The 108,096-nt window shown below is 73.2% G+C and carries 116 protein-coding genes and 2 tRNA genes (2 of these 118 cut by a window edge); 48 read left to right on the top strand and 70 right to left on the bottom strand.

The genetic code is table 11. The features are described from left to right. On the top strand, window positions 1-334 hold the 3' portion of the coding sequence (locus ACZ5UI_RS25740; RefSeq protein ID WP_464192569.1) for a TetR/AcrR family transcriptional regulator. It extends 245 nt beyond the left edge of the window; only the last 334 of its 579 coding nucleotides appear in the window; its start codon lies off the left edge, out of view; the stop codon is at window positions 332-334. Here the strand turns inward: ACZ5UI_RS25740 and ACZ5UI_RS25735 are convergent, their stop codons facing one another. Next, a complete protein-coding gene (locus ACZ5UI_RS25735; RefSeq protein WP_464192567.1) occupies window positions 335-538 on the bottom strand; it encodes a hypothetical protein in 204 nt (67 codons plus the stop codon). 33 nt (window positions 539-571) lie between these two features. On the opposite strand from ACZ5UI_RS25735, the gene ACZ5UI_RS25730 reads away from it, so the two are divergent. Further along, entirely contained in the window at window positions 572-1,489 is a 918-nt protein-coding gene (locus ACZ5UI_RS25730) for a 2-hydroxyacid dehydrogenase (protein ID WP_464192564.1), read from the top strand. Continuing rightward, window positions 1,486-2,394, top strand: coding sequence for a Ppx/GppA phosphatase family protein (locus ACZ5UI_RS25725; RefSeq protein ID WP_464192562.1), 909 nt, complete (start codon window positions 1,486-1,488; stop codon window positions 2,392-2,394). Before ACZ5UI_RS25730 ends, ACZ5UI_RS25725 begins: the two co-directional genes overlap by 4 nt. 298 nt (window positions 2,395-2,692) lie before the next feature. Here the strand turns inward: ACZ5UI_RS25725 and ACZ5UI_RS25720 are convergent, their stop codons facing one another. Beyond that, a complete protein-coding gene (locus ACZ5UI_RS25720) occupies window positions 2,693-4,336 on the bottom strand; it encodes an acetolactate synthase (protein ID WP_464192560.1) in 1,644 nt (547 codons plus the stop codon). Between the two features lie 11 nt (window positions 4,337-4,347). After that, a complete protein-coding gene (locus ACZ5UI_RS25715) occupies window positions 4,348-4,965 on the bottom strand; it encodes a DsbA family protein (RefSeq protein WP_464192558.1) in 618 nt (205 codons plus the stop codon). A gap of 84 nt (window positions 4,966-5,049) precedes the next feature. On the opposite strand from ACZ5UI_RS25715, the gene ACZ5UI_RS25710 reads away from it, so the two are divergent. The 3 genes from ACZ5UI_RS25710 to ACZ5UI_RS25700 are packed head-to-tail and all read left to right on the top strand — an operon-like array spanning window position 5,050 to window position 6,985. Next, entirely contained in the window at window positions 5,050-5,775 is a 726-nt protein-coding gene (locus ACZ5UI_RS25710) for a winged helix-turn-helix transcriptional regulator (protein WP_464192556.1), read from the top strand. Continuing rightward, window positions 5,775-6,164, top strand: a complete 390-nt coding sequence (locus ACZ5UI_RS25705) for a TOBE domain-containing protein (RefSeq protein WP_464192554.1) — start codon at window positions 5,775-5,777, stop codon at window positions 6,162-6,164. The genes ACZ5UI_RS25710 and ACZ5UI_RS25705 overlap by 1 nt, the downstream gene beginning before the upstream one ends. After that, window positions 6,161-6,985, top strand: coding sequence for an alpha/beta fold hydrolase (locus tag ACZ5UI_RS25700; RefSeq protein ID WP_464192551.1), 825 nt, complete (start codon window positions 6,161-6,163; stop codon window positions 6,983-6,985). The genes ACZ5UI_RS25705 and ACZ5UI_RS25700 overlap by 4 nt, the downstream gene beginning before the upstream one ends. On the opposite strand, the gene ACZ5UI_RS25695 is transcribed toward ACZ5UI_RS25700, so the two are convergent. The 3 genes from ACZ5UI_RS25695 to ACZ5UI_RS25685 all read right to left on the bottom strand — a co-directional run bounded on the left by ACZ5UI_RS25695 (window position 6,982) and on the right by ACZ5UI_RS25685 (window position 8,996). Next, entirely contained in the window at window positions 6,982-7,635 is a 654-nt protein-coding gene (locus ACZ5UI_RS25695; RefSeq protein WP_464192549.1) for a pentapeptide repeat-containing protein, read from the bottom strand. The genes ACZ5UI_RS25700 and ACZ5UI_RS25695 overlap by 4 nt on opposite strands. A gap of 10 nt (window positions 7,636-7,645) precedes the next feature. Further along, window positions 7,646-8,269, bottom strand: coding sequence for a sugar transferase (locus tag ACZ5UI_RS25690; RefSeq protein WP_464192546.1), 624 nt, complete (start codon window positions 8,267-8,269; stop codon window positions 7,646-7,648). Between the two features lie 73 nt (window positions 8,270-8,342). After that, window positions 8,343-8,996, bottom strand: coding sequence for an SDR family oxidoreductase (locus tag ACZ5UI_RS25685; protein ID WP_464192544.1), 654 nt, complete (start codon window positions 8,994-8,996; stop codon window positions 8,343-8,345). Between the two features lie 35 nt (window positions 8,997-9,031). On the opposite strand from ACZ5UI_RS25685, the gene ACZ5UI_RS25680 reads away from it, so the two are divergent. Continuing rightward, window positions 9,032-9,310, top strand: coding sequence for a metal-sensitive transcriptional regulator (locus ACZ5UI_RS25680; RefSeq protein WP_464192542.1), 279 nt, complete (start codon window positions 9,032-9,034; stop codon window positions 9,308-9,310). Window positions 9,311-9,316: 6 nt separating this feature from the next. Here the strand turns inward: ACZ5UI_RS25680 and ACZ5UI_RS25675 are convergent, their stop codons facing one another. The 4 genes from ACZ5UI_RS25675 to ACZ5UI_RS25660 are packed head-to-tail and all read right to left on the bottom strand — an operon-like array spanning window position 9,317 to window position 12,875. Next, the gene (locus ACZ5UI_RS25675; RefSeq protein WP_464192539.1) at window positions 9,317-9,883 is read right to left on the bottom strand and encodes an NADPH-dependent FMN reductase; all 567 of its coding nucleotides are present in this window, start codon (window positions 9,881-9,883) and stop codon (window positions 9,317-9,319) included. 11 nt (window positions 9,884-9,894) lie between these two features. Then, window positions 9,895-10,731, bottom strand: coding sequence for a hypothetical protein (locus tag ACZ5UI_RS25670; protein WP_464192537.1), 837 nt, complete (start codon window positions 10,729-10,731; stop codon window positions 9,895-9,897). Then, window positions 10,731-12,434, bottom strand: a complete 1,704-nt coding sequence (locus ACZ5UI_RS25665; protein ID WP_464192535.1) for a vWA domain-containing protein — start codon at window positions 12,432-12,434, stop codon at window positions 10,731-10,733. Before ACZ5UI_RS25665 ends, ACZ5UI_RS25670 begins: the two co-directional genes overlap by 1 nt. Before the next feature lie 24 nt (window positions 12,435-12,458). Next, window positions 12,459-12,875 carry a YccF domain-containing protein gene (locus ACZ5UI_RS25660; RefSeq protein ID WP_464192532.1) on the bottom strand — a complete coding sequence of 139 codons (417 nt, stop codon included), beginning with the start codon at window positions 12,873-12,875 and terminating at the stop codon, window positions 12,459-12,461. A gap of 35 nt (window positions 12,876-12,910) precedes the next feature. Between ACZ5UI_RS25660 and ACZ5UI_RS25655 the strand changes: the two genes are divergently transcribed. After that, the gene (locus tag ACZ5UI_RS25655) at window positions 12,911-13,798 is read left to right on the top strand and encodes an NAD(+)/NADH kinase (protein ID WP_464192530.1); all 888 of its coding nucleotides are present in this window, start codon (window positions 12,911-12,913) and stop codon (window positions 13,796-13,798) included. Here ACZ5UI_RS25655 and ACZ5UI_RS25650 read toward each other — a convergent pair. Next, a tRNA-Leu gene (locus ACZ5UI_RS25650) sits at window positions 13,799-13,883 on the bottom strand. It abuts the gene before it with no gap. 172 nt (window positions 13,884-14,055) lie between these two features. Here ACZ5UI_RS25650 and ACZ5UI_RS25645 point away from each other — a divergent pair. Further along, the gene (locus ACZ5UI_RS25645) at window positions 14,056-15,636 is read left to right on the top strand and encodes an RNA polymerase sigma factor (protein WP_464192528.1); all 1,581 of its coding nucleotides are present in this window, start codon (window positions 14,056-14,058) and stop codon (window positions 15,634-15,636) included. A gap of 89 nt (window positions 15,637-15,725) precedes the next feature. Continuing rightward, window positions 15,726-16,205: a hypothetical protein gene (locus ACZ5UI_RS25640; RefSeq protein WP_464192525.1), complete on the top strand. Its 480-nt coding sequence runs from the start codon at window positions 15,726-15,728 to the stop codon at window positions 16,203-16,205. 32 nt (window positions 16,206-16,237) lie between these two features. On the opposite strand, the gene ACZ5UI_RS25635 is transcribed toward ACZ5UI_RS25640, so the two are convergent. The 4 genes from ACZ5UI_RS25635 to ACZ5UI_RS25620 are packed head-to-tail and all read right to left on the bottom strand — an operon-like array spanning window position 16,238 to window position 19,471. Further along, window positions 16,238-16,576 (bottom strand): tRNA-binding protein, encoded by a 339-nt coding sequence (locus tag ACZ5UI_RS25635; protein ID WP_464192523.1) that lies wholly within the window; start codon window positions 16,574-16,576, stop codon window positions 16,238-16,240. 23 nt (window positions 16,577-16,599) lie between these two features. Beyond that, window positions 16,600-17,523 carry a ribonucleotide-diphosphate reductase subunit beta gene (locus ACZ5UI_RS25630; RefSeq protein WP_464192521.1) on the bottom strand — a complete coding sequence of 308 codons (924 nt, stop codon included), beginning with the start codon at window positions 17,521-17,523 and terminating at the stop codon, window positions 16,600-16,602. A gap of 29 nt (window positions 17,524-17,552) precedes the next feature. Beyond that, window positions 17,553-18,542, bottom strand: a complete 990-nt coding sequence (locus ACZ5UI_RS25625; protein ID WP_464192518.1) for a carbon-nitrogen hydrolase family protein — start codon at window positions 18,540-18,542, stop codon at window positions 17,553-17,555. Beyond that, window positions 18,539-19,471, bottom strand: a complete 933-nt coding sequence (locus tag ACZ5UI_RS25620) for a phenylacetaldoxime dehydratase family protein (protein WP_464192516.1) — start codon at window positions 19,469-19,471, stop codon at window positions 18,539-18,541. The genes ACZ5UI_RS25625 and ACZ5UI_RS25620 overlap by 4 nt, the downstream gene beginning before the upstream one ends. 112 nt (window positions 19,472-19,583) lie before the next feature. On the opposite strand from ACZ5UI_RS25620, the gene ACZ5UI_RS25615 reads away from it, so the two are divergent. After that, window positions 19,584-20,564, top strand: coding sequence for an AraC-like ligand-binding domain-containing protein (locus tag ACZ5UI_RS25615; RefSeq protein ID WP_464192514.1), 981 nt, complete (start codon window positions 19,584-19,586; stop codon window positions 20,562-20,564). On the opposite strand, the gene ACZ5UI_RS25610 is transcribed toward ACZ5UI_RS25615, so the two are convergent. The 5 genes from ACZ5UI_RS25610 to ACZ5UI_RS25590 are packed head-to-tail and all read right to left on the bottom strand — an operon-like array spanning window position 20,536 to window position 23,017. Next, the gene (locus tag ACZ5UI_RS25610; protein WP_464192511.1) at window positions 20,536-21,027 is read right to left on the bottom strand and encodes a hypothetical protein; all 492 of its coding nucleotides are present in this window, start codon (window positions 21,025-21,027) and stop codon (window positions 20,536-20,538) included. The genes ACZ5UI_RS25615 and ACZ5UI_RS25610 overlap by 29 nt on opposite strands. Next, the gene (locus tag ACZ5UI_RS25605) at window positions 21,017-21,292 is read right to left on the bottom strand and encodes an Lrp/AsnC family transcriptional regulator (protein ID WP_464192509.1); all 276 of its coding nucleotides are present in this window, start codon (window positions 21,290-21,292) and stop codon (window positions 21,017-21,019) included. Before ACZ5UI_RS25605 ends, ACZ5UI_RS25610 begins: the two co-directional genes overlap by 11 nt. Beyond that, a complete protein-coding gene (locus ACZ5UI_RS25600) occupies window positions 21,289-21,975 on the bottom strand; it encodes a metal-dependent hydrolase (RefSeq protein ID WP_464192506.1) in 687 nt (228 codons plus the stop codon). Before ACZ5UI_RS25600 ends, ACZ5UI_RS25605 begins: the two co-directional genes overlap by 4 nt. A 5-nt stretch (window positions 21,976-21,980) precedes the next feature. Then, window positions 21,981-22,295 carry a hypothetical protein gene (locus ACZ5UI_RS25595; protein WP_464192504.1) on the bottom strand — a complete coding sequence of 105 codons (315 nt, stop codon included), beginning with the start codon at window positions 22,293-22,295 and terminating at the stop codon, window positions 21,981-21,983. Beyond that, window positions 22,295-23,017 (bottom strand): rhomboid family intramembrane serine protease, encoded by a 723-nt coding sequence (locus ACZ5UI_RS25590; RefSeq protein ID WP_464192502.1) that lies wholly within the window; start codon window positions 23,015-23,017, stop codon window positions 22,295-22,297. The genes ACZ5UI_RS25595 and ACZ5UI_RS25590 overlap by 1 nt, the downstream gene beginning before the upstream one ends. Before the next feature lie 174 nt (window positions 23,018-23,191). Between ACZ5UI_RS25590 and ACZ5UI_RS25585 the strand changes: the two genes are divergently transcribed. The 3 genes from ACZ5UI_RS25585 (at window position 23,192) to ACZ5UI_RS25575 (ending at window position 25,468) form a co-directional block, all read left to right on the top strand. Beyond that, window positions 23,192-23,641: an SRPBCC family protein gene (locus tag ACZ5UI_RS25585; protein ID WP_464192500.1), complete on the top strand. Its 450-nt coding sequence runs from the start codon at window positions 23,192-23,194 to the stop codon at window positions 23,639-23,641. After that, window positions 23,638-23,955: an ArsR/SmtB family transcription factor gene (locus ACZ5UI_RS25580; protein WP_464192498.1), complete on the top strand. Its 318-nt coding sequence runs from the start codon at window positions 23,638-23,640 to the stop codon at window positions 23,953-23,955. The genes ACZ5UI_RS25585 and ACZ5UI_RS25580 overlap by 4 nt, the downstream gene beginning before the upstream one ends. 193 nt (window positions 23,956-24,148) lie before the next feature. After that, window positions 24,149-25,468: a serine hydrolase domain-containing protein gene (locus tag ACZ5UI_RS25575; protein ID WP_464197892.1), complete on the top strand. Its 1,320-nt coding sequence runs from the start codon at window positions 24,149-24,151 to the stop codon at window positions 25,466-25,468. 6 nt (window positions 25,469-25,474) lie between these two features. Here the strand turns inward: ACZ5UI_RS25575 and ACZ5UI_RS25570 are convergent, their stop codons facing one another. Both ACZ5UI_RS25570 and ACZ5UI_RS25565 read right to left on the bottom strand, forming a co-directional pair. Further along, window positions 25,475-26,071 carry a M15 family metallopeptidase gene (locus ACZ5UI_RS25570; protein WP_464192496.1) on the bottom strand — a complete coding sequence of 199 codons (597 nt, stop codon included), beginning with the start codon at window positions 26,069-26,071 and terminating at the stop codon, window positions 25,475-25,477. A 1-nt stretch (window position 26,072) separates the two neighbouring features. After that, complete coding sequence (locus tag ACZ5UI_RS25565) at window positions 26,073-27,173, bottom strand: carboxylate-amine ligase (protein ID WP_464192494.1); 1,101 nt, start codon at window positions 27,171-27,173, stop codon at window positions 26,073-26,075. A gap of 83 nt (window positions 27,174-27,256) precedes the next feature. Here ACZ5UI_RS25565 and ACZ5UI_RS25560 point away from each other — a divergent pair, with 83 nt between their 5' ends. Genes ACZ5UI_RS25560 through ACZ5UI_RS25535 form a run of 6 tightly spaced genes read left to right on the top strand, consistent with a single transcriptional unit; the run spans window position 27,257 to window position 32,734 of the window. Next, window positions 27,257-28,321 carry a class I fructose-bisphosphate aldolase gene (locus ACZ5UI_RS25560; protein WP_464197890.1) on the top strand — a complete coding sequence of 355 codons (1,065 nt, stop codon included), beginning with the start codon at window positions 27,257-27,259 and terminating at the stop codon, window positions 28,319-28,321. A gap of 55 nt (window positions 28,322-28,376) precedes the next feature. After that, window positions 28,377-28,844, top strand: coding sequence for a thermonuclease family protein (locus tag ACZ5UI_RS25555; RefSeq protein WP_464192492.1), 468 nt, complete (start codon window positions 28,377-28,379; stop codon window positions 28,842-28,844). 48 nt (window positions 28,845-28,892) lie between these two features. Next, window positions 28,893-29,408, top strand: a complete 516-nt coding sequence (locus ACZ5UI_RS25550) for a 2Fe-2S iron-sulfur cluster-binding protein (RefSeq protein WP_464192490.1) — start codon at window positions 28,893-28,895, stop codon at window positions 29,406-29,408. Continuing rightward, window positions 29,405-30,385 (top strand): FAD binding domain-containing protein, encoded by a 981-nt coding sequence (locus ACZ5UI_RS25545; protein WP_464192487.1) that lies wholly within the window; start codon window positions 29,405-29,407, stop codon window positions 30,383-30,385. The genes ACZ5UI_RS25550 and ACZ5UI_RS25545 overlap by 4 nt, the downstream gene beginning before the upstream one ends. Then, a complete protein-coding gene (locus ACZ5UI_RS25540) occupies window positions 30,385-32,448 on the top strand; it encodes a xanthine dehydrogenase family protein molybdopterin-binding subunit (RefSeq protein ID WP_464192485.1) in 2,064 nt (687 codons plus the stop codon). Before ACZ5UI_RS25545 ends, ACZ5UI_RS25540 begins: the two co-directional genes overlap by 1 nt. Before the next feature lie 40 nt (window positions 32,449-32,488). After that, complete coding sequence (locus tag ACZ5UI_RS25535; protein WP_464192483.1) at window positions 32,489-32,734, top strand: hypothetical protein; 246 nt, start codon at window positions 32,489-32,491, stop codon at window positions 32,732-32,734. A 23-nt stretch (window positions 32,735-32,757) separates the two neighbouring features. Here ACZ5UI_RS25535 and csrA read toward each other — a convergent pair whose 3' ends face one another. Further along, on the bottom strand, window positions 32,758-33,042 hold the full coding sequence (gene csrA, locus ACZ5UI_RS25530) for a carbon storage regulator CsrA (RefSeq protein ID WP_464192480.1): 285 nt from the start codon (window positions 33,040-33,042) through the stop codon (window positions 32,758-32,760). A gap of 119 nt (window positions 33,043-33,161) precedes the next feature. On the opposite strand from csrA, the gene ACZ5UI_RS25525 reads away from it, so the two are divergent. Together ACZ5UI_RS25525 and ACZ5UI_RS25520 are read left to right on the top strand one after the other, a co-directional pair. Next, a complete protein-coding gene (locus tag ACZ5UI_RS25525) occupies window positions 33,162-33,761 on the top strand; it encodes a hypothetical protein (protein WP_464192478.1) in 600 nt (199 codons plus the stop codon). 199 nt (window positions 33,762-33,960) lie between these two features. Continuing rightward, window positions 33,961-34,509 (top strand): GNAT family N-acetyltransferase, encoded by a 549-nt coding sequence (locus tag ACZ5UI_RS25520; protein ID WP_464192476.1) that lies wholly within the window; start codon window positions 33,961-33,963, stop codon window positions 34,507-34,509. Here the strand turns inward: ACZ5UI_RS25520 and ACZ5UI_RS25515 are convergent. The 7 genes from ACZ5UI_RS25515 to ACZ5UI_RS25485 all read right to left on the bottom strand — a co-directional run bounded on the left by ACZ5UI_RS25515 (window position 34,500) and on the right by ACZ5UI_RS25485 (window position 41,140). Then, the gene (locus tag ACZ5UI_RS25515; RefSeq protein WP_464192473.1) at window positions 34,500-34,799 is read right to left on the bottom strand and encodes a hypothetical protein; all 300 of its coding nucleotides are present in this window, start codon (window positions 34,797-34,799) and stop codon (window positions 34,500-34,502) included. The two genes, ACZ5UI_RS25520 and ACZ5UI_RS25515, sit on opposite strands and share 10 nt — an antisense overlap. Before the next feature lie 42 nt (window positions 34,800-34,841). Next, window positions 34,842-35,126 (bottom strand): FtsB family cell division protein, encoded by a 285-nt coding sequence (locus tag ACZ5UI_RS25510; protein WP_464192471.1) that lies wholly within the window; start codon window positions 35,124-35,126, stop codon window positions 34,842-34,844. Window positions 35,127-35,163: 37 nt separating this feature from the next. Next, window positions 35,164-36,441 carry a phosphopyruvate hydratase gene (gene eno, locus ACZ5UI_RS25505; RefSeq protein ID WP_464192468.1) on the bottom strand — a complete coding sequence of 426 codons (1,278 nt, stop codon included), beginning with the start codon at window positions 36,439-36,441 and terminating at the stop codon, window positions 35,164-35,166. Window positions 36,442-36,458: 17 nt separating this feature from the next. Beyond that, on the bottom strand, window positions 36,459-37,226 hold the full coding sequence (locus tag ACZ5UI_RS25500) for a MazG family protein (RefSeq protein WP_464192466.1): 768 nt from the start codon (window positions 37,224-37,226) through the stop codon (window positions 36,459-36,461). Window positions 37,227-37,245: 19 nt separating this feature from the next. Further along, on the bottom strand, window positions 37,246-37,899 hold the full coding sequence (locus ACZ5UI_RS25495) for a hypothetical protein (protein ID WP_464192464.1): 654 nt from the start codon (window positions 37,897-37,899) through the stop codon (window positions 37,246-37,248). After that, complete coding sequence (locus ACZ5UI_RS25490; protein WP_464192461.1) at window positions 37,896-39,359, bottom strand: outer membrane protein assembly factor BamB family protein; 1,464 nt, start codon at window positions 39,357-39,359, stop codon at window positions 37,896-37,898. Before ACZ5UI_RS25490 ends, ACZ5UI_RS25495 begins: the two co-directional genes overlap by 4 nt. Window positions 39,360-39,442: 83 nt before the next feature. Next, the gene (locus tag ACZ5UI_RS25485) at window positions 39,443-41,140 is read right to left on the bottom strand and encodes an outer membrane protein assembly factor BamB family protein (RefSeq protein WP_464192459.1); all 1,698 of its coding nucleotides are present in this window, start codon (window positions 41,138-41,140) and stop codon (window positions 39,443-39,445) included. 95 nt (window positions 41,141-41,235) lie between these two features. Here ACZ5UI_RS25485 and ACZ5UI_RS25480 point away from each other — a divergent pair, with 95 nt between their 5' ends. Beyond that, entirely contained in the window at window positions 41,236-42,636 is a 1,401-nt protein-coding gene (locus tag ACZ5UI_RS25480) for a hypothetical protein (RefSeq protein ID WP_464192456.1), read from the top strand. Then, window positions 42,633-46,592 (top strand): VWA domain-containing protein, encoded by a 3,960-nt coding sequence (locus ACZ5UI_RS25475; RefSeq protein WP_464192454.1) that lies wholly within the window; start codon window positions 42,633-42,635, stop codon window positions 46,590-46,592. The genes ACZ5UI_RS25480 and ACZ5UI_RS25475 overlap by 4 nt, the downstream gene beginning before the upstream one ends. Before the next feature lie 4 nt (window positions 46,593-46,596). On the opposite strand, the gene ACZ5UI_RS25470 is transcribed toward ACZ5UI_RS25475, so the two are convergent. From ACZ5UI_RS25470 to mfd, 5 genes are all read right to left on the bottom strand, one after another. Next, entirely contained in the window at window positions 46,597-47,472 is an 876-nt protein-coding gene (locus ACZ5UI_RS25470; RefSeq protein ID WP_464192452.1) for a DUF58 domain-containing protein, read from the bottom strand. Continuing rightward, entirely contained in the window at window positions 47,469-48,494 is a 1,026-nt protein-coding gene (locus ACZ5UI_RS25465) for an AAA family ATPase (protein WP_464192450.1), read from the bottom strand. Before ACZ5UI_RS25465 ends, ACZ5UI_RS25470 begins: the two co-directional genes overlap by 4 nt. Next, window positions 48,458-49,033 (bottom strand): hypothetical protein, encoded by a 576-nt coding sequence (locus tag ACZ5UI_RS25460; protein WP_464192448.1) that lies wholly within the window; start codon window positions 49,031-49,033, stop codon window positions 48,458-48,460. The genes ACZ5UI_RS25465 and ACZ5UI_RS25460 overlap by 37 nt, the downstream gene beginning before the upstream one ends. Before the next feature lie 14 nt (window positions 49,034-49,047). Continuing rightward, window positions 49,048-50,244, bottom strand: a complete 1,197-nt coding sequence (locus tag ACZ5UI_RS25455) for a peptidyl-prolyl cis-trans isomerase (protein ID WP_464192446.1) — start codon at window positions 50,242-50,244, stop codon at window positions 49,048-49,050. Between the two features lie 88 nt (window positions 50,245-50,332). Next, window positions 50,333-53,689, bottom strand: coding sequence for a transcription-repair coupling factor (gene mfd, locus ACZ5UI_RS25450; RefSeq protein ID WP_464192444.1), 3,357 nt, complete (start codon window positions 53,687-53,689; stop codon window positions 50,333-50,335). A 185-nt stretch (window positions 53,690-53,874) separates the two neighbouring features. Between mfd and ACZ5UI_RS25445 the strand changes: the two genes are divergently transcribed. After that, entirely contained in the window at window positions 53,875-54,750 is an 876-nt protein-coding gene (locus ACZ5UI_RS25445; protein ID WP_464192442.1) for a hypothetical protein, read from the top strand. 52 nt (window positions 54,751-54,802) lie between these two features. Here ACZ5UI_RS25445 and ACZ5UI_RS25440 read toward each other — a convergent pair whose 3' ends face one another. The 6 genes from ACZ5UI_RS25440 to ACZ5UI_RS25415 all read right to left on the bottom strand — a co-directional run bounded on the left by ACZ5UI_RS25440 (window position 54,803) and on the right by ACZ5UI_RS25415 (window position 60,102). After that, window positions 54,803-55,651 carry an SMP-30/gluconolactonase/LRE family protein gene (locus tag ACZ5UI_RS25440; RefSeq protein WP_464192440.1) on the bottom strand — a complete coding sequence of 283 codons (849 nt, stop codon included), beginning with the start codon at window positions 55,649-55,651 and terminating at the stop codon, window positions 54,803-54,805. A gap of 68 nt (window positions 55,652-55,719) precedes the next feature. After that, complete coding sequence (pth, locus tag ACZ5UI_RS25435; RefSeq protein WP_464197888.1) at window positions 55,720-56,253, bottom strand: aminoacyl-tRNA hydrolase; 534 nt, start codon at window positions 56,251-56,253, stop codon at window positions 55,720-55,722. A gap of 41 nt (window positions 56,254-56,294) precedes the next feature. Beyond that, on the bottom strand, window positions 56,295-57,005 hold the full coding sequence (locus tag ACZ5UI_RS25430) for a 50S ribosomal protein L25 (RefSeq protein ID WP_464192438.1): 711 nt from the start codon (window positions 57,003-57,005) through the stop codon (window positions 56,295-56,297). Between the two features lie 48 nt (window positions 57,006-57,053). Further along, window positions 57,054-58,928, bottom strand: a complete 1,875-nt coding sequence (locus ACZ5UI_RS25425) for a glycoside hydrolase family 2 protein (protein ID WP_464192436.1) — start codon at window positions 58,926-58,928, stop codon at window positions 57,054-57,056. Further along, window positions 58,922-59,359, bottom strand: coding sequence for a hypothetical protein (locus tag ACZ5UI_RS25420; RefSeq protein WP_464192434.1), 438 nt, complete (start codon window positions 59,357-59,359; stop codon window positions 58,922-58,924). Before ACZ5UI_RS25420 ends, ACZ5UI_RS25425 begins: the two co-directional genes overlap by 7 nt. A 50-nt stretch (window positions 59,360-59,409) precedes the next feature. Then, window positions 59,410-60,102, bottom strand: a complete 693-nt coding sequence (locus ACZ5UI_RS25415) for a hypothetical protein (protein ID WP_464192432.1) — start codon at window positions 60,100-60,102, stop codon at window positions 59,410-59,412. A 77-nt stretch (window positions 60,103-60,179) separates the two neighbouring features. Between ACZ5UI_RS25415 and ACZ5UI_RS25410 the strand changes: the two genes are divergently transcribed. After that, window positions 60,180-60,455, top strand: coding sequence for a DUF4235 domain-containing protein (locus ACZ5UI_RS25410; RefSeq protein ID WP_464192430.1), 276 nt, complete (start codon window positions 60,180-60,182; stop codon window positions 60,453-60,455). On the opposite strand, the gene ACZ5UI_RS25405 is transcribed toward ACZ5UI_RS25410, so the two are convergent. From ACZ5UI_RS25405 to glmU, 3 genes are read right to left on the bottom strand one after another with little or no spacing between them, the layout of a single operon-like run. Then, window positions 60,412-60,738: a hypothetical protein gene (locus ACZ5UI_RS25405; protein WP_464192428.1), complete on the bottom strand. Its 327-nt coding sequence runs from the start codon at window positions 60,736-60,738 to the stop codon at window positions 60,412-60,414. The two genes, ACZ5UI_RS25410 and ACZ5UI_RS25405, sit on opposite strands and share 44 nt — an antisense overlap. A gap of 2 nt (window positions 60,739-60,740) precedes the next feature. After that, window positions 60,741-61,718, bottom strand: coding sequence for a ribose-phosphate diphosphokinase (locus ACZ5UI_RS25400; RefSeq protein ID WP_464197886.1), 978 nt, complete (start codon window positions 61,716-61,718; stop codon window positions 60,741-60,743). 60 nt (window positions 61,719-61,778) lie between these two features. Then, a complete protein-coding gene (gene glmU, locus ACZ5UI_RS25395; protein WP_464192426.1) occupies window positions 61,779-63,143 on the bottom strand; it encodes a bifunctional UDP-N-acetylglucosamine diphosphorylase/glucosamine-1-phosphate N-acetyltransferase GlmU in 1,365 nt (454 codons plus the stop codon). A gap of 46 nt (window positions 63,144-63,189) precedes the next feature. Here glmU and ACZ5UI_RS25390 point away from each other — a divergent pair. Continuing rightward, window positions 63,190-63,260: transfer RNA gene (locus tag ACZ5UI_RS25390), tRNA-Gln, on the top strand. 1 nt (window position 63,261) lies between these two features. On the opposite strand, the gene ACZ5UI_RS25385 is transcribed toward ACZ5UI_RS25390, so the two are convergent. The 10 genes from ACZ5UI_RS25385 to ACZ5UI_RS25340 all read right to left on the bottom strand — a co-directional run bounded on the left by ACZ5UI_RS25385 (window position 63,262) and on the right by ACZ5UI_RS25340 (window position 72,289). Further along, on the bottom strand, window positions 63,262-63,630 hold the full coding sequence (locus ACZ5UI_RS25385; RefSeq protein WP_464192424.1) for a response regulator: 369 nt from the start codon (window positions 63,628-63,630) through the stop codon (window positions 63,262-63,264). A 27-nt stretch (window positions 63,631-63,657) separates the two neighbouring features. Further along, complete coding sequence (locus tag ACZ5UI_RS25380) at window positions 63,658-64,443, bottom strand: MTAP family purine nucleoside phosphorylase (RefSeq protein WP_464192422.1); 786 nt, start codon at window positions 64,441-64,443, stop codon at window positions 63,658-63,660. A gap of 4 nt (window positions 64,444-64,447) precedes the next feature. Continuing rightward, the gene (locus ACZ5UI_RS25375) at window positions 64,448-65,695 is read right to left on the bottom strand and encodes a PucR family transcriptional regulator (protein WP_464192420.1); all 1,248 of its coding nucleotides are present in this window, start codon (window positions 65,693-65,695) and stop codon (window positions 64,448-64,450) included. 2 nt (window positions 65,696-65,697) lie between these two features. Then, window positions 65,698-65,928 carry a hypothetical protein gene (locus tag ACZ5UI_RS25370; RefSeq protein ID WP_464192418.1) on the bottom strand — a complete coding sequence of 77 codons (231 nt, stop codon included), beginning with the start codon at window positions 65,926-65,928 and terminating at the stop codon, window positions 65,698-65,700. Continuing rightward, entirely contained in the window at window positions 65,925-67,502 is a 1,578-nt protein-coding gene (locus ACZ5UI_RS25365) for a phosphatase PAP2 family protein (RefSeq protein ID WP_464192416.1), read from the bottom strand. Before ACZ5UI_RS25365 ends, ACZ5UI_RS25370 begins: the two co-directional genes overlap by 4 nt. Beyond that, a complete protein-coding gene (locus tag ACZ5UI_RS25360; RefSeq protein ID WP_464192414.1) occupies window positions 67,487-68,383 on the bottom strand; it encodes a GHMP family kinase ATP-binding protein in 897 nt (298 codons plus the stop codon). The genes ACZ5UI_RS25365 and ACZ5UI_RS25360 overlap by 16 nt, the downstream gene beginning before the upstream one ends. Continuing rightward, window positions 68,376-69,227 (bottom strand): 16S rRNA (adenine(1518)-N(6)/adenine(1519)-N(6))-dimethyltransferase RsmA, encoded by an 852-nt coding sequence (gene rsmA / locus ACZ5UI_RS25355; protein WP_464192412.1) that lies wholly within the window; start codon window positions 69,225-69,227, stop codon window positions 68,376-68,378. The genes ACZ5UI_RS25360 and rsmA overlap by 8 nt, the downstream gene beginning before the upstream one ends. Further along, window positions 69,224-69,973, bottom strand: a complete 750-nt coding sequence (locus ACZ5UI_RS25350; RefSeq protein ID WP_464192410.1) for a TatD family hydrolase — start codon at window positions 69,971-69,973, stop codon at window positions 69,224-69,226. The genes rsmA and ACZ5UI_RS25350 overlap by 4 nt, the downstream gene beginning before the upstream one ends. Continuing rightward, on the bottom strand, window positions 69,970-71,469 hold the full coding sequence (metG, locus tag ACZ5UI_RS25345) for a methionine--tRNA ligase (protein ID WP_464192407.1): 1,500 nt from the start codon (window positions 71,467-71,469) through the stop codon (window positions 69,970-69,972). Before metG ends, ACZ5UI_RS25350 begins: the two co-directional genes overlap by 4 nt. 148 nt (window positions 71,470-71,617) lie before the next feature. Further along, a complete protein-coding gene (locus ACZ5UI_RS25340; protein WP_464192405.1) occupies window positions 71,618-72,289 on the bottom strand; it encodes a murein hydrolase activator EnvC family protein in 672 nt (223 codons plus the stop codon). 83 nt (window positions 72,290-72,372) lie between these two features. On the opposite strand from ACZ5UI_RS25340, the gene ACZ5UI_RS25335 reads away from it, so the two are divergent. Genes ACZ5UI_RS25335 through ACZ5UI_RS25325 form a run of 3 tightly spaced genes read left to right on the top strand, consistent with a single transcriptional unit; the run spans window position 72,373 to window position 74,653 of the window. Continuing rightward, entirely contained in the window at window positions 72,373-73,323 is a 951-nt protein-coding gene (locus ACZ5UI_RS25335) for a hypothetical protein (protein WP_464192403.1), read from the top strand. Between the two features lie 56 nt (window positions 73,324-73,379). Beyond that, a complete protein-coding gene (locus ACZ5UI_RS25330) occupies window positions 73,380-74,162 on the top strand; it encodes a DsbA family protein (RefSeq protein WP_464192400.1) in 783 nt (260 codons plus the stop codon). Continuing rightward, complete coding sequence (locus ACZ5UI_RS25325; RefSeq protein ID WP_464192398.1) at window positions 74,159-74,653, top strand: vitamin K epoxide reductase family protein; 495 nt, start codon at window positions 74,159-74,161, stop codon at window positions 74,651-74,653. Before ACZ5UI_RS25330 ends, ACZ5UI_RS25325 begins: the two co-directional genes overlap by 4 nt. On the opposite strand, the gene rsmI is transcribed toward ACZ5UI_RS25325, so the two are convergent. Together rsmI and ACZ5UI_RS25315 are read right to left on the bottom strand one after the other, a co-directional pair. Beyond that, window positions 74,536-75,351: a 16S rRNA (cytidine(1402)-2'-O)-methyltransferase gene (gene rsmI / locus ACZ5UI_RS25320; RefSeq protein WP_464192396.1), complete on the bottom strand. Its 816-nt coding sequence runs from the start codon at window positions 75,349-75,351 to the stop codon at window positions 74,536-74,538. The genes ACZ5UI_RS25325 and rsmI overlap by 118 nt on opposite strands. Then, on the bottom strand, window positions 75,351-76,322 hold the full coding sequence (locus tag ACZ5UI_RS25315; RefSeq protein WP_464192394.1) for an ROK family protein: 972 nt from the start codon (window positions 76,320-76,322) through the stop codon (window positions 75,351-75,353). The genes rsmI and ACZ5UI_RS25315 overlap by 1 nt, the downstream gene beginning before the upstream one ends. Window positions 76,323-76,342: 20 nt before the next feature. Here ACZ5UI_RS25315 and ACZ5UI_RS25310 point away from each other — a divergent pair, with 20 nt between their 5' ends. Then, window positions 76,343-77,485: an LCP family protein gene (locus ACZ5UI_RS25310; RefSeq protein ID WP_464192392.1), complete on the top strand. Its 1,143-nt coding sequence runs from the start codon at window positions 76,343-76,345 to the stop codon at window positions 77,483-77,485. Here ACZ5UI_RS25310 and ACZ5UI_RS25305 read toward each other — a convergent pair. The 3 genes from ACZ5UI_RS25305 to ACZ5UI_RS25295 form a co-directional block, all read right to left on the bottom strand. Continuing rightward, a complete protein-coding gene (locus ACZ5UI_RS25305; RefSeq protein ID WP_464192390.1) occupies window positions 77,475-78,719 on the bottom strand; it encodes an RNA polymerase sigma factor in 1,245 nt (414 codons plus the stop codon). The two genes, ACZ5UI_RS25310 and ACZ5UI_RS25305, sit on opposite strands and share 11 nt — an antisense overlap. After that, window positions 78,716-79,102: a YciI family protein gene (locus ACZ5UI_RS25300; RefSeq protein ID WP_464192388.1), complete on the bottom strand. Its 387-nt coding sequence runs from the start codon at window positions 79,100-79,102 to the stop codon at window positions 78,716-78,718. The genes ACZ5UI_RS25305 and ACZ5UI_RS25300 overlap by 4 nt, the downstream gene beginning before the upstream one ends. A 134-nt stretch (window positions 79,103-79,236) precedes the next feature. After that, window positions 79,237-82,056 carry a helix-turn-helix transcriptional regulator gene (locus tag ACZ5UI_RS25295; RefSeq protein ID WP_464192386.1) on the bottom strand — a complete coding sequence of 940 codons (2,820 nt, stop codon included), beginning with the start codon at window positions 82,054-82,056 and terminating at the stop codon, window positions 79,237-79,239. Window positions 82,057-82,198: 142 nt separating this feature from the next. On the opposite strand from ACZ5UI_RS25295, the gene ACZ5UI_RS25290 reads away from it, so the two are divergent. Continuing rightward, window positions 82,199-82,915, top strand: coding sequence for a hypothetical protein (locus tag ACZ5UI_RS25290; protein WP_464192384.1), 717 nt, complete (start codon window positions 82,199-82,201; stop codon window positions 82,913-82,915). Window positions 82,916-82,917: 2 nt separating this feature from the next. Next, window positions 82,918-83,460, top strand: coding sequence for a hypothetical protein (locus ACZ5UI_RS25285; protein ID WP_464192382.1), 543 nt, complete (start codon window positions 82,918-82,920; stop codon window positions 83,458-83,460). Between the two features lie 6 nt (window positions 83,461-83,466). Here ACZ5UI_RS25285 and ACZ5UI_RS25280 read toward each other — a convergent pair whose 3' ends face one another. Beyond that, window positions 83,467-83,826 (bottom strand): FmdB family zinc ribbon protein, encoded by a 360-nt coding sequence (locus tag ACZ5UI_RS25280; protein WP_464192380.1) that lies wholly within the window; start codon window positions 83,824-83,826, stop codon window positions 83,467-83,469. A gap of 29 nt (window positions 83,827-83,855) precedes the next feature. Between ACZ5UI_RS25280 and ACZ5UI_RS25275 the strand changes: the two genes are divergently transcribed. From ACZ5UI_RS25275 to ACZ5UI_RS25260, 4 genes are all read left to right on the top strand, one after another. Further along, complete coding sequence (locus ACZ5UI_RS25275; RefSeq protein WP_464192378.1) at window positions 83,856-85,226, top strand: glycine--tRNA ligase; 1,371 nt, start codon at window positions 83,856-83,858, stop codon at window positions 85,224-85,226. Further along, window positions 85,223-85,501, top strand: a complete 279-nt coding sequence (locus ACZ5UI_RS25270; RefSeq protein WP_464192376.1) for a hypothetical protein — start codon at window positions 85,223-85,225, stop codon at window positions 85,499-85,501. The genes ACZ5UI_RS25275 and ACZ5UI_RS25270 overlap by 4 nt, the downstream gene beginning before the upstream one ends. A gap of 477 nt (window positions 85,502-85,978) precedes the next feature. Next, window positions 85,979-87,244, top strand: a complete 1,266-nt coding sequence (locus ACZ5UI_RS25265) for a ribonucleotide-diphosphate reductase subunit beta (RefSeq protein WP_464192374.1) — start codon at window positions 85,979-85,981, stop codon at window positions 87,242-87,244. Between the two features lie 2 nt (window positions 87,245-87,246). Continuing rightward, window positions 87,247-88,404: an oxygenase MpaB family protein gene (locus ACZ5UI_RS25260; RefSeq protein ID WP_464192372.1), complete on the top strand. Its 1,158-nt coding sequence runs from the start codon at window positions 87,247-87,249 to the stop codon at window positions 88,402-88,404. 35 nt (window positions 88,405-88,439) lie between these two features. On the opposite strand, the gene ACZ5UI_RS25255 is transcribed toward ACZ5UI_RS25260, so the two are convergent. Both ACZ5UI_RS25255 and ACZ5UI_RS25250 read right to left on the bottom strand, forming a co-directional pair. Further along, a complete protein-coding gene (locus ACZ5UI_RS25255; RefSeq protein ID WP_464192370.1) occupies window positions 88,440-88,979 on the bottom strand; it encodes a hypothetical protein in 540 nt (179 codons plus the stop codon). Window positions 88,980-89,069: 90 nt separating this feature from the next. Then, complete coding sequence (locus ACZ5UI_RS25250) at window positions 89,070-89,669, bottom strand: TetR/AcrR family transcriptional regulator (protein ID WP_464192368.1); 600 nt, start codon at window positions 89,667-89,669, stop codon at window positions 89,070-89,072. Window positions 89,670-89,741: 72 nt separating this feature from the next. Between ACZ5UI_RS25250 and ACZ5UI_RS25245 the strand changes: the two genes are divergently transcribed. Both ACZ5UI_RS25245 and ACZ5UI_RS25240 read left to right on the top strand, forming a co-directional pair. Beyond that, window positions 89,742-91,463 (top strand): hypothetical protein, encoded by a 1,722-nt coding sequence (locus tag ACZ5UI_RS25245; RefSeq protein ID WP_464192366.1) that lies wholly within the window; start codon window positions 89,742-89,744, stop codon window positions 91,461-91,463. Between the two features lie 34 nt (window positions 91,464-91,497). Then, window positions 91,498-93,456 carry an ATP-binding protein gene (locus tag ACZ5UI_RS25240; RefSeq protein WP_464192364.1) on the top strand — a complete coding sequence of 653 codons (1,959 nt, stop codon included), beginning with the start codon at window positions 91,498-91,500 and terminating at the stop codon, window positions 93,454-93,456. 57 nt (window positions 93,457-93,513) lie between these two features. Here the strand turns inward: ACZ5UI_RS25240 and ACZ5UI_RS25235 are convergent, their stop codons facing one another. The 5 genes from ACZ5UI_RS25235 to ACZ5UI_RS25215 are packed head-to-tail and all read right to left on the bottom strand — an operon-like array spanning window position 93,514 to window position 98,236. Then, on the bottom strand, window positions 93,514-93,969 hold the full coding sequence (locus ACZ5UI_RS25235; protein WP_464192362.1) for a hypothetical protein: 456 nt from the start codon (window positions 93,967-93,969) through the stop codon (window positions 93,514-93,516). 2 nt (window positions 93,970-93,971) lie between these two features. Next, complete coding sequence (gene lon, locus ACZ5UI_RS25230; RefSeq protein ID WP_464192359.1) at window positions 93,972-96,398, bottom strand: endopeptidase La; 2,427 nt, start codon at window positions 96,396-96,398, stop codon at window positions 93,972-93,974. After that, on the bottom strand, window positions 96,395-96,859 hold the full coding sequence (locus ACZ5UI_RS25225; protein WP_464192356.1) for an Hsp20/alpha crystallin family protein: 465 nt from the start codon (window positions 96,857-96,859) through the stop codon (window positions 96,395-96,397). The genes lon and ACZ5UI_RS25225 overlap by 4 nt, the downstream gene beginning before the upstream one ends. Before the next feature lie 11 nt (window positions 96,860-96,870). Continuing rightward, window positions 96,871-97,299 carry an SRPBCC family protein gene (locus tag ACZ5UI_RS25220; protein WP_464192354.1) on the bottom strand — a complete coding sequence of 143 codons (429 nt, stop codon included), beginning with the start codon at window positions 97,297-97,299 and terminating at the stop codon, window positions 96,871-96,873. A 13-nt stretch (window positions 97,300-97,312) separates the two neighbouring features. Next, a complete protein-coding gene (locus ACZ5UI_RS25215) occupies window positions 97,313-98,236 on the bottom strand; it encodes an NAD(P)H-binding protein (RefSeq protein WP_464192352.1) in 924 nt (307 codons plus the stop codon). A gap of 194 nt (window positions 98,237-98,430) precedes the next feature. On the opposite strand from ACZ5UI_RS25215, the gene ACZ5UI_RS25210 reads away from it, so the two are divergent. Next, entirely contained in the window at window positions 98,431-98,655 is a 225-nt protein-coding gene (locus ACZ5UI_RS25210; protein ID WP_464192350.1) for a hypothetical protein, read from the top strand. Window positions 98,656-98,659: 4 nt separating this feature from the next. Here the strand turns inward: ACZ5UI_RS25210 and ACZ5UI_RS25205 are convergent, their stop codons facing one another. Together ACZ5UI_RS25205 and ACZ5UI_RS25200 are read right to left on the bottom strand one after the other, a co-directional pair. Then, the gene (locus tag ACZ5UI_RS25205) at window positions 98,660-99,385 is read right to left on the bottom strand and encodes a hypothetical protein (protein WP_464192348.1); all 726 of its coding nucleotides are present in this window, start codon (window positions 99,383-99,385) and stop codon (window positions 98,660-98,662) included. 65 nt (window positions 99,386-99,450) lie between these two features. After that, entirely contained in the window at window positions 99,451-99,801 is a 351-nt protein-coding gene (locus tag ACZ5UI_RS25200; RefSeq protein WP_464192347.1) for a rhodanese-like domain-containing protein, read from the bottom strand. 71 nt (window positions 99,802-99,872) lie between these two features. Here ACZ5UI_RS25200 and ACZ5UI_RS25195 point away from each other — a divergent pair, with 71 nt between their 5' ends. The 8 genes from ACZ5UI_RS25195 to ACZ5UI_RS25160 all read left to right on the top strand — a co-directional run bounded on the left by ACZ5UI_RS25195 (window position 99,873) and on the right by ACZ5UI_RS25160 (window position 107,215). Beyond that, a complete protein-coding gene (locus ACZ5UI_RS25195; RefSeq protein WP_464192345.1) occupies window positions 99,873-100,838 on the top strand; it encodes a helix-turn-helix domain-containing protein in 966 nt (321 codons plus the stop codon). 63 nt (window positions 100,839-100,901) lie between these two features. Beyond that, window positions 100,902-102,152 (top strand): ArsB/NhaD family transporter, encoded by a 1,251-nt coding sequence (locus ACZ5UI_RS25190; protein WP_464192343.1) that lies wholly within the window; start codon window positions 100,902-100,904, stop codon window positions 102,150-102,152. Continuing rightward, window positions 102,149-102,619 carry a CBS domain-containing protein gene (locus tag ACZ5UI_RS25185; RefSeq protein ID WP_464192341.1) on the top strand — a complete coding sequence of 157 codons (471 nt, stop codon included), beginning with the start codon at window positions 102,149-102,151 and terminating at the stop codon, window positions 102,617-102,619. Before ACZ5UI_RS25190 ends, ACZ5UI_RS25185 begins: the two co-directional genes overlap by 4 nt. Then, window positions 102,616-103,824 carry a Na+/H+ antiporter NhaA gene (gene nhaA / locus ACZ5UI_RS25180; protein WP_464192338.1) on the top strand — a complete coding sequence of 403 codons (1,209 nt, stop codon included), beginning with the start codon at window positions 102,616-102,618 and terminating at the stop codon, window positions 103,822-103,824. Before ACZ5UI_RS25185 ends, nhaA begins: the two co-directional genes overlap by 4 nt. Before the next feature lie 11 nt (window positions 103,825-103,835). Then, window positions 103,836-104,630 carry an MBL fold metallo-hydrolase gene (locus tag ACZ5UI_RS25175; RefSeq protein WP_464192336.1) on the top strand — a complete coding sequence of 265 codons (795 nt, stop codon included), beginning with the start codon at window positions 103,836-103,838 and terminating at the stop codon, window positions 104,628-104,630. A 26-nt stretch (window positions 104,631-104,656) separates the two neighbouring features. After that, window positions 104,657-105,067 (top strand): winged helix-turn-helix domain-containing protein, encoded by a 411-nt coding sequence (locus tag ACZ5UI_RS25170; protein WP_464192334.1) that lies wholly within the window; start codon window positions 104,657-104,659, stop codon window positions 105,065-105,067. 478 nt (window positions 105,068-105,545) lie between these two features. Next, entirely contained in the window at window positions 105,546-105,971 is a 426-nt protein-coding gene (locus ACZ5UI_RS25165) for a MarR family transcriptional regulator (RefSeq protein WP_464192331.1), read from the top strand. Beyond that, the gene (locus tag ACZ5UI_RS25160) at window positions 105,968-107,215 is read left to right on the top strand and encodes an MFS transporter (RefSeq protein ID WP_464192329.1); all 1,248 of its coding nucleotides are present in this window, start codon (window positions 105,968-105,970) and stop codon (window positions 107,213-107,215) included. The genes ACZ5UI_RS25165 and ACZ5UI_RS25160 overlap by 4 nt, the downstream gene beginning before the upstream one ends. On the opposite strand, the gene ACZ5UI_RS25155 is transcribed toward ACZ5UI_RS25160, so the two are convergent. Next, on the bottom strand, window positions 107,193-108,096 hold the 3' portion of the coding sequence (locus tag ACZ5UI_RS25155; protein ID WP_464192326.1) for a malate dehydrogenase. Its footprint extends 74 nt past the window's final position; the window shows 904 of its 978 coding nt (coding positions 75-978); its start codon lies off the right edge, out of view — the gene reads right to left on this strand; it ends in the stop codon at window positions 107,193-107,195. The two genes, ACZ5UI_RS25160 and ACZ5UI_RS25155, sit on opposite strands and share 23 nt — an antisense overlap.

The raw sequence follows: 108,096 nt of genomic DNA, 5'->3' as shown, positions 1-108,096 counted from the left end.
GCTGATCGCCTCCGGTGCCGACGGACCCGCCGTGGTCGACGCGTTCACCACGCAGTTCGAGGGTGGCCACCCGGACGTCGCGCAGTTCGACCTGTACCTCGAGGCCGCGCGCGATCCCGAGCTGCGGGACGTCGCGGCGGAGTCGCTGCGCGCATACCGCGAGGTGGCCGAGCTGGCGCTGCAGGCCGCCGGCGTGCCGGATCCGGCGGCCACGGCGGGCATGGTGGTGGCCACGATCGACGGGATCGGGCTGCACCAGGCCGCCGCGGGCGATCAGGCGCCCGAGCTGCGCGCGGTCCTACCGCTGCTGCTGCGGGCGCTGACCGAGCGCTGACTACGGCGCGTTGGGCGCCGGGTCCTCGTTGCCGCGCTCCTTGGGCGGCTCGGGACCGTCGCCTTCGTAGTCGGTGTCGGTGTCGAGGTACTCGGTCGAGGTCAGCATGTCCGGGTCGTCGGGCGGGTTGGACGACTGCGCGTCGCCCAACGAGGCCTCGCCACCGTGGACGCGATCTGCTCCGCCGTGCTGGTCGGGGGTCATGGACTGCACGCTACCAGCGATGATCCGTCCGACATGGGTCGCGTCGCCGTCTCCCACCGCCTCCCCTTCCCCGCGCTCGACCGCCTGGCCGCGGCACACGACGTGGTCACCTGGGAGGAGGACCGTCCCGCTCCCGTCGAGGCGCTGCACGCGTTGTGCGCCGGCGCCGACGGGCTGCTGTGCACGCTCACCGACCGCGTCGATGATGCCCTGCTGTCGGCGGCGCCCACGCTGCGGGCGGTGGCCGTGTACGCGGTCGGCACCGACAACGTCGACCGCGCCGCCGCCCGCGCGCACGGCGTCGCCGTGGGCAACACGCCCGACGTGCTCACCGAGGCCACGGCCGACCTGGCCTTCGCGCTGCTGCTGGCCGCGGCGCGGCGGCTGCCCGAGGCCGAGCGCGACGTGCGCGCGGGCCGCTGGCAGACGTGGACGCCGGACGGCTGGCTGGGCCTGGAGCTCAACGGCGCGACGCTGGGGATCATCGGCGCCGGGCGCATCGGCCAGGCCGTCGCGCGGCGGGCCGCGGGCTTCGGGATGGAGGTCCTGACCGCGCGGCCGCTGCCCCTCGAGGAGGTGCTCGAGCGCGCCGACGTGGTCTCGCTGCACGTGCCGCTGACCGCCGCCACGCGCCATCTGATCGACGCCGACGCGCTGGCCCGGATGAAGCCGGGCGCCATTCTGGTCAACACGGCGCGCGGCCCGATCGTAGACCAGGACGCGCTGGCCGACGCGCTGCGCAGCGGCCAGCTCGGCGCCGCCGGCCTGGACGTCACCGATCCCGAGCCGCTGCCCGCCGATCACCCGCTGCTGGCCGCGCCCAACCTGATCGTCCTGCCCCACATCGGCTCGGCCACCGCGACGACGCGGGCGCGCATGGCCGACCTGGCCGTCGACAACCTGCTGGCCGCCCTCGACGGCCGCCCGATGCCCCATCCGGTGGCGCTGTGAGGGTCGCGGTCGTCGACGTGGGCACGAACTCGACGCGGCTGCTGGTCGCCGACGTCGACGGGCAGGCCGTGACCGAGGTCGATCGCCGCTCGATCGTCACGCGCCTGGGCGAGGGCGTCGACGCGACCGGCCGGCTGGCCGATGGCGCGATGGCGCGCGTCCGCGGCGTGCTGGAGGAGTACCGCTCGGCGATCGACGCCGCCGGCGCGCAGGCCGCCGTCGCGGTGCTGACCAGCGCCGTGCGCGACGCCGCCAACGGGCCGGCGTTCGTCGGCGAGGTGCGCGATCGCTTCGGCCTGGACGCGCGCGAGCTCAGCGGCGACCAAGAGGCCGCGCTGACCTACCTGGGGGCGACCGCGGGCAGCGACCCGCGACCCACGCTGGTCATCGACGTCGGCGGCGGCTCGACCGAGCTGGTGATCGGCGCGGGCGCCGCGATCCGCTTCCACGTCTCCACGCAGGCCGGCGTGGTCCGCCAGAGCGAGCGCCACATCGCCCACGACCCGCCCCGCGACCACGAGCTGCAGGCGCTGACCGACGACGTACGCCGCATCTACGCCGCCGCGGTGCCGCACGCGATGACCTACGTGCCCGAGGCGGCGATCGGCGTGGCGGGCACCGCGACGTCCCTGGCGGCGATCGAGCTCGAGCTCGAGCCCTACGAGCCGGCCCGGGTCGAGGGGTACGTGCTGGAGCGGGCGACGTGCGAGATGCTGCTCGCGCGCCTGTCGTCGATGTCGCTGCCCGAGCTGCAGCGCCTGCGCGGGCTGCACCCCGACCGCGCCTCGGTGATCGTCGCCGGCACGGTCCTGCTGATCGAGGCGCTGCGGCTCTTCGACCTGCAGCAGCTGACCGTCTCCGAGCACGACCTGCTCTACGGCGTCGCCCGCGAGGCGGCCAACTAGCTCGAAAGCCGCCCCGCGCGAACGGGACGGCTTTCGAAGGTGGCCCCGACAGGACGGGCAGGGGTACGTGCCATGCAGGGGCCGGTTTCGGGTGGCTCAGGCGGCGGGAGGCGCCGATTCGATGCGGCTTCGCCCGAGCCTATGTATCGAATGCCTAGAGGCACAGCCTTTCGGCACGGACCCCCGGACACCCGACGCACAGCAGTATCTTCGCGCCGCAACGACCCCGCCATCGTACGAACGTCCAGATTGGCCCACAGAAGTGGGGAGATGACGCACTGTCGCCGATAATGCGCGGTCAGGCCAGGTTGGCCTTGCGCGGGTAGATCACGTCCGGGTCGGTGAGCACGTTGACCAGCGCCGGCTTGCCCGCCGCGAAGGCGCGTTCCAGCGCCGGCCGCAGCTCGTCGGGCGCGCGCACCAGCTCGGGATGCCCGCCCAGGGCCTCCACGACCGTGTGGTAGGGCGTCTCCGGGCGCAGCTCGGCCACGACCGAGTACCCGTACAGGAACTCCATCGGGTGCTTCTCCAGCGCCCAGATGCCGTTGTTGCCCATCACCGACACGACGTTGACCCCGTGCCGGGCCAGCGTGTCGAACTCCATGCCGCTGAAGCCGAACGCGCCGTCGCCCTGGAGCAGCACGACCTGGCGGTCGGGGTGGGCGATCTTGGCGGCCAGCGCGTAGCCGGGCCCCGCGCCCAGGCAGCCGAACGGGCCCGGGTCCAGCCAGCAGCCCGGCTCGTAGGAGTCGATCACACGCCCGGCGTAGGAGACGAAGTCGCCCCCGTCGCCGATGATGATCGCGTTGCGGTCGAGCACCGAGGCGAGCTCGGCGTACAGGCGCATCGGGTGCAGCGGCGAGCGGTCGTCCTCGCGCTCGGCCTGCTCGGCCGCGCGACGCTCGGTCTCCAGCGCGCGCAGCTCGTCGACCCACGGCTGGGTGTCCAAGGCACCGCCGGCCGAGGCCAGCGCGTCGAGCGTGGCGGCGATGCCGCCGTACAGCTCCACGTCGGGCGAGCGCACCGGCGTGCGATCGGACTTGGCGCTGTCGATCACGACGATCTTCGTGTCGTCGCCGAACGCGCCGCCGAAGGCCAGGCGGAAGTCCATCGGCACGCCGACCACGAGCGCCACGTCGGCGCCCTTGAGCGCCGTCGAGCGGGCGCGCGAGAAGGCGAGCTCGTGGTCGGCCGCGACGCAGCCGCGCGCCTGGCCGTTGGCGAACGCGGGGATCCGGCGCTGCTGCACGAGGGCGTTGAGCGCCTCCTCGCCGTGGGCCCAGTACAGGCCCGTGCCGGCCATGATCACCGGGCGCTTGGCGCCGGCCAGCAGCTCGATGGCCTGCTCGACGCCGTCGGCGGCCGGCGTGTCGCGTGGGTCGGCGATCCGCGCGCTGGACGCAGGCTCCTCGTCGAGCTCCATGAAGACGTAGTCCAGCGGGAAGTCGACGAAGGTCGGGCCGGTGGGCGCCGTCATCGCGCCGACGATCGCCTCGTCGACCAGCGGCGGGATCTCGGCCGTCGAGCCGGGCGTGCGGGCGGACTTGGTCAGCGGAGCGACGAACGGGACGTGGTCGACCTCCTGCAACGAGCCCTGCCCCCAGCGCAGCGCCGGCGCGCGGCCGCCGAGCACGATCAGCGGGGAGCCGTTCTGCTGGGCCGACCCGAGCGCGCTCATGCCGTTGGTGACGCCGGGACCAGCGGTCAGCGCGGCGACGCCGGGCTGCCGGGTGACCTTGGCCCAGCCCTCGGCCGCGAACGCGGCGGTCTGCTCGTGGCGCACGTCGACGAGGTCGATCCCCTCCTCACGGCACCCGTCGTAGATCGAGAAGAGGTGTCCACCGGAGAGCGTGAAGAGCTTCGTCACGCCGTGGGCCTTGAGGCGCTTGGCGACCAGGCGCCCTCCGTGAAGCTTGGTCTGTTGCTCGGTTTCGGCAGCCATGCCGCGGCAGGTTACCTGAACGCTGGCGTTCGCACTAGGCCGTCGCCGCGCAGCGCCGCCGCCGCGTCGGCCAGCCGGGCCTCGCCCGCGAACAGCGTCCGCCCCGCCTGCACGACCGGCATCGACGTGGCGCCGTGCTCGACCAGGAAGCGGCCGGCCAACTCGATCTCGGTGTCGAGCTCGGGGGCGCCCGCGGCCCACAGCGCGGCGTCCAGGTCCATGCCCGCCGCGGCCACCGCCTCGGCAAAGACCGTCGGGTCCTCCAGGTCGAAGCCGCCGCAGAAGGCCAGGCGCGTCGCGGCGAGCACGAACTCGGCCCCGCGGCCCTGGCGCCCGGCGTGCGCGGCCACGCGCATGGCCAGCGGCAGCGCGGCCGGATGGCGCTCGGGCCAGACGATCGGCAGCCCCAGCTCACGGGCCCGGCGCGCCGTCGTGGCCTCGGCGCTCAGCGCCGCTCCGGGCAGCGTCGCCGGCTGCCAGGCCACGGGCACGGCCAGGCGCTCGACGCGCTCGGCGGCCAGGTACGTGGCCGGGTCGGCGAGATCGAAGTAGAACGTCGCGCGGCGCGCGCGCACGCCGGTGCGGGCGCGGGCGCGGCGGCGGTCGTCTAGGGAGATCAGCGTGCCCACGTTCTGGTAAACGAAGGTGGTACCCAGAACTTGCGCCAACCGGCAGCAGATGTTTGTCCGCGAACTTGACCTGCTCAGGTAGGCTTGCCGGGCGGTCCAGCAGTACACGCACCGGCCAGGCAGGAGGCCACCGACATACCCGCCGTCCCCTCCCCAAAGAGGCATCCATACGACCAGTGGTCGCCGGATGCCCGTGCGCTCGACCTCGTCGGCGACAAGTGGACGCTGCTGATCGTCCGCGACCTCGTCTCCGGGCCGCGGCGTTTCGTCGAGCTGCAGCGGGTGCTGCCCGGCATCTCGACCGAGCAGCTGCGCTCCCGCCTGAACCGGATGGTGGCCGACGGGTTGCTCACGCGTCAGCGCTACCGCGAGGTGCCGCCGCGCGTCGACTACGAGCTGACCGAGCGCGCCCGCGAGCTGGTGCCCGTGCTCGCCGAGCTGTCGCGTTGGGGCTACCGCTGGGCCTGGAGCCATCCGCGACCCAACGAGTCGATCGACGTCGGCGCCGTCTTCCGCTCGACGGCGGGGCTGCTGGCCGAGGCGCCGCTGGCGCTGGTCGAGCTGCGCGTCGGCGAGCGCAGCTACTGGCTGGGGATCGGAGACGGGCCGGCGACGCTGCACGAGCGCGCGCCGGAGGAGGTCGTCGACGCGACGATCTCCGGCACGGAGGCCGATTGGATCGCCGCCCTCGGCCCGGCCGGCGCCCTCGACGCGCTGGCGGTCGCCGGCGACATCGCGGTCGCCGAGCGCGTGCTCGCGGCGATCGCGCCCAGCGAGGACGCCACCGCCGCGGAAGTCCACGCGGCGTAGTGGCGGAGCGGATCCGCATCGGCGCCGCCGCGCAGGCGCTGGGCGTCTCCACCGACACGCTCCGCCGCTGGGAGCGCGACGGGAAGATCCACTTCGAACGCCAGGGCAGCCAGCGCTACCTGCCCGCCGACGAGCTGGCCCGGCTGCTGCGCGAGCGCGCGGCCGGCGGCGAGCGCACCAGCGCCCGCAACCGCCTGAGCGGCGTGGTCGTGGCCGTCGAGAAGGACGGCGTGATGGCCAAGGTCGAGCTGGCCTGCGGTCCCTACCGCGTCGTGTCGCTGATGTCGCGCGAGGCGGCCGACGAGCTGGACCTGCGGCCGGGCGTGACGGCGACCGCGGTGGTGAAGTCCACCTCGGTGATGGTCGAGCGTCTCGAGCGGGGCGCGTGAGCCGCGCCGACGTCGGCGGCGTTGCCCTGCACTGGCGCGAGTGGGGCCCGCGCAACGGCGCGGCGATCGTGGCGCTGCATCCCGGTCCGGGAACCGACGGCGCGATGTTCGGCGAGTGGCTGACCCCGCTGGGCGACACCCATCGGGTGATCGCGTTGGACCTGCCCGATCACGGCCTGTCGGGCGACAGCCTGCCGGGCCAGCGCTCGCTGTCGGGCTACGCGCGCGCCGTCAGCCGCTTCGCCGACGCGCAGGGCCTGGCGCCCTACACGCTGCTCGGCCACTCCTTCGGCTCGTTCGTCGCGCTCACCCACGCCGTCGAGCTCCCCGGGCACGCGGCGCGGGTGATCGCATCCTGCGGCGCGGCCGATCACCGCTTCTTCGACGGCTTCGAGGCCCGCGTCGAGTCGCTCGGCCGGGCCGACGTGGCCGCCGCCTTCGAGGACGAGGAGGCGGTCGAGACCGAGGCCGACCTGCGGGCCGCCTGGGCGGGCCAGATGCCGTTCTTCTGCGCCGATCCGGACGGGCCGGCCTGTCGGGCGCTGATCGCCCAGCTGGAGCACGTGCGCTTTCGCGTCGACGTGGCGATGGACGGCGACGCGTTCGACGACTACGACGTCAGCGGCTCGCTGGCCGGCGTGACGGTGCCGATCCTGGCCATCGCCGGCGCGCAGGACCGCGCGACGACGCCGGCCGACACCGGGGCGGTGGCGGTCCGGGCGGCCGACGGCCAGCTCGTCACGATCGAGGGCGCCGGACACTTCCCCTACGCCGAGCAGCCCGAGGCCTACGTGGCCGCGGTGCGCGCCTTCGTGGGTTAGCCGTCCTCCGCGACGCGGACGCCGAGCGCGGAGGCGAACGTGCCGGCCGCGTCGACGATGTCCGGCCAGGGCATCGTGATCCCGTCCAGGCGGCCGACGCCCTGTAGGCCCTCCAGGTCGCAGCCGGTCAGCTCGCAGCGCTCGAAGCGGGTGCCGCGCAGGTCGGTGCCGACCAGCGAGCAGCGCTCCAGGCGCACCTCGCGCAGGCGCGCCTCCATCAGGTCGGCCTCGCTCAGCACGCAGTCGCGAAAGGTCACGCGCTCCAGCTGCGTGCGGCGCAGCGCCACGAGGTCGGCGCGGCAGTCGGTCACCTCGACGTCGCGCCACAGCCCCTCGGCCCACTGCAGCCCGGTCATCCGACACCCGCGCAGCTGCACGCGGATCAGCGAGGCGGACACGGCGCGCAGGTTGGCCAGGTTCGTGCGTTCGACGAGCGCGTCCTGCAGCCCGCCGCCGTCCAGCTGCGCGCCGGACAGGTCGCCGCCGACGAAGTGGACGGTCGAGAAGTCGACGCCGTGCAGCTCGCTCCCGGCCAGGTCAGGCTCGTGCAGGCGCCGCTCGCGCACGTGCCCGCCCGCCTCCAGCTCGCCGGGCTCCAGCGGCACCTCGTCCAGCGCCGGCGGATCGGGAAGGCGAGGGGCGCGGAGCACGCGCCGCAGGTTAGGGGCACCGGCCGCCCGCGACGGTGCGCCACAGGATGTGGCGGTCCAGGGCCGGCGACCAGCGCTCGAGGTAGACCGCGTCGAGGCGGCGCTCGAGCGCGGCGTCGGTGGGCTGGTGCACCTGCGCGAAGCCGGTGATGCCCGAACGCAGCCGCGTGGCGGGCAGCCCGGGTCGGGCGGCCACGTCGAGGCGGCGCGGGCGCGGCCCGACGAGGCTCATCTCGCCGCGCGCCACGTTGACCAGCTCGGGCAGCTGGCGCAGGCCGTGGCGGGCCAGGAGCCGGTCGACGCCCTCGTGGCCGGTCGGACGCAGCGCGAGGCGGGCGAAGCTGCGCCCGTCGCAGGCCCAGTGCGTCACGCCCACCAGGGCGCGACCACCACCCCGGCCGGCGACGCGCACGAGCACGACGAGCGCGAGGAAGACGGGGGCGAGCGTGATCAGGCCGACGACCGCGGCGAGACGATCGAGCGCGTGCTTGCGGCGCAGGGCGGCGGCGCGGCGCCGAGGGTCAGGCGGCGCCGCGCCGGGCCACTGGCGCCGCACGGGCAGGCGGATCGGCACGACCTGTTCGGTCGCGTCACGCCCCTGCCCGGGCGTCCGATCGGAGGCAGCTCCCGCCACCACTGGCTGCTAGCGCGCCGACCGGGCCGCTGGATCATCGGTGCGCGCGGTTGGCGCACGCGCGCTCGCGGCGTCAGTGGTCGGCGAGCGCGGCGATCGCCTCGGCCACCGGCGCGTCGCCGCTGAGGAGGTCGAAGGTCAGCCCGGCGGTGTGCGGCTCGTCCAGGACGACGGCCAGCGTGGCGGCGACGTCGTCGCGGGGGATCGCCCCGCTGCTGGCGAACTGCGGCGCGATCGCGATGCGGCCGGTGCCGGGGTCGTCGGTCAGGTGCCCGGGGCGGACGATCGTGTAGGCCAGGCCGCTGGCCCGCAGCGCGTCGTCGGCGGCGCCCTTGGCCTCCAGGTAGGCCCGGAACACGCCCTCGGCCGCGTCGGCGTCGTCGGCGCCCATCGCGCTGACCATCACGTAGCGCGTGGTCTGCACCTGTCGGGCGGCGTCGATCAGCCGCACCGCGCCCTGGTGGTCCATCGACCGCTTGCGCTCGGCCCCGCTGCCCGGTCCGGCGCCCGCGGCGAACACGACGGCGTCGCTGCCGTCGATCGCGGCCGCGACGTCGGCCGCTGGGTCCTCGAGGTCGCAGACGATCGCCCGTGCCCCGCTGGCGGCCACGTCGGCGGCGTGGTCGGGGTTGCGGATCAGCGCGCGGACGGTGTCCCCGCGAGCGGTGAGCAGGCGGGCGAGGCGCAGCGCGATCTGCCCATGGCCTCCGGCGATGGCGACGTCCATGCGGAAAGGGTACCCCCCGGGGGTAGAATGTGGACATGCCCGGCTACACCGCCACCAAGGACGACCTGACCAAGCGCCTGCGCCGCATCGAGGGACAGGTGCGCGGCGTCGAGAAGATGGTCGACGAGGACCGCTACTGCATCGACGTGCTCACGCAGATCTCGGCGATCCAGGCCGCGCTGGACAAGGTCGCCCTCGGCCTGCTCGACGACCACGCCCGCCACTGCGTGGTCGGCGCCGAAGGCGAGGACACGCGCGACGAGCGGACCGCCGAGCTGATGGGCGCCGTCGGACGCCTGATGCGGCGCGGGTAGCCGGGGCTAGTAGCTGCGCAGGGTCTGCAGGGCGCCGTCGAGCTTCATCAGCTCGTCGAGCATGGCCAGCGAGACCTCCTGCAGCGTGTCGTTGGGCTGGAACACGCTGTCGTCGTCGACGAACTGCGCGACGAACGGGATGTTCACCGCGTTCGTGGCCACGGTCAACTGCAGGCAGCTCAGCGAGGGCTTGAACATCGCCACGGCCCGCAGGCCGGCCGACACGCCGCCGTAGGAGACGATGCCGACCGCCTTGTGCTTCCACTCGTTGTGCAGGTAGTCGAGCGCGTTCTTGACCACCGCGTTGTAGCCGTGGTTGTACTCGGGCATCACGAACACGAAGGCGTCGGCGGCGGCCACCCGCGCCGACCAGTCCTTCGTGTGCTGGTGCTCGTAGCGCTGCAGGCGCGGGTGCGCGGGCTCGTCCATGAACGGCAGGGCGATCTCGGCCATGTCGGCGACGTCGACCTCGAAGGCGCCGTGCGCCTCGACGCGGCCGCGGAACCACTCGGCGACGGGCAGGCCGATGCGGCCGGGCCGCGTGCTGGCGATGACGATCATCAGGCGGGGCATGGGCGAGGAGACTACGACGGTGCGGACCGCGGTCCGAGCGGCCCCACGTCGAGCTGCTCGCCGTCGTCGGCGAACACCTCGGCCATCGACTCGGCCAGCATGTCGGTGCGCTCGCGCAGCTCGCGCGACTGCCGGGCCAGCTCGCGCTGGGCCGCCTCCTCCTCGCTGGCGCTCATCTCGGCCAGCCGGGTGCGCATCAGCCCGAGGCTGGCCACGATCCGCTGCAGGCCGACCTCGAAGCGCTCGAGCTTCTCGGCCAGGCGCTCGGTCGCGTCGCGCTGGGCGGTGAGATCGGCGATCAGCGCGGCCACGTCGGCGTCGGCGGCGCGCGGCTTGAGCTCGATCAGGCGGCGGTCGATGCTGCGCGGGTCCTGCTCGGACGCGCGCAGGTCCTCGAGCGTGGTGGCGATCAGCTGGGCCCGGCGGGCGCTGACCTCCAACGCTTCGACCAGCGCGTCGACATCGGCCGAGACGTCGGTGAACGGATGGTCGGCGGCGGCGATCGCGGCGCGCATCGCCTGGGCGGTGCGCTGCGCATCGGCCACCGGGCGGGCGATGCGCGGATCCAGCGTGGTCGGGTCCAGCATGGGCGGCTCGTCGCGCCGCTGGGCCGCGTAGGCCTCGGCCCCGACGCGCTTGGCCTCGTCGCCGTCGAAGAACGTGATCGCGGCCAGCCCGAGGTAGGCGACCACGGCGATCGGGATGGCGATCGCGGTCAGCCCGAGGACGATGCCCGCCACGATCAGCGCGGCCAGGACGACCAGGTTCAGCGGCTTGGCCAGCGCGTTGACCGCGAGCTTGCGCTGGAGGCTGGCGCGGGTGACCGGCCGTTCGATCTGCCGGGCCATCAGAAGAAGCTGGAGATCGAGCGGTAGACCTGCTCGATGTCGTCGGTGTTGCCGACGAACGCCTTTCCGCCGGACGCGGTGGCGAAGCGCTCCAGCACCTTCTCGTTGGGCTCGGAGCCGTAGGCGATCGTGAAGACCCGGACGCCGTTGGACTCGGCCTTCCCCTCCTGGCGCAGGCGCTCGATGACCTGCTCGGCGTCGCGGCCCGAGGCCGTGTCGTCACCGTCGGTGAGCACGACGACCGCGTTGATGTGGTCCTCATCGGCGGTGCGCTTGATCGCCTCGACCGCCTCGAAGGTGGCGTCGTAGACCGCGGTGTCGTCCTCGGGGAAGATGTCGTTGACCGCGGCCTGCAGCTGTCCCTTGTTCTGGCTGAACGGCGCGGGCTGGACCAGGGGCACCACGCCGGAGGAGAACTTCGTCAGGCCGATCTCGTCCTGCGGCGCGACCTGCTTGAAGAAGGCCTGCAGCCCCTCCTTGGCCCGCTCGAGCTTGCGCTCGTCGTTCATCGAGCCGGAGTTGTCGAGCACGAGCATCACGTTGGCCGGCTTGCGGTCGCGGCGCCACGTCTGCAGGATCCGGTCGACCACCTTCGGCTCGGGCAGGCGCAGCTCGCGCTCGGGCTGGGCGGCGTCGGCGCCCCGCGAGGCGTTGACCAGGCCGCCGGCGGGCTTGTCGGGGTTGCCGGGGCGGAAGCCGTAGCGGCCCGCGGTCTCGCCGTCGATGTTGTCGGCCAGGTACTGCTGGAAGGCGTCGGCGCCGGCGCGCTTGGTCGGCGTGACCCAGGGCGCGTCGAGCACGATGTAGGGCGAGTCGCTGAAGAACGTGCCGTCCTTGGGGTACAGCGCGACCAGCTTGCCGCCGGTGCAGTTCTTGCGCCCGTTGAGCTCGATCAGCGTCGCTTCCTCCATCGCCGCCGCGCTGGCGTAGGCCATGCCGTGCTCGCACAGCTGATCGGCGATGAACAGCGTCGAGTCGCCGTAGTGGACGATCGAGGCCTCGAGGTTCTTGACCTTGGCCGACTGCTGCTCGACGTCCTCCTCGGTCAGCCCCTCCTTCTTGCCGGCGGCCGAGTAGTAGGAGGCGGCGACGGCCGAGGCGCCCGAGGTCGAGCTGTCGGGGTTGGTGTGGACGTACTTGAAGCGCCCGTACTCGGGCTTGCCCGCCGCGCCCCAGCCTTCCGTCGAGGTGGCCAGCCGGTTGATGTCCTCGAAGCCGACCTGCTTGTTGGGCCAGCCGAGCGCGCGGGCCATCGGCTCCCACATCGCGATCACCAGCGGCGTGCGCACGATCGACGCGTTGTCGTCGGCGACGTAGGGCTTGTCGGCCTGGAAGTTCAGCAGCTTGCCCCAGAAGGACGAGGCGGGCGACCACACGTCGGGCTGGAGCTTGCCCCGGACGATCGCGTTCTCGGCGTCGCCGGAGTTCATCGCCACCATCTCGACGAACACGGGCTTGCCGTCGGCCTGCGTGGCGGTGTCGTTGAAGGCCTGCACGACCGGCTTGAGCAGCTCCTCCTTCTCGGGGGAGACGACGAAGCTGATCCGCTCCGCGTTGGCCGGGGCCTTGGCGCTGGTCTCGGTCGAGCTGGTTCCGCCCGTGCTCGTGCCGCCGTTGTCGTCGCCGCCACCGCGTGTCAGGACCACCGCGGCACCGATCGCGATGACGGCCAGCACGATGACCACGATCGACTGGGGCTTCACAGGAGGCCCATCGTAGGTGAAGCGCTACCGGGGAACCGTCACGACGACCTGGCCGGTCAGCCGCGGGTCGTCGACGTCGACGATCTCGCGGCCCAGCGGCAGCAGCGAGACGGGGATCAGCTTGAAGTTCGCGATGCCCAGCGGGATGCCGATGATCGTGATGCACAGCGCCACGCCGGTGACCAGATGGCCGATCGCCAGCCACCAGCCGCAGAGCACGAACCAGATGACGTTCCCGATGCCCGAGGCGACGCCCGCGTCGTCGCGGCGGATGACCGTCTTGCCGAACGGCCACAGCGCGAACATGGCGATCCGCAGCGAGGCGACGCCGAACGGGATCGTGATGATCAGGATGAAGCAGATCAGCGCCGCCAGCGTGTACCCGATGGCCAGCCACAGGCCGCAGAGCACGAACCAGATGATGTTGAGGATCAGGCGCACAGGTTGAGCCTGCCAGATCCGGCACGATGGGGGGCGTGGACTCCAACGCGATCGGCCTCGTGCTGCATCCCACGCGCGACCCGGAGGGCGCGGCCCGGACGATCGTCGCCTGGGCGCGCGAGCGCGGCACCGACGTGCTGGTGCGCCACGAGGACGTCCACCGCTGTCCCGACGGCGTGCGCCCGGTCGCGGAGGCTGATCTGGCCGAGCGCTCGCGGGCGCTGCTCAGCATCGGCGGCGATGGGACGATGCTCGGCGCGCTGCGCCTGGTCGTCGGCCGCGACGTGCCGGTGCTCGGCGTCAACCTGGGCAAGCTCGGGTTCCTGATCGAGATCGAGCCCGACGAGCTGGAGTCCGCGCTGGACCGCCTGGAACGCGGCGAGTTCACCATCGAGCCCCACAGCGCGCTGATCGTCGAGGGGCCGGGCCTGCACACCGCCGGCTTCAACGAGACCGCGCTGAGCCGGATCCCGGGCGAGGGCATCGTGCACGCGCAGCTGCGCGTGGGCGGCCAGCGCATCGGCCGCATGCGCGGCGACGGCGTGGTGATCGCCACCCCGATGGGCTCGACCGCCTACTCCTACGCGTCGGGCGGCCCGGTGGTCTCTCCCGGCCTGGACGCCGTCGTGGTCACGCCCACCGCCTCGATGTTCGGCATCAGCCGCCCGCTCGTCGTGTCCTCGGCCGAGCCGCTGCACCTCGCGCTGCTGCCCGACAGCGGGACCGCGGCGCTGGAGGTCGACGGCGCCGTCGCGGGCCGCCTGGGCGCCGGTGACGTCGTGCAGGTCCGCCTGCGCCCGAGCGCCGGCCTGATCGTCCGCCTCGACCACGAGCGCCACCAGCAGCGCACCCGCGTGAAGCTCAGCCTGCTCGACCTGCCGTACCTGCCCGACGAGCTCCAGGAGCTGTCACGCGGCGAGTAGTACCCGGGGTGGGAGTCGAACCCACACGCCCTCACGGACAACCGATCTTAAGTCGGTCGCGTATAGCCAGTTTCGCCACCCGGGCAGGGCGCGACGAATCCTAATCCGGCTGCCGGCCCGGCCCTCCAGATTGGCGATCTGGTTCGCCCCACGCGAACCGAATCGCCACTCTGGCCGAACGGTTGTGCGCGGTCAGCGCAACTCCGACCGCAACTGGACCGTTTCAGCAGTGTTCCCGCATCGGAACGCCCCACCCCATGGAAGTCTCTGCCTTCAAGCCCACCGCCCTCTCGGGCCTCCGCGGACCGACGCCGCTGCTGCGCCTGCAGTCGGACGAGCGTCTGGTCGTGCTCACGCGGCGGGGCAACCAGGCCGCCTTCGAGACGCTCGTCGCGCGCTATCAGTCGCGGCTGCTGGCCTTCTGCCGGCACATGCTCAACTCGCGTGAGGACGCCGAGGACGTGCTGCAGGAGGTGTTCGCCGCCTCGTTCAACGCGATGTGCGCGGACGACCGCCCGATCAACGTGCGCCCGTGGCTGTACCGGATCGCCCGCAACCGCTCGCTGAACCACCTGCGCCGCCAGACGGCGATCGGCGTGGACTCGATGGACGTCCACCTGGCCGACCACGGCCTGACCACCGCCGACAAGGTCCACAAGCGCGAGGAGTTCCGCCTCCTGGTCGGCGACGTCCAGGAGCTGCCCGAGACGCAGCGCACCGCGCTGCTGCTGCGCGAGATCGACGCGCTCTCCTACGAGCAGATCGCCGACGTGATGGAGACCACGGTCCCGTCGGTCAAGTCGCTGCTCGTGCGCGCCCGCGTCGGTCTGGCCGAGATGTCCGAGGCGCGCAAGCTGACCTGCGACGAGGTGCGCCTCGAGCTCGGCGAGGTGGCCGAGGGCCTCACGCGCATGAGCCCGCCGGTCCGCCGCCACATCAAGACCTGTGACCGCTGCGCGACCTTCCGCCAGCAGCTGAAGGACACCAACAAGGCGCTGGCCGCGGTCATGCCGGTCGCGCCGCTGCTCTTCCTGAAGAAGTTCATCCTGGCCCACCTGGGCACGACCGCCTCCGCGGGCGGCGCCACCGCCGCCAGCGCCGCGGTGGCCACCTCGGGCAGCGCCGGCGCCGCCAGCGCGCTGACCGCGGGCATCGGGACGATCGCCTCCAAGACGGCCGCGACGCTCGCCGCCGCGGCGATCGTCACCGGCGCCGCCGTCGAGGTCGACCACGCGACCAACCGGATCCAGCAGTCGCGGGCCAAGCCCGAGCTGCAGGCCAAGGTCGCGCCGGCGCCCAAGCCCGTGCCGGTCGCCGCCCCGACGCCCGCTCCGGTGGCCGTCGCCGTCGCGCCGCCCAAGGCCGTCGCCGAGCCCAAGGCCCAGCCGGTGACCGACGAGAAGCTGGCCGGCCAGCAGGCCACCGCCGCCGCCAAGGCCAAGGCCGAGAAGGACGCTGCCGCGCAGCAGGCCGCCAAGGACGCCGCCGCCGAGAAGGCCAAGCAGGACGCCGCGGCCGCCGCGCCGCCGACGACCACGCCCACCGGCGTCGCCCAGGACGGCACCGGCGTGACCGTCCTGCCCGGCACCGTCACCACGCCCGGCACCCCCACCGCGGTGCCGCCCCCGGCCACCACGCCGACCACCCCGCCCCCCACCGATCCGGCCGCCACCACCCCGCCGCCCAACGACCCGGCGACGACGCCCCCGCCCGCCGATCCCGCGGCCACCCCGCCGCCGACCGACCCGGCCGCGCCGAACGTCGACCCGACCGCGGTCGTCCCGCCGGCCGTGGACCCGACCGTCGTCACCGACGCGCTTCCGGCGACGACGCCGTAGTGCGCTGAGTCGGCAACTGCGCCGACGCAGATGGGGAGCTTTGGCGTCTGTCTGGTGACATGATGCGCTCAACCATGCGGAGTGCACCCGTGCTGACGGCCGGCCTGCTCAGCGCCATCGCGCTCGCGGGTCTGGGGGGCCTACGAGCACCGACCGCTACCGCGTTTCAGGCCGCGGAACCGGCCAGCTGCAACCTCTCCACCTCTGACATCAAGGCACTGAACTTCGTCGTGCGTCAGCCCGTGCGGCTGACCGTCACCCGCGCGCTGCTCCCAGGCTGCGACGAGCTCGCCAGCGACGCACGCACAGCGACGATCGCCTGGGGCGACGGAGCGCGATCGAACGCCACCGTCACCGCCGGACCGACCGCAGCCAACGGGGACGCGACGATCGTCGTCACGGGCCGGCATGTGTATCGGCGCGCACCGCGAGCGAACGCTCAGCACATATGCGCCTATCCGATCGTCGTCCGGATCACCAACCAACGCACCGGCCGGGTCATCGAGGATGACCACTACCAAGCTGTTGCTCGCCGCAAGGGCGAGGTCGCGCCGCTTTGCCGGGGCTAGTGCGGTCGGCAGTTGCCGCACTACCGGGCGCCCTAGGCGATCCGCGACCCCGGGGTCGCGTCGCCGTCCGGGCGCAGGATCAGCACGGTCCCGTCGGCCTCGATGCCGCCCAGCACGAGCACCTCGGACATGACCGGGCCGACCTGTCGGGGCGGGAAGTTGACCACCGCGACGACGAGCGAGCCCTCGAGCTCCTCGCTGGTGTAGTTGGTGATCTGCGCCGACGAGCGCTTGATGCCGAGCTCCGGCCCGAAGTCGATGCGCAGCTTCCAGGCGGGCTTGCGCGCCTCGGGGAAGTCCTCGACCTCGACGACGCGCCCGACGCGCATGTCCACGGTCAAGAAGTCGTCGAAGGTGATCTCGTCGGCCATGGCGACCGAGCCTAACGAGTGCCCTACACGAGGCCGATGACCTTCAGCCGGCGGTTGAGCGCCTGCAGCGCGAACGCGCGCGTCTCGGCGATCGAGAAGCCGAACAGCTCCGCCTCGTCCTCGGGGATGCCCTCCATCCACTTCGGGCGCAGCACGCCCTCGGCGATCGGGCCGACCTCGCCCAGCGTGCGCACGATCGCGTCGCGGTAGCGGTCGCTCGCACCGGCCATGTCGCGCAGGAAGCGGGCGCCGAAGGCGACGTGGCGGTGCTCGTCGCGGGCCACCTTGGTGAAGCCGTCGACGAACCCGGGCAGCGTGCCCTCGCGCTCGTTGTAGTCGGTGATGAAGTGCTGGCCGGTCAGGGCCAGCATCCCCTCGATGATCATGTGGTAGATCGTCACCGCCTCGACCAGCGCCTCGGTGTCGTCGGGGGCGACGGCGAGCCGGTCGACCCGGGACTTCAGCGCCTCGTCGAACAGCTGGCCGAACTCGACGTTGAGGTGCGCGGTGGCCTCCTCCAGCCGGCCGGCCAGCGAGGTCGACTCGAGCACGCCGACCTCGCGGTAGAAGGCGTCGAAGAACGCGACGTGGCGGGCCTCGTCGGCGATCTGCGTGCACAGGAAGATGCGCTGCTCCTCGGTCGGCGCGGCGCGCATCATCGGCCCCAGCTCCTGGGCCACGCGCTGCTCGCCGACGAAGAACGACGACAGGCCGTACAGCCGCTGGAAGCGCTCCTCGTCGTCGAAGCGCTCGTGCCAGTCGATCCGGTCCTGGCTGAAGTCCAGGTCGCCGACCGCCCACTGCTGGCGTTCCCACAGCGAGTACAGCTGGCCGTAGCCCAGCAGGTTGGCCTGTCCGCGATCGGCGCCCTCCTGCAGCGCCGGGTCGCTGGTGGCCTGGAAGTCGCTGCGCTCGGTGCGCGGAGTGGACGACGCTTCGAGGGACATGTCGCGAACCGTACCGCGACACTGGCTGGCTAGCCAGCCACGACCTCCTCGAATGCCTGGTCCGCGGGCGCGGCCTCGAAGCGCGTGTGCTCGACGGGCCGGCGCGACTCGCGGTTGAGCAGCAGCCGCGTGACGTCGGCCCGCGCGTAGTGCCCGGCCGGATCGGCCGCGGCCTTGGCCAGCGCGATCATCCCCAGATCCAGGTCCGCGTAGAGGATCGTCTCCTCGTCCGGCCCCGCCGCGGCGATCGTCGATCCGTCCGGGCCGTAGATCGCCGTCGCGCCCCCGCCGGTGAGCAGCAGCTCGCGCTTGTCGTCGGTGTCGCACAGGCGGTCGATCAACTCCTGGGTGACCGGCATCGACGGCGCCAGCACGAAGCAACCGCCCTCCACGGCGTACACGCGGCTGACCGCGGTGTTGACCTCGGCGCCCAGCGCGGTGGCCATCGGATAGAGCGAGAAGCTCGGCCAGCCGCCCACGTGGATCTGCTCGTCCTGGGCGTACATGGCGTACTTGGTCAGCGGCTGCAGGTGCTCCCAGCAGCACAGCGCCCCGACCCGGCCGATGTCGAGCTGGTGCACGGCCAGATCGCTGCCGTCGCCCTCGCCGAACACCGTGCGCTCGACGTGCGTCGGCTTCAGCTTGCGCCGCGCGGCGACGATCACGCCGTCGCGGTCGATCAGCATCTGCCCCATGTACAGGCTGCCCCCGGCCCGCTCGCTGTAACCGAGCACGACGTGGACGCCGCCGCGGGCCGCCGCGGCCCGGATGCGCTCGGTCTGGGGCGAGTCGACGGCCAGCGAGTTCTCCACGTAGGCCTGCACGTACTGCATCGCCCAGGCCTGCGAGCCCAGCCACGAGTGGTACGGGTAGCCGGGGATCCAGGTCTCGGCGAAGGCGACGAGATCGGCGCCGTTGGCCGCCGCCTCGTCGATCAGCGCGATCGTCTTGTCGGTCGTCGCGTCGAGATCCAGCCAGACGGGTGCCGCCTGCACGGCGGCGGCCTTGAACGTGGTCATGAGTCTTCCTCGGAGAAGAACGGCAGGATGCCGGTCTGGGGGTGGCAGTTGCGGTACTCCAGGCGGGGGGCGCCGGCGGGCAGCGTGAACACCTCGTGCCACAGCGCCAGCTCGATCTGCCCGCCGCCCTGCTCGACCAGCGCGAAGAACTCGCTCAGGATGGCCAGGTGCGTCGGGTGGCTGTGCGTCCAGCGCTCGAGATCGGCCAGCGAGCGAAACCAGGCCAGCACGCAGCTGCGGTCCTGCCCGGGCTCGCGCGCGAACCGGGCGCTCAGGCAGCCGCTCTCCTGCGGCTCGGAGGCCAGGTACTCGGCGCCCCGGCGCAGCGTCGGCTCGACGTGGTTGACGTAGCGCTCGCGCTCGGCCGGCCCGCAGCCGGTCCAGTCCTGCGCCGTGCGGATGAAGCACACGTTGTGCGGGCCGTCGAGCGCGTCGGTCCGGGAGATCGGCATGCGATCGCGCATCCCGCCCGGGTACTCGTGCACGTCGGTCGGGGCGATCAGCGACAGCTGCGCCGATCCCTGGCTGGGCCCGAGCTCCCCGTTGGAATGCAGCGTCTCGATGCGCTCGGGCGGCACGGTGCAGACCTCGCGCCAGCGCCCCACCTCGGCCTCATCCCACCAGGCGCGCACCGCCGGCTGCGCCGCCCACGCGTCGTGCCCGTCCAGGTCATCCCAGTAGGCCAGCGCGATGTGGTTGACGAAGCCCTGCGGATCCAGCGACTCGACCACGTCGTGGCGCACGTCGTCCAGCAGCCCGCGCAGCGTGGCGAACGCCGCCACGCCCGCCGGGTCGTCCGGTTCGCACTGGACGGCGAGCTGGGCCAGCACGATCGGCGCGCTGGGCAGGGCGGTCCAGGCCGGCGCGACCGGCTGGTGGCCCGGCGGGCGGTGCGGGGCGGTCTCGCCATCGAGTTGGGCGTGGCGCATCGGGGCGACCGTACGCGCGCACCGGCCCCGTCGCTTGGCCGCCAGCGACCGATCCTTGCCCGTGCGCGCACCACCGCACCCGCGCCCCGCCCGGGAGGCGTAGATTGCGCCCATGCAGGTGCTGTCGACCGACGGCGTCGCCGAGCACGAGCGCTTCGAGCTGTGGCGCGACCTGATCTGCGGCGTGTTCGTCCAGCTCGATTGCGAGCGGGTCACCTCCGCCGTGCCCGCGCCCTTCGGTGGCCGCATCACCGCGCGCGAGCTGGGCCCGATCCGCGTGTCCGAGGTCGTCACCAGCGCCCAGCACGTCGTGCGCTCGCCCCGGCAGATCGCCCGCGCCCGCGAGGACGACGTGCTGGTCAGCCTCCAGGTGACCGAGGCCTGCACGATCCGCCAGGACGGCCGCAGCGCGACGATCGGCCCGGGCGACTTCGCGCTGTACGACAGCGCGCGCCCGTACACGCTGCACATGGACCGCCCGTTCCGCCAGCTCGTGTGGCAGCTGCCGCGCACGATGCTGCTCGACCGCGCGCCCGGGCTGCGCGACCACACGGCGGTCCGTGTCGCCGGGCGCAGCGGCGTGGGCGCGGTCGTCTCCAGCTTCTTGACGTCGGTGGCCGACCGCCTCGACGAGCTCTCACCCGCGGAGGCCACCCAGCTCGTCGGGCTGGTCGCGGACCTGCTCGCGTCGGGCCTGGGCTCGGTGGCCGGCGCCGACGTCGAGCCGTCCAGCGCCGCCCGGCTGCACCTGCAGCGGGCCAAGGCCCACATCGACCGGCGCCTGGCCGACCCCGACCTCGATCCGGCCGCGATCGCCGCGGCGATCGCGATCTCGCCGCGCTACCTGCACCGGTTGTTCGCCACCGAGGGCACGTCGGTCGGCCGCTACGTGCTGGCCCGCCGCCTGGAAGGCTGCGGCGGGCAGCTGCGCGATCCGGCGCTCGGCCACCTGACCGTGACCGAGGTCGCGTTCCGCGCCGGCTTCCGCGACGCGGGCCACTTCAGCCGCACGTTCCGCCGCCACTTCGGCCTGTCGCCCAGCGAGTACCGCCGGGCGAGCAGCGCTACGGGCCCGGCGCCTCGCCGGTCGTGATCGTGGCGGCGCCCGCGCGGCCGTCGACCGTCACCGGGTAGATCCCCGCCTTCAGCCCCTCCACGTCGAACGACGCCTTCCCACCCGGGGGGACGGTCACCTGCTGGCCCTGGAAGGCGATCGTGTGCTCCTCGCCGTCGCCCGACTGGCCGGTGACCCGGATCGTGAAGAACGCGGGCACCGCGACGTCGGGCGGCTGCACGTTGTTGTCGACGATCTTGAACGTCGCGGGTGCGACGTTGGCCGTCTCGTCGCCGGCGCCCCCGGGCTGCTGCTCGACGGTGCCCGCCGGCCCGGGCGTCGGCGTCGACGCGGTGGGCGTCGGCGCCGGCGTCACCACGCTCACCGTCGGTTCGGCGTTGGTCGACGGCACCGTCGAGCCGCCGTCGTCGGAGCCGCAGCCGGCCGCGACCAGCGCCGCCGCCGCGAGCGCCCCGGCCAGACCCGCGCGCCTACTGACCAACGGAGAACAGCGCCTCGAGATCGTGCTTGGAGAAGGCCTCGAAGGCGACCAGCGTCTGCGTGTTGGCCACGCCGTCGACCTGGCCGATGCCCTCCGCGACGACGTTGGCCAGCTGCTCGTGGCGGGCCAGGTGGACGATCGCCACGAAGTCCCACACGCCGGTCACCGAGTAGACCTGCCCGACGCCCTCCAGCTCGGCCAGCCGACCGCCGAGCGACGGCATCGCGCCGCGCTCGGCCTCGATCAGGACGATCGCGTGGGTCATGCCGTGTGCGTCTGCCCGGGCTCGAGCACGACGACCGTGGCCGAGGTGTCGCGTTCGACGTCGGCCTTGAAGGCCTGCGCGTCGGTCTCGATCGGCGGGAACGTGTTGTAGTGGCCGGGGATCACCGTCGGCGCGCCGATCAGCTTGACCGCCTCGACCGCGTCGTGGCGATCCATCGTGTAGTGGCCGCCGATCGGCAGGATCGCGATGTCGATCGGGGTGCGCTTCCCGGGCAGCGCGAGGTCGCTGAACAGCGCGGTGTCGCCCAGGTGGTAGATCGTCTGCCCGGCGAAGTTGACGACGACGCCGGCCGGCGTGTTGACCGTGCCCTTGGGGGTGGTCGAGGTGTGCCAGGCGGGGACCATCCGCACCCAGCCCCAGTCGAACTCGACGGTGCCGCCCAGGTTGGGGTCGCGCACGTCGTGGTCCTCGCCCAGGTCCTCGCCGAACTCGCCCGCCAGCTCGGTCAGCGCCACGACCGGCGCGCCCGTGCGCTTGGCGATCGGCACGACGTGCGCCGTGTGGTCCTGATGGCCGTGGGTGACGATGATGTGCGTCGGGTTGACGTCGTCGGCGCCGACGGGCGCGGCGGGGTTGTACGGCGCCAGGAACGGGTCGATCAGGATCGTGGTGTCGCCATCGCTCAGCTCGAACGTGGCGTGGCCGAGGTAACGGATCTCCATGGTCTTCAACCCTCTCGTTTGCTCTTCTGCAGTTCGTGGGCCAGCGCGAAGCCGACGGTCACCCCGACGAGCATGCCCAGGCGGGTCTCCTCGGCCAGCAGGGTGCGCAGGGCGGCGACGTCGGCGCCGGCGGCCCGCATCACCTCCTGCTCGTGGGCGTCGTTGAAGTAGCCGCCCTCGCTGAGCGCCGCGTTGAGCACGCGCTGCAGCCCGGGGGCGGCGTGCACGACGACCTCTTCGGCGTGCTTGAGGCGCTCGGGGTCCTGCAGGGCCGCCACGGCGGCGTCGACCTCCTCGGCGGTGTACGTCGGCTCGTCCACTAGGCGCGCGCGCCGACGCGGGCCAGGGGGAAGCCGGCGACCAGGCCGATCAGCCCGCCGGCCAGCGCCGCGTAGATGTTGGCCCAGTCGACGGCCAGCGACATGGCCAGCAGGACGGCCGCGATGACGCCGGTGCCGAGCAGGTCGCCCTCGTAGTCGCGGTTCGCCCGCCAGGCCAGCAGGTCGGGCACGGCCCAGGCCGCGAGCAGACCGAGGGCCATGCCGTTGGCGCCGGAGGCGATCGGGAAGGACTCGATGGCCGCCGCGACGAGCATGCCGCCCGCACCCGCGACCAGCGCGATCACCAGCACGACCACCGCGCCGTGGCGGCGTTCCAGCAGCGTGCCGAAGATGCCGATCGCCATCATCGTGGCGAACTGGTAGGCGCCGCCGGCGAACACCGCGTTGCCACCGCTGCCCACGTGCAGGAAGTTCGCGGTGATGAGCTTCCAGTAGTCGCCGTCGAGCTTGCCGAAGATGATCGCGTCGTTGAACGGGAAGCCGCCCGCGAAGAAGACCAGGTAGGTCAGGAACGACAGCGCGACCAGGGTGATCGTGGCCACCGGCCGCCCGGTGAGGGCCGCGGTCCCCGGCATGCTCGGTCGCTCGAAGCGCGCGCGCGAGCTGCTGCCCGTGCGCCGCCGGGCCCGCTTGGGCTTGGGCTCCGGCTCGGGGGCCGCGCTGCCGCCTCCGCGTTCGATCTTCGGCGCGCGCTTGCGCACCCGCTGACCGCAATACGGGCATTCGGTCACGTACGGGCTGACTTCTGACCCGCAGTTCTTGCAGACAACGAAAAGATCGGCCCCGCGTGCCATTCCCCCGGATGATACGGCGCAGGCCAGCAACCGTCGGGTTGCCGACGGATGATCGATGTGTAACCTGTTGGTTTCGACGCCATGACCGCCGACCGCATCGAACGAGCCACGCTGATCGAGGCGCCACCGGAACGGGTGTGGCGGGTGATCACCGAGCCCGAGCACCTCGGCACGTGGTTCGGTGACGCCGGCGCGGAGATCGACCTGCGCCCGGGCGGCGCGCTCGTGCTGCGCTGGGACCACGGCCACACCGTGCACGGGGTCGTCGAGGACGTCGACCCGCCCCACCGGTTCTCCTACCGCTGGCTGCTGGCCGACGGACCGGTCGCCCCCACCCCGGGCAACTCGACGCTCGTCGAGTTCACCCTCACGCCCGAGGCCACCGGCACCCGGTTGCGGGTCATCGAGAGCGGCTTCGCGGCGCTCGACCTGCCCGCCGGCCAGATCGCCTCGCGCCTGGCCAGCCACACCGAGGGCTGGCCCGTCGAGCTGGGCCACCTCGCCGAGCACGTGCGCGCGGTTCCGGCGTGAGCACCGCCGTCTTCGCCGCCCTGGGCGACCCGACCCGGCGCCGCGTGCTCGACCTGCTGGCCGACGCCGGCGAGGCGACGGCCACCACGGTCGCCGCGCAGCTGCCGGTCAGCCGCCCCGCCGTGATCAAGCACCTCGGCGTGCTCGATCGGGCCGGGCTGGTCACCTCCCAGCGCAGCGGGCGCGAGGTCCGCTTCAGCGTGCGGACCGAGGTCGTGGCCCAGACGGCGCGCGAGCTGGCCGCGCTGGCCGCGTCGTGGGACGCGCGCCTGGCCCGCATCAAGGCGCTGGCCGAGTCACCAGACGGGCCGTAGCGCCGTCCCGATCGGGCAGACTGATCCCGTGTCCGGAACCGAGATCTCTCGTCGCGCGCTGCTGGCCGGTGCCGCTGGGGGCGTCACGACCGTGTGGCTCGGCGCCTCCTTCCCCACCGGTGCGACCGCCGCCCGCCGCGCGGAGCCGTTCCGGCGCGCGCTGCGGGAGCTCGACGAGGTGATCGAGCGCGGGATGGAGCGCTACGTCGTGCCAGGCGCGGCCGTCGGGCTGGTGCTCGGCTCGCGCACGTACGTGCGCGGCTACGGCGTCACCAACGTCGACCATCCCACGAAGGTCGACGGCGACACCGTGTTCCGGATCGGCTCGACCACGAAGACCTTCACCGGCACGACGGTGATGCGGCTGGTCGAGCAGGGGTTGGTGAACCTCGACGCGCCGGTGCGCACCTACCTGCCGGACTTCGCCACGGCGGACCCGACCGTGGCCGAGCGCGTCACGGTCCGGCAGCTGCTCAACCACACGCCGGGCTGGCTGGGCGATCTGTTCGAGGACTTCGGCGCCGGTGACGACGCGCTGGCCCGCTACGTCGCGGCGGTGGCCAAGCTGCCGCAGCTGACGCCGCTGGGGTCGACGTTCGCGTACAACAACGCCGCCGTGGCCGTCGCCGGCCGGGTGATCGAGGCGGTCACCCAGACGACCTACGAGCGAGCCGTGCGGCGGCTGGTCATCGACCCGCTGGGGCTGCACCACAGCCGCTTCTTCACCGACGACATCGTCGGCTTCAACGTCGCCGCCAGCCATGCCGAGCGCGATGGCAAGCCGGTGGTCGATCCCGCCTACTGGTACCAGCCGCGGTCGATCCGCCCGACCGGCGGGCTGATCTCCAGCGCCGCCGACCAGACGCGGTGGGCGCGCTTCCACCTCGGCGACGGGCGCGCGCCCGACGGCCGACGGCTGCTGTCGGCGGCTGCGCTGCGCCAGATGCAGAGCCGGCCCGGCGCGGGCGGATCGCTGGTCGTCGAGCTGACCGGCATGGGCGTCACCTGGATGGAACGCCCGACCGCCGAGGGCGTCCCCGTCCTCCAGCACGGCGGCAGCTACCCCGGGCAGTACTCGGGGTTCCTGCTGGTGCCCCGGCGCCGGTTCGGCCTGACCTTGCTGACCAACGCGGACGGCGGCGCGGTGATGCGCGATGCGCTGTTCACCGACGACTGGGCGCTGCGCAGGTTCGCGGGCGTGCGCAACATCCCGGCGCAATCGCAGCGGCGCAGCGCGGCGGCCCTGGCCGCCTTCACGGGCACCTACGTCTCCACGCAGATCGACGAACGCGGCCAGGTCATCCCGCTGCAGATCGAGCTGCGCCAGCGCGACGGGCGCCTGCGCGCCACCGGCGCGACTCCGGCCCCGGGCTTCGCCTTCTACGGCGCGGACCGCGTGCTGAACATCGGCCCCGACGGAGCACCCGACGGCACCCGCTCGGACTTCGTGCGCGGACCCGACGGAGACGTCGCCTGGCTGCGCACGCACGGGCGCCTGTGGCGACGCAGCTAGCGGCTGCTAGTGCCCGGTGCTGGAGAAGTGCTGGTAGTCGACCGGGCCGGACCAGGTGCCGCCCCAGCCCCAGCCGACGCCGGTGAACGCGCGCACGAGCACGCCGCCGGGGTAGGCCATGCCCGGCCGGTGGCGCGACCGGTTCAGGTAGGTCCGCGAGGCCTTGTGCGCGGTCGTGCCGTCCGTCGACACGTACGGGTTCTCGATCGGGTTGACGTCGATCGCGCGGCCGTAGGCGTGGTCGGACCAGCGCGTCGAGCCGGTGGCGCGGCGGCAGTTGAAGGCCGAGGTGTTGTCGGCCTCGATCGAGGCGTAGTCGTCGCCGCGGTAGTCGTCGACCAGGCGCATGCGGCGGATCGGGAAGCGGGCCTGATAGAGCGTGCGGAAGGCGCCACGGATGGCAGGCACCGCGCTGGCGGCGATCATCAGCTCGCCGCTCTGCGGCTTGCCCTCGAAGTCGATGTAGGAGACGCGCACGTAGCGCAGGTCGTCCAGGCCGACCGGGCAGCCCTTGTGCCACGACGTGCCGGTCACGCGATTGCGCACGGCCAGGGTCAGCCGGTAGGCGTGGAACTGGTAGGGCGGGAGGTCGGCGACGGGCATCTCAGGCCGCCGTCGCCTCGACGATCTCGTGAACGACCTCGCGCAGGTCGTGGTTGGCCTCCCACACGAGCATCTGCCGCGAGGCGCCGTTGCCGCGGGCCAGGAGGTCCTCGATGCCGTCCAGCGCGTCGGCCGAGCCGAGGTCCTGGGCGTGCTCGCGCAGGCGGGCCAGCAGGCGCTTGGCCAGCGCCTTGGTGGCCACGCGCTCGTTGGAGGGCAGGTCCACGAGCTCGCCGTCCAGGCCGTGGCGCGAGGCCAGCCACTTGTTCTCGTCGAGCATCTCCCACGGGTAGTCCGTGAACTGCTTGTGCTCGTCGTAGTGCTCGGCCAGCTCCTTGACCATCGCCTGCACCAGCGCGGTGATCGCGGTCGTGTGCTCGATGCGCGTCTGGGAGTCCATCGCCCGGATCTCCACGGTCCCGAACTGCGGATGCGGGCGGACGTCGTACCACAGCCAGGTGTAGTCCTCGATCACCCGGGCGCGGATCATGAACTCGATGCGGCGCTCGTAGTCGGCCCAGTCCTGGAAGGTGGGCGGGATCCCGACGCGCGGGAAGGCCCGGAAGATCGGCGTGCGCGTCGACTGCAGGCCGGTCGAGTCGGCCCGCCAGAACGGCGAGTTGGCGCTCAGCGCGAGCAGCACGGGGACGTGCACGCGCATCCCGTTGGCCACGTGGATCGCCTTGTCGGGGTCGTCGAGCCCGACGTGGACGTGCATCCCGAAGATCAGCTCCTGGCGGGCCACGAAGCGCAGCGCCTGGATCAGCTCGCGGTAGCGGTTGCGCGAGACGATCCGCTGGTCCTCCCACAGCGCGAACGGGTGCGTGCCGGCCGAGCCGATGGCCAGGCCGCGCGTGGCCGCCTTGTCGCGCACCTGGCGGCGCAGCGCGCGCAGCTGCTCGCCGGCCTGGATCGCGTTCTCGCACGGGTCCGTGGAGACCTCGAGCACCGACTCCATCAGCTCGGGCTTGATCGCCCCCGCGGGCGCGTCCTCGAGCAGCGCCTCGATCGCGTTGACGAGGTCCATCGACTCGGCGTCGACGATCATGAGCTCCTCCTCCACGCCGATGGTGAAGTTGGGCCCCGTGAAATGGTGGTCCATGGCTCGGTGCGGGAGGCTAACGCGGGTAGTGTGAGACCGACGAAACGAATCGTTCAGAGGAGACCGTTGTGGCCGCAACCGAGATGACGAGCTCGCGCCTGGAGGAGCTGCTGGGCGACGAGGCCGACAGCCTGCTCAACCATGAGTGCAAGACCGTCGACAAGGCGAACCTGCACCTGCCCGGGCCGGACTTCATCGACCGCGTGATGCTGGACACGGATCGTTCCAGCAACGTCCTGCGCAACCTCGAGTGGATGCTGCACTCCGGGCGGCTGTCGGGCACCGGCTACTACTCGATCCTGCCCGTCGACCAGGGCATCGAGCACTCGGGTGCCGCGTCGTTCGCGCCCAACCCCATCTACTTCGACCCGGAGAACCTGGTCGAGCTCGCCGTCGAGGGCGGGTGCAACGCGTTCGCGTCGACGATCGGCGTGATGGGCGCGGTGAGCCGCAAGTGGGCCCACAAGTTCCCGTTCATCGTCAAGCTGAACCACAACCAGCTGCTCAACTACCCCAACCAGTTCGAGCAGACGATGTTCGCCACCGCCCAGCGCGCGCACGAGCTCGGCGCGGCGGCGGTCGGGGCGACGATCTACTTCGGCTCCGACGACAGCAACCGGCAGATCGTCGAGGTCTCGCGGGCCTTCGAGGAGGCCCATCGCCTGGGCATGTTCACCGTGCTGTGGTGCTACCTGCGCAATCCGGCCTTCGTCAAGGACGGCGTCGACTACCACCTGTCGGCGGACCTGACCGGCCAGGCCAACCACCTGGGCGCCACGATCGAGGCCGACATCGTCAAGCAGAAGCTGCCCGAGAACAACGGCGGCTACCTGGCCATGGGCAAGGGCTTCGGCAAGACCAGCCCGCTGGTCTACGACAAGCTGACGACCGACAACCCGATCGACCTGACGCGCTGGCAGGTCGTCAACTGCTACCTGGGCCGCGCCCCCCTGATCAACAGCGGCGGCGCCTCCTCGGGCGCGACGGACCTGGCCGAGGCGGTGCGCACGGCGGTCATCAACAAGCGCGCGGGCGGCTCCGGGCTGATCTCCGGCCGCAAGGCGTTCCAGCGTCCGATGGACGAGGGCATCGGCCTGCTGCACGCGATCCAGGACGTCTACCTCAACCAGGACGTCGACGTCGCCTAGGCGGTCCTCACTGGCGCGCGGCGGGGGTCCCCGCCGCGCGGCCATCGTCCTCGTCGTGCTCGTCGCCGCCGTCCTGGCCGGACGGTTGGCGGCCCAGAACCGCGAGCGCTCGCCCGACGGCGTGCGCGCGGAGCTGATCCGCGTCGTCGACGGCGACACGATCCACGTCGACCTCGACGGCGAGGACGAGAGCGTGCGCTACATCGGCGTCGACACGCCCGAGTCGGTCAAGCCCGGCACGCCGGTGCAGTGCTTCGCCAAGAAGGCCTCGGCGCGCAACGAGCAGCTGGTGCGCGGCACCGACCTCAAGCTGCGGTTCGACGTCGAGCGCCGCGACCGCTACGGGCGCCTGCTGGCCTACGTCTACCGCGCCGACGACGGCACCTTCGTCAACGCCGCGCTGGTCCGCGACGGCTACGCGCGCACGCTCACCGTGCCGCCCAACGTCCGCTACGCCGAGCGCTTCACCCAGCTCCAGACCGAGGCGCGCGAGCACGACCGCGGCCTGTGGAGCGCCTGCTGACGGCGGGGCGCCGCTTTGACCGCGGGATGGGTGGGGTAACCCGGGGGCATGGACCCTGCGCTCGCTGAGATCGTCATCACCATCAACGGCGAGCAGCGCCGTGCCACCGTCGACACCCGCACCACCGTGCTCGACCTGCTGCGCGAGCAGCTGGGGCTGACCGGCCCCAAGAAGGGCTGCGATCACGGCCAGTGCGGCGCCTGCACGGCGCTGCTGGACGGCCGGCGCGTCAACACGTGCCTGCTGCTCGCGGTGGCCGCGTCGGGCGCCGAGCTGGTGACGATCGAGGGCCTGGCCGCCGGCGACGACCTGCATCCGCTGCAGCAGGCGTTCATCGACCACGACGCGTTCCAGTGCGGCTACTGCACGCCCGGGCAGATCTGCTCGGCGGCGGGCATGCTCGGCGAGGTGGCCGACGGATGGCCCAGCCACGTGACCGGCGACGTCGGCGCGGACGCCATCGAGCTGTCCGACGACGAGATCCGCGAGCGCATGAGCGGCAACATCTGCCGCTGCGGTGCCTACGCGAACATCGTCCCGGCGATCGCCGAGGTCGGACGATGAAGCCCTTCGCCTACGAGCGGGCCGACGACGCCGCGGGCGCGGTGGCCGCCTACGCCGCGGACACGCGCTACCTGGCCGGCGGCACGAACCTCGTCGACCTGATGAAGCTCGAGGTCGAGACGCCCGCGCGGCTGATCGACGTCACGCATCTCGGGCTGGACGCGATCGAGGACACCGCCGACGGCGGTCTGCGCATCGGCGCCGGCGTCAGCAACAGCGCGCTGGCCGCGGACCGGCGCGTGCGCGAGCGCTACCCCGTGCTGTCCCAGGCGCTGCTGGCCGGCGCGTCGGGCCAGCTGCGCAACCGGGCCAGCACCGGTGGCAACCTGCTCCAGCGCACCCGCTGTCGCTACTTCCAGGACATCACCAAGCCCTGCAACAAGCGGGCGGCGGGCAGCGGCTGCGCGGCCCGCGAGGGCGAGCACCGCAACCTGGCCATCCTCGGCCACTCACCCGCCTGCGTGGCCACGCACCCCTCCGACATGGCCGTGGCGCTGGCCGCGCTGGACGCGACCGTCCACGTGCGCGGGCCGGGCGGCGCCCGCGCGATCGCGCTGGTGGAGCTGCACCGGCTGCCCGGGGCGGACCCGACGCGCGACACCGTGTTGGAGCCCGGCGAGCTGATCGAGGCGATCGAGCTGGCGCCGCTGCCCTTCGCCGTCCGCTCGCGCTATCGCAAGGTGCGCGACCGCACCTCGTTCGCCTTCGCGATCGTCTCGGTCGCCGCCGCGCTGGACGTGACCGACGGCACCGTCGGCGACGCCCGGATCGCGCTGGGCGGCGTCGCCCACCGGCCCTGGCGCGCCACCGCCGCCGAGGCGGCCCTGCGCGGCCAGCCGGCCACCGAGGCGGCGTTCATCGCCGCCGCCGACGCCGAGCTCGCGGCGGCCGAGCCGTTGCCCGACAACGCCTTCAAGGTCCCGCTGGCCCGCGACGTGCTGGTCCGCACGCTCATCGACCTGACCGAGGCGCGCTGATGGCCGCCACCGTGCAGAGCCCCGCCGTCGGCACCCCGCTGTCGCGTCTGGAGGGCCGCGAGAAGGTCACCGGCCAGGCGCAGTACGCCACCGAGCAGCCGGTCGAGGGCGTCACCCACGTGGCGATCGTGCAGTCGCCGGTGGCCCACGGCCGGGTCGTCTCGGTCGACGAACGCGCCGCGCTGGCCATGCCCGGCGTCCTGGCCGTGCTGTGGCACGCCAACGCCGCGCAGCTGGCCGAGGTCGACGACCACGAGCTGGCCATCCTGCAGGACGACCGCGTCGAGTACCTCGGGCAGCTGGTCGCCGCCGTGGTGGCCGAGTCCCCGGAGATCGCCCACGACGCGGCCGAGCGGCTCGACGTGCGCATCGACCAGGAGGCCCACGACGTGGAGCTGCGCGCCGACCATCCGGAGCTGTACGCCCCCGAGGCGGTCAACGCCGGGTTCGCGACCGACAGCGTGATCGGCGACGCCGACGGCGGGCTGGCCGACGCCGCGGTGACCGTCGACGCGACCTACTCGACACCGGCGCTGCACAACAACCCGATGGAGCCGCACGCGTCGCTGGCCATCTGGGACGCCGGCGGGCTGACGATCTACGACTCCAACCAGGGGGCCGCGACCGCGCGGGCCACCGTGGCGGAGGTGTTCGAGCTCGAGCTCGACCAGGTCCGCGTGATCTCCCATCACGTGGGCGGCGGCTTCGGCTCCAAGGGCACGCCGCGGCCGAACATCATCCTGGCCGCGTTGGCCGCCCGCACCGTGCAGCGGCCGGCCCAGGTGGTCGTCCACCGCCACCAGATGTTCCAGCTGACCGGCTACCGCACGCCGACGATCCAACGCCTGCGCCTCGGTGCCGACGCCGAAGGCCGCCTGACGGCGATCAGCCACGAGGCGTTCGTGCAGACGTCGCAGATGCGCGAGTACGTCGAGCAGGTGGTGACGCCGACGCGGATGATGTACGCGGCGCCCAACCGCCGCTCGACCCATCGCGTCGTCGCGTTGAACGTCCCCACCCCGTCCTGGATGCGCGCTCCGGGCGAGTGCCCGGGCATGTTCGGGCTGGAGTCGGCGATCGACGAACTGGCCATCGCCACCGGGCTGGACCCGATCGAGCTGCGCGTGCGCAACGAGCCCGAGCTCGATCCCGAGCTGGGCACCGCGTGGAGCTCGCGCAACCTGGTGGCCTGTCTGCGTGAGGGCGCCGAGCGCTTCGGCTGGGCCGATCGCGACCCGACGCCGCGGATGCGCCGCGAGGGCCGCTGGTGGGTCGGCACCGGCGTCGCCGCCTCGACCTACCCGGCCTACCGCAGCCCCGCGCAGGCCTCCGTCCACCGCGAGGCCGATGGCCGCTTCACCGTGCGGATCGCCGCCGCGGACATCGGCACCGGCGCCCGCACCGTGCTCACGCAGATCGCCGCCGACACGCTCGGCGTGGAGGTCGACCGGGTGGGCGTGCTGATCGGCGACAGCGCCTTCCCGCAGGCGCCCGTGGCCGGCGGGTCGATGGGCACCGCCTCCTGGGGAACGGCGGTCGTGCGCGCCTGCGAGCGGCTCCTGGAGACCGGCGGCGACGAGGCCGAGGCCGACACGACCGACGAGGTCGCAGCGCAGCAGGAGCGCGCGCGGCACGGCTTCGGCGCGCAGTTCGTCGAGGCCCGGGTCGACGTCGACAGCGGCGAGGTGCGCCTGGAGCGCGTGCTCGGGGTCTTCGCCGTGGGGCGCATCATGAACCCCAAGACCGCGCGCTCACAGCTCATCGGCGGCATGACGATGGGCATCGGCATGGCGCTGATGGAGGAGTCGATCATGGACCCGGTGTTCGGCGACTACGTCAACCACGATCTGGCCGACTACCACGTGCCGGTGTGCGCGGACATCCGCTCGATCGAGGCGTCGTGGATCGACGAGCACGACGCCGATCTGAACCCGATGGGCTCAAAGGGCATCGGCGAGATCGGCATCGTGGGAGCCGCTGCCGCCGTGGCCAACGCGGTCCATCACGCCACCGGCATCCGGGTCCGCGACCTGCCGATCAAGCTGGAGAACCTGATCGGCTGACTGGTCCTGGCATCCGGGTTGGCAGTACGCTCTAGGACACATGGCCCTGCGCATGCGTCAGAGCCTCGCGGACATCGAGCGAGCGTTCGTCGAGGAATCCCAGGAGGACCGCTCCGCGCGGGACGCCCTCCGCCAGCAGGCCATCGAACGCTCACGCCAGCGCAACATGGAGCGCCGTCATCGGCACGGCTCCATGCGCTTCGTGGTGCTGATCCTCGTGCTCATCGCGACCGCCGTCGCGGTGACGATCGCGATGTTCGAGATCCTCTACGCGGTGATGGGCTAGGCCCACCCGCGCGTCCGCCCGGCCTAGCTGCCGAGGCGGCGTAGCTCGTTGTCGACCTCGTCGCGCAGGCTGCGGGACGCGTCGTCGCCGTTGCCGTTGCCGTTGGCGCGCACCCGGTCGGCCACCCCGACGCCGACCCCGCCGCGCTCCTCCTGGATCTCCAGGTAGACCTCGCGCCGGAACACCGGGATGTCGCGCGGTGCCTGGATCCCGATGCGCACCTTCTCGCCCATGATCGACAGCACCGACACCTCGATGTCATCGCCGATCATGATGCTCTGGTTGGACTTACGTGTCAGGACCAACATGCTGCCCCTCCCTGTTTCTGGCACCCCTGCCAGGCGCACGATTGTGGTTGCCGTTCCCTGCGTGTCCAATGATGAAACGTACGGCTAAGCGAGTTCTTTCGCTAGGGTCCGGCCCACTCATGGCACGCCGCTCATTGCGTCCCCACCTCAACCAGATTCGCACTTGGGTGCGACAGGGTCGCACGGACGCCTGGATCGCACACCAGCTCGAGGTGACCGTGCAACAGATCGAAACCTTCAAGCGAGAGAACGAACTCGCCCCGGACGGAGCCGCCGACAACGGCGATGGCGCCCCCGGGGTCGACTTCGACGACGAGATCGATCTGCGCGCCGAGGACGACGCGCTGATCGCCGCCGAGCTCGAAGCTGAGCAGGCTCGCAAGGCCGAGGAAGCCGCTGCGGCGGCCCTCAAGGCAGCGGAAGAGGCCGCTGCCAAGGCCGCCGCCGGCGAGGATCCCGATGCCGACGACGACGAGGCCGAGAAACCGGCTGCCCGTCGCCGTGGTCGTCGTGGTCGCGGTCGGCGCGGCAAGGCTGCGCTCGAAGGCACGTTCGACCACGGCGAGGAGGGGTACGGACTGTGGCTCGACCCCGCTGTCGAGGACGATCCGATCTACGCCGAACACTGGGCTGGACACCGTCCGGTGGAGGTGACGATCGAAGCCGATCGCATCATCATCCGCCGCGCCGAGTCCGCTGACGGCGACGACGACACCTGATTTCGCCCGCATCCGCGCGTTCGACCTGGGGCTGCGGTCCCGGGTCGCGCAGCGTGCCCCGACCGCGTCGGGGTTCGCGCTGCGGTTCGTCGAACCAGCGTTCTGGGATCTGAACTTCCTGTACGTCGAACGGCCGGCCTCGTCGCCGGCCGATCTCGTCGCCGAGGCCGACGCCGCGCTGTCCGGATTAGGACACCGGATGCTGGTCATCGACGAGCCGCCGGCGCCCGAGCGGCTGGCCGCGGACCTGGCCCGCTCCGGCTGGACGGTGGAGCGTCACGTGGCCATGACCGCCGCCGCGCCCGCTCCGGCCACCCACGGGCTGCCCAGCGCGATCGAGGTGCCGCCGCCCCAGCTGGTCATCCCCCGCCGGATCGGCAGCCGCGAGCTGGGCTTCGACGAGCGGACCGTCGCGGCCATCGAGGTGGCCGACGCGGCGGTGTGTGCGGCCGCGGCGGAGCGCAGCTTCGTCTCGCGTTCGGCCGACGGTGCGATCGCCGCGTGGGCGCGGCTGTACAGCGACGGCGTGCTGGGCCAGATCGAGGACGTGCAGACCCTGCAGGCCCATCGGCGGGCCGGACACGGCGAGGCGGTCGTGCGGGCGGCGCTGGCCGCCTCACGCGCGGCCCGGCACGCGCTCACCTTCCTGTGGGCCGACGAAGACGACTTCCCCCGGCGGCTGTACGAGCGGCTCGGCTTCGTGACCGTCGGGCGCCGCTGGCGGATCCGGCGCGTCGCTCAGTCGTAGAGCCGACGGCCACCGGCGAAGTCGGTCGCGCCGCGCAGGTAGCGGTGGAAGGCGGCGTCGGCCACGGCGGCCTCCCAGGCGAACGGCGACTCCGGCGCGGTGCGCTGGGCCAGCGCCAGGCACCAGTCCGTGCCCTGGTCGTAGAAGCAGGCCAGCTCGTCGACGGTGAACGTGCTGCCCACCCGCCGGCGGATCTCGGCGACGATCGCCGTGACGACCCGTTCGAGCTCGAAGCGCTCGGTCTGCGGGGCCTCCTCGATCCGGCGCTCGCCGGCGCGCCAATCGAACACTGCTGTCTCGTACGGCATCCTGCGTCCGAGACTAGCCGGGCGCTAGCCCGAGGGCAGATCCTCGATCACGTAGGCCTTCTCGCCGGGCATCACGTACCCGAGCTTGCGCGCCTCGGCCTCCAGCGTGGCCGGGGTGGTCAGCGCCTTGCGGCGGGCGTCGAGGCGGTCGTGCTCGGCCTCCAGGCGCTGCACCTCGGCCTGCTTCTCCTTGGCCTCGCCGCGCGCGGTCCAGTACGACCGCGCCGGCCCGATGTACAGCGCGACGATCGCGATCAGCACGCACAGCAACGCCACCCTGCCCACCCGGTCCCAGCGAATCCGATGCATCGCTGGGACCCTTCGCTCGCCGTGAGGCGAGTCCTGCCTATGAACGGAAGACGGCGCGGCCGGGGTAGGTCGCGCGGTCGCCCAGCGCTTCCTCGATGCGCAGCAGCTGGTTGTACTTGGCCACGCGATCGGAGCGCGACGGGGCGCCGGTCTTGATCTGGCCGCAGCCGGTGGCCACGGCGAGGTCGGCGATCGTCACGTCCTCGGTCTCGCCCGAGCGGTGCGACATGACCGCGGTGTAGCCGGCCGCCTTGGCGGTGGCGATCGCGTCCATCGTCTCGGTCAGCGTGCCGATCTGGTTGACCTTGATGAGGATCGAGTTGCCCACGCCGAGGTCGATGCCCCGCTGCAGCCGCTGGCTGTTGGTGACGAACAGGTCGTCGCCGACGAGCTGGACCGTCGGCCCGATCTTCTCGGTCAGCGTCTTCCAGCCGTCCCAGTCCTCCTCGTCCATGCCGTCCTCGATCGACAGGATCGGGTAGCGGGCGCTGAGGTCGGCCCAGTAGGCGGCCAGCTCGTCGCTGGTCAGCTTGCGACCCTCGTGGTGCAGGTCGTACAGGCCGTCGTCGCCGTACAGCTCGCTGGTCGCCGGGTCCATCGCGATGGCCACGTCCTCGCCGGGGGTGTAGCCCGCCGCCTCGATGCCCTCGATGACGACCTGCAGCGCCGCCTCGTTGGACTCGAGGTTGGGCGCGAAGCCGCCCTCGTCGCCCACGGCGGTGGCCAGGCCGCGCTTGGACAGCACCTTCTTCAGCGCGTGGAAGACCTCGGTCCCGGAGCGCAGGCACTCGGCGAAGCTCGGCGCTCCGCACGGGACGATCATGAACTCCTGGAAGTCGACGGAGTTGTCCGCGTGGGCGCCGCCGTTGAGGACGTTCATCATCGGCACCGGCAGGATGTGCGCGTCGGCGCCGCCCAGGTAGCGCCACAGCGGCTGGCCGGCGTCGGCGGCCGCGGCCTGCGCGGAGGCCAGCGAGACGCCGAGCACCGCGTTCGCGCCCAGGCGCGACTTGTTCGGCGTGCCGTCCAGCTCGATCATGCGCCGGTCCAGGTCGCCCTGATTGGCGGCGTCGTGCCCCTTGACGGCAGCGGCGATCTCGCCGTTGACGTTGGCCACCGCCTGCGTGACGCCCTTGCCGACCCAGCGATCGCCGCCGTCGCGCAGCTCGGTGGCCTCGAACTCGCCGGTGGAGGCGCCCGAGGGCACGGCCGCGCGGCCGCTGGCGCCGGAGGCCAGCGTGACCTCGACCTCGACGGTCGGGTTGCCGCGCGAGTCGAGGATCTGGCGTGCGTGGACGGTCTCGATCTTGCTCATGGTCGGGTCGGTGTCTCCTAGGGGTTCTCGTTCATGCGCGACTGGGCGTAGTAGCTCAGGCGCTGGTCCTCGGTCAGCTCGGTCCAGCTCTCGCCGTTGCCCTCGGCCAGGGCGACGGCACCCTCGACCCGGCCGCGGAAGCGGTTGGCCGACGCGCGCAGCGCCAGCTCGGGATCGACCTTGCCGGCCCGCGCGACGTTGACCAGCGCGAACAGCGCGTCGCCGATGGTCTCGTCGCTGACGCCCTGCTCGGCCACCTGCTGCAGCGCGAAGGCGGCCGCCTCCAGCTTCTCGCCGGCGTCCAGCGGGTCGAAGCCCGACGAGGCGGCGCGGCGCTGCACCTTGCGCGCCAGCAGCGGCCCCGGGAGGTTCTCGGGCACCTCGGCGAAGACGCCGCGCTCGCGGCCCGCCTCGCCCTCCTTGATCTTGTCCCAGTTGCGCAGCACCTGGCCGGCGTTGTCGACCTCGACCTCGCCGAACACGTGCGGGTGGCGGCGGATCAGCTTCTGGCGGCAGTGCTCGGCCACCGCGCCCAGGTCGCCCGCGCCGCGCTCCTCGAGCAGCAGCGACAGGAAGTGGACCTGGAAGAGCACGTCGCCGAGCTCGTCCAGCAGCTTGGCGTCGTCGCCGCTCAGCGCGGCGTCGGCCAGCTCGTAGGCCTCCTCGACCGTGTGCGGCACGATCGAGCGCTCGTCCTGCTCACGGTCCCACGGACACTCGACCCGCAGCTTGCGGGTCAGGTCGTCCAGGGCGCCGAGCGCCTGCGTGATGTCGTCTCGCGCCACGGGGGCGGAGGATATGGATCTAGCTATCGGTGAGCTGGTAGGCCAGGCGGACGGCCGGGGCGTACATCGCCGCGGCCGCGCCGGGATTCTCGGGCGTCGCGTCGCTGGTGGCGGTGCCGGCGTCGTCGCTGCCCGGGGTGGGACGCGGCTTGGAGCCCAGCGGCCGCGCGGGCGGCGGCGGCTTGGCGTCGGCCACGTCCTCGAGGCTCTTGGCCGCGTAGACGATGTCGTAGGTGTCGCCGTGCAGCGTGATCGTGCCGGTCATCGTGTCGCCCTTGGGCGTGTCCAGCGTGATCGCGCCCAGCCGGGCCAGCGAACCCTGGCTGAGGATGTTGGCCTTCACGCCGCCGTCCGTGACGTCGAACGGATACAGGTTGGCCAGGAAGCTCGACGGGCGGCCCTGGTCGTCGTAGTAGCGCAGCGTGATGTTGCCGATCAGGTACGCGCCCGGCGGGACCGTGTAGTCGAGCGCGATCTGACCGCTGTCGATGCGCGACGCCTTGGCCACCTGGTCGATCGTCCAGTGCCCGACGAACTGGTGGGAGATCCGCGTGGGGATCTGCACCTCGGGCTTGGGCAGGTTGTCGGTCGGGCCGGTGGTGGCCTGGACCGCGCCGGCGCCGAGGGCCAGGACGGCAACGGCCGCCGCGGCGATGATCGTGTGGCGCCTCACGGCTTCGACGGTAGCGGCTGGCCGTCGAGCTTCAGCACGACCAGGCGCGCTCCCGGTCGGATCCCGGCGACGGTGGCGGTGGCCGAGCCGCCCGCGACGATGGCCAGGTACTGCGTGCCGTCGATGCGGTAGCTGATCGGCGCGGTGCCGAACGGCAGGCCGACGCGACCGCGCCAGCGGGTCTGGCCCGTGCGCGCGTCGAAGGCGTACAGGAACCCGTCGTCGCAGCCGCTGAACACCAGGCCGCTCGCGGTGGCCAGCGCGCCGCCCACCGCGGGCGCGGGGAGCTGCCGGCGCCAGCGCACGGCACCGGTCCGCGCGTCCAGGGCGACGAGCGCGCCCCGGGCCGACGTACCCCGCGACGGATAGGCCAGGCCGCCGCCCAGGCGGATCGAGCGCGGGCGCGGCGGCTGATCGCCGGTGCGGTAGGTCATGCACAAGCGCACGGTGGGCTGGTAGATCGTGTCGCGCTCGGGATCCAGCGCCGCCGGGCTGTAGGCCACGCCGCCGAGCGCGCCCGGGCAGATCGTCGGGCCGCGGCCGTCGGGGCGCGGGCGCGGTTGCGTCGTCTGGCCCAGCTGGACGGGATCGGCCAGCGTGCGGCCCGTGGCGGCGTCGCGGATCCAGTACGTGCCCGACTTGTTGGCGTGGCCGACACGGTCGCCGTAGAGCAGCGGCGGCTGCCCGCCGTCGTAATCCCAGGTGTCGCCGCACACCTCGTGCGCGCCCCAGCGCAGCGTGCCCTCGGCCAGATCGAGCGCGACCAGACCGCTCGTCCAGCCGGGACAGCCGCGGCGGTCGGGATCCAGCGCCGGGCTCGGGTTGCCCGTGCCGGCGTAGACGACGCCGCGGCGCGGATCGACGGTCGGCGGCATCCACACGCGCCCACCGCCCGCGCCCGCGGGCACGGTGGCAAAGCGCCACAGGCGGTGCCCGTCGCGGGCGTCGAAGGCGGCGACGAAGCCGGCGACGCCGCGCGCGTCGCTGCCGCTGCCCCCGAGCACCAGCTTCCCCGCGGCGTAGGTGGGCGGCGAGGTCTGCACGACGCCCGAGGCGGGATCGGCGACGCGCACCCGCCACAGCTCGTGCCCGTCGGCCGGGCGCAGCGCGATCAGCTGGTCGTCGTAGGTGAGCAGGTAGACGCGTCCGCCGCCCACGGCCACGCCGCGGTTGACCGGCTGCACCTCCCCCACCCCACCGCCGGCCAGCAGGTCCACCGCGGGCGCGTAGGTCCAGCGGCGCGCGCCGGTGACCGCGTCCAGCGCGATCACCTCGCCGCTGTTGGTGGTCACGTACAGCGTGCGGCCCGCGACGACCGGGAAGCTCTCCCACTGGTCGGTCGCGCGGCCCGGATCAAAGCGCCAGGCCACGCCGAGCCGATCGACGCTGTCGGGCGTGATGTCGTCCAGCGCGGTGTAGCGCGTCTGGCTGGCGTCGCCGCCGAAGTGCGTCCAGCCCACGTCGGGCGCCGGACCGTCGTCGCCACCGCAGCCGCCCAGGAGCGCCGCCGCCGCCAGCAGGAGTGCGGCGGCGCGCCTGATCGCTACCCCTCGGGCGCCGCGGTCGGCTTCTGGGGCGTGATCTTCTTGCCGTCCAGCGTGAGGACGACGATCGCCGAGCCCACGGGGCCGAACTCGTTGGACGAGGTCAGCGCCGAGCCGCCGATGGTGGCCGCGATGTACTGCTTGCCGTCGACCGCGTAGACGATCGGGGCCGACGAGCCGGCCAGCCCGAGGTTGGCCTTCCAGACCTCCTCGCCGCTGGTGGCGTCGAAGGCGTACATGACGCCCTTCTGGTCGATCGTGAAGACGAGATCGGAGGCCGTGGCCACGGCGCCGCCGGCCATCGGCGTGGGCATCTTCTTGCGCCACAGGAACTGGCCGGTGGTCAGGTCGACCGCGTCGAAGCGCCCGTACGGGTTGGCGTCGCTGGGCACGACGCGCTTGCCGCCGAAGGACTCCTCCTCGGTCTCCTCGTCGCTGACCTGCAGCAGGAAGCAGAACTCGATGCTGGTGATGAACTCCGCGTGGATCTTCGGGCTGTAGGCCTTCGGATCCAGCTGCGAGCCGCCGATCGGACCCGGGCACTGCAGCGAGCCCTTCTTCGTGGGCTTGGAGTGCGCCTGCTTGCTGAACGCCAGCGCGGGATGCACCTCCTCGCCGGTGGCCGCGTCGAGCATGTACAGGAAGCCGTTCTTGCCCGTCTGCGTGGCCACGCGGCGCTCCTGGCCGTCGATCTCGACGTCGGCCAGGATCACCGGCGACGCCGCGTCGTAGCCCCACAGGTCGTGCGGCGACTCCTGGTGGTACCAGACGAACTCGCCGGTGTCGGCCTTGAGCGCGACGACCGACGACGTGTACAGGTTGGGGCCCGGGCGCTTGGAGCCGTCGATGGTCGGGGCCGGGCTGGCGGTGCCGAAGACGACGTTGCCGTTCTTCGTGTCGATCGTCGGGGCCATGTACACCGTGCCCCCGGCGGTGCCCTTGGCCCGCCAGTCCTCGCCGATCTTGGGGATCGAGTACCAGCGCCACAGCTGCTTGCCGGTCTTGCCGTCGTAGGCGGCGACGAAGCCGCGCACGCCCTGGTCGGAGCCGGAGCTGCCGACGTACACCTTGCCGTCGTAGACCTGCGGCTGCATGTTCTCGTAGGCGCCGCTGGCCGGGTCGATCACCTGCGAGGTGAACAGCTCCTCGCCGGTCGACGCGCTGACGCCCTTGAGCTGGCCGTCGTAGGTCAGCAGGTACACCTTGCCGTCGGCCACCGACACCCCGCGGTTGTTGACGACGCCGTAGCCGCCGACGCCGCTGGACAGGGTGAAGTCGACCTGCGGCGTGTACTTCCACTTCGTCTCGCCGGTGGCCGCGTCGAACGCGTAGACCTCGTCGGTCGAGGTCGTCACGTAGAGGACGCCGTCGACCACGATCGGGAGCGCGGTCTGCAGGTACTGGTCGCCGCCGAAGTTGTCCGACCAGGCCTCGCCGAGCTGGTCGATGTTGTCCTTGGTGACCTCGGTCTGCGTGGCGTAGCGCTGGTTCTCGCGCGTGTTGCCGGTCAGCGGCCAGTCGTCGGGGCTGAACTGCTCGTCGGGAGCGGTGGCGTCGGCGGTGGTCGTGGCCGGTGACGCGGTCGACGTGGCCGGGGTGGTGGCGGTGGTCGGGCTGTCGTCGCTGCTGTCACCGCCGCAGGCGGCGAGGATGGTGGTCAGCGCCGCGACGGCGAGAAGGGCGGCAAGCTTGCGCATGAGGGGATTCGACTTTCGCAGGCCGCCGCGTGAGGAGGAGACAGGTGGTGCACCAGACGGCGGGTCGTTCGGCGCATCGAGGCTACCATCAGAGGGTGCTAGCCCAGCCACGGCTGTCTCGTTTCTGGGTCGCCGCGAAGCGGTGGCTGTGGGCCGATCCCGACGATGTCGTCCGCGTCGTCGCGCGGCCGTCCGGCGGCTCTCCGGCCCCCACCGATGCGGACCTCTCGGCCGCCCTCGAACGCTGGCGCCGGGCCTTCGCCGCCGCCCGCCGGCTCGTCGTGCTCCGCCGGGCGCTGCTCTGTGCGGCGGTGTGCGCCGCCGTCCTGCTGGCCGTGTCGCTGCTCGTCGCGCTGCCGCTGTGGCTGCTGATCGGCGCCCCGATCGCCGTCGCGCTGGCCGTCGCCGGCTGGGCCGCCACGCGCCCGCCGATCGCCACCGGGGATGCCGCCTGGCTGCTGGACCGGCGGCTGGGGCTGTCCGAGCAGGTGGGCACGGCCTGGGAGCTGCGGGCCGGCGACGTCTCGGCGGCGCTGGGCCCGCGGGTGATCGCCCGGGGCAGCGCGCTCGTCGACGACGCCGACGTCCGCTTCCGCGCTCGGCCGCGGCCGGCGGTGGCCGAATGGGCCACGCTGGGCGCCGCGGTGGCCGCGGTGGTCGTGCTGGCCCTGGTGGGCGGCGACAGCGGCTCTGACCGGGCACTGCAGGCCGACGCCGGGTCGGCGCCCGCCGCCCGCGCGCCGGCCTCGAGCGGCAGCGCTGGGTCGCCCTCCGCACCGACCCCGACGACCGCGCCCGCGGCCACCGCGACCACCCCGCCCGCGGCGACGACGACGACCGGCACGACGACCACGGGCGCGGCGCCGGCACCCGCGGGGGTCGACGCATCGGGCCGCGCCGGCGCCGCCGCGGGCACGATCTCCGTGCGCCCGCGCACCGGCGGCGCCGCGGGCCCGACCGGCGCGGGCGCGTCCAGCGCGCAGGGCGCGGCGGGCAGCGACGCCGAGGCAGGAACCGCCGGGCGCCGCGCGTCGACCCGCTCGACCGCGGGCGCACCCACCCCCGCGGCCGTGCCGGGCGCCGACCGGATCGGCGGCATCGGCGTCCAGAGCCGCTCGCCCGGGCGCAGCGGCGCCGGCACACCCGGCGCGACCGGTACCCAGTCCGCGCCCGCCGCCAGCAGCGGCCAGCAGGGCACGCGCGGCGCCGGCAGCCAGGCCGGCACCGTCGGCCGCTCGGGTGATGGGCGCCGCAGCACCACCGGCGCGACCGCGCTGCCGTTGCGCAACCGCGCGGCCAACGGCGGGACGGGCCGGGCCAGCGGCGCCGGCCGGGCCGGAACCGGCGGGCGCGGTCAGGGCAGCGGACGCGTGCAGTCGGGCGGCGGGACGGCGGCCCCGGGCGGTCCGATCGACCTGCCGTTCGTGCCCACGATCGCCAACGCCCCGTCGCCGGCCACCGGTCCGGTGGTGTCGACGTACTTCCAGCCCCGGTGAGCTTGCTCGCCCCCTGGTTCCTGGCCGGCTTCGTCGCGCTGGTGCCGTTGGTCGTGCTGCACCTGCGCCGCCACCGGCGCGAGGTGCCGGTCGCCAGCCTGCTGCTGTGGCGCGATCTGCCCGGGGCGGCCGCGCCCCGCCGGCGCAGCGCCCGCGTCGTGCTGCCGCTGGCGCTCGCCCTGCAGGTGCTGACGCTCGTGCTGGCCGTCCTCGCGCTGACCGCGCCGCAGACGGGTGGCGGCCCGGCGCCGGCGGGGGCGGCCCCGTTCGTGGTCGTCGTCGACACCTCGACCCGCATGGCGGCCGCCGACCAAGGGCGCGAGCGCCTGGCGGTGGCCCGGTCGGCGATCGAGAGCCGCCTGGATGCGTTGCCCGACGACACGCCCGTGAGCATCGTCGCGGCGGGCGCGACGCCGCGCCTGCTGGCCGCCGGTGTCGATCCGCCCGCCGCCGCCGACGCGCTCCAGGCGCTGACGGCCGACGCGCCCCGCACGGATCTGGCCGCCGGGCTGTCGCTGGCCGCGGGAGAGCTGCATCGTCCGGGCGGGACGATCGCCGCCTACTACGCCGGCGGCAACGGCCCGCCCGCCCGCATCCAGACCGACGGCGTGACGCTGGAGAAGCACCTGGTCGGCGGCCGCCTGGACAACCAGGCGCTGACCACCCCGGTGGCGCGCTGCCAGGCCGGCGACTGCTCGGTGCTCGTGGGCGTGCGCAACGAGGCCGACCGGGCCGCGCGCGTCCGGCTCCTGGTGCAGCGCGACGGGCGGCAGATCGGCGCGCGCACGCTCGACGTCGCGGCCGGCGCGACGAGCGATGCGGTGATCGCGGCCACGCCCGCGAGCGAGCTGACGCTGCGCCTGGCCCGCGACGACGCGCTGCGCAGCGACAACCAGGCCACCGTCGCCGTGCCCGACCCCGATGCGCCGCTGCGGGTGGCCCTGGTCTCGTCCGACCCCACGTCCCCGCTGGCCCGCGGCCTGGCCGCGCTGCCCGGCGTCACCGTCGACCGCGTCGCGCCGGCCGACCGGTCCGCCGCCGACGACGCGGGCCTGGTCGTCCTCGATCGCGTCGCGCCGTCGCAGGCCGATCCCGATCGGCCGACGCTGCTGGTCTCGCCGCCCGCGCTGCCCGGCGGACGGGTCGGCGCGCCGCTGTCCGACCCCACGTCGTCCGGCAGCATCCCCGCGGCGACGCTGCTGGACGGCGTCGACCTGAGCGGGCTGGTCGTGCAGCCCGGCGGCCTGCGGCGCGTCGTGCTGCCGGCCTCGCTGCCCGCGGTGGCCTGGGCCCCCGATGGCCCGCTGGTCGCGGCCGGCGACCGCACCGCCCTGCTGGGCGTCGACCCCACGCGCTCGAACCTGGCCCAGCTGCCCGCGTTCCCGATCCTGCTGGCCAACGTCGCCACCTGGGCGCGCGGGCAGACCCCGGCGCCGGCGCCGGCCCCGGCACCTCGGGAGCTGACCCTGCGGGCGGCCGACGGCGGCGCGCCGGCACCCGACGCGCCGACCGACCTGTGGCCCTGGCTGATCGCCGCGGCGCTGGCCGTGCTGCTGGTCGAGACCGCTCTGGCCGCGCGGATCCCCGCGGCGCTCGGGCTGCGCGCGGGCGCCGGCCTGCTGCTCGTCGCCGCCCTCCTGTGGCCGCACGTCGGCGGAGCCGAGCGCGAGCCGACCCTGCTGGTCATCGATCGCTCGGCCAGCATCGATGCCGCCCAGGCGGCGCGGCAACGCGCGTGGATCCGATCGGCCGTCGACCACGGCGTCTGCGGCGACCCGTGTCGCGTCGTCTCGTTCGCCGGTCAGGCCGGCTTCGGCCCGACCACGCCCCAACCCGAGGCCACCGACCTGGCCGCGGCCCTGACCCTGGCCACGGGCGCGCTGCCCGACGGGGGCCGGGCGATCGTCCTGTCCGACGGGTTCGCGACCGCTGGCGACGGCGGGGCCGCCGCGGCGGCGGCCACCCGGGCCGGGGTCCGGGTCGACGGGGTCGCGCTGACGGGCGGCGAACCCCGCGACGCCGCCGTCACCCGTCTGGTCGCCGGCTCGCCCCTGCACGCCGGCGACGCGCTCGTCCTGCAGGCCACGATCTCCAGCACGGTCGCCGCGCGGGCGACCCTCGAGCTGACCCGCGACGGCGCCACCGTCGGCCGCCAGGCGCTGGATCTGCGCGCCGGGCAGACGCCGCTGGTGCTCACGCCCGAGCCGCCGGCGGCGGGCTGGCACGCCTACGGGCTGCGCGTGCGGCTGGCCGGCGACACCGTCGCCGCCAACGACACGCTGGCGGCCACAACCCGCATCGGTCCCGCGCCGCGGGCGCTCGTCGCCGGGGACGCGGGCGCGGTCGCGCGGCTGTTGACCGCGGACGGCATGGACGTGGCCACCACCACCGCCGCGGCGCTGCCCACCGATCCCGCCGCCCTGGACGGCACCGACGTCGTCGTGCTGGGCGACGTGCCGGCCACCGCGCTGTCGGACGCGCAGGTCGCGGCGCTGCGCGCCGCGGTCCAGGAGGGCGCCGGCCTGCTGCTGCTGGGCGGCCCGCACAGCCTGTCGCTGGGCCGCTACGCCGGCACCGAGCTGGACCGCCTGCTCCCCGTCCAGAGCCTGCGCCCCGGCGGCGTGCGCAAGCGTCGCCTCGCGCTCGAGCTGGTGATCGACCGCTCCAGCTCGATGAACGACCTGGCCGGCGGCCTGGACCCGAAGATCGCCATGGCCCGCGCGGCCGCCCGCTCGGCGCTGACGCTGACCGCCCGCGACGAGGACGAGCTCGGGATCGTCGCCTTCGACGCCCAGCCGCACGACATCCTCCCGTTGCAGCGCGTCAGCGCGGCCAACGCGCCCGCGGTCGGCGCCCAGATCGACACGCTCGACGCGGGCGGCGGCACGAACGTGCTGCGCGGCCTGGAGCGCGGGGCGCAGCAGCTGGCCGCCAGCCGGGCACCGACCCGCCACCTGGTCCTGATCAGCGACGGCGTCTCCGAGCCCGGCGACCCCGCCGCGCTGCTGGCCCGCCTGCGCCGCGAGAACATCTCGCTGTCGACGATCGCGCTGGGTCCCGACGCCGACGTCGCGCTGCTGCGCCGGCTGGCCCGCGCGGGCCGTGGGACGTTCGTGGCCGTGCCCGACGCGCGCCGCCTCCCCCGCGTGCTGGCCCGCGAGACCCGCCGCGTCGCGCCCGCCGTGGCCCAGCGCGGGTCGCTGGCGGTCAGCGCCGGCCCGCCCAGCCCGATCACCTCCGGGCTGTCGGGCCAGGAGCTGCCGCCGCTGGCCGGCAACGTCCTCACCCGTCTGCGCGAGGGCGCCAGCGCCCCGCTGACCACGCGCGTCAACGCGACCGTGGCACCGGTTCTGGCCCAGTGGCAGGTCGGGCTGGGCCGCGTGGCGGTGTGGACGCCGGGGGCGGGCGCCTGGGCCGCCACCTGGCCGAGCGACCGCCCACAGCTGTTCACCGGCGCCGCGCGCTGGGCCGAGCGCGGCGTCCCGACACCGGCGCTGCAGCCCGCGTTGGATCCCGCCGACCCCGCCCGTGCCGTGGTCGATCCGCTGGCCACCGCGGGCACGCCGCTGCCGCTGGCCGACGTGCGGGGGACGCTGCGCACCCCGCGGGACGCGACCCGCGCGCTGGCCTTCGCCGAGGTCGCCCCCAGCCGCTACGCCGCCTCCCTGGGCGCGGACGTCGCGCCCGGTGTGTACGGGGCGGGCACGGCCGCCGACGGTCAGCAGGCCCAGGCGCTGCTGGCCGTCCCCTACCCGGCGGAGCGATCCCCGCGTCCGGCCGACGCCTCCGTGCTGGGCGCCACGGCGGCGGCCACCGGTGGCGGGCTGCTGGATCCGGCCGATCCCGGGGCGGCGCTGGCCGCCGACGACGGGTTCGCCCTGTGGCGCGTGCTGGTCGGCGCCGCGCTCCTGGCCTTCCTGGGCGGCGTCGCGCTGTCCACGCGGCGCTCGCGCTAGTGCCCTAGCGGGTGCGCTCGAGCAGGGCGCCGTGCTCGGCCAGCGCCAGCAGGTCGTCGAGGGGTTCGCCGCCCACGCGAGCGCGCACGTGCGCGACGCCGTGCGCCGCGCAGGTCGAGGCCACGCGGGCGGCCAGCGCCTCGACGCGCTCGCGGTGCGCGGCCAGCGCCCCCGCCGACAGCGCCACGGCCAGGCGCTCGCCCGTCTCCTGATCGACCAGCTCGACCGGGCCGCGCGTCTCGTCCAGCGCCGCCGGCTCGACCTGCACCAGCGCGCTGGCCGACCCCGACGCGGCCAACGCCAGCACCGCCTCGTCCAGCGCGTCGGCCTCGACCAGCGCATCGCTGACCAGCACGGCGATCTGCGCGGGGCCGGAGCGCGACCGCGCCGCCCGCACCGAGCGGGCCAGGTCGGTGTGCCCGGCCGGCGGCGCGCCCTCGACCTGCTCGAGCAGGGCGCCCAGCGCCCGCGGTCCCCACAGCTGACGCTCGGCCTGCGCCAGCCCGTCGGCCAGCACCGACAACCGCACGCGATCGCCCCGCAGGAGCGCCACCGCCCCCAGCAGCGCCGTCAGGCGGCTGGCGTGGCGGGCCACCGCGTCCATGGAGCCGCTGGCGTCGAGCAGGAGCGCCAGCCCCAACTGCCGCTCGGCCGGTGAGCTCTTGACCACCGGCTGGCGCAGCCGCGCGTACACGTTGGCGTCCAGCCGGCGCAGGTCGTCGCCGGGCGTGTAGGGGCGGTACTCGGAGAACTCCAGCCCACGCCCGCCCGCCGCACCGACCGGCCGCCCGACCAGGCCGGCCATCAGCGCGTCGAGCTGCACGTAGCGCAGGCGCTCCAGCTGGCGCAGCTCGCCGGCGTCGACGAGCGGCGCGGTCATCGCTCGGTGGGCACCCGCTCGAGCGTCTGGGCGACCAGGCCGTCGGCGCTGACGCCGGCGCGCTCGGCCTCGAAGCCGAGCACCAGGCGGTGGCGCAGCGCGGGCAGGGCCATCGCCCGCACGTCGGCGAAGGCCAGGCTCATGCGGCCGTCCATCAGCGCCAGCACGCGGCCGGCCAGGACCAGCGCCTGCGCCCCTCGCGGGCTCGGGCCCAGGCGCACGTGGCGGCGCACGTCGTCGACGGCGTCCGCCCCGTCGGGCTGCAGCGCCAGCACGAGCCGGCTGGCGTAGTCGACCACCGGCGCGGCCACCGGCACCGCGCGGACCAGCGCCGTCATGGCCAGCAGCGTGTCCGCGTCGGCCACCGTCGGCACGGGCGGATCGGCCGCCTGCGCCGCCGTGTGCACGACCATCGCGCTGAGCTCCTCGCGCCCGGGATAGGTGAACTCGAGCTTGACCAGGAACCGGTCCAGCTCGGCCTCGGGCAAGGGGTAGGTGCCCTGCAGCTCGACCGGGTTCTGGGTGGCCAGCACGAAGAACGGACGAGGCAGCGCGCGGGTCTGCGTGCCGATCGTGACCGTGTGCTCCTGCATGGCCTCCAGCAGCGCGCTCTGGGTGCGCGGGGCCGCGCGGTTGATCTCGTCGGCCAGGAGCAGCTGCGCGAAGACCGGCCCGGGCTGGAAGCGCAGCTCGGCGTGCGTGCCCCCCTCGTCCTGGGTCAGCACGGTCGTGCCGGTGATGTCGGCCGGCATCAGGTCCGGCGTGAACTGCACGCGCCGGTGCTCGAGGCCCAGCGCGGAGGCGAACGCCCGCGCCATCGTGGTCTTGCCCAGGCCCGGGACGCCCTCCAGCAGCGCGTGGCCGCCGGCCAGCAGCGCGACGAGCGCGCCGCGGACCGCGTCGCGCTGGCCCACGACCGCCTGACCGACCGCCGCCTCGATGGCGCCGGCCACCCGGCGGAACTCCTCGGGCTCGAGGAGCTCGCTCAGGACCCGGCCCCGCTGGCAGAGGTCGCGGCGCACCCGGGCAGCCCGGCGCGCGTGGCCAGCACGCCGACGCCGACCTCGTCGATCGAGCGGGCGGCGGAGCGCACGCCGCCGGCGTCGCCGCTGGTGGCGGCGCTGCCCATCGCGGCCAGCGCCTGGTTGGAGGCGTCGACGCCGTCGACGTAGGTCTGGAAGGCCGCGCGGTCGGCCGCGGCCGGGCGCAGCGCGCCCAGCGCGTCGCTCAGGTCGGTGCCGATCTGGCCGACCCGCTGGGCGTAGTCGGCCAGCGCGGACAGCGAACGCGCCGGTGGCACGGCGGCGATCGCCTCGGCCGCGGACGCACAGGCCGCGTCGGCCTGCTCGACCAGCTGCGCGTGGGTGAGCGTCGCCGCGGTCGTCGTCGGGGCGGGTGTGGCGGCGGTGGTCGTCGCCGGGACCGACGCGCCGGTCGTCGATCCGCCGCCGCCGTCACCGCCGCAGGCGGTCAGCAGCACGCAGGCCGCCAGGAGCGCGGCCCCGCCGGTGCCCCGCACGCCGAAGCGAGCGGGACGATGGCGGGACAGCGATGACGGCACGGTGATGGCGGCGATCAGCCGCCGCTGGCCGTGGTGTTCGGCTGGGCGACCGTCGACGTCGCCGTGGTGGGCGTCGTCTTCGGCGCGTTCTTGCACTGGTCGACGGTGTAGCCGGAGCGGCAGATCGTCTGGGCCTTGAACGACTTCTCCCAGTTCTTCTCGAACGTGGTCAGGGCCTTCTGCTGCTGCTCGGAGGTCAGGATCTGCTTGATCGTGTCCTTGGCCTGGTCGAGCGTCTGCTGGTCGGCCGCGGTGATCTTGTCGACCTCGTAGACGTACCAGCCGAACTGCGTCTTGACCGGGCCGCCGATCTCGCTCTTGCTGGCCGCGAAGATCGCGTCGTCCAGCGCCTTCTCCTGCTGGCCCTTGGCGATGCCCTGCAGCAGGCCGCCGTTGTTCTTGGAGGCGTCGTCGATCGAGTACTTCTTGGCGACGTCCTTCCAGGTGCCGCCGTCCTCGAGCGCCTGCTTGGCCTCGTTGGCCTCGGCCTCGGTCTTGGTCAGCACGATGCGCACGTCACGCATCTCCGGCGTCGCGAAGCGCGACTTGTTCTTGTCGTAGTAAGCCGAGATCTGCGCGTCGGTGACCGTGTCCTTGCCCTTGGTCACCGCGGTCTGCAGGTCGGTGCGCAGCGTCGTCAGCTTCTGCTGGAAGAGGACGTCGTCGTTCGTCATCCCCTGCTGCTTGAGGAACTTCTCGTAGTCGGCTTCCTTGGGGAACTGCTGCTTCTTGAGCTTGTCGAGATCCTTGGCCACCTGGGCGTCGGTCACGGTGATCTTGCGGTTGCGGGACTCCTGCTCGATCCACTGCGACGTGATCAGGAAGGTCGCGACCGTCGAGCGCAGCTGCTCGTAGGTCTGCGCGCACTGCTCCTTGTACTGCGCGTCGGTCGTGGTCGGCTGGCCCTTGGCCGGCGCGGGCGCGGCCTTCTTGCGGGCGGCGACGCAGGCCGTGTAGTTCGGGGCGTCCGGCACCTTGGCCAGCTCGCCGGTCTGACCGCTCTGGGCCGCCGTGGAGGCGGCGGCCACCGTCATCCAGTGGGTGAAGTCGTCCTTGGTGATCGGGACCTCACCGACGCGGGCGATCGCGTTGCCCGGCAGGGCGGTGCTCGTCGTGCTGGTGTCGTTGTCGTCGCCGCCACAAGCGGACAGGACGACCGCCACCGCGCCCAGGAGGAAGACGGGCAGCAGAATTCGGAGCGTTCGGCGCATAGGGCGCGAGAGGGTAGCGGAAGCAGGGCGCATGGAACCTAGGCTGGCGATGCCAGATGAAGCCCAGGTCAAGGCCCTCGAAGGAAGCTTACGCGGCCTCGCGCACGACCGCCAGCAGCACATCGGCGGCCCGCACGACGGCGGGGAAGCGCTGCTGTGGGTCGTCGGGCACGCGCATCGACAGCTGGGACTTGCCCGACTCGTACAGGGCGCCCGGGATCTGCTCGCGGATCGCCTTGGCCTTGACCGAGTCCAGCTCGATCGGGGTGACGGCCAGGCGGCCCTGGCGGAAGGTCACGGCGGTGGCGCCGGCCTGGCCCAGCTTGATGCGCGCCTGCTGCAGGTCGATCAGGTTGCTCAGCGGCTCGGGCACAGGGCCGAAGCGGTCCTCCAGCTCGTCGCGCAGCAGCGCCAGGTCGGCCACCTCGGTCGCGCCCGCGATCCGCCGGTGGACATCGATCTTGGCCTGCTCGTAGGGCACGTAGTCGGCCGGCACGTAGGCGTCGACGTTGACGTCCAGGCGCACCGGCTCGGGCACGTCCTCGCTCATCCCCTCGGCGGCGGCGACGGCCTCGTCGATCATGGCCAGGTAGAGCTCGAAGCCCAGCGCGGCGACGTGACCGGACTGCTCGTCGCCCAGCAGGTTGCCCGCGCCGCGGATCTCCAGATCGCGCATGGCCACGCGGAAGCCCGCGCCCAGCTCGGTGTAGTCGCTCAGCGCCGACAGCCGCTGGCTGGCCTCGTGGGTCAGCGCGTCGGCCGACGGGTACAGCAGGTAGGCGTAGGCGCGTTCGCGCGAGCGGCCCACGCGCCCGCGGATCTGGTAGAGCTGGGACAGGCCGAAGATGTCGGCCCGCTCGACGATCAGCGTGTTGGCCTGCGGGATGTCGATGCCCGACTCGATGATGCTGGTGGCCACCAGCACGTCGGCCTCGCCGCGCAGGAAGCTCATCATCCGGGCCTCGAGCTCGTCGGTCTCCAGCTGGCCGTGGGCCACCTCGAACTTCAGGCCCGGGCACAGCGCGCGCAGGCGCTCGGCGGTCTCGTCGATCGTCTCCACCCGGTTGTGCAGGAAGAACGCCTGGCCCTCGCGCCGGTGCTCGCGCTCCAGCGCCTGCTTGACCAGCTGCTCGTCGTACTCGCCCACGTAGGTCTTGACCGGGCGGCGCCCCTCGGGCGGCGTCTCGATCACCGAGATGTCGCGCACGCCGGCCAGCGACATCTGCAGCGTGCGTGGGATCGGCGTGGCCGACATCGAGATCACGTCCACGCGCAGCTTCAGCTGGCGCAGGAGCTCCTTCTGCTTGACCCCGAAGCGCTGCTCCTCGTCGACGATGATCAGGCCCAGGTTCTTCGGGCGCACGTCGCGCGAGAGCAGCCGGTGCGTGCCGATGAGGATGTCGAGCTTGCCCTCGTTGAAGCGCTTGACCGCGTCCTTCTGCTCGGCGGCGGGCCGGAAGCGCGAGACCTGCTCGATGGTCATCGGGTAGTCGGCCAGGCGCTCGGCGAACGTCCCGAAGTGCTGCTGGGCCAGGATCGTCGTGGGCACCAGCATCAGCACCTGCGTGCCGCCCTCGACCGCCTTGAACGCGGCCCGCAGCGCGACCTCGGTCTTGCCGTAGCCGACGTCGCCGCAGATCAGGCGGTCCATCGGGCGCGGCGTCTCCATGTCGGCCTTGACGACCTCGATCGCCTCGCGCTGGTCGGCGGTCTCGGTGTGCGGGAACTTCGCCTCGAACTCCATCAGCCAGTCGCCGTCGGGCGGGAAGGCGTGGCCGGTGCGGCGCTTGCGCTCGGCGTACAGGTTCAGCAGCTCGCCGGCCATCTCCTGGGCGGCGCGGCGGGCGCGGGCCTTGAGCGTGTCCCAGCGCGTCCCGCCGAGCTTGGACAGCGGCGGGTGGTCGCCGCCGGCGCCGACGTAGCGGGAGATCTTCGTCAGCTGGTCTGAGGGGACGAACACGCGGTCCGCCCCGGCGTACTCGAGCAGCAGGTAGTCGCGCGTGACGCCGGCCACCGTGCGCGTGTCGAAGCCGGCGAAGCGGGCGATCCCGTGGTCCTCGTGGACGACGATGTCGCCCGTGCGCAGGTCGGCGAAGCTGCGCAGCGCGCCGCGCCGCCCGCGGCCGCTGGTGCCCCCGTCGGACTCGGCCCGGCGGCGGCGCACCAGCTTGTGCTCGGGGATCACCGCGAGCTTCAGCGACGGGGCGATGAAGCCGTCGCGCAGCGTGGCCACGCTGAACTGCAGGGAGGGGGCGCCGGGTGGGTGGGACGGATTCCCCCCGTTCAGCCAGGAGGCGGTCATGCGCGCGAGGTTGTAGCCCGCGCGCTCGCCCTCGCCCCGGCGGGGCCAGGCCACGATCGTGCGGTAGCCGGAGCGCACGAGCTTCTCCAGCTCGCTCTCGGCCTCCTTCATCGAGCGCGCGGCGGTGTCGGCGGCCTGGCCGCGCAGCTGGATCGGCTGGTCGCCGGAGATGGCGCTCAGCTGGACGTCGGCGCGCTGCTCCAGCGCGGCCTTGATGTCGTCCGGGCGCACGTACAGGTGACGCGCGTCGTCGTCGTGGAAGGCGGCGCACACGTCCTGCCAGTGGTCGGCCAGCGCGGGCGCGATCTCCTCCTCGGCGGCGACCAGGATGCTCGCCGCGGCCGGCGCGAGGTCGAGGAAGGCGCGGAAGCGATCGACCGGCAGCAGTTCGGCAATGTCGGGGCGCTCGTCCTCCGCCGACAGCGCGGCGATCTCGGCCAGCTCGCGGTGCTCGGGCGCCAGCTCGGCGGCGGGCGCGACCTCGACCTCCTCGGCGTCCCCCAGCGAGCGCTGCGTGAAGGTCGAGAACCAGCGCAGCGACTCGATCTCGATGTCGAACAGGTCGACGCGCACCGCCCGGTCCTCGGTGGCGGGATACACGTCAAGGATGCCGCCGCGCACCGCGAACTGACCGCGGTCGGTGACCTGGTCGACGCGCTCGTAGCCGGCGGCGACCAGCTGGCCGGTGAACTCCTCGATGTCCAGCAGCTCGCCGACCTTCAGGTGCAGCGAGTGCGGGCGCAGCTCGGGGTCGGGGACCTTCTCGCTCAGCGCCACCGCGGACACGACGACGACCGGCGCGTCGCTGGTGCCGTCGTGCTCCAGCAGCGCGTCCAGCGCGGCGACCCGCAGGCCGACCAGATGCGGCGGCGGGGCCAGGTGCGACTCGTAGGCCACCCCGCGGCTGGGATAGAAGCGCACCGCCCGCGGGGCCAGCCAGGCCCGCAGGTCGGCGGCCAGGTCGCGGGCCTGGCGGTCGTCGCCGGCGACGACGATCGTCGGGGTGCGCGGATCGCGGTCGGCCAGCGCCGCCAGGGCGAACGGACGCAGCGACGAGGACGTGAACGCGCGGCCGCCGTCGCGGGCCAGCGTGGCCGCGTCGGCGTCGTCTTCGAAGTGGGCGAGGAGGGGGCGGAGAGCCATCAGGCGAGGGTCATCTGGACAGGACGAACGACCGCGCGGAGCGCGGCACGGGGTCTGCCTTCGAGTCTAGGAGACCGGATTTCGCGGTTGGCGCGCATAGTTCCGTCGTTCGCGCGGTAATGACGGCGCACGGAGCGCGCTGGAGTGGGAGCGCGCCACGATCGGCAAGGGACGGCGGAGGAATCATGAGGGTGAAGTCAGGGATGCTCGCGGCCGCGATCGCCACGCTGGCGCTCGGGTTGGCCGCAACGTCGGCGTCGGCGCAAGCGCTGCCCGGCATACCGGCCAATCCGGTCCTGGGGACCGGCGGGCAGTGCGCCAGTGGCCTGGTGGTCGTCTACATCGGGGCCAGCGGATCGGTCTGCGCGGTGCCCGACGCACCGCAGGTCGGCGCGGCGCCCGCCTGCCCGGACGGCAGCGTGGCGGCGGAGGTCAGCGCCCAGGCCGTGGTCTGCCTGCTGCCCGGGGGCGGCCAGGCGGGGTGCCCGTCCTCGACGGTCTCCGTTGCGCAACCGACGGGCGGGTCGCTGATCTGCGTCCTGCCGACCAACATCCAGGTGCCCGGCGCGGGCGGGTGCACCGACGGCCTCGTGCCGGTGCAGATCCTCGGCGGATCGCTGGGCTGCCTGAGCGCGTTGGCCTTCGGCACGGCCGGAGCCAACGGCGCCAACGGGGCCAACGCCGCCCCCACACCGGCGACCCCGGCCGCCCCGGTGACGACGACCACCAAGACGAACAGCAGCGCCTCGACGTCGAAGAAGAAGCTCTACAAGCCGACCCTGAAGCTGACCACCCGCCTGCGCGGGAGCCGCAACGGGCTGGTGCGCTCGTCGACGAAGAAGATCGTCGTGACCACGATCGGCCGCCGCAACGGCCGCGTCGTGCGCTTCACCAAGCAGTTCTCGCTGAAGCGTTCGGGCCCCGCGTCGGGCGCCCGGCCCTACAGCGCACGCGTGAAGATCACACTCAAGACCAAGGGCAAGGTGAGCATCCGCATCACCAGCCGAGGCGGGGGCTCGATCAAGACCGCGACGTTCAAGCGGACGGTCCGCGCGCGCTGACCGGCGCTCGGGAGCTGGGACGCGGCCCGCCGGCCGCGTCCCACCCGACGTGCTAGGACAGCGACCGAGGCACGCGGCGGATCATGGCCACCGAGCTCGGGTCCGGCGTCTGCTGGAAGGCGGCGTCGACGTACCAGATGGTCCCGGCCGCCTTGGCGATGTCGACCGTCGCGTCGGCCACCTGCCGGTCGGCGGTCACGCGACCGCTGGCCGCGCCGCCGCTGAGCAGCACGCGCGTCACGTGGCCCGTGCCCGCGGCCACGAACAGGCGGTTGCCGTCGCGCAGCAGGCCGTCGTTCAACGTCAGCGTGGCGCCGCCGAGCGTGATCGGCGTGCTCAGGCCGGTGGCCGGGTTGATCCGCACCAATCCGGCGGAGGCGATGTCGCCCACGATCAGCGTCGTGCCGTCGAGCACGATGCCGTCGGCGCCGGGCGCGCCGGCCGCGGTCGGGTAGCCGGACAGCTGGATCGCCCGGACCGGCGCGGAGCCGTCGAGCGTGACCCGGTAGAGGACCGGCGCGAGCGTGTCGGTGGCGTAGGCCACCCCGTTGTGCACCACGACGTCGTTGATCAGCTTGCCGCCCAACGCGAACGTGCGCCCGTCGCGCCCGGTGCGGCGGTCGTAGACGTAGAGGTTGCCGGTGTCGCCGCCGGCCACGACCAGCTTGCCGCCCGCGACGGCGATGCCCAGCGCGGCGCGGCCAGCGTGCGCCGGCACCAGGACGCGACCCTTGCCGGTGCGCGCGCTGCCGGCCCAGACGGCGCCGCTGCTCGACGAGCCCGAGTACAGCGTCGCGCCGGAGCCGGTCAACGACTCGGGGCCGAAGCCGGCGGGCAGCGCGATGGACGAGGGGCCGGAGGCCGCGTGGGCCGAGCCGGCGAGCGCCAGCGTCGCGACCATCGCGAACGCCAGCGAAGTGAGACGTTTGTGTACCTGCATGCTCGGAGGCTGCCCGGGCGGCGCGCTCGCTATGCGAGCGACGTCTCGCCCAGCACGATCCGCTCGGCCACGTCGGTGGCCTGCTCGATCAGCGCGTCGACCTCGTCGCGCGGCTGGCGCCAGCGGCCCAGCACGTAGGCGGCGACGATCTCGGGATCGGTCGAGTCCGGCCGCCCCACGCCGATGCGCACGCGCGCGAAGTCCGCGCTGCCCAGCTCGCGCTTGAGCGACTTCAGGCCGTTGTGGCCGGCCAGGCCGCCGCCCAGGCGGGCGCGGATGTCCCCGAAGGGCAGGTCGATCTCGTCGTGCACGACGAGCACGCGATCCAGCTCGACCTGCAGCGCGCCGCGCGCCGGGCCGGCGGAGCGGCCCGCGTCGTTCATGTAGGTCTGCGGCAGCAGCACCGCGACCCGCGGGCCGCCGGGGCCGGTCCGCCCGTCGGTGATCAGCCCGGCGTACTTCGCCTTGCCCTTGGGCAGCTGCCAGCGCGCGGCCAGCCGCGCGGCGACCTCGAAGCCGACGTTGTGCGGCGTGTAGGCGTACTCCGAGCCGGGGTTGCCCAGCCCGACGACGAGCCAGTCGACGGGCAGGGTCCTCCCTCCAGCTACTCGGCGGAGTCGTCCGAGGATGCGTCGCCCTCGGCGGGCGCGTCGCCCTCGGCGGCGGCCTCTTCGCCCTCGGCGGAGGCCTCGGCGCCGTCCTCACCGACGAGCGCGGTCTCCTGCTCGATCTCGTCCTCGGAGGGCTCGCCCAGCTTCGGCGGGGTCAGCGTGGCCAGGACGGTCTCCTCGAGATCGTCGACCAGCGTCACGCCGGCGGGCGGCTTGACCGCGCTCAGGTAGAGCGTGTCGCCGATCACCATCGCCGAGACGTCGGCGCTGAGCGACTCGGGGATCTCGGTCGGGAGCGCCTCGATCGTCACCTCGCGGGTGACCTGCTCGATGACACCGCCCTCGACCACGCCGGGGGCGTCGTCGACGCCCTCCAGCTCGACCACGACGGTCGCCTGGATGGCGACGTCGAGCCGCACGCGCAGGAGGTCGATGTGGGTGGTCTCGCCGCGGACCGGGTGCCGGTCGGCGGACTTGAGCACCGCCGAAGCGGTCTTGCCGTCGATGGCGACGTCGAGCACGGCACCGCGGGCGGCCAGCGCGTGGCGCAGCTCGCGGGCGTCGACGTCGAACGGAACGGGATCTTCGCCGCCGCCGTAGAGGACGCCGGGAATCCGGCCCTCGCGGCGCAGGCGGCGCGTCGCGCGGGAGCCTTCGGGCGTGCGCGCGCGAGCGTCGAGCTTGGTCGCAGAAGTCTTGGCCATGAGACGGACGATGGTAGCGGCCGATCGCCGGTGCCCACGGGGCGAACGTCAGCGCGAGAGCTGCGGGTGCGCCTTGTACATCTGCGCGAGCACGTCGTAGGCCGGCTTCTTCGTGCCGTCGTACTCGATGACCGCCTTCTGGTGCAGCGGCGACGTCGGGTACGGATTGGACCCGTCCCAGTCGGGCCGGATGCGGAACTCCTGCAGCGTCCAGTACAGCGCACCGGCCAGCCACGGCTTGGTGTCCATGATGGCCAGCGTGTCGCGCGCCCACTGCGCCTGGAAGGCGAACGTGCCCTTCTCGTCGGCCGGGCCCTCGCGGTTGGCCTCGGCCCCCCACTCGGTCGCGAAGATCGCCTTGTTGGGGTAGCAGCGATGCAGCTGGTCCAGGAAGTCCGACAGCCGGGTGCGGTCGGCGATCTCGCCCAGCCGGCCCGTGTACCAGCCGAAGTACAGGTTCACGCCGAGCACGTCGAGCGGGTAGTAGCCCTTCTGGCAGCCCGCGGACGGGTAGCCCGCGAAGGCCTGGCCGACCAGGCGCGTGTCGTCCAGCGAGCGCACCAGCCGGGCGGCGTGGCGGATGTAGTCGGTCTGGTACTTGCCCACGAGCGCGTTGAGCTCGTTGGCGATCGACCACACGATGATCGACGGGTGGTTGGAGTTGGCGATCACGTCGTCGCGCAGGTACTGGTCGCCCAGCTTGAGCACGCGCGAGTCGTCCAGGATCGTGGTGCGCACCTGGTAGAAGGGCACCTCGTTCCACACGAGCATGCCGCGGCGGTCGGCCTCCTCGTAGACGTGCGGGTGCAGTGGGTAGTGCGAGCGGATCATGTCGCCGCCCGCCTCCTGCACCCAGTTGAGCTGCTGGTCGCGGGTGGCGTTGGACTGCGCGCCGCCCTCGCCCGGCCAGTCCTCGTGCAGCGCGAAGCCGCGCGCGTTGACGCGCTTGCCGTTGAGCAGCAGCGAGCCGTCGGAGGCCACGCGCAGCGAGCGCACGCCGGAGTGGACCCTCCACTGGCGCACGAGGTCGCCGCTCACGCGGGCCGAGACCGTCGCGGTGTACAGGTAGGGCGAGCCGGGCTCCCACAGCCGCGGGTTGCGCACGGTGACGCGGCCGGCCAGCGTCTGCGACTGGCCGGGGCCCAGCGTGGCGCTGCCCAGCGTCACGCGCGCGTTGCCGTAGGTGCCGGTCACGCTCACGCGCTGGGTCGAGCCCGTGACGTTGACCGCCCGGGCCCGGAAGGTCACGCTGGCCGAGCCGGTGGGGCTGTGCAGGTCGGGCAGCACCTGGACCTGGTCGAGATCCACGCGGTCGACCTCCCGCAGGTACACCTCGCGCAGGATCCCGGCGTACGGCCACCAGCCCGCGCTGGGGTCGCCCGCCGCGTTCAGTCCGGCGTAGGGGAAGTCCAGCGCGCTGCGGTGGCGCGCGTCGACCTTGACCTCGAGCGTGTTGGCGCCGCGGCGCAGCAGCGAGTGCGGGATGCGGATCTCGAACGGCGTGAAGGCGCCCTGATGGGTGCCGATCCGGTGCCCGTTGAAGTCGATGTAGGCGCGGTAGTTGACCGACTCGAAGCGCAGCACCCAGTCGCGCCGCGTGCCGCCGGCCGGCAGGTCGAAGCTCTTGCGGTAGTAGCCCACGCTGGGCAGGAAGTCGGCCACCGTGTCGCCGGTCGCGTTCCAGGCGTTGGGCACCGAGACCGCGCTCCAGCCGGTCGACGGCTTGCGGAAGGCCCACTCGCCGCCGAGCAGGTACCGGCCGTCCGGACCGTCCTGGTAGAGCGTCTGACGGGTCGGCGTATCGGCCGCGTGAGCGGGGGCAGCGGCCGCGGCGAGGGCGACGAGGGCGAAAAACGGCAGGGCGAAGCGGCGCAGCATGAGTCGGGGTGGGAACACGACCGCCGGGAGGAAGTTGCTCAGCATGGGCTCTCCCGTCCGATCGGCTCGCTCAGGCCGGTCACGGTAACCGACGGCCCGGAGAACACGCTGCCGGTGCGCCGGATCTCGATGCACTGGACGGTGGTCAGCCGCGTCGGCGTCTTCCACACCACGCGCGTCGGGCCGGTGGCCGCGCCGAGCGCGTGCGAGGTGTCGCTGTCGAAGGCGACGATCTCGATCCGGCCCGGGTCCTTCAGCTGCTCCGCGTTGGCCCGCACCGCGCCGACGCACGCGGGCCGCTGCATGCACCCGTCGATCTGCTCGAGCATCGCCGCCTCGTCGCCCTTGGCCTGGGCGTCGAGCAGATCCGTGACCTTGTCGCGCTCGACGTTCTCGGCCGACAGCCACCGGGCCAGCACGAAGGCGATGGCCAGGAACACGAGGACCCCGGCGACGATGAGCAACAGACGACGCACCCGGCGCCGGAAGGTAGTCGCACCGGCGGCGGTTGCGGCCGGTTCCGGCGTCAGTCGTCGCCGTTGAGCTCGAGGAAGCGCCGCACGGAGGCCTCCTGGTGCTCGAGGCGCTCGGCGGTCTCGTGGGCGTGCGCGGCGGCCCGCTGGAGGAAGTCCTCCAGGCACTGCTCGGGGTCCTCGGGCAGCGGGTAGATCCAGGCCACGTCGGGCTGGGCCAGGGCGATGCCCATCGGCGGGCGGCCCTCGGCCAGCGTGCGCGCGCTGCATACCGGCGCGACCGTGATCTGGCGCTCGGGCGCGACGAGGGCGACCGGCATTAGGCGCTGGGCGGGCAGGCGCACGTCGATCTCGATGGAGCGGTCGATCGCCACCTCCGAGCCGACCGCCTGCTGGAGCGGCTCCCGCCACACGGCCAGGACCGTGTCGGCGGCGACGATCGCGTCGCGCAGCGCCTGGGCCTGGATCGCGTACAGCTCCTCGGCCTCGTCGCGGTCGTGCGCGTCGGCCAGATCCAGGTCACAGGGCACGCGCAGCAGCTGCGAGGGGCCGACCGCGGTCCCGGCGCCCAGGCCGCCGTGGGCGATGTAGGTCTGGATCGTGCCCAGGTCGCGCCGCCCGTGGAAGATCACCGTCAGCGCGTCGCACAGCGACAACGGCTCCACGCGCAGGGCGACCGCTGCCGCGTCCGCCTCGTCGAGCAGAGCGCGGCGCAACAGCTCTTCACTGTGCCCGTCGTCCCTCACGGTTGTCATCCTCCGCTTGCTGGGTACTCGATTCAATCGACCGACCGGACAGAAAACCGCAGGATGGAGTCGACACGATGAAGCTGCTCTACAAGCCGTTCGGGATCATCCTGGGGATCGTGGCGGGCCTGATCGGGCGCCAGATCTTCAATTTCGCCTGGGGCAAGATCGACGAGGCGGAGCCCCCGGAGGCCACCACCGAGGACGCGCCGCTGGCCAAGGTGCTGATCGCGGCCGGCCTTCAGGCGGCGATCTTCGCCGTCGTCCGCGCCGCGGTGAACCGCAGCGGGGCCAAGGGCTTCGCGCACCTCACTGGGGTCTGGCCCGGCGAGAAGCGCCCGGATCCCGAGTGATGGTCAGGCCACGCTCGGCCAGCGTGGCCAACTCATCCTCGAACGCGGCGAAGTCTCCGTCGAGCAGATGCGCGTGCTGCGGGTTGCGCCGCGCCCACAGACGCAGCGCGTCGGGGCCAACCTTGACCTCGGCCTCGGCGGTCAGCGTGAGCAGGATGGCCAGGCGCGGGTCGGCGTCGACCTGACCCGAGAGGATCGACAGCGGATCGGTGCCGAAGACCCGGCACAGCTCGTCCTCGGAGAGGCCGAGGCGTTCGAGCAGCAGGTACGCGCTCGAGGACACCCCTAGAACAGCTGGTTCTCGCCGCCGAAGACCTCGGAGACCGAGCCGTCGGTGAAGATGCGGCGGATCGAGTCGGTCAGCAGCTCGGCGCAGGAGAGCACGCGCACGTTGTCGGGCGCGCCCTCGCGCAGCGGAATCGTGTCGGTCACGACGATTTGCTCGAACGGCGCGGACGCGAGGTTCTCGAACGCCTTGCCGGAGAAGACCGCGTGGGTGGCCGCGGCGTACACGCGCTTGGCGCCGGCGTCCTTGACCGTCTGCCCGGCCGCGCACAGCGTGCCCGCCGTGTCGATCATGTCGTCGACGATGATCGCGTTCTTGCCCGCGACGTCACCGATGACGTAGCCGATCTCGGCCACCTGGTGGGCGGGGCGCTCCTTGGTCAGGATGGCCAGCTCGGCGCCCAGCTTCTCGGCGAACTTCTGGTTCAGCTTGGCCCGGCCCACGTCCGGCGCGACGACGACGAGATCGTCCAGGCCGAGGTCGTCGAAGTACTGCGTGAGCATGAACAGCGCGGTCATGTGGTCGACCGGCTTGTGGAAGAAGCCCTGGATCTGGCCGGCGTGCAGGTCCATCGTCAGCACGCGATCGGCGCCCGCGGACTCCAGCATGCGCGCGACCAGGCGGGCGGAGATCGGCTCGCGCGGCGCGGACTTCTTGTCCTGGCGGCTGTAGCCGAACCACGGCGTGACCGCGACCACGCGGTGGGCCGACGCGCCGACCGCCGCGTCGATCATGAGCATCAGCTCCATCAACGCGTCGTTGGCCGAGATGCCCGTCGCCGGGTTGCCCGCGGTCGGCTGGATCAGGAAGACGTCGGCGCCGCGGATCGACTCGTCGAAGCGGCAGTACACCTCACCGCTGGAGAAGGTCTTCAGCGTCACCGGTCCGAGCTCGACGCCGAGCTTGTCGGCGATCTTCGCGGCCAGGTCCGGGTTCGCCCGGCCGGAGAACAGCATCAGGCGCTTGTCGTACTCGATGGGGAGTGAGGTGGCCGACAAGAGCGCTTGAGCATCCATACCGCTCATCTGCTGCAAAGACTACTCAGCCGGGCGGCGGCGGTCTGCGTACTTCTCGATGTTCTTCTGACGCGAGCGCGCGACGCCGAGCGCGCCGGGCGGCACATCCTCGGTGATCACGCTGCCGGCGGCGGTGTAGGCGTCGTCGCCGACGGTCACCGGCGCCACGAACGTCGTGTCCACCGAGGTCTTCACGTTGGCGCCGATCGTCGTGCGGTGCTTGTTGACGCCGTCGTAGTTGGCGGTGATCGTCGCGGCGCCGAGGTTCGTGCCCGGCCCCACGTCGGCGTCGCCGATGTAGGACAGGTGCGGGACCTTCGAGCCGGCGCCGATGTCGGAGTTCTTGATCTCCACGAACGCGCCCGCCTTGGCCTTCTCGCGCAGGTGCGCCTTGGGCCGCAGGTAGGAGAACGGGCCGACGGTCGCGCCGGCCTCCAGGCGCGCGCCGTCGACGTAGGACTGGCGCACGGTCACGTCGTCGCCCACCGCCGCGTCGCGCAGCGTCGTGTGCGGGCCGATCGTCGCGCCCACGCCGATCGTCGTCGTGCCGTTCAGCGTGCAGCCCTGCTCGACCACCGTGTCCTGGCCGATCGTCACGTCGACGTCGACGACCGTCGTCTGGGGCGAGACGAACGCGACGCCGGCCCGCGCGTGGTCGTCGAGGATGCGCCGCTGGGCGATCGCCCGGACCTCCTGCAGGTCGACGCGGTCGTTGACGCCGAGCATCAGCGTCGGGTCGGCCAGGATGTGCGCCTGCACCGGCCCGAGCGCCGGGAGCACGTCGGGCAGGTAGTACTCGCCCTGGGCGTTGTCGTTGGACAGCTGCGCCAGCTCGCGCACGAGGGCGCCGCCGGCGAACGCGTACAGGCCGCTGTTGACCTCGCGCAGCGCGAGCTCGGCGTCGGTGGCGTCGCCCGGCTTCTTCGTCTCCACCACGCGGGTGACGCTGCCGTCGGGCGCGCGCACCACGCGGCCGTAGCCGGTGGGGTCCTCGAGGATCGCGGTGACCATCGTGGCCTGCGCGCGGCTGGCCGCGTGCGCGTCGGCCAGCGTGCGGATCGCCTCGGCGGTGATCAGCGGCACGTCGCCCGACAGGACGATCACCGTCTCGTCGGGGTCGATCAGCTCGGCGGCGCTGCGGACGGCGTCGCCGGTGCCCAGCGACTGCTCCTGGACGGCCAGCTTCACGCCCTCGGGCAGGACGCCCTCCAGGGCCCGATCGGGTCCGCCCACGACGACCACCGTGCCCGCGCCGGCCTCCAGCGCGGCGTGCACGGGCCACAGCGCCATCGCGCGACCGCAGATCGGGTGCAGGACCTTGGGCACGCGCGACCGCATCCGCGTGCCCTGTCCGCCGGCCATGATCACGACAGTGGGCGAGCTCACGGCTCCGATGCTACGGCCTCCGGTGGTAGCGTCGAGGCACGACCGCTGCGGGGTCGTCTAATGGCAAGACGTCGGTTTTTGGTGCCGATTATCGGGGTTCGAATCCCTGCCCCGCAATTCAGCCCAGCAGCCCGCGGAGCGCCTCCACCATCCGCTCGGGCGGCTCGCGCTTGGACAGGATCAGGTCGACGCCCTCGATGCCCGCGACGTGATCGGCCACCTCGGTGGTCGACAGCGACGAGACGACCGCCAGGACGGCGCTCGGCGCGGCGGCGCGCACGCGCACGACACCGCCCGGGTCGAAGATCGGCAGCCACAGGTCCAGCAGGATCGCGTCGGGCGTCAGCTCGGCGGCGAACTGCTCGGCCTCGTCCCAGCTCGCCGCGTTGCCGACGACGGTGAACCCGCCATCCTCGAAGACGGTCTGCACGAGCAGACGAAAGCCCGGCGCGTCATCGCACACGAGCAGGCGGGGAGCATCCGGCATCCGGCCCCGTGGAATAGCAGATCGCTGCTAGTCGAAGCGGAAGAAGGTGCCCGTGGGCGGCGTCGGCTCGACGCGCCCGACGGTGGCCCGCAGCGTCGAGGCGAAGATCTCACCCGAGCGGCCGATCAGGTCGATCAGCGTCTGCACCGGCGTCGGCTCGTGCGGGACGCCGTTGGCGTAGTCGGTCGCGTAGCCCAGCAGCGCGTAGGGCAGCTCCGCCTCGCCGCACAGGACGGTCTCCGGGCCGGCGGTCTGGGACACGACGGTCACGCCCGCGTGGCGCAGCTGGGCGATCTCGCTGCGCGTGTTGAAGCGCGGGCCGTCGACGTGGCCGTAGGTGCCGCCGTCGCGCACGCGATGACCGGCCTCGCGCGCCCCGGCCAGCAGCGCCTCGCGCAGCGCGGGCGCGAACGGCCGGTCGAAGATCCAGTGGCCGCGGCCGGCCTCGCCGGGCTCGGTGTACAGCGTGCAGATCGAGCCGTCGGGCAGGCGGTTGACGGGGAAGTGCAGGTCGTCGAACACGACCAGCGACCCCAGCTCCAGGTCGGGATCGAGCGCGCCGCACACCGTCGCGGCCAGCACGCAGTCCACGCCCGACTCCTTGAGCGCGACGATGTTGGCCTGGTGGGTGACCGCGGAGGACAGGCGCGCGTGACCCTCGCCGTGGCGCGAGACGTGCACGACCTCGGCGCCCGCCCACGTGCCCTCGGTGATGCGCGCGGTGCCGAAGCGCGTGGGCACGTCGCGGGGCGTCGCGTCGGCGAAGCCCGGCAGCGCGTAGGTCCCCGACCCGGTGATGATCCCGATGCGCATCGGGCTAGCGGTTCGTGCCGCTCCGGGGCACGCGGCCGCCGACGCTTCCGGGCTCGGTGGCCGGACCGCCCCGGGCGGCGATGCCCAGCACGCGCATCGCCTTCAGGCCCAGGGAGAGCTTCTCGCGGCCGTCGCTGGAGTTGACGTCGTGCCCGCTGAGGTCGCGGACGCGTTCCAGGCGGTAGCGGATCGTGTGCCGGTGGGTGAACAGGCGCTGCGCGGTGCCGGCCACGTTCCCGTCGGCCTCCAGGAACGCCTCGAGCGTCTTGACCAGGTCGGTCTCGTACTGCTCGTCGTAGGCCACCAGCGGCTCGACCGTCTCGGCGTAGAAGCGCTGCAGCTCGGCCGGGTCCTCGCTCATCGCCGACAGCAGCAGGCGGTAGGCGCCGGTCTCCTCGAAGGCCAGCGCCTCGCTGTCGGCGTTGCCCTCGGCGACGTTGGCGGCCAGCAGCGCCTCGTTGCGGGCGCGGGCCAGCTCGAGCGGCGCGGCGGCGTGGCGGCTGCGCCCGAGGGCGAAGGCGTAGCCGGTGAGGGCGGCGTGCAGCTCGCGCAGGAGCGCGTCGGCGGCGCGCTCGGCCTGCTCGTCCCCGGCGCCGGGCAGCAGGACCACCGCTTCGACGCCCAGGCCGCCGTCGTGCGGACGCAGGCCCGCGACGCTGGTGGGCAGGACGGCGCGGGCGCCGCGCTGGGCCACGGCCAGGAAGCGGCTGCGCCAGCCCTCCTCGGCGGGCGCCAGCGGGTGGGCGCGCACGACCACGACGCTGCCGCCGTGCTCGACGTCGACGCCCAGCTCGCGGCCGCGGGCGATCGCCGCTTCGGCATCCAGCAGCTCACCGCGCAGGAGTGCCCCGGCGAACTGGGCCGTGGCCTCCTCGGAGGCCCGCTCGGGGCCGCGGACGCGCTCGACCTCGGAGGCGATCAGCGTCAGCACCAGGCGGGTCATGCCGGGGCGGGAGGGGTCGTCATCCATGCGCGAGCGCATCAGCAGCTGGCCGACGACGTTGTCGGCCACGCGCAGCTCGTGGGTGACGACGCCGTCGCCGGCGGCCATCAGCGAGCGCTCGTCGGCCGGTGAACGCGCGGCCACCGCCAGCACGGCGCTGGAGCGGTCGATCAGGGCGAGGCTGGCATCCAGCGCGCGGGCCGCGGCGCGGACCACCTCGGGCAGGCCGGAGCCCGACTCGACGGCCTCGGTGATCGCATCTAGCGCAGCGAGGTCGAACCCCGCCGTTGCTGCTCGCGTGGCGGGCACGGTCAGACCGTACCTTCGATCCGGTCCCAGAACCAGGCGATGGCCAGTCCGCCGGCCACGCCCAGGCCCACGAACGCGGCCGCCACGTACAGGGTCAGGAACATCGCGCCGACCCGCGGCCAGAAGCCGTTGTAGGACATCCACGCCGGGCGCACGATCAGCCACAGGAAGGCCGCGATGGCGATCAGGCCGCAGCCTCCAGCGACGACGTATGTGACCTGCTCGTTGCTCATGCGGACACACGATTCTTGCCGATGAAGGCGACGAGGAGCGCGAAGATGCCGCACAGAGCGTAGATCGACGCGCCCAGGCCCCACCCGCCGACGACGTCCGACCACCAGTGGACGTGCAGGTAGACGCGCGACAGCCCGACCAGCGCGGCGATCGCGATCCCCACCACGACGACCGCCGCGCGGCCCGCCAGCCAGGGCACGAACCGGGCCAGCAGGACGGCCACCGCGACCCAGGCGACCGCGTAGGCGGCGTGGCCCGACGGGTAGGCCGATCCGGCGGTGTCGATCAGGGCATCGGTCGGACGCGGCCGATCGGTCGCGTTCTTCGTCACGTGCACGCCGACGTAGACGATCGCCGTCCCGACGAGCAGCGCCGCGATGCCCATCCAGGCCCGCCAGCGGGCCAGCACGACGCTCGTGACCAGGCACAGGCCGATGACCACCGGCAGCGAGCCGAGCACGGTGATCACCTTGGCCACGTCGACCAGCCAGCCCGCGTACAGGTCGTTGGCGATGTCCACGGCGCGGCGGTCGGTGATCGGCAGCGGGTCACCGGTCCCGACGCTGAAGGCGAAGGCCAGGAAGGCGAAGCCGCCGACCGCGGCGACCGCGAACAGCGTGGTCACCTCGAGGCCCAGGTCGCCGGGGGTGAAGCGCTGGGCGGTGAAGCGAGCGGGGCCCGACAGCGCCCGCGAGACCGGGACGACGACGCGGTAGACGATGGGCCGGGCGACGGCGGCCAGCGGGCGCAGCGCCGGGCGCTCGGCCTGCTCGTGCAGCCAGGCGTGCGCCTTGGCCCGGTTCTCGGCCTCCCGCAGCCAGCGGTAGGCCACGATCGCCCCGACGACGACCACGATGACCGTGCCCAGCGCCAGCGCGCCGCGGCTGGCGTAGTTGGTGAGCTGGTCGAAGCTCTGCCAGAAGATGTAGCCCAGCAGGCAGAACGTCGTGCCCCACAGGCCGGCGCCGACGATGTCGTAGGGCAGGAAGCGCCGCAGCGGCATGCCCGACGAGCCGGCGATGAACGGGGCGACGGCCCGGATCAGCCCGACGAACCGGCCGATCAGGATGGCCTTGCCGCCGTGGCGATCGAAGAAGCCCTCGACCTGGTGCAGGCGGTCCTCGGTGATCTTCACGCGCGGACCGTGCTTGACCATGAAGTCGCGACCCAGTCGGCGGCCGAGCAGGAAGCTGGTCAGGTCGCCGGCCACCGCGCAGACCCAGACCAGCGCGATCAGCACGAAGATGTTGATCTGGCCCTGCCCGGCGACCAGGCCGCCGACCAGGATCACCGTCTCCCCGGGGGCGAGCAGGCCGATGAACGCGCCGGTCTCGGCGAAGGCCATCACGCCCACGAGCAGGTAGGTCCAGGCGCCGAGCGCCTGGCCCAGGTCCTCGATCAGGTGCTCGATGTTGGGCAGGTGGATGACGCCCGTCGAGTAGACGGCGGCGGCGATCACCACGACGACGCCGAGCCCCAGCTCGACCTTGCCGAGCTTGCGCCGGCGCAACCACAGGAACGCGGCCAGCGCGACCGCGCCGATCAGCCACAGCGGCTTCACAGCGGCCCCCACCCGGGCTCGGGCGCGGCGGTCAGCGCGGCGGGCTCGCGGCCGTCGAGCTTGAAGCGCGCGGCGGCCTGCGCGCGGCGGGCGCCGTGCGCGCCCAGGAACAGCCCCAGCACGGTCGGCCCGGAGCCGCTGACCATCACGACGTCGGCGCCGGCCTGCTGGGCCTCGGCCAGCGACCGCTCGATGTCGGGCATCAGCGAGACGGCCGCGGGCTGCAGGTCGTTGACCAGCAGGTGCGGCGGCAGGTCGAGATGGCGCTCGAGCGCCTCGCTGACCTCGGCGTGGCGGTCGGCCAGGTCGTCGGCGCCGCGGGGCAGGCCCAGGCGGTCGGCCTCGGCGTACACCGCAGCGGTGGACAGCGGCTGGGCGCCGGGCAGCACCAGCACGCCGAACGGCAGGCCGTCGGGCAGGTGCTGGACGTGCTCGCCGGCGCCGGTGGCCAGCGCGCGTCCCGGGCGCACCTGGGCGGGGACGTCAGCGCCCAGCTCGGCGGCCAGGCGGAGCAGGAGCGCCTCGTCGAGGGCGCCCTCGGGCCCCGCGGCGGTGCGGGCGATCAGGCGCAGGGCCGCGGCGGCGTCGCCCGAGCCGCCCCCCATCCCGGCGGCCACCGGCACCTGCTTGGCGATCTCGACGCGCAGCGGCGGGCCGTCCCAGCCGGTCTGCGCGCGGTAGGCGGCCAGCGCGGCCGCGGCCAGGTTGGGGCCGTCCACCCCGGCGCAGATCACCTCGTCGGCGGGCGCCCCGGCGGGCGCGGCGTCCAGCGCGAGGTCGTCGGCCAGCGAGAGCGACTGCATCAGCGACACGAGCTCGTGGCGCCCGTCCGCCGCGCGCGTCGGCCCGAGGAACAGGCACAGGTTGATCTTGGCCGGCGCGCGCTCACGCATCGCGCTTCTCCCCCAGGCGCTCGAACAACGCGCGGAAGTCCGCGGGCGACAGCCGCTCGGCGCGGGTGTCGGCCGGGAAGCCCAGCGCTTCGAGCGCGGCGCGGGCGTCCTCGCCGATGCCCGGACGCGCGTCCGCGGCCAGCGACAGCGAGCGGGCCAGGGTCTTGCGCCGGTGGGCGAAGGCGTGCTGGACGAGCGTGCGCAGCTGCGCCGGTGCCGCCGGACCGGTGCGCCGGGCGACGACGAGCACGCTGTCGACGTTGGGCACGGGATGGAAGACGCTGCGCGAGACGCCCCGCAGGACGCGCACGTCGGTGGCCAGCTGGGCGATCACGCTGGGAATCCCGTAGGCGCCCGAGCCCGGCTGGGCGGCCAGGCGCTCGCCCACCTCCTTCTGCACCATCGCCACCCAGGTCGTCACCTCGGGCAGGTCCTCGATCGTGCGCAGCAGGACGGACGCGGCGATCCCGTAGGGCAGGTTGGCCACGACCTTCGTCGGCGCGGGCGCCAGCGCGGTGAGGTCCAGCGCCATCGCGTCGGCGAAGTGGATCGTCACGTTGTCGAAGCGGTCGACCGCGTCGCGCAGCGCGGCCTCGAGCTTGCGGTCGACCTCGACGACGTGCACGTGGGCGCACCGTTCGGCCAGGTGCTCCGACAGCACGCCGAGGCCGCCGCCGACCTCCAGGCAGACGTCGTCGGGGCCGAGCTCGGCCGCGCGCTCGATCACCCCGAGGATGTTCGAGTCGACCAGGAAGTTCTGGCCCAGCTCGCGGTTGGGCCGCACCTCGAACTGCTTCAGCCGCCGCAGGCTGGGCTGCGTCGGCAGCTCGGCGCCGTCGCTCACCAGCCGAAGACCGCCGCCGCCGTGCGCTCGAGGTTGCGGTCGAGCTCCTCCAGCGAGACGCCGCGGCGCTCGGCCACGAACCGGGCCGTGTGCACCACGTAGGCGGGCTGATTGGGGTGCTTGCGGACCTTCTGCGGGGTCAGGTACGGCGCGTCGGTCTCGACCAGCAGGCGGTCGGCGGGGACCTTGGCGATCGCGTCGGCCAGCTCCGTGTTCTTCGGGTAGGTCGCGTTGCCGGCGAACGAGACGTACCAGCCCTGGTCGAGCACCTCGTCGAGGTGGTCGGGCATCGAGAAGCAGTGGAGGATCACGGTGACGCCGGAGGCGTGCTTGCGCAGCATCTCCAGCGTCGGCTCCTCGGCGGCGCGCGTGTGGATGATCAGCGGCTTGGCGAACTCGGCGGCCAGCGCGATCTGGCCCTCGAAGGCGCGCTCCTGATCGGCCCGCGGCGCCCGGTCGCGGAAGAAGTCCAGGCCCGTCTCGCCGATCGCCACGCAGCCGTCGTGGGCGGCCAGCGCGCGCAGCTCGGCCAGGTCGCCCGCGTCGAACCCGTGGGCCACGTTGGGGTGACGACCGATCGCCGCGAACACCTGGGGGAACTCCTCCGTGGCGGCCAGCGCGGACCGGCACGAGGCCGAGTCCATGCCCACGGTGAGGATCCGGTCGACGCCCGCCGCCTCGGCGGCCGCGACGAGCTCGGTGTTGGGTGGCTCGCAGCTGTCGAGGTGGGTGTGGGAGTCGATCATCGCTTCGGAAACAGCGGCTCCAGCACCGTCACCTGGATCGGCGCGGGCGCGCACTTGGCCGCTTCGATGCCCGTCTCCGTGCGGCCCAGGGCCTCGAGCAGCTTCGTCGTCGCGGTGGGCAGGTACGGGTGCAGCAGGACGGTGACGATGCGCACCGCCTCGTGCAGCGTGGCCAGCACGCGATCGAGGTCGGCGGCACGCTCGGGGTCCTTGGCCAGCTGCCAGGGCGCCTGCTCCTCGACGTAGCGGTTCAGCCGCCGGATGCGCTTCCAGATCTCCTCCAGCGCGGGCGTGATGTCGCAGCGGTCCAGGAGCGTGCAGACGACGTCGGTCAGGCCGTCGAGCTCGGCGGCGATCTCCGGGTCGATCTCGGTCGGGTCCAGGTGGCCGTCGCGGTAGCGGTTGATCATGGCCACGCTGCGGCTGGCCAGGTTGCCGTAGTCGTTGGCCAGCTCGCTCTCGTAGCGGGTGGTGAACCCCTCGACGGAGACCGGGCCGTCCTGGCCGAACTGGACCTCGCGCACCAGGTAGAAGCGCAGCGCGTCGGCGCCGAAGTCCTCGATGATCTCGAACGGGTCGATGACCTTCCCGCGCGACTTGCTCATCTTCTCGCCGTCGGTCAGCAGGAAGCCGTGCACGAAGACGTGCTCGGGCACGTCCAGCCCGGCGGCCATCAGCAGCGCCGGCCAGTAGATCGTGTGGAACTTGAGGATGTCCTTGCCGATCAGGTGGACCGTGGCCGGCCAGAACTCCTTGGTCAGGTCCTGCTGCTTGCCGCGCGCGAAGCCCAGCGCCGTGTAGTAGTTCAGCAGCGCGTCGAACCACACGTAGAAGACCTGCGAGCGATCCCACGGGACCTCGACGCCCCAGCGCAGCTTCGGTCGCGTGAGGCTGACGTCCTGCAGCCCGCCGGCCAGGAACGAGCGCGCCTCGTTGAAGCGATGGCGCGGCATCACGAAGTCGCGGCCCGGCTCGTCGAACAGCGTCTCCAGCTGCTCCTGGAAGGCGCTGAGCTGGAAGAAGTAGTTGTCCTCCTTCTCGCGGATCAGCGGGATCTGATGGATCGGGCAGGTGTTGTCGGGCCCGATCTCGGCGTCCGTCTTGAAGTCCGCGCAGCGCGGGCAGTACCAGCCCTCGTAGGTGCCCTCGTAGACGTAGCCGTTCTCGCGCACCTTCACGAGCACCTCCTGGACCCGGCGGATGTGCTCCGGGTCGGTGGTGCGGATGAAGTAGTCGTTGGAGACGTCCAGCAGCGGCATCAGGTCGCGGAACCGCTGCGAGTTGCGGTCGGCCAGCTCCAGCGGCGGCACGCCCTGCTCCTCCGCCGCGATCGCCACCGGCTCACCGTGCTCGTCGGTGCCGGTCAGGAAGAAGACCTTCTCGCCCCGCTGCCGCTGGTGCCGAGCCAGGATGTCGGCCGCGATCGAGGTGTAGGCATGCCCCAGATGCGGCGCCGCGTTGACGTAGTAGATCGGCGTGGTGACGTAGTAGGACACGGCGACGCAGGCTACTCGGCAGCCGCCGATCGGCCGCGCCGCCCGCCCGTTCGCGTTGCTTGTCGGATCCATGGTCCCAGCGGCCACGGATCCGACAAGCAACGGTCGGAGGGGCGCGGACCGCCCTCGCGGCTTCGCTGCCCGCCGTTCAGCGCGCCCGCGACCCGAGACGGCGCGCGAGCGGGAGGCGCGACCGCCGCGCGCGCCAGGCGATCGCGCCGCCCGGGAGCGCGCAGGCCACGAGCGCCACGCCGATCCAGGCCAGCGCTGGCGCCCCGCCCGGGCTGGGCGCCCCGCGCGGCCGAAACCGCGGCGCCACCGCGGCGGGCGGCGGCGTCGGGCGCGGACGCACGCGCGGCCCCACCGAGGGCGGCCACACCCGGCGCTCGGACGCGCCGATCAGCGCGAGCGGATCGCGGTAGCCGAAGCGCTCGGCCGTCACGCGGGCGCCGAGCCGGATGCGCCCGCCCGCCGTCCCCACCGGCGCCCCGCGCCGGACAGCGTCGCCGCCCCGCACGTCCAGCCGGGCCAGCCCCAGCACCGTGGCCGTCAGCGGCCCGCAGCGCACGGACACGCCCAACCCGCGCCCGGGCACCGCGCCCGCGAACGCCACCGACCCACCACACGGCGCCACCACCCGCGCGCCCGGAGCGGCGGCCAGGTCCACCCCGCGCCGCTGCCCCGCGGCGAACGGCGACCCGTGCACCTCGAACCGCCCCACGACCCGGCCGTCCACCGGCCGCACCCACCGGTCCGCCCACGCCACGCCGCACCACCAGCCGATGGACACCGCGACGAGCAGGAGCACCAGACCACGCACGCCCGCGACCGTACGCCCGGATCCCTCCCGTTCGACCAAACGCCGCACATACGTCACGCTCTCGGTGGAGAGACCGAGCAGAGATGGCCCATTCGTCACAGATCGAGGACGCGGTCGACGCCCTCTACGACCTGCGTCCCGGCGAGTTCGTCGCCGCGCGCGACGCGCTCGCCCGCCAGGTGCGCCGCGACGGCGACCGCGAGCAGGCCGCGCGCGTCAAGGCGCTGCCGCGCCCGAGTGCCGCCGCCTGGGCGGTCAACCAGCTCGCCCGCCGCGAGCCCGAGTGGACGCAGGCGCTGACCATCGCCGGCCGGCGCATGCACGAGGCGCACATCGCCCTGCTGGAGGACGGCGACCGCGAGGGCTGGCGCAAGGCCAGCGCGGAGGCCCGCGAGGCGATCGACCGGCTCGTGCGCCTGGCCGAGAGCCTGCTGCGCGAGGAGCGCGGCTCGGTCAGCGCCCAACTGCGCGAGCAGGTGCGCGACACCCTGCAGGCCGCGGCCACCGACAGCGAGGCGCGCGAGCTCATCGCCTCCGGCCGCCTGAGCCGCGAGCTGCACCCGCCCGGCGGCCTGCCCGACGTCCCCACGGGCCGCTTCAGCCGCCCGCTGGATCCACCCCGCCCCAGCGGCACCGGCCCCCGCGGCACGATCCCGCGCAGCCGCACGCGCGGCGCCGACGCCCGCTTCGAGCGCCCCGCCGGCGCCGCCGCCGAGCGCGAGGCGCGCGCCGCCCGCCGGGCCGCCGAGCGCGACGCCCGCGCCCAACTGCGCCGGGCCGAACGCGACCGCGAGCGCGCGCAGACCACCGCCGAGCGGGCCGAGCAGGCGCTGCTGCGAGCGGAGAAGGCGCGCGAGGCCGCCGCCGAGGAGCTGGCCACCGCGCAGGCGGCCGACGACGCGCGCGCCGCCGAGCTCCAGGCCGCCCAGGAGGCGCACGCCGACGCCCAGGACCAGCTCGACGCGCGCGACGCCGCCATGGCCGAGGCACGCGAGGCGCTCGAGGCCAGCACGGACAGCGCCGATGATTCCTAAGCGGGCGTTTACCCCTCCCACGCTGGCGCTTTAGCGTCTGGGTCGATCCTCCCGACGTGAGCACCGAGAGCCGAGACCAACGTCGCGCACAGGCGCGCGCCCAGCGAGAGGCGGCCGAGCAGGCCGCCAGCCAGACCGACCAGCGCCGCAAGCGCCTGACGATCCTCGGAGGCGTCCTGGTCGCCGCGGTCGTCGTGGTGGTCGCCGTCGTCCTGATCGCCGGCAACCACGGCTCCGACAGCAAGACCGCCGCCAGCGGCGACTCCACCCCGGTCTCCAACACCGCGGCGATCCAGGAGCAGCTCGGCGGCGTGGCCCAGAGCGGCTTCACGCTGGGCCAGGCCGACGCGCCGATCACGATCGTCGAGTACGGCGACCTGCAGTGCCCGGTATGCGCGAACTTCTCCAACACCGTGCTGCCCGGCGTCGTGCAGGACTACATCCGCACCGGCAAGGCGCGGCTGCAGTTCCGCAACTTCGCCTTCATCGGCGACGACTCCAATCGCCTGGCCCTGGCCGCGCTGGCCGCGGGCGAGCAGAACAAGCAGTTCGACTTCGCCGAGCTCGTCTACGCCAACCAGGGCCAGGAGAACTCGGGCTACGCGACCGACGCGTACATCCGCAAGATCTTCGCCGCGATTCCCGGCCTCGACGTCGACCAGGCGGTCAAGGCGATGAACAGCCAGGCCGTCGCCGACAAGCTCGCCCAGGACCAGCAGCTGGCCCAGGCCGCCGGCATCAGCGCCACGCCGACGATCCTCGTGGGACGATCCGGTCAGACTCCCGTGCCCGTGAACTACCCCGACCTGCCCACCAAGCTGCAGTCGCTGACCGCGTGAGCCGACGCCTCGTCGTCTTCGCGGGCCTGGCGCTGCTGGGCCTGGGCATCGCCACGTACCTGACGATCGTGCACTACACGGGCGCCTCGCCGGTGTGCGCGGTCAACCACGGCTGCGAGACCGTCCAGAAGTCCAAGTACGCGGAGCTGGGCGGCATCCCGGTGGCGGTGTTCGGGCTCGTCGGCTACCTGGGGATCCTGGCCAGCTTCCTGCTGCGCGGCGAGAACGGCCGGCTGGCGCGCGTCGCGCTGACCGCGATCGGCTTCCTGTTCAGCGCGTACCTGACCTACCTCGAGCTGTTCGAGATCCACGCGATCTGCCAGTGGTGCGTGGCCAGCGCGGTCGTCATGACCGTGCTGCTGATCCTGGCCGTCTACGACTTCTTGTCGCCGGCCAGCGAGCGGTACAGCTCGTTGGCCGAGACGCCGGTCAACTCGGCCACCACGGCCGCTGCGGGCCGCACGCGCGCCCCCGCGTCGACCAACCGCTGAAGCGCGTCCAGCGCGGCGGCGCGGTCGGCTGAGCCCTCCGGCGCGCCGCCCACGACGAGCACGATCTCGCCGCGCGGGTCCTCGTCGGCGTAGCGCGCGGCCAGCTCGGCCGCGGTTCCGCGCACGACCTCCTCGTGCAGCTTGGTCAGCTCGCGGCAGACCGCCGCGGGGCGCTCGGGATCGGCGGCGGCCAGCGAGGCGAGCGTCGCGCCCAGGCGCCGCGGCGACTCGAACACGATCAGCGTCTCGGAGGCCGTCCACAGCCGCGCGCGCTCGGAGTCCTTGCGGGGAACGAAGCCGCCGAAGCGCCACCGATCGGCCGGCAGCGCGCTGGCCACCAGCGCGGCGAGCGCGGCGCTGGGTCCCGGCAGCACCTCGACCGCGAGCCCCGCGGCGACGCAGGCCTCGACGAGCACGTACCCCGGGTCGCTGACCAGCGGCATCCCCGCGTCGCTGACCAGCGCCACGACCGCGCCCTCCTGCATGCGCCCGACCAGCTCCGTGGCCCGCGAGCGCTCGTTGTGCTCGTGGTAGCTGACCAGCGAGGCCGACACGCCGTAGCGATCGAGCAGCACGCGCGTGCGGCGCGTGTCCTCGCAGGCCACGACATCGGCGTCGCGCAGCGCGGCCAGCACGCGCAGCGTGACGTCCTCCAGGTTCCCGATCGGGGTCGGGCAGACGACCAGGCGACCGGCCATCAGACGGCCGTGCGGGCGTCGAGCGCGTCGCGGGCCAGCAGCGCCGCGCCGAGCATCCCCGACTCCTCACCGAAGCGCGTGGGCACCACGCGCGCATGGTCGCGACCGGGCGGCAGCCCGCGGGCGACCATCTCCGCCCGCGCCGGCCCGAGCACGTAGTCGGCCGCGGCGACCACCCCGCCGCCGATGACGATCACGTCGGGGTTGAAGATGTTGACCAGCGAGGACAGCCCGACGCCGAGCCGCGTGCCGATCAGCGAGAGCACCTCCTGGGCGGCCTGGTCGCCGTCGTGGGCCAGCTCGGTGACCAGCGGGCCCGTGATGCCCTGTCCGTGGGCCATCGCCTTGGCCAGCGCCGAGCGCGGCCGCTCCCCGGCCAGCGCGGTCGCCTCACGCACCAGCGCCGAGCCCGAGGCCATCACCTCCAGGCAGCCGCGGTTGGGGCAGTTGCCCTGGCACGGCGGGCCGTCCTGCTCGACGACCACGTGCCCGAGCTCGCCGGCGGCGCCCTGCGAGCCGCGGTAGATCTGCCCCTCGATGAGGATCCCGCCGCCGATGCCGGTGCCCAGCGTCAGCATCAGCGCGTTGCGCGCGCCCGCCGCGGCGCCGGCCCGGTGCTCGACCAGCAGCGCGAGGTTCGCGTCGTTGTCCATCAGGACCGGGACGCCGAGTCGCTCGGAGAGGATCGCGGCGACCGGGACGCCGGCCAGCGGCAGGTGGGTCGAGTAGACCGAGACGCCGCGGGTGGCGTCGATCGTCGACGGGATGCCGATGCCCACCCCGTCGGCGTGGCCACCGACCGCCTCGATCGCCTCGCGGATCGCGCCCTCGATGATCGAGAGCACCTCGGCGGTGTCGCTGCCGCGTGACGAGCGCACCGAGCGATGGTGCACGCGCAGGTCGCCGTCGACCGCTCCGGCGAGCAGCTTCGTGCCTCCGAGGTCGACCCCGATCACGCACCGTTTAGGCACCTTCGCCACCATACAGCGCCATGCCGGATGCCCTGGGACCGGAGGGGGCGGACCCGCGCGCGCCGCAGCCTGCCGCTTCTCCGCGGGCGCCGCACGCCTACGAGCCGCCCCCCACCTACACGAAGTACCGCGCCCGTCCGCGGCTGAAGCCGCGCCGCCAGACCGACGAGCTGGCCGAGCTGCGCGCCCGCGGGAGCGGTGGCGACGACGGCGCGCCGCGGACCGGACGGCGGTGGAGCTGGGGCCGCGCGGTCAAGTGGCTGGTGATCGCCTTCTGCGGCTGGATCGCGCTCTCGGTGGTGCTCTTCCTGGTCAGCGCGCAGATCCAGGCCGGCCAGATGTCGGGCGCCACCAAGGACGCGCTCGACGACGCCGGGTTCCCGTTGACCAGCGCCAACAACATCCTCGTGCTCGGCTCCGACCAGCGCGTCGAGGGCACCAAGGAGCCGGGCGCATCGACCTCGGGCCCGAGCCGCAGCGACTCGATCATGCTGCTGCGCATCGGCGGCGGCCACAACAGCCGCCTGTCGATCGCCCGCGACACCGTCGTCGACATCCCCGGGCACGGCGCCAGCAAGATCAACGCCGCCTACGCCTACGGCGGCGCGCCGCTGGCCATCGAGACGGTCAAGCAGTACCTGGGCGTCGAGGTCAACCACGTGATCGAGGTCAACTTCGACCGCTTCCCGGGGCTGATCAACGCGCTGGGCGGCGTCACCTACGAGGGCCAGTGCGTGCTCAGCCGCATCAACGGCGGCACCCGCAACGGCGGCTACACGCTGCGGTTGAAGAAGGGCAAGACGCACATCAACGGCAACCAGGCGCTGGCCCTGGCCCGGACCCGCAAGAACATCTGCCGCCCGCAGGAGACCGACCTGGACCGGGCCAAGCGCCAGCAGTTCCTGCTCAGCGCGATGAAGGACAAGCTGACCAGCCCGTGGGGCCTGTTCGGCGTCCCCAACGGCTCGTTCTACCGGCTCCCGTTGATCGCCTGGCGCACGCCGCGCGCGTTCAGCTCGGACATGAACGGCGTCACGCTGGCCGGCGTGTTCGGCGCGATGGGCACCAGCGGCAGCCCGACCACGCAGGTGCTGGGCACGCTCAGCGGCATCGTGCCCGAGGCCGAGAAGGACGCCGCGGTGCGGAAGTTCCTCAGGACCTGAGCAGCGCGGCGCGGCGCTCCAGCTCGCCCCGCTGGACGGCGTTCTCGCAGACGCTCGCCGCCCGCTGCCAGGCCTCCACGGCGCCCGACCGGTCGCCGGCGCGCTCGAGCAGGTCGGCGTGGGCGGCATGCAGCGGCGCGTACTGGTCCAGCGCGCCCGCGGCGAGCACCGGCGCGAGCAGGTCGAGCCCGGCCTGCGGCCCGTCGGCCCGCCCCAGCGCCACCGCCCGGTTGACCTCGACGATCGGCGACGGCGCGACGCGCGCGAGCAGGCCGTAGAGCCCGGCGATCTGGTCGAAGTCGGTCTCGGCCACCGAGGGCGCGGTCGCGTGCACCGCGGCGATCGCCGCCTGCAGCTGGTAGGGCCCGACGTCGCCGCGGGCCAGCGCGTCCTCCAGCAGCCGTTGGCCCTCGCGGATGCGCCCGCGGTCCCACCGCTCGCGGTCCTGGTCCTCCAGGAGCACCAGCGCGCCGCGCGCGTCCACGCGCGCCGCGCGCCGCGAGTCGTGCAGCAGCATCAGCGCCAGCAGGCCGGCCACCTCCGCCTCGTCGGGCATCAGCCGCAGCAGCAGGCGGGCCAGGCGGATCGCCTCGTTGCACAGCTCCCCGCGCACCAGCCGCTCGCCCGCCGACGCGCTGAAGCCCTCGTTGAAGATCAGGTAGAGCACGGCCAGCACGCCGCCCAGGCGCTCGGGCAGGTCCTCGTCCCCGGGGACCCGATAGGGGATCCGGGCGACCGCGATCTTGCGCTTGGCCCGCACCAGGCGCTGGTACATGGCGGCGTCGGAGACGAGGAACGCCCGGGCGATCTCCTCGGTCGTCAGCCCGCCCAGCGAGCGCAGCGTCAGCGCGACGCGCGCCTCCATGGCCAGCGCCGGATGGCTGCAGGTGAAGATCAGGCGCAGCCGGTCGTCGGGGACCGATGACGGGTCCTCCGCCTCGTCGGCCTGCGCCTCGCGCTCGGCGATCGCGCCCAGGCGCTCGATGCGGTCGGCCAGCCCGCGGTCCCGCCGCAGCCGATCGATCGCCCGGCGCCGCGCGGTCGTCGTGATCCAGGCGCCCGGCCGGTCGGGGACGCCGTCGCGCGGCCAGGTGGCGACCGCGGTGGCGAAGGCGTCCTGCAGCGCGTCCTCGGCCAGCTGGAAGTCGCCGACCTGACGGATCAGGGTGGCGAGCACCGCGGCGCGCTCCTGGCGGAACGCCGCCTCCGCCGCCGCGGTGCTCGCAGCGGTCACGCCGCGGCGCCCGCTGCCGAGTTCTTGGGCGAGTCCGGGATGGCCATCACGGGGCGCACCTCGACGCTGCCGAAGGTGATGTTCGGCATCTTCGCGGCCCAGGCCAGCGCGGCGTCGAGGTCGGGCACGTCGATCACGTAGTAGCCGCCGAGCAGCTCCTTGGTGTCGGCGAACGGGCCGTCGCTGACCACGGTCTCGCCGCCGCGCACGCGGACGGTGGTGGCGGTGTCGATCGGCTCGAGCGCGTCCCCGGCGACCATCGCGCCGGACTCCAGCAGCTCCCGGGTGTAGGTCATCCAGCGACCGTGCTGGTCGACCTGCTCCTCCATCGTGGCCGGGCCGGCGTCCGACGGGCTGTAGATGAGCAGCATGTACTGGGGCATTGCGGGCTCCTTCGTGGACGGGCCGGCCGATTCCGGTCCCGCTCACTCGACGGGCGGGGACCCCCGTCATTCGACAGCGTGCGGCCGGTGCGCGCAAGCTGGCGCGTCGGCGCTCGACCTAGATGATCAGTCGTCTAGGCGGCCAGGACCCCGGCCAGCTCGCCCCGCGAGCGGATGCCCAGCTTGATGTAGACGCGGCCCAGGTGGTTCTCGACGGTCTTGGGCGTGATGTACAGCGCCTGGGCGATCTGCTGGTTGCTCATGCCCTCGGCCGCCATCGACGAGACGCGTCGCTCGCTGGCCGTCAGCGAGCTGGCCCCGCTGAACTGCAGCCGGCGCGGGCGCGCGCCCGCCGCGGCGAGCTCGGCGTTGGCCGCACCGGCCAGGGTCGTCGCCGCGCAGGCCTGCGCCAGCCCGACCGCCTCCTCGAGCTGGGCCTGCGCTTCGGGCCGCCGCCCCGCCCGGCGCAGCGCGGCGCCCAGCTCCATCTGGGCCCGGGCCCGCTCCAGGCGGGCCGGGGAGCGCTCCAGCAGCGCGACGGCGGCCGTCAGGTGGTCGATCGCGTCGGCCCGCTCGACCAGCGCCCGCCCGCGCAGGGCGCCGGCCCGCGCGGTCGCCGTGCCCCACCGCTGCGCCAGCTCGTCGGCCTCGGCGACCAGCGTGCGGGCCTCGTCCACCCGCCCGAGCCGCAGGCAGGCCTGCGCGGCCGGCACGCGCCAGGCCACCGCGCCGTTGCCCACCCCGCAGTGCACCTCCTGGCGCACGCGGTACTCCTCGAAGTCGGCCAGCGCGTCGGCGTCCCGGCCCTGCGCCGCCCGCAGCAGCGCCCGCGCGTGGAAGCCCATGTTCATGTGCACCAGCTCGGGCAGGTGCGGCCCGATCCAGCCGTCCTCCAGCGCCTGCTCGGCCTCGTCCAGCGCACCGCGCTCGATCAGCGCGTAGGCCAGGAACGTGTAGAGCGCCGGGCGCAGGAAGGGACGGATCACCGGCATGTCGATCCCGGCCCGCGCGTGTGCCTCGCAGGCACCGAGGTCGCCGGCGGTCCACGCGACCATCCCCAGGATCGTGCAGGCGGCGATGAAGCCGAAGGCCGAGCCGCGGTGCCGCGCGTCGATCAGCGCGGCCTCGCAGGCCGCCCGCGCGTCGTCGACGCCGTCGGCCTGGGCCAGCGCCCAGGCGGCCTGGAAGTAGGCGATCGAGTCCGAGCTCTCCGCGGCCAGCAGCCGCCCGCCGCGCAGCGCGTCGCGGGCCAGGGCCGCGGTCGGCGCCGCCCCGCCCTCCAGCCAGGCCAGGCTGGCCAGGTTGCAGGTCTGCAGCAACGCCGCGGGCGTGGTCGGCTCCAGGCCGGTGAAGCCGCGCAGCCGGCCGGGCACCGACGGCATCAGCGTGACGTTCAGGACGCCCATCGAGCCCAGCTCGGCCTCCATGCGCAGCGTCGCGTCGGCGTCCTGCCCGGCCGAGGCCTCGATCGTCGCCTCCAACTCGGTGGCGGCCTCGACGACCTGCAGGGCGGTCAGCGCGGCCCGGGCCAGCGTGATCGCCGCGGTCGCCCGCAGCTGTGGGTCCTGGGTCAGCGCCACGGCCGCGCGCAGGTGGCCGGCGGCGACGGCGGGGTCCTGCGCGTCCAGCCATTGGGCGGTGCCCAGCTGGGCCAGCACGCGGGCGCGGGCCTCGTCGTCCAGCGGCTCGCGCAGCGCGCGCTCGAGGTAGGCCGCCGCGCTGCCGGGCGCTCCGCGGCCCAGCATCGCCCGCGCGGCGTCGACCAGGACGTTCGCGGCCCAGGGCTGCGCGGGCGCCTCGGTGGCCACCAGGTGCAGGGCGACGCGGTCGCTCTCGGCCCCGGCCGCGCGCAGCAGGGCGGCCGCGGCGGCGTGCAGCCGGGGGCGCTCGGCCGGGCCGATCGTCGCGCTCACCGCTTCGCGCACGACCGGGTGCGCGAAGCCCAGCGGATGATGGGGCGCGAGCACGTGCGCCGCGGCCAGGGCGTCGGCCAGGCCGTGCGCGACCTCGACGTCGAGCCCGGCCAGGGCGGCCACGTCGCGCACGGACGCGCCGTCCCCGAGGATCGCCACCGCCTGCACGAGCGGCGTGGCCGCCGCGGGCATCTGGGCCAGGCGCTGTCGGACCGAGCGGGCCACGCTCTCGGGACCCAGCCGCCCGACCCGGGCGATCGCGTCCGCGTCGTCCGCGCCCACGCTGCCGGCGATGCAGGCGTCGACCAGCTCGTGCAGGAGGAACGGGTTTCCGCCCGTGGCCTGGCGGCAGGCCGCCGCGAAGGCGTCGCTGGGGTGTCCGGCCAGCAGATCGTCGACCACGGCGGCGCAGCCGGCCACGCTGAGCGCGCTCGGGCGCAGCCGGGTGGTGGCCAGCCGCTCCAGCGCGGCCAGCAGCTCGACCTCGGCGCCGGGCTCGGACGGGCGGGTGGTGACCAGCACGAGGATGCCCAGCCCGCGCAGGCGCGTGGCCAGGTAGTGCAGCCAGCGCAGCGAGGCGGCGTCGGCCCAGTGGGCGTCGTCGACGGCGAGCAGCAGCGGCCCCTCGGCCGCGATGTTCAGCGCCAGCCAGTGCAGCCCGTGGATGACGGCGAACTCGCCGTCTCCGGGGACGCCCAGCGTGGGCGACTCCACGTCGCTCAGCACCGCCGGTGCGGCGTGGGCGGCCGGACCGGCGAGCAGGCGGCGGCGCTCGTCGGGGGAGGCCGCCACGATGCGCCGCTCGAACAGCTGGCGCACGACGCCCAGCGCGAACGCCCGCTCGAGCTCGTTGGCCCGGGCGGTGAGCACGACCATGCCGGCGTCGGCCGCGCGCTCCCAGGCCGCCTCGAGCACGCGACCCTTCCCGATCCCGGCCGGCCCCTCGATCCACACGAGCTGGCCGTCGCCGGCCCGAGCCGCCGCGATCGCCCGGTCGAGCCGCTCCAGCTCGCCCTCGCGCTCGACCAGGATCTGAGACATCTGCGCAGTGTCTCGGCGGGCCTGGCAGGTGGCATCGGGGACACCACCCCGAACTTTGGTGTGGGCCCCCCGCACAGGTTGAGGGATCGAATGAGGGAGGGTCCCTCAGGCGCTCCACGCGGCGCGGCGTGAGGCTGGCGCCATGTTCCACCGACGTCACCTCAGCTACGCGAACGTCGCCGCGACGCTCGCCATCTTCCTGGCCCTCGGCGGCACCGCCGCGGCCGCCAGCCACTACGTCATCACAAAGCGTTCGCAGATCGCGCCGAAGGTGCTCAAGAGCCTGAAGGGGGCCAAGGGCGCCAAGGGCGCGACCGGCGCCACCGGACCGCAGGGCAAGGTCGGCGAGACCGGCGCCGCCGGCAACTCCGGGCCGGCCGGACCTGCGGGCCCCGCAGGCCCCGCGGGCCAGACCGGCGCCACCGGGGCGACCGGGGCGACCGGCGCCACCGGCCCGGGCCAGCTCATCGCGGGTCGGTACGCGGTCGCCAACTCCTACATCACGTCCGGGCCGAACTTCCTCAACGTCGCCGTGGCCAGCTTCAATCTCGACGGCACGGCCAACAACAGCCGCATCACCGTCGGCAACGACGGCGCCGTGATCGACGCCACCGCCGTGGTCGAGTACCGCGACAACACCGCCGGCCCGTTCGCCTGCATCCTGACGATCAACCGCAACGGCGGGGGGTTCGGGGCCTCCAACGGTCCGTTCAACTACCAGCCGGGCACCATGGACCCCGTCGTCACCACGCTCGACCTCGTGCGTCAGGTGCCCGCCGGCGATTACGACGTCCTGGTCTCCTGCAGCGCCGCCGCCGAGAACCGGGGCTCGCTCAACGTGCGCGTGTACGCCGCCTGAGCATGATCGCGACGACGGGGCGCATCGCGCTGCTCGGCCACGGCCAGCTGACCTCCCGCCGGGCCCGCGCGGGCTGGCGGCTGCTGGACGCTGCCGGGCAGCCGGCCGGTTCGGCGCTGTACGTCGCGCCCGGCCAGGTGCGCGTCGTGGACGCCGACGGGACCCACGTCGCGACGATCGAAGGGAAGCGAGGCGAGCGCACCCGCGCTCGCCTCCTCACCCCCGCGGGCCAGCTGCTGGGCCAGGCGCTGCACGAGCCCGGACTCGCCCTGTCGCTGATCGACCGCATCGGCTGGGAGCTGGCGCGGGTGATCGTCCCGCCCGAGGCCGACGCCACGGCACAGGCCCGTTCGTGGCCGCTCCTGGCCGCCGGCGGCCACGCGATCGGCACGCTCTCGTGCGCCGACCGCCGGCCCGCGGCGGCGCGCCTGGGCTTCCGCTCGGCGCGGGTCTACGCGGTCACGCTCGACGCGCCCGGGGCGATCGGCCAGCCGCTGCGCACGCTGGCCATCCTGCTGCCCGTGCTCGCGGCGTTCGTGGACTGAGCGAGGTCAGTCCTTCTTCGACGAGGAGCCGCTGCTCCCGCTCGAAGAGGAGCTGCTGCTCGACGAGTCCGACGACGAGCTCTTGGACTCGCTCTTCGTGCTCGAGGAATCCGACTTGGACGACGAGCCGTCCGACGAGGACGACGACGAGCTCTTCTCGCCCGCCTCCTTCGTCTCGCGCGCCCGCTTCTTGGTGCCGTAGTCGGTGTTGTAGAAACCCGACCCCTTGAAGTGCACGGCGGGGGCATGCAGGACCCGCTCGACCGGCACGCCGGTCTCCGGATCCTCGGTCAGCGGCTCGGCCGTGATCGACTCCAGGAGCTCGAAGGTGGTTCCGTCTGGGCGTCGGTACTCGTAGATGGGCATCGGGCGGGTGATTGTAGAGTCCGCGCCGCATGTCCCCGGACGCGGTCACCATGGAGAAGATCGTCGCGCTGACCAAGCGCCGCGGCTTCATCTTTCCCACCGGCGAGATCTACGGCGGCCTCGGGTCGACGTACGACTTCGCGCATTACGGCGTTCTGCTGAAGACGAACGTCAAGAACGCCTGGTGGCAGACCATGCTCCAGGAGCGCGACGACGTGGTCGCCCTGGACTCGGCGATCCTCCAGCATCCGAAGACCTGGGAGGCCTCCGGCCACCTGGCCGGCTTCACCGATCCGCTGGTCCAGTGCCTGGGCGAGTGCAAGCGCCGTTTCCGCCTGGACCACCTGCAGGAGGCGGCGGTCGAGAAGGGCGAGGATCCCGCGCACCTGCGCTGCCCGGTGTGCGGCGGCGAGCTGTCCGAGCCGCGCGACTTCAACCTGATGTTCCAGACGACGATGGGCGCCGTGCAGGAGTCCGGCAACGTCGTCTACCTGCGTCCGGAGACCGCGCAGGGCATCTTCGTGAACTTCAAGAACGTGCTGCAGACCGCGCGCAAGAAGCCGCCGTTCGGCATCGCGCAGGTGGGCAAGTCGTTCCGCAACGAGATCACGCCCGGCAACTTCGTCTTCCGCACCCGCGAGTTCGAGCAGATGGAGATGGAGTTCTTCGTCCCGCCGCCCGACGCACCCCGCTGGTACGACTACTGGAAGCAGGCCCGCTACGACTGGTACGTCGACCTCGGCCTGCGCCCCGACCACCTGCGCATGCGCGAGCACGAGACCGACGAGCTCAGCCACTACTCGTCGGGCACCGCCGACGTCGAGTACCTGTTCCCGATCGGCTGGTCGGAGCTGGAGGGCGTGGCCAACCGCGGCACGTTCGACCTGACCCAGCACGCGCAGTTCTCGGGCGAGAAGCTGGAGTACTTCGACCAGCAGTCCGGCGAGCGCTACGTGCCCGCCGTGATCGAGCCCGCCGCGGGCGCCGACCGGGCGACGCTGGCCTTCCTCGTGGACGCCTACGACGAGGAGGAAGTGGGCGGCGAGACGCGCACGGTGCTCAAGCTGCATCCCCGCCTGGCGCCCGTCAAGGCCGCCGTGCTGCCGCTCGTGCGCAAGGACGGCCAGCCCGAGGTCGGGCGCGAGATCGTCGCCACGCTGCGCAAGCACATGTACGTCGAGTACGACGAGGGCGGCTCGATCGGCAAGCGCTACCGCCGCCAGGACGAGATCGGGACCCCGTACGGCATCACCGTCGACCATCAGACGCTCGAGGACCGCACGGTCACCGTCCGCGACCGCGACACGCTGCAGCAGGAGCGCATCGCCATCGACGACCTGACCGCGCACCTGGTGGCAAAGCTCGCCGCACCGTGGCGCTCACCTAAGCTCGCGGGATGAGCACGTACGACGAGCTGGAGAAGCTGTCCTCGGACGAGCTGCACGACCGCGCGATCCATCGCGCGACGCGCCACCTGGACGTCAAGTTCCTGTGGAAGCTCATGGAGGCCCTGCCCGCCGCCCAGATGGCCGCCGGCCGCGAGGGTGAGGCCGACGCCGACATCCAGCACGCCTCCGCCGTCGTCGCCGACGCCTTCCGCGACGGCACGCCCGAGGTCCAGGACGCGCTGCGCCCGCTGTTCATCGAGTACCTGCTCAAGCATCCCGACGCCTGAGGGCGCCGGCGCCCACGACTCGGCCGCGGCAGCGCGAACGAACGGCGGGCAGCGAAGACAGCCAGCCCGGGGCCGCCGCGCCGAGCACGCCGAGGGTCGGTTCGCCTTTCGGACCCAGACGTGATCGAGCTTATGCGCGCTGTACGACGATAAGGTCGATCACGTCGCCCCTTTCGCCGCGCGGCCCGCGGCGCGCGGACGACCCACGCGCCTTCGCTCCCCGTCGTTCGCCGGCGCCGGCGCCACCGACAGCTCGTCGGCCGTGGCGGCGCGAACGAACGACGGGCAGCGAAGACAGCCGGGCCCGGACCGCCGCGCCGAGCACGCCGAGGGTCGGTTCGCTTTTCGGACCGGCACGTGACCGACTTTAACCCCGCTATACGAGCTTAAGGTCGGTCACGTCGCCCCTTTCGCCGCGCGGACGCCACCGACAGGCACGACTGGCCAGCCAGCCAGTCGAGGCGTACCCTGGTTGTCATGCGCATCTCGGTGCCGGCGTCCACCAAGCAGATCTCCTACACCGACCTCTACAAGCGGTGGGAGCGCGGCAACTGGCGCGCGTGGGAGATCGACTTCACGCAGGACAAGATCGACTGGCACGAGAAGATGACGCCCGAGCAGCGGCGCAGCGCGCTGTGGCTCTACACGCTCTTCTTCCACGGCGAGGATGCGGTGGCCGACGACCTGTCGCCCTACATCGACGCGGCGCCGCTGGAGGAGCAGAAGTACTTCCTGACCACGCAGCAGGTCGACGAGGCGCGGCACGCGATCTTCTTCCAGCGCTTCATGCAGGAGGTCGTCGGCGTCGGTGACGGGACCGCGGGCGGCGCGCTGGCCGCCACCGCCGACCAGCTCACCTGGGGCCACAAGATGGTCTTCGGGCGCCTGGACCGGATGGCCGAGGAGCTGCGCAAGGACCGGTCGCCGCGCAAGCTCGCGTCAGCGGTGACGCTCTACCACATCATCGTCGAGGCCTCGCTGGCCCAGCCCGGCCAGCACATGATCGAGAAGTACCTGACCGAGTACGACCTGCTGCCCGGCTTCCGCGAGGGCATGGCCAACGTCGCCCTGGACGAGCAGCGCCACATCGCCTTCGGCGTGCGCCTGCTGGCCGATCTGTGCGAGGCCGACGCCGACAACGCCGACGCGATCGTCGAGACGATCCGCGAGGTGCTCCCGTGGACGGTGCCGCTGGCCGCGCCGCCCAACGGCGACGAGACCTACATGACCGCGTTCGGGTTCACGCTGCTGGATCTCTACGAGGAGGGCGCCCGCAGCCAGGAGGCGCGCCTGCGGGCGATCGGGCTGCCGGTCGACGACCTGCCGCGCTTCCCGCTGCCGATGGACCTGGACCCGCGCACCCGGGCCGAGCGCGGCCTCAAGCTCCTGCACGCCGGCATCCTCGGGCCGAAGAACGGCCCGGTCCGCCACGACCCCGACGCGATCGCGATCATGTTCGACACGATCCGCCGCCAGGCCGATCCGAGCGTGGTCAAGGCCGGCACGGTCGTCCAGTGGGACTTCCCCGACGAGCAGTCCTGGCACCTGCGCTGCGACAACGGCCACACCTCGGTCACCCAGGGCGCGGCGACGGACGCCGACCTGACGCTGACCCAGAGCTTCGACGACTTCGCCGACGTGGTTGGCGGCCGCGCCGACCCGCGCGTGCTGCTGCTCAAGCGCCGCATGAAGCCATCGGGCAGCCCGCGCGTGCTGCTCAAGCTGCCCAAGCTGCTGGGCTGACCGTGGCGACGGTCGCCCGGTCGCCCGTCCCCACCGCGCTGCCCAACGCGGACGCGGCCCGCGCGCGCCATGGCCTCGCGGGCGAGCGGTGGCTGGAGGCGATGTGGCGCGGGGATCCGCTGGCCGACGCCGTCGTCGCCGACGGCGCGCCGCTCGTGCGCCAGGCGATCGCCCAGGGCATCGACGCGGTCGACGAGCCGTCGCCGGCGCTGGTCGCGCTCTTCGAGCAGCTCGACGCGCGACCGGCGTGGATGGACGCGGACGCCTGCGATCGCGCCGCCCGCCACCTGGTGCGCCAGTCGCGGGAGTACGGGCTGGTGCTGGGCGCGGCGTCGCTCGTGGCCGGCGCGACCAACGCGGTCGCCGGCCAGCCGCTGACCTTCACCGGCCGCTACGCGGGCGACGCGGCAGTGCGCTCGATCGAGGTCGGCACCTGGCTCGTCGCCGTGACGACGCCCGGCGGCCTGGGGCGCCACGCCGCCGGCTTCGAGCGCACGGTGCGGGTGCGGATGATCCACGCCCACGTGCGGGCGGGACTGCGGCGCCACCCGGAGTGGGACATGGCCGCGTGGGGTCTGCCCATCCCCCAGCCCTACATGGCCTTCACGCTGGCCGAGTTCTGCTCGGTCGCCCTGCGCGCGATGGCCCAGCTCGGCGCGCGCTTCGACGACGCGCAGACCGCGGACATCCTGCACCTGTGGCGCTGCGTCGGCCACCTCGTTGGCGTCGACGACGACCTGCTGCCGCAAACGCTGGCCGACTACGCCCGCGTCGAGGACCTGTACGCGCTGGTCAGCCCCGGCCCCGACGACGACGACCGCAGGTTCGTCGCGGCGCTCGGCGCGTTCCAGGCCCGCGAGCTGGCCCGCATCCTGCCGGCGCGCATCACCCCGGGCCTCATCCACGGTTTCCAACGCGCGTTCGTCGGCGATATCGCCGCCGACGCACTGGCCATCCCCGACACGCGGTGGAAGCACCTGCCGCGCGTCACCGCACCGCTGACCGCGGCCGCCAACGAGGCGCACGACCGCCTGGTCCCGCACGGTCGGGCGCGGCGCACCGCGCGCGCCCAACGCCGGCGGGTCGCGGAGCTTGACCGCCTCCGCGCCGCCTACGGCGTGGCGCACGAGCTGGTCGACGACGTCAAGGCCGCCGGCTGAGCCGAGGGCCCCGCGGTTCGCCGTTTCCTGGTCGGTCAGCTGACGATGTCGGCCACGACGCGCACGCGGATCTGGCCGCCGTCGATCTCGTCCGCGCGAATGCCGCGCAGGCGGATTCGCGGGTCGTCGAAGACGACGATGTCGTCGATCGGCAGGCCGTCGGGGACCGCGACCAGCGTGCCGTCCTTGATCACGACGCGCACGGTCACCGGCACCGTGAAGCCGAACGCCTTGGCCTTGCCCCGGATGACCAGCTCGTTGGGCTTGGAGGCCGCCGCGTCGTAGCTGAGGTCGGAGACCTGCGCGGGGGCCAGCGAGGCCAGCTGCTCGGGATCCACGGTCGCCTCGACCGCCGCTTCGCCGCCGCGGCGGCGCACCTCGACGTCGCGCGCCGTCACGCCCTGCTGGGTGACCTCGGGGATCTGCAGGTCGATCGGGTCCTGCCCGAGGAGCTCGTCGAGCTGTCCGTTGGACACGGCGTCGGTCACCTGCCGCTCGCGCAGGGCGTCGACCTGGCGATCGAGCGCGGTGCGCAGGTCCGCGGTCGAGAAGCGCACGTCGCGCACCGACGGCAAGGGCGGGGCGTCCTCACCGCGCGGCCACAACAGCAGCGCAGCGATGACCGCACCGACGACACACAGCCCAAGGACGCCAACGATCTTCAATCAGGCCACGAGCGCCCGCACGGCGGCAACGCCGGCGGCGATCGTCTCGCCGTGATCGCGGTCGGGCTCCAGCAGCATCCGCAGCGACAGGCCGTCGGCCAGCGACAGCAGCACGTCGACGACGGCGTCGGGCGACGCGGCCAGATGGAGGATCCCCTGCTCGTGCTTGGCGGCCAGCACGCCGCTGATGTGGGCGCGCATCCCGGCCTGCAGCTCGTGGTACTCGGCCGCGATCTCCGGGTTGCGCTGGGCCAGCGTGAACAGCTCGAAGCCGACGGCGACGAACTCCGGGTCGTCGGCGACCATGTGCTCCAGCGAGGAGACGAGCAGGGCGATGATGTCGTCGGCGGTGCTCGCGCTGGCCAGCTCGGACTCCAGCGCCGCCAGCTTCAGCTCGGCGTCGCGGCGGACCACCTCGGTCAGCAGCCGCTCCTTCGTGCCGAAGTAGTAGTGCAGCAGCCCGCGCGAGACGCCGGCCTCACGCGCGACGTGGTCGAACGTCGACCCCGCGACGCCGCGACGCGCGACCGAGCTGCGCATCGCATCGACGATGCGCTGCGCCTTGTCGTTGGACAGGGTGCGTGGCGTGGCGGCCTCCATCGCTGCCCACGATAGACATTGGGACCAGATCGGCACTGTCAGGCGAACCCGCGGCTGGGACCGTCCGCGGCCATGCACAAGCCCCTGACACTCCTGCTCGGCGGCTGCGCCCTGATCGCGCTGTCCGCCCCTGCTTCGGCACTGGCCACCGACTACTGCGTTCCGGCCGCCTCCGCCTGCCCCGGCGGCCTGGGCACCGCCCAGGCGACCCTCCAGGGCGCCTTCGACCTGGCCGACAACACCGACGCGCTCGACCGCGTCTACATCGGACCCGGCACCTACACCGCGCCCACCACGGCCGGTTTCGACTACAACCTGGTCACCGGGCCGATCGAGGTCATCGGCAACGGCAGCAGCGGCGCACAGAAGACGCTGCTGACCACGCCGGCCGCCTCGACGCGGGTCCTGCGGCTGCGCGGCGCCGCCGGCTCCTCCCTCAGCGGCGTCGAGCTGCGCGTGGCCGACAACGCCCAGTTGAACACCTTCCAGGTGACGGCCCGCAACGTCGACATCGGCAACGTCGCCGTGTCCAGCTCCGGGACGCAGAGCAACGCGTACTTCGGCGTGGAGATGGAGACCGGGACGGTCTTCCACGACGGCACGATCAGCCTCTCGCCCACCTACGGGCGCACCGCGCTGATGGAGGGCGCCGGCAACGCCATGCGCGACGCGACGCTCGTCGGCAACGGCGGGCTGACGCTCAACTCGGGCGCCGGCAACGCAACCGTGACCCGCGTGGCGATCCTGGCCGCCGCCTACCCGGCGATCAACAACGCGGGTTCGGTGCTCTCGCTCAGCGACAGCCTGCTCCTGCAGAGCTCGACGGGCTGCGCCATGTCGGTCCTGGACCAGGGCACGGACGGCATCATCAACGCCGACGGCGTCACCGCGATCGGCACGTCGGGCACCTCCTACGGGATCTGCGCGAGCTCGATCAACGCCGCCCCACGCCAGGCGGTGGCCAACGTGACCAACAGCATCCTGCGCGGCTTCGTCAACGACCGGGGTGCGTTCAGCTCGAGCACGGGCACCGGCACGATCAACGTCACCTACTCGGACTTCAACCCGGCCACCGACATCGTCGCGGGGACCGGCACCACCGTGCTCAGCCCGGCGGCGGGCACGCTGGGGGCGACGAACGTCAACGTCGATCCGCTGTTCACCGGCGGCGGCGACTACTCGCTGTCGGCGGCCTCTCCGGTGCGCGACATCGGCGACCCGACCGCCGCCGACGGTCTGGACCTGGTCAGCGCCCCGCGCCTGTGCGGCCGCATCGACATGGGCGCCTACGAGTTCCCGGGCGGGGCGAGCTGCACCCCCGTCTTCGTCCCCATCGCCGGTGGCGGCGGGGCCGGAGGCGGGGGCGGCGGCATCACCACCGGCGGGTCCGGCAACCCCGATCCGGGCCCGGTGTCCGACGGTCCGTCGCCCGCGCCCCCGCTGTCGCCTCCGGCCCGCCCGGACACGACCGCGCCGGTCCTCAGCGCGCTGGGGCTCAGCCACCGGGCGTTCCGCATCAACCGCGGCAGCCGGGTGCGCTTCCGCGTCTCGGAGGCGGCCGCGGTGACCGTGCTGTTGCAGCAGCGCACCGTCAAGGGCCGGAAGGTCACGTTCCGCTCCCGGGCGCGCCTGCGCACGAACGCCGGGGCGGGCGTCAACGGCGTCACCGTGCGCGGCCTGATCGGCCAGGTGCTGCTCAAGCCGGGCCGCTACCGCGCGCGGATCAGCGCCGTCGATGCGGCCGGCAACACGGCCAAGCCCCGGACCGTCTCGTTCCGGGTTCTGGCTGAGTAGTTGAGACACGTCGGTACCGGGGTACGATGCCCCGGTGCCGACGACCCTGGCGGACCGGCTCGCCCAGCGCGACGCCGAACGGTTCGTCGGACGCGCGGCCGAGCTGGCGCTCTTCGAGCAGCTGCTGGACGGTGACCAGTCGGTCAGCGTCGTCCTGGTCCACGGCCCTGGCGGCATCGGCAAGAGCTCGCTGCTGCGCGAGGTCGCCCGCCGGGCCGCCACGCGCGGCTGGACGCCCGCGTTGTTCGACGGCCGCGAGCTGGCCCTGGTCCCCGGCGAGCTGGAGGACGTCTTCACCGCCGCGCAGAACCAGGACCGCCCGCTGATCCTGTTGGACACCTACGAGCGCCTGTCGGCGCTCGACGGGCTGCTGCGCCGCCGGCTGCTGCCCGCGCTGCCCGCGCGCGCCCTGGTCGTGCTGGCCGGCCGCGAGCCGCCGGCGCCCGAGTGGTTCAGCGGCGGCTGGGAGCACGTCACGCGCGTGCTCGCGCTGCCCCCGCTGAGCGCCGCCGAGGGCCGCGCGCTCGTGCAGGCCCGCGGCGACATCACCGATCAGACCGCCAGCGCGCTGGTCGACTGGTCCTCCGGCCTGCCGCTGGCGCTGACGCTGGCCACCGAGCTGGCCCGCCACGAGGGCGCCTGGGACGGACGCGACTTCGCCCAGGACCCCGAGCTCGTCGACCTGCTCGTGCGGCGCCTGGTCGGCGCGCAGGGGCGCGACGAGCACGCCGACGTCAGCGCCGTCGCCGCGATCGCCAGCGTGACCACGACGGCGATGCTGGCCGACGTGCTGCCCGGCCGGGACGCGGCCGCCGACTACGCCTGGCTGCGCCGCCAGGCGATCAGCGAGCCGGTCGGCGACGGCCAGGCGATGCACGCCCTGGTCCGCCGTGCGCTGCGCGCCCAGCTGCGCCTCAGCCGCCCCGAGCGCGAACGCGAGCTGCGCGCCCGCATCGCCGAGCACCTGTTCACCCGCGCGGCGAGCGGCGAGCCGCGGCTGATCGTCGAGCTGACCGAGCTGATCGACGACCCGGTGGTGCGCTGGGGCTTCGGCGCCGACGGCGCGAGCGAGCTGCGCGCGGACGCCCTGCTGCCCGGCGAGCTCGACGCCCCGTCCGCCGACATCCTGGCCCGCGGCAGCGACGCCTGGTGGGGCCCGACGCGCAAGCTGGCCGCCGCGGCGCCCGAGCACTTCACGGTCGTCCGCGACGCCGCCGACACGCTGTGCGGGCTGGCCATCGCCGCCACCCCGGCCAACGCGACGCCCGCGGCGCTGGCCGACCCGTTCTTCGGTCGCTGGATCGAACACGCGCGCACGCACATCCCCGCCGGCGACGCGATCCTGTGGCGCGACTCGATGGACCTGACGACGTCGCGCAGCGGCGACCTGGGCTCGCGCGTCCTGGCCATCGTCAACACCGCCGCGGTGCTGCGCTCGGGCCTGACCAACCCCCGCTTCTTCTACCTCCCGATCAACCCCGTCAACGCCGCCTCCGTGGCCTTCGCGCAGGAGTCGGGCTCGCGCCACGTCCCCGAGCTCGACGTCGACGTCGGCGACCTGCGCCATCAGTGCCACGTGATCGACTACGGCCCGGATGGCCTGCTGGGCTCCCAGCGCGACCGGGTGTACGCCGAGCTGGGCGTCGTGCGCGCCCCGAAGCGGGCGCTCGTCACCCACGACGACGTGCGCCAGGCGCTGCGCGATCTGGACCGCCCCTCCGTGCTGGCGGTGGGACCGCTGGCCGCGGCGATCGGCGGCGACGATCCGGCGATCGCCGTGCGCGCGCTGCTGGAGCGCGGCCTGGAGCGCACCTTCGGCGACGGGACCGAGGAGCAGCTGATGCGCGACCTCGTGCGCCGCGCCTACTTCGATCCGACCGTCACCCACGAGCAGGCGGCCGACCAGCTGCACGTCAGCCGCACGACGTACTTCCGCCGGCTGCGCGATGCCAGCGCGCGCGTGGCCGACACCGTGCTGACGCTGCTCCCGTAGCGCCCCGGAAACGACGAAGGCGCCCCGCGGGGCGCCTTCGAAGCTCGGGTGCCTCCGTCAGGAGGCGGTCGCCGCCGGTGTCGGCGGCGGTGTGGCCGGAGCAGTCGTCGACGTGTAGTCGAACTCCTCCTCGGCGCCGAACAACAGGTCGAGGACCTTGTTGCGCAGCCCCTCGCTGACGGCCAGGGCAACGCCCGCCGTCACGACCACCAGAAGAAGCTTGCGGCCACGCCGCTTCTTCTTCTTCTTGGGGCCCTCCCGCAGTGCCTCGACCGCATCACGCAGCGCCTCAGACGCGTTGTGCAGTTCCTTCTGGAACTTCTTGTCGTCGAGGATCACCTTGGTCGGGGTCTTGCCGTTGCTCAGCCGGTCGAACGCGACCCGCGCGGAGTCGAACGCCGTCTTGAGGTTGTCGCGCAGATCCTCGTCCTGGACGAGGCGCTGTACGTACGGGCTGCTCTTGACGGCGAGCGCTGCGCTTCCCGCCTTCGCAGCCTTGGACTTCGCTGCCATTCTCACTTCCCTCGGGTCGCTTGTCGGGACCTGCGCTGAGCATATACCCGCCCGTTGGCGGTCGCACCCTGCGCAAGCGCGGCGTCCAGCACCTCCTGGACGTCGCGGACGAAGACGAAGTCGATGTCCTCGCGTAGGTGCTCGGGGACCTCGTCCGCATCAGCTTCGTTGTCGGCCGGCGCGATCACGCGCGTCAATCCGGCTCGTTGGGCCGCCAGGGCCTTCTCCTTCAGGCCGCCGATCGGCAGCACCTGCCCGGTGAGCGTGACCTCGCCGGTCATGGCCGTATCGTCGCGCACCGGGACCCCCGCCAGCAGCGACGTCAGCGCCGTCACCATGGTGACACCGGCGCTCGGGCCGTCCTTGGGGATCGCCCCGGCGGGGACGTGCACGTGCAGGTCGTGGTCGGCGAACCAGGTCGAGTCGATCTCCGCCGGCGGATGGGAGCGCACGTAGGAGAGCGCGGCCTGGGCGGACTCGCGCATCACGTCGCCCAGCTGGCCGGTGATCGTCAGCTTGCCCTTGCCGGGCATCGCGGTGGCCTCGACGAACAGCACGTCGCCGCCGGCGGGCGTCCAGGCCAGGCCGGTGGCCACGCCGGGCTCGCTCGTGCGGCGCTTGGCGTCGGCGTGGAAGCGCGGCTTGCCCAGCAGCTCGCGCACGGTCGGCCGGCTCACCGACAGGCGCTTGCGCGCGGTGCCCTCGGCGACCTGCCGGGCCACCTTGCGGCACACCGAGCCGATCTCGCGCTCCAGCCCGCGCACGCCCGCCTCGCGGGTGTAGTCGCGGATGATCGCCTTGAGCGCCGGGTCCCCGAAGGCGATCTGCGAGCGCTTCAGGCCGTTGCGCTCGATCTGGCGGGGCACCAGGTAGCGCTTGGCGATCTGGAGCTTCTCCTCCTCGGTGTAGCCCGCCAGCTGGATGATCTCCATGCGGTCGCGCAACGGGCCGGGGATCGTGTCCAGCGTGTTGGCCGTCGTCACGAACATCACGTGCGAGAGGTCGAAGGGGACGTCGAGGTAGTGATCGCGGAACGTCGCGTTCTGCTCGGGATCGAGCACCTCGAGCATCGCGCTGGCCGGGTCGCCGCGGTAGTCGCTGCCCATCTTGTCGATCTCGTCGATCATGAACAGCGGGTTGTTGGACTCGGCGTCGCGCAGCGCGCGCACGATCGCGCCGGGCATCGCGCCGACGTACGTGCGGCGGTGCCCGCGGATCTCGGCCTCGTCGCGCACGCCGCCCGCGCTGATGCGCTCGAACTTGCGTCCCAGCGCCCGGGCGATCGAGCGCCCCAGCGAGGTCTTGCCCACGCCGGGCGGCCCGACGAAGCACAGGATCGAGCCGCGCGCGTCGGGCTTCAGGCGGCGCACGGCCAGGAACTCGAGGATGCGGTCCTTGACCTGCACGATGTCGTAGTGGTCCTCGTCGAGCACCTCGCGGGCGTGGATCAGGTCGAGGTTGTCGATCGTCGCCGCCGACCAGGGCAGCATGGCCAGCCACTCCAGGTAGGTGCGGATGACGCCGTGCTCGGCGGCCATCGACGGGAGCTTCTCCAGGCGTCCGAGCTCGCGGTCGGCCACGCGGCGCGCGTCGGCGGGCAACCCGGCGGCGTCGAGCTGCTCGCGCAGGTCGCGCGCCTCGGCCTCGGCCTCGTCCTCCTCCCCCAGCTCCTCCTGGATCGCCTTGAGCTGCTGGCGCAGGACGTACTCGCGCTGGGTGGCGTCCATCTCGGACTGCACCTGCGACTGGATCTTCGTGCCGATCGAGATGACCTCGAGCTCGCGGGCCAGCAGCTGCGACAGCCGCCGCATGCGCGTGGCCACGTCGACCTCCTCGAGCAGCTCCTGCTTCTCGGAGGTCTTCAGCCGCAGCGCGCCGGAGATCAGGTTGGCCAGCGCCGCGGGCTCGTCGAGGTTGGCCACGGCGATCTGCAGCTCCTCGGGCAGGTACGGGACCTCCTCGACGATCTGCGTGAACGTCGACTGCACGTTGCGCATCAGCGCGGTCAGCTCGGCGCTCTCCTCGAGCACGTCGGGCAGCGGCGAGATGTCGGCGGTCAGGAAGGGCGTCTCGGCCGTCCAGCGGTCCAGGCGGACGCGCTGGGTGCCCTGCACGAGGATCCGCAGCGTCCCGTCGGGGACCTTCAGCATGCGGGCCACGACGCCGACGACGCCGACCTCGTACAGATCGTCGGGTCCGGGGTTGTCGAGCTCCGGGTTGCGGCTGGCCACCATCACCAGCATGCGGTCGCGGCCGAGCACGTCGTTGACCAGCTCCACGGAGCGGTCCTGGCCGATGGCCAGCGGCGTCAGCGTGTCGGGGAAGGGCACGGCGTCGCGCAGCGGCAGCACCGGCAGGTTGGCCGGCAGCTCGCGCTCGATGCCGATCTCGATCTCGCGCGCGGTGCTCTCGGTGACGATGTCGATCACTGGTCCGCGCCACCCCGGCTCGGCGCCTCGATCGGCACGGTGCGCGACTTGTGCTCGGGCTGCACGAGCGGCAGCTCGACGCGCAGCACGCCGTCGTCGTAGGTGGCCCGCGCCTCGTCGGCGGCCACGTCGGCGCCCAGCTGGATCGAGCGCCGGAACGGGCCGTGCTCGATCTCGATCTGCTGGTAGACGCGGCCCTCGGACTCGTCCAGCGCCCCGCGGCTGCCGGAGATGATCAGCTCGCGCCCACGGATCTCCAGATCGATCTGGGAGATCTCGATGCCGGCCAGCTCGGCGGTGACGATCGCCCGCGGCGGGTCGCCCACGTAGGACACGTCGACGCGCGGCGTGAAGCCGGCCCGCCGGTGCGGCGCCAGCGACCGATCGAACACGCCGCCGAAGAGCTCATCCATCTCGCGGCGCATGCGCTCGAAGTTGGCGAAGATGTCGCGCTCGGGCATGGCCCGCCGGATTATCCCTCGATCAGCTTCTTGAGACGCTGCAGGGAGGCGTTGGCCTCGCGCTCGGGCACGCCGCCGACCAGCGCGCGGGAGGCCACCGCGCCCAGCGGACCGAGCGGCGCCTTGAACTCGTTCTCGTAGTCGAAGCGCGTGCGCCCGCCCTCCAGCTCGGACAGCCGGTAGGCGGTGTGGGCCTTGGAGCGGGCCGGGCCGCGGCCCTCCCAGACCGCCACCTTGGGCGCCTTGGATTGGGCCAGGTCCCACTTCACGTGGAAGTTGACGCCGCGGATGCACAGCGTCTGCTCCATGTGGTCGCTGCCGTGCTTGCCCAGGTGGCGATGGATCGTCACCCAGTCGCCGAGTCGCTCGGCGTCCATGATCACGTCCCACACGTCGGTGGGCGGTGCGTCGATCTCGATGGAGCTGGTCACCTTGGTCATATGCGAGGCGCCATCATCGCGCAGCCAGGCGCTCGCCCGACTGCTCCCAGTCCCGCAGGGCCCGCTCGACGGCCGCGTCGAACCGATGCAGGCGCACGCCGAGCACGGTGTCGGCGTGGTCGTCGCGGGCCAGCAGGTCGCCTTCCAGCCCGGCCATCAGCGGCCCGATCAGCTCGTGGCTCTCGCCGGCCAGCGCGGCCGCGACGTGGGAGGTGAACCCGGTCGCGCTGAAGCCGAGGCGCAGCGGCGGGCGGCCGACGCCCATCAGCTCGGCGATGCGGGTGACGATGTCGCCGTAGGTCAGGACGTCGGGGCCGGCGATGTCCAGGCTGCGGCCCGCGGCCGTCTCGCTGGTCGCCGCGGCGGCGAGCATGGCCAGCACGTCGCGGCCGTCGATCGGCTGGGTGCGGAAGTCGCGCCAGGCGGGCAGCGGAACGATCGGCAGCCGCTCGACCAGGCGTACGAGGAAGCGGAACGAGCGGCTGGAGGCCGAGATCACGATCGAGGCGCGCAGCGAGATCGACTCCGGCGTGGTGTCGTGGAGGATCCGCTCGACCTCCAGCCGCGAGGCCAGGTGCGGCGAGGCGGCGCGCTGGGGCGGGACCAGACCGCCGAGGTAGATCACGCGGCGCACGCCGGCCGCGCGGGCGGCGTCGCGGAAGACGAGCGCGGCGGTGCGGTCGCGGGCGGCGAAGCCGTCGACGTTGGGCTCCATCGAGTGGATCAGGTAGTAGGCGACCTCGACGTCGCGCAGCGCGTCGGCCAGGCCCTCGCCGCTGACCGCGTCACCGCGCTGGACGGGGATGCCCGCCGCGGCGGCCGCCGCCGCGCGGGCCGGGTCGCGGGCCAGGCCGGACACGTCGTGTCCCGCCGCCTGCAGGCGCGGCGCGAGTTGGGCGCCGATGGCGCCGGTGATGCCGGTGACGAGGATCCGCATGGGGTGGTCCGTGGGACGACACGGAAGGCCCGCGCTACCCACCCCTGATCATGCCCATTCCGGGAAAAAACTCGGAGGATGCGGGCTCTTTCGTGAAGAAACAAGGGGTTTGCAGGGCTTTCACGAAACCTTTGCGTTTTGCGGGAAAGGCCCTGTCGCCCCGGCCACCGGTCTGGTTCGATCCCGACCTGCTGATGGCCCGCCCCAAGAAGATCTCCTGCGACGACTGCTACTTCCGGCGCAACCTGCTGTGCGCGCTGAGTCTCGAGGAACCCTGCACGACGTTCCGCCCCGACCATCCCGAGGGCCTGCGGCCACCGCCGCAGATGCGCTTCCTGTTCCGCCAGGAGCAGCGCACGAAGGCGACCTGGGCCTTCCCCACCGCTCAGGAGCAGGCCGCCCTGCACGCCGTGTCGTAGCGGGCTAGCCCTTGGGGGGCGGCGCGCACAGCTGGTAGACGGTCACCGGGCCGGAGCCCAGCACGGTCGAGGGGTAGAGGATCAGGCCGTTGGCCGCGCCCGTCCCACCCGACGCCCCCTGCGTGACGATCGCGTTGCTGGCGAACGTCCCGCTCGGACAGCCGCGGCCTCCCGGCAGGAACGTGCCACCGGCGTTCACCGCGCTCGTCGTGACCAGCTTCAGCACCGTCGCGCCCTTGGGGAGCTTGCGCCCCTTGGTCGCCCCGGTTCCCTCCGGGCCGGCCGCGAAGGTGACGGGCGAGCGTCCGCGGATCGTCGTGCTCGTCGTGGTCGCGGTCGGCAGGCACAGCACCGCCCACACCAGCGGTCCGGACTTGGTGGCGGTCAGCGTGACCGACGGCGCGTTCTGCCCGTACCAGGGCGTGAACACCGGCAGCGGCGTGGTCTCGCCGGAGGCCGAGCCCGGCCCGGTGACGTTCAGGTCGACCATCACCTGCCCGGCCGGACACTGCATCGTCAGGTCGATGGTCTGGCCGGCGACGAGCGCCAGGTCCCAGACCAGCGCCGTGGTGCCGGGCTCGACCTGCTTGGCGTAGTGGCTGCCGTAGACGTACTCCGCGGCGGTGCTCAGCGCCACCGGGACGAGCTGCCCCGCCGTGTATGCGGTCGGTGGTGGAGCGATGGCGGCGCCGGCGGGGGCGGCCGTGATCACGGCCACACCGATCGACATGAGCAGAACGCTGGACCGTTTCATGAGGGTGTTCTACACAGCCCGAGCCTCAGGGGGTGATTTGTTCACGGTCCAACAAGCCGGTCGCCGCCCACGGCGCCCTCGATCGGCAGACCTTCCCGCACCCAGTACTCGAAGCCGCCGATCATCTCCTTGACCTGGCGGCCCGCGTCGTGCAGGCGGGCGGCGGCCTTCGTGGCCCCGTTGCAGGCCGGCGACCAGCAGTAGGCGACCAGCGGACCGTCGGGCAGCGCGTCGTGGATGGAGACCGCGCCGGGCAGGTGGGCGCGGTCGTAGCTCTGGCGCGACCGGGCGTCGATCAGGGTGAAGCCGAGCTCGGCGTCGGCCTGCATGGCCGCCCACACGTCGGCGGGATCGGTCTCGAAGGCGAGCTTGGCGGCGAAGGGATTGCTCATGGGCGGCAGCGTCGCGCGAGCGCCGTGCGCGCACCAGTGGCCCAAAGGCCAATGTCCGCTAGATTTGAGCCATGCCGCATCGTGTCGCCGCGCTGGCCTTCGACGGCATGGCCCCCTTCGAGCTCGGCGTCGTGGTCGAGGTCTTCGGGCTGCCCCGGCCCGAGCTCGGCGATCGCGACTGGTACGCGCTGGACGTGTGCGCCGAGCGGGCCGGCCCGCTGGACGCGGTCGGCGGGTTCGGCCTGGTCGCCCGCCACGGCCTCGATCGGCTGGCCGCGGCCGACACGGTGATCGTCCCCGGCCAGCGCGTCGACGCACCCGTCTCCCCCGCCCTGTGCGAGGCCCTGTGCACCGCGCACGGGCGCGGGGCGCGGATCGTCTCGATCTGCTCGGGGGCCTTCGCGCTCGCCGCCGCCGGGCTGCTCGACGGTCGGCGGGCGGCCACGCACTGGCGCTACGCCGCGGAGCTGCAACGGCGCCACCCGGCGGTCGACGTCGACGCCGACGTGCTCTACGTCGACGACGGCGACGTGCTCACCTCGGCCGGCAGCGCCGCCGGGATCGATCTGTGTCTGCACCTGGTCCGCCGCGACCACGGCGCACAGGTGGCCAACCACGTGGCCCGGCGGCTGGTCGTCTCGCCGCACCGCGACGGCGGCCAGGCCCAGTTCATCGAGCAGCCGGTGGCCGTGGGCGGCGCCGACGATCCCGTGGCCCGCACGATGGCCTGGGCGCTGGAGCACATCGACGAGCCGCTGTCGCTCCCGGTGCTCGCGCACGAGGCGCACCTGTCGCCGCGCAGCTTCACCCGCCACTTCCGCCGCGCGACCGGCACCAGCCCGGCCCGCTGGCTGATCGACCAGCGCGTGCAGGCCAGCCTGGCGCTGCTGGAGGGCTCGGCGCTCCCCGTCGAGCAGGTCGGCGCCGCGGTCGGCATCCCCAACCCGGCCGCCTTCCGCCGGCACTTCGCCGAGGCCATGGGCGTGGCCCCCGCCTCCTACCGTCGGTCCTTCCGCACGCAGCAGACGACCCGCTAGGGTCAGTCGCGGTGTGCCGGGAAGCCTGGTCGGCGACACACGTCGTCGACCCCTTGGAGCCCTGTGGCCTTCGCCATCATCGTCTTTCTCGTCGCGCTGGCCGTCATCGCCTCCGAGCGCGTCGACCGCACGAAGGTCGCCTTCATCGGCGCCGCGCTCATGCTGCTGGCCGGCATCCTCAACCAGGAGGAAGCCGTCGAGGCGATCGACTTCAACACGATCGGCCTGCTCGTCGGCATGATGATCATGGTCCGCCTGACCGAGGCCACCGGGGTCTACACCTGGCTGGCCATCCGGGCCGGCCAGTGGTCGCGCGGACGGCCGTTCCACATCGTCCTGGCCCTGGGCCTGACCACCGCGGTGCTGTCGGCCTTCCTGGACAACGTCACGACGATCCTGCTGGTCGTCCCGATCACGTTCCTGCTGGCCGACGCGCTCGACATCGATCCGATCCCGCTCATCGGGCTGGAGATCTTCATGTCGAACATCGGCGGCACCGCCACGCTCATCGGCGACCCGCCGAACATCCTCATCGCCGGCCACACGGGGCTGTCGTTCGGCGCCTTCATCACGAACCTCGGGCCGATCGTGGTCGTCGTCGGCGCGGTGGTGCTGATCGGCCTGTACTACCGCTATCGATCGCGATTGCAGGTCCAGCCCGAGGCCCGCGACCGGCTGATGGACCTCGACGCGCGCCGCTCGATCGAGGATCCCGCCGAGGCCAAGCGCACGGTGCCGATCCTGGTCGCGACGATCCTGGCCTTCTTCTTCCACAAGGCGCTCGGGCTCGAGCCGGCCACCGTCGCGCTGACGGGCGCGAGCATCATGCTGCTGGTCACGCGCCAGTCGTTGCACGACACGATCGCCGGGATCGAGTGGGCCACGCTGTTCTTCCTGATCGGCCTGTTCGTGATGGTCGGCGGGCTCGAGCACACGGGGGCGCTGGACGAGGTCGCCGACGGGATCGCCTCGGTCACCGGCGGCAACCGCACGGCCGAGCTGCTGGGGATCCTGTGGGCGTCGGCGCTGGGCTCGGGCATCGTCGACAACATCCCGTTCACCGCAGCGATGCTGCCGGTGGTCGACGATCTCGGGGGCACCCAGAACGACGCCTACTGGTGGGCGTTGGCGCTCGGCGCCTGCTTCGGCGGCAACCTGACGATCGTGGCCGCCGCGGCCAACGTCGCCGCGTCGGGGATGTCGGCCCGCGCGGGCCGGCCGATCAGCTTCGTGTCGTTCCTCAAGGTCGGCGCGCCGGTGACGCTGGTGTCGCTGGTGCTCTCCACGGGATACGTTCTGGTCCGGTACGCATGAGTCCCCGGGTCATCAGCGAGTCGATCCTGCGCGACGTCGAGCCGCTGCGCGTCGACGACACCATCGAGACGGCGGTCGTCCGCCTGCTGGACGACGACATCCCCGCGCTGCCGGTCGTCGGGCGAGACGGCCGCTACGCCGGCATCTTCGGCGAGCGGGAGTTCCTCAGCGCGCTGTTCCCGGGGTACCTGCGCGAGCTCAAGGGCGCCGCGTTCCTGCGGCGTTCGATCGACGACGCGCTGGAGAAGCGCGAGGGCTGCCGGGTCGAGCTCGTCGGCGCCCACCTGTTCACCGAGCACGTCGAGGTCGGCGACGACTACTCCGACGCCGAGCTGGCCGAGATCTTCTTCCATCACCGCGTGCTCGTCGTGCCGGTGCTGACCGCCGGACGGGTGCACGGGATGATCACGCGGCACGACTTCTTCCGCGGCCTCGGGCAGCGGTTCGTGGACCGACCCGCTCCGTGAGCGGCCTGCCGCGGCTGCGGCGGCGCGTGCGCGAGCGGATCGACCCGCTCGTCGAGTACCTGCACGACGAGGCGGTCGGCGGCATCGTCCTGCTGGTCGCCGCGGTGGTGGCGATCGTGTGGGCCAACAGCCCGCTGAGCGACGCGTACTTCGACCTGTGGCACAGCGGCCTGCGCCTGGGCGTCGGGGACGCCGCGATCGACCTCGACCTGCAGCACTGGGTCAACGACGGGCTGATGGCGCTGTTCTTCTTCGTCGTCGGCCTGGAGATCAAGCGCGAGCTGGTGGTCGGCGAGCTGCGCGACCCGCGCGCCGCCCTGCTGCCCGCGCTGGCCGCCGCGGCCGGCGTCGCGCTCCCGGCGCTGATCTTCTTCGCGCTCACCGCCGGCAGCGACGCCGCCGCCGGCTGGGCGATTCCCGCGGCCACGGACATCGCCTTCGCGATCGGCATCCTCGCCCTGCTGGGCAGCCGGGCGCCGTCGGGCCTGCGGCTGTTCCTGCTGGCCATCGCGATCATCGACGACGTGATCGCCATCGCGATCATCGCGATCTTCTACTCGGAGTCGGTGTCGATCGCCTGGCTGGCCGCGTCGGCGGGGATCGTCGGGCTGATCGTGGCCCTGCGCCTGCTGGGCGTGTGGCGCATCTCCTGGTACGTCCTGCCCGCGCTGGCCCTGTGGGTGGCCGTGCACGAGTCGGGCATCCACGCGACGATCGCGGGCGTCGTGCTCGGCCTGCTCGTCCCCACCGGCGCGGTCCGCGGCCGCCAGGTCCTGGAGCTGCTCGAGCACCGCCTGCATCCGCTGAGCGCCTTCGTCGTCGTGCCGCTGTTCGCGCTGGCCAACGCGGGTGTCGACTTCGGCGGCGGGGTGCTGTCGGGCGCGCTGAGCAGCACGATCACCTGGGCGGTCGTGGCCGGCCTGCTGATCGGCAAGCCGGTGGGGATCGCCGGCGCCACCTGGGTGGCCCTGCGCCTGCGCGTCGGTGCGCTGCCCGAAGGCGTCGGGTTCCGCCACGTGGTGGGCGCCGGCGTGCTGGGCGGCATCGGCTTCACCGTGTCGATCTTCATCGCCGGGCTGGCCTTCGACGACGTCGGCCTGGTCAACGACGCGAAGGTCGGCATCTTCGTCGGCTCGATCGCCGCCGGCGTCCTGGGCGCCGTGCTCTTGCTCACACTCGGGCGTGGGCGAACCCGCGACGGGTAAGGTGCCCGCGCGTGCGCATCACGGTCCTTGGGAAGTCGCCGGCCTGGCAAGACGCCAACGGCGCATGTAGTGGGTATCTCGTCGAGGACGCGGGCACCTACATGCTGCTCGACTGCGGCAACGGCGTGTTCGGCAAGCTGCGCGCGCACGTGGACTTCGTCGACGTCGACGCGGTCGTGCTCAGCCACCTGCACGCCGATCACTTCCTCGACATCGTCCCCTACGCCTACGCGCTGCACTACCACCCGCGTCAGCAGCCGGTGCCGGTGCACGTGTGGGAGGGCACGGCCGAGCCGGCGCGGCCCAAGCTGTACGGCCCGCAGGGGACCAAGGACGTCTTCCGCCAGGTGTGCGGCGCGCTGAACGCCGAGTGCCTGGTCGAGGAGGCGTTTGACGTCTGCCAGTACGACCCGACAGATGTGCTGGAAATTGGACCGCTCAGGGTTCGTTTTCACCATGTGCCGCACTTCATCCCCACCTGGGCCGTGGAAGTGACCTCCGCCAACGGCGGCGGCCGCTTCACCTTCGGCGCCGACAACTCGCCCAGCGACGAGCTGGTGGAGTTCGCCCGCGGGACCGACCTGCTGATGGTCGAGGCGACGCTGTCCCGTCCCGAACGCACCGGATTGCGCGGGCACATGACGCCGCTGGAGGCCGGCGAGCACGGCCGCCGCGCCGGCGCCCGGCGGCTGGTCATCACGCACTTCGCCGACGACATGGACGAGGCCTGGGTGCGCGACCAGGCCGTCCAGGGCTTCGGCGGCGAGGTGAGCGTTGCCCGCGAGGGTGCAACGTTCACCGTTTGAGCGGTTTCACTGTTACTCTCACACCTATGGCTGATTTCCTCGATGAGAAGAAGCGCGAGATCGCAGAGCGCCTGAAGGAGCTGCGACCGATGGTCGAGGAGTACCAGCGCCTCGAGGCGGCCCAGCGCGCCCTGGAGGGCGTCGGCACCGAGGAGCTGGCCCCGCGCCGCGCCACCCCGGCCCGGCGCCGCAGCGCATCGTCCGGCTCCTCCGGCTCGTCCGGTGGCACCGGCCGCCGCGGCCGCCCGCGCGGCACCGGCACGCGCGCCAAGCAGGCCCTGGAGCTCGTCACCGCCAACCCGGGCATCACGATCCCCGACCTGGCCGAGCAGATGGGCATCAAGCAGAACTACCTGTACCGCGTGCTCCCCGGCCTGGAGCAGGACGGCCTGGTGCGCAAGGACGGGCGCGGCTGGCACGCGACCGTCGCGGCCTGACGTTTCGCGTTCGCGTTCGCGCACCGCAGGCGAACGACGGGCAGCGAAGGCGGGCACGAGCCATCGCGCCCCGCGCTGGACGTTGCTTGTCAGCTTTGTGCCCACTGCGGGCACCAACCTGACCAGCAACTCCCAGCGGCCTCGCGTCAAGCGTTCGCGCGCCCCCAGTCGCGTTGCTTGTCGGATCCATCGGCCTAGAGACGAGAGATCCGACAAGCAACTCGCCGAGGAGCGGCGACGCTCTGGCTCCGCCCAGGCCGGCACCGCCGCACGGCCCGTTCGCCTTCGCGGCACGAGCCATCGCGCCCCTCGCGTGCAGCGTTCGCGCGCCGCGATTCGCGTTGCGCCGGGGAGCGGCGACGCTCTGGCTCCGCCCGGGCCGGCGCTGCCGCGCGGCCCGTTCGTCTTCGCTGCCTGCCGTTCGCGTGAGCCCGCCACCACCGCGCTCGTAGCCGGTGGTTTGCTAGGCTAATTAGCGATGACAACCACTTCGCTCCACGACCTGGCCTCCCGGCTGCGCCTGACCATCGGGCGCACGAGCCGGCGGTTGCGGCAGGAGAGCGGGGGTGGGCTGTCGCCGTCGCAGAACTCGGCGCTGGTCAGCATCGACCGGCGCGGGCCGCTGACGCCGAGCGAGCTGGCCGACTGTGAGCGGGTGTCGCGGCCGACGGCGACGCGCATGCTCGCGCGGCTGGAGGAGGAGGGCCTGGTCACCCGCGCGGCCGACCCGCGCGACAAGCGCTCGGCGCTGATCAGCCTGAGCCCCACCGGTCGGGCGCTGCTCGGACAGGTGCGCGAGGCCAAGGACGCCTACCTGGAACAGCGGATGGCCGGCCTCAGCGCCGCCGAGCTGGCCACCCTCGCGCAGGCCGCGGAGATCCTCGATCGGCTGCTCGACGAATGAGCGTCGCGCTGCACCGCTCGGTCGCCTCGCTGTCGATCCCCAACTACCGCCGCTTCTTCGCCGGGCAGATCGTCTCGGTCTCGGGCAACTGGATGCAGAACGTCGCCGCGATGTGGCTCGTCCTGCACCTCACCGGCAGCGGCACGGCGGTCGGCCTGACCGCCGCCGCGCAGTTCCTGCCGATGCTCCTGTTCGGCGCCTGGGGCGGCCTGCTGGCCGACCGCATGCCCAAGCGCACGCTGCTGAGCATCACCCAGGTGCTGCTGGCCATCCCGCCGCTGGCCATCTTCGCGCTGGTCATCACCGACAGCGCCCAGGCCTGGATGGTCATCGGCCTGGTCTTCCTGGGCGGCATCGTCACCGCGATCGACAACCCCGCCCGCCAGTCCTTCGTGATCGAGATCGTGGGCGGCGACCAGATCGTCAACGCCGTCGGCCTCAACAGCGTGATCGTGCACAGCTCGCGCATCGCCGGCCCGGCCGCGGCCGCCGCCGTGATCGCACTGGGCGGCGTCGGGCCGTGCTTCCTGCTCAACGCGCTCTCGTTCGTGGCCATGATCATCGCCCTGCGGCGCATGGACCCCAAGCAGCTGCGCCCCGCCCCGCCGGCCCGCCGCGAGCCCGGCCAGCTGCGCGCCGCGCTGCGCTACGTCAACGCCACCCCGACGCTGCGCCTGCCGCTGCTGATGATGGCCGTGATCGGGACGTTCTCCTTCAACTTCCCGACGCTGCTGCCGCTGCTGGCCAAGTACACCTTCGACGGCACCGCCACGACGCTCGCGCTGCTGACCAGCGCCCTGGCCGTCGGCTCCGTCGGCGGCGCGCTGACGATCGGCACGCGCCAGCACGTCGACCGCCGCTTCCTCGTCGGCTCGGCCTTCGCCTTCGGGGCGCTGACGCTCGTCGCCGCCCTCGCCCCCACCTTCCCCCTGATGCTGATCGCGCTGGCCCTCACCGGCATGGCCAGCGTGAGCTTCGCCGCCGGCACCAACTCGGCGATCCAGTTGGCCGCCGATCCCGACATGCGCGGCCGGGTCATGGCGCTCTACTCGATCGTGTTCCTCGGCTCGACGCCGATCGGCGCGCCGATCATGGGGTGGCTGGCCGGCGCGGTGGACCCGCGCGCCGGGCTCGCGCTGGCCGCGGCGGCCGCCCTGCTGACGGCGCTGGTCGCGTGGGGCGCCACCTTGCGCGACGCCCCACGGACCGAAGCCAACGGGACTAGGACACCAGCCCGAGCTTGACGACCGCCTCGCGCTCCTCGCGCAGCTCGGCCATCGTCTTGTCGATGCGCTCCTGCGAGAAGGCCGGGATCTCCAGACCCTCGACGATCTCGTAGGACCCGCCCGACGTGCGCACCGGCAGCGAGGCGATGATGCCCGGCTCGATGCCGTAGGCACCGGTGGTCGGGACGGCCATCGAGATCACGCCGTCGGCCCCGAGCACCCAGTCGTGCACGTGGTCGATCGCCGCGTTGGCGGCGGACGCCGCCGAGGAGGCGCCGCGCGCCTCGAGCACCTCGGCGCCGCGCTTGCCCACGCGCGGGATGAACTCGTCGGCCACCCACGCCTCGTCGTCGACCTCGGCCCAGGCCTGCTTGCCGTTGACCGTCGCGTTGAACAGGTCCGGGTACATCGACGGCGAGTGGTTGCCCCACACGACGAGGTCGGAGACCGCCTCGACGCTCACGCCGAGCTTGTTGGCCAGCTGCGCGTAGGCGCGGTTCTGGTCCAGGCGCGTCATCGCGGTGAAGCGCTCGGCCGGGACGTCGGGCGCGTTGGCCTGGGCGATCAGCGCGTTGGTGTTGGCCGGGTTGCCGACCACGAGCACCTTGATGTCGTCGGCGGCATGCCCGTTGATGGCCTGGCCCTGCGGCTTGAAGATCGCGCCGTTGGCCTCGAGCAGGTCGGCCCGCTCCATGCCCTTGCTGCGCGGGCGCGCGCCGACCAGCAGCGCCACGTTGGCGCCGTCGAAGGCCTCGTTGGGATCGGAGGTGATGTCGATCTTCGACAGCGCCGGGAAGGCGCAGTCGACGAGCTCCAGCGCGGTGCCCTCGGCCGCCTTCAGCGCCGGCTCGATCTCCAGGAGGCGCAGCTCGACCTTCTCGTCGGGACCCAGCAGCTGA

The organism is Conexibacter sp. JCM 18997, assembly GCF_055391915.1.
The sequence above is the reverse complement of the archived record's forward strand: the minus strand, read 5'-3'. Positions and strand labels throughout refer to the sequence as shown.

What these genes read in the sequence shown, in the direction of transcription:
- ACZ5UI_RS25630 (WP_464192521.1), bottom strand. Translation starts at nt 17,523, where the DNA reads ATGTCCCTCGAAGCGTCGTCCACTCCGCGCACCGAGCGCAGCGACTTC.
- ACZ5UI_RS25430 (WP_464192438.1), bottom strand. Translation starts at nt 57,005, where the DNA reads ATGGCCAAGACTTCTGCGACCAAGCTCGACGCTCGCGCGCGCACGCCC.
- ACZ5UI_RS25380 (WP_464192422.1), bottom strand. Translation starts at nt 64,443, where the DNA reads ATGCGCATCGGGATCATCACCGGGTCGGGGACCTACGCGCTGCCGGGC.
- ACZ5UI_RS25250 (WP_464192368.1), bottom strand. Translation starts at nt 89,669, where the DNA reads ATGGAGGCCGCCACGCCACGCACCCTGTCCAACGACAAGGCGCAGCGC.
- ACZ5UI_RS25300 (WP_464192388.1), bottom strand. Translation starts at nt 79,102, where the DNA reads ATGCCCCAGTACATGCTGCTCATCTACAGCCCGTCGGACGCCGGCCCG.
- ACZ5UI_RS25445 (WP_464192442.1), top strand. Translation starts at nt 53,875, where the DNA reads ATGAGGGTGAAGTCAGGGATGCTCGCGGCCGCGATCGCCACGCTGGCG.
- ACZ5UI_RS25425 (WP_464192436.1), bottom strand. Translation starts at nt 58,928, where the DNA reads ATGCTGAGCAACTTCCTCCCGGCGGTCGTGTTCCCACCCCGACTCATG.
- ACZ5UI_RS25295 (WP_464192386.1), bottom strand. Translation starts at nt 82,056, where the DNA reads ATGTCTCAGATCCTGGTCGAGCGCGAGGGCGAGCTGGAGCGGCTCGAC.
- ACZ5UI_RS25275 (WP_464192378.1), top strand. Translation starts at nt 83,856, where the DNA reads ATGTCCCCGGACGCGGTCACCATGGAGAAGATCGTCGCGCTGACCAAG.
- ACZ5UI_RS25525 (WP_464192478.1), top strand. Translation starts at nt 33,162, where the DNA reads ATGGCACGCCGCTCATTGCGTCCCCACCTCAACCAGATTCGCACTTGG.
- ACZ5UI_RS25285 (WP_464192382.1), top strand. Translation starts at nt 82,918, where the DNA reads ATGATCGCGACGACGGGGCGCATCGCGCTGCTCGGCCACGGCCAGCTG.
- ACZ5UI_RS25735 (WP_464192567.1), bottom strand. Translation starts at nt 538, where the DNA reads ATGACCCCCGACCAGCACGGCGGAGCAGATCGCGTCCACGGTGGCGAG.
- ACZ5UI_RS25195 (WP_464192345.1), top strand. Translation starts at nt 99,873, where the DNA reads ATGCCGCATCGTGTCGCCGCGCTGGCCTTCGACGGCATGGCCCCCTTC.
- ACZ5UI_RS25620 (WP_464192516.1), bottom strand. Translation starts at nt 19,471, where the DNA reads ATGCGCCACGCCCAACTCGATGGCGAGACCGCCCCGCACCGCCCGCCG.
- ACZ5UI_RS25680 (WP_464192542.1), top strand. Translation starts at nt 9,032, where the DNA reads ATGCCCGGCTACACCGCCACCAAGGACGACCTGACCAAGCGCCTGCGC.
- ACZ5UI_RS25350 (WP_464192410.1), bottom strand. Translation starts at nt 69,973, where the DNA reads ATGATCGACTCCCACACCCACCTCGACAGCTGCGAGCCACCCAACACC.
- ACZ5UI_RS25730 (WP_464192564.1), top strand. Translation starts at nt 572, where the DNA reads ATGGGTCGCGTCGCCGTCTCCCACCGCCTCCCCTTCCCCGCGCTCGAC.
- ACZ5UI_RS25645 (WP_464192528.1), top strand. Translation starts at nt 14,056, where the DNA reads ATGGAAGTCTCTGCCTTCAAGCCCACCGCCCTCTCGGGCCTCCGCGGA.
- ACZ5UI_RS25200 (WP_464192347.1), bottom strand. Translation starts at nt 99,801, where the DNA reads ATGAGCAATCCCTTCGCCGCCAAGCTCGCCTTCGAGACCGATCCCGCC.
- ACZ5UI_RS25550 (WP_464192490.1), top strand. Translation starts at nt 28,893, where the DNA reads ATGGACCCTGCGCTCGCTGAGATCGTCATCACCATCAACGGCGAGCAG.
- eno (WP_464192468.1), bottom strand. Translation starts at nt 36,441, where the DNA reads ATGAGCAAGATCGAGACCGTCCACGCACGCCAGATCCTCGACTCGCGC.
- ACZ5UI_RS25440 (WP_464192440.1), bottom strand. Translation starts at nt 55,651, where the DNA reads ATGGTCGCGACGCTGGCGCTCGCCGGCTCGGCCCACGCGGCCTCCGGC.
- ACZ5UI_RS25220 (WP_464192354.1), bottom strand. Translation starts at nt 97,299, where the DNA reads ATGACCAAGGTGACCAGCTCCATCGAGATCGACGCACCGCCCACCGAC.
- ACZ5UI_RS25600 (WP_464192506.1), bottom strand. Translation starts at nt 21,975, where the DNA reads ATGGAGATCCGTTACCTCGGCCACGCCACGTTCGAGCTGAGCGATGGC.
- ACZ5UI_RS25485 (WP_464192459.1), bottom strand. Translation starts at nt 41,140, where the DNA reads ATGCGCAAGCTTGCCGCCCTTCTCGCCGTCGCGGCGCTGACCACCATC.
- ACZ5UI_RS25185 (WP_464192341.1), top strand. Translation starts at nt 102,149, where the DNA reads ATGAGTCCCCGGGTCATCAGCGAGTCGATCCTGCGCGACGTCGAGCCG.
- ACZ5UI_RS25585 (WP_464192500.1), top strand. Translation starts at nt 23,192, where the DNA reads ATGACCGCCGACCGCATCGAACGAGCCACGCTGATCGAGGCGCCACCG.
- ACZ5UI_RS25625 (WP_464192518.1), bottom strand. Translation starts at nt 18,542, where the DNA reads ATGACCACGTTCAAGGCCGCCGCCGTGCAGGCGGCACCCGTCTGGCTG.
- ACZ5UI_RS25635 (WP_464192523.1), bottom strand. Translation starts at nt 16,576, where the DNA reads ATGGCCGACGAGATCACCTTCGACGACTTCTTGACCGTGGACATGCGC.
- mfd (WP_464192444.1), bottom strand. Translation starts at nt 53,689, where the DNA reads ATGGCTCTCCGCCCCCTCCTCGCCCACTTCGAAGACGACGCCGACGCG.
- ACZ5UI_RS25520 (WP_464192476.1), top strand. Translation starts at nt 33,961, where the DNA reads ATGCTGGTCATCGACGAGCCGCCGGCGCCCGAGCGGCTGGCCGCGGAC.
- ACZ5UI_RS25540 (WP_464192485.1), top strand. Translation starts at nt 30,385, where the DNA reads ATGGCCGCCACCGTGCAGAGCCCCGCCGTCGGCACCCCGCTGTCGCGT.
- ACZ5UI_RS25280 (WP_464192380.1), bottom strand. Translation starts at nt 83,826, where the DNA reads ATGCCCATCTACGAGTACCGACGCCCAGACGGAACCACCTTCGAGCTC.
- ACZ5UI_RS25370 (WP_464192418.1), bottom strand. Translation starts at nt 65,928, where the DNA reads ATGAGCAACGAGCAGGTCACATACGTCGTCGCTGGAGGCTGCGGCCTG.
- ACZ5UI_RS25410 (WP_464192430.1), top strand. Translation starts at nt 60,180, where the DNA reads ATGAAGCTGCTCTACAAGCCGTTCGGGATCATCCTGGGGATCGTGGCG.
- ACZ5UI_RS25570 (WP_464192496.1), bottom strand. Translation starts at nt 26,071, where the DNA reads ATGCCCGTCGCCGACCTCCCGCCCTACCAGTTCCACGCCTACCGGCTG.
- ACZ5UI_RS25215 (WP_464192352.1), bottom strand. Translation starts at nt 98,236, where the DNA reads ATGCGGATCCTCGTCACCGGCATCACCGGCGCCATCGGCGCCCAACTC.
- ACZ5UI_RS25535 (WP_464192483.1), top strand. Translation starts at nt 32,489, where the DNA reads ATGGCCCTGCGCATGCGTCAGAGCCTCGCGGACATCGAGCGAGCGTTC.
- ACZ5UI_RS25470 (WP_464192452.1), bottom strand. Translation starts at nt 47,472, where the DNA reads ATGACCGCGCCGCTCGTCGACGCCGGCGAGCTGCGCCAGCTGGAGCGC.
- ACZ5UI_RS25210 (WP_464192350.1), top strand. Translation starts at nt 98,431, where the DNA reads ATGGCCCGCCCCAAGAAGATCTCCTGCGACGACTGCTACTTCCGGCGC.
- ACZ5UI_RS25510 (WP_464192471.1), bottom strand. Translation starts at nt 35,126, where the DNA reads ATGCATCGGATTCGCTGGGACCGGGTGGGCAGGGTGGCGTTGCTGTGC.
- ACZ5UI_RS25335 (WP_464192403.1), top strand. Translation starts at nt 72,373, where the DNA reads ATGGCCCATTCGTCACAGATCGAGGACGCGGTCGACGCCCTCTACGAC.
- ACZ5UI_RS25670 (WP_464192537.1), bottom strand. Translation starts at nt 10,731, where the DNA reads ATGGCCCGGCAGATCGAACGGCCGGTCACCCGCGCCAGCCTCCAGCGC.
- rsmI (WP_464192396.1), bottom strand. Translation starts at nt 75,351, where the DNA reads ATGGCCGGTCGCCTGGTCGTCTGCCCGACCCCGATCGGGAACCTGGAG.
- ACZ5UI_RS25265 (WP_464192374.1), top strand. Translation starts at nt 85,979, where the DNA reads ATGCGCATCTCGGTGCCGGCGTCCACCAAGCAGATCTCCTACACCGAC.
- ACZ5UI_RS25560 (WP_464197890.1), top strand. Translation starts at nt 27,257, where the DNA reads ATGACGAGCTCGCGCCTGGAGGAGCTGCTGGGCGACGAGGCCGACAGC.
- ACZ5UI_RS25605 (WP_464192509.1), bottom strand. Translation starts at nt 21,292, where the DNA reads ATGACCCACGCGATCGTCCTGATCGAGGCCGAGCGCGGCGCGATGCCG.
- ACZ5UI_RS25720 (WP_464192560.1), bottom strand. Translation starts at nt 4,336, where the DNA reads ATGGCTGCCGAAACCGAGCAACAGACCAAGCTTCACGGAGGGCGCCTG.
- csrA (WP_464192480.1), bottom strand. Translation starts at nt 33,042, where the DNA reads ATGTTGGTCCTGACACGTAAGTCCAACCAGAGCATCATGATCGGCGAT.
- ACZ5UI_RS25455 (WP_464192446.1), bottom strand. Translation starts at nt 50,244, where the DNA reads ATGCGCCGAACGCTCCGAATTCTGCTGCCCGTCTTCCTCCTGGGCGCG.
- ACZ5UI_RS25235 (WP_464192362.1), bottom strand. Translation starts at nt 93,969, where the DNA reads ATGGCAGCGAAGTCCAAGGCTGCGAAGGCGGGAAGCGCAGCGCTCGCC.
- ACZ5UI_RS25160 (WP_464192329.1), top strand. Translation starts at nt 105,968, where the DNA reads ATGAGCGTCGCGCTGCACCGCTCGGTCGCCTCGCTGTCGATCCCCAAC.
- ACZ5UI_RS25245 (WP_464192366.1), top strand. Translation starts at nt 89,742, where the DNA reads ATGCACAAGCCCCTGACACTCCTGCTCGGCGGCTGCGCCCTGATCGCG.
- ACZ5UI_RS25385 (WP_464192424.1), bottom strand. Translation starts at nt 63,630, where the DNA reads ATGCCGGATGCTCCCCGCCTGCTCGTGTGCGATGACGCGCCGGGCTTT.
- ACZ5UI_RS25225 (WP_464192356.1), bottom strand. Translation starts at nt 96,859, where the DNA reads ATGCCCGAGCGCGACATCTTCGCCAACTTCGAGCGCATGCGCCGCGAG.
- ACZ5UI_RS25575 (WP_464197892.1), top strand. Translation starts at nt 24,149, where the DNA reads ATGGAGCGCTACGTCGTGCCAGGCGCGGCCGTCGGGCTGGTGCTCGGC.
- ACZ5UI_RS25270 (WP_464192376.1), top strand. Translation starts at nt 85,223, where the DNA reads ATGAGCACGTACGACGAGCTGGAGAAGCTGTCCTCGGACGAGCTGCAC.
- ACZ5UI_RS25545 (WP_464192487.1), top strand. Translation starts at nt 29,405, where the DNA reads ATGAAGCCCTTCGCCTACGAGCGGGCCGACGACGCCGCGGGCGCGGTG.
- ACZ5UI_RS25615 (WP_464192514.1), top strand. Translation starts at nt 19,584, where the DNA reads ATGCAGGTGCTGTCGACCGACGGCGTCGCCGAGCACGAGCGCTTCGAG.
- ACZ5UI_RS25290 (WP_464192384.1), top strand. Translation starts at nt 82,199, where the DNA reads ATGTTCCACCGACGTCACCTCAGCTACGCGAACGTCGCCGCGACGCTC.
- ACZ5UI_RS25565 (WP_464192494.1), bottom strand. Translation starts at nt 27,173, where the DNA reads ATGGACCACCATTTCACGGGGCCCAACTTCACCATCGGCGTGGAGGAG.
- ACZ5UI_RS25310 (WP_464192392.1), top strand. Translation starts at nt 76,343, where the DNA reads ATGCCGGATGCCCTGGGACCGGAGGGGGCGGACCCGCGCGCGCCGCAG.
- ACZ5UI_RS25685 (WP_464192544.1), bottom strand. Translation starts at nt 8,996, where the DNA reads ATGGACGTCGCCATCGCCGGAGGCCATGGGCAGATCGCGCTGCGCCTC.
- ACZ5UI_RS25360 (WP_464192414.1), bottom strand. Translation starts at nt 68,383, where the DNA reads ATGCGTGAGCGCGCGCCGGCCAAGATCAACCTGTGCCTGTTCCTCGGG.
- ACZ5UI_RS25165 (WP_464192331.1), top strand. Translation starts at nt 105,546, where the DNA reads ATGACAACCACTTCGCTCCACGACCTGGCCTCCCGGCTGCGCCTGACC.
- ACZ5UI_RS25675 (WP_464192539.1), bottom strand. Translation starts at nt 9,883, where the DNA reads ATGCCCCGCCTGATGATCGTCATCGCCAGCACGCGGCCCGGCCGCATC.
- ACZ5UI_RS25170 (WP_464192334.1), top strand. Translation starts at nt 104,657, where the DNA reads ATGGCTGATTTCCTCGATGAGAAGAAGCGCGAGATCGCAGAGCGCCTG.
- ACZ5UI_RS25205 (WP_464192348.1), bottom strand. Translation starts at nt 99,385, where the DNA reads ATGTCGATCGGTGTGGCCGTGATCACGGCCGCCCCCGCCGGCGCCGCC.